Origin of the sequence: Brevibacillus jepli, assembly GCF_047229145.1 — a bacterium.
Lineage (GTDB): Bacteria > Bacillota > Bacilli > Brevibacillales > Brevibacillaceae > Brevibacillus.
Genome location: NZ_JBFEFW010000015.1, coordinates 56019 through 160505, shown reverse-complemented (window position 1 = coordinate 160505; position 104487 = coordinate 56019). Strand labels below are relative to the sequence as shown.

The window sequence follows — 104487 nt, the reverse complement described above, 5'->3', positions numbered from 1 at the left end:
TCCAAGACCCAGCATACAGGAGGCGCTTTTTTCTTTCAAAGCTCAAATTTCTTCATTACAGGAATGGCTCCTCGAAACTTCTACGTTTGAAGCGCTCCCGCCATTTATTCCTACGCGGACAGTCTATACCCACACAGGGGCGGAGGCCGAAGCGTAGACTGGAAATTCGCTTCTTCCCTCCACTACAGCTACTATTAATGTACAAAAAAGCGATGCAAGGCACTTGCCCTACACCGCTTTCTCGTGAATCATTCAATCGAATCCACCATTTTCTCACTGCTTTCCAACCGCTTGTGCTGGACATCTTCAAAGTGCTGACTGATTCGAGCGAGCGCAAAGGAAATGATGACCGAGAAGATCACGATACCGTAAAAGCCGGCTCCAATCCCAATGCCAATCCCTCCGGCGAAAAAGATCATGGCCGCTGAAGTCAGTCCCTTTACTTTCAAGCCGTCCTTCAATATGACGCCAGCTCCCAAAAAGCCGAGTCCTGTCACAATCTGCGCAGCCAAGCGCATCGGGTCCATCATCGTTCCATTGCCAGGTGCGCTGAATAGTTTCGTGCTGTAAATGGAAACGAGTGTGATGAGCGTGCAGGCTACAGACACATACATGTACGTTTTCAGTCCTGCAGGCTTGTTTCTGTGCGAGCGATCCCACCCGATAAACAAACCGAGAATCGCACTCACCACTACTCGTATATACATTTCCAAGTCATACTGCACATACAACCATTGTAAAATCTCCATCCTATTCACCTTCTCTTAGCGATAGAGACATGATATGTGCAGATTCGCAAAATAGACCGCCTTTTTCTAAACTTTACTCCCTTTCAATCTTCACTTCTGGACCTACAAAAACCTCAAACAACCGCTCCCAGGGAAGCTTGATCTCCATGCCCGCCAATTCTACGATTTCACCTTCAAACGTGTTGTTGCCGCGCTTCCCGATAACTAGCGATTGATTGGCAAAGTAGTTCTCGTACCAATCTTCGGCATGCGGTGTCAGCGCATCTCTCACAAATTCATTGACTTCCTCGTAATCATCTCCGAGGTTCCATTCATTCCCCTTTAACTCTTTTACGAGGCTGCGTGCTTCTGCCATCACTTCATTGCGGTAATGATGGTCATTCACAAACGACGACAAGAGCAGATTCACATGCGCTTCTGCAGCATGCTCGGTTAACGGTACGCCGAACTGATTTCCTTTCTCCAGAAAAGCAGATCGTTGCAGCGCTTGTCCCAACGCGCTCCCCATATTGTTTCCAGCCGTTCCCCAGGCAGTATAAGCAAGCAGCTCAGGCAGCTTCACTTCTTCTTGCAATCGCTCGATCAGCTCAGGATCGGCTTTGTTCGTGATCGTCACATCCGTAACCGCGACCTGCTTTCCTTCCTCCAGCAGATCATTGATTTCTTCGACGAACTCATCTAAGTCTTCACGTCTCTCTGCACTACTCTGCCCTTTTTTCTTTGGCGAATTGACCATTAATACGATATCTGCATCATCTTCATCCCGAACGTGTTTGCCACCTGCTGCGATAATATGCTTCTTTACATTCACATCAAAGGTCGTGTCTTCAAAAGGAGCCGTCCACTCGCTGCCATCCAGACCCGAATATTCGACCGCTACCTTCGGATGGATGCGCATTTCGTTCAAGGCGAGCCTACTCACCAAGACCGTTCCTACTTCATCCGCTCCGGGAAAAATCGCTACACGATCCTCCACATCCAGCTCCTTCGCTTTTTTAACCAAGGTCTCCCTCTCTGCCCGGTGAAGACCGTGGGGAGCGGCGTCATCCTGTGCCAGTACCAAATAATCGATGGTCCCATCCTCTACCCAGTCGATCAACAAGGAGTTGATCTTGTGGTTCCGCTCGCGGGCATTCAAGTAATCTTCCAGCACAGACTCGGGAATCTCTCTTTCCAGCTGATCGAGTCGATCCTTTTTTTCCGTCATGCCGAGGTTGTGTACCTCATCGTATAAAATCGCCCATTCTCTGATTTGTTCATAGTATTTCAATGTCTCAGGATCAGTCGCGGTCACCGCCAAGCGCTGAATCGTATCGAACACGTAGATCGGCTTTTTCGACTCTTTGTCTCTCAGTTTCTTGATGGCTTTGATATTGGATAGGGCATCTTCATACGATTGTTCATCGGTACGGGACGCAACCAGCCCGCCATAAGCCAGCATGCTGACAGAGATGACAGAGCCATCGACTTTGTTTGCTTGTTTGATCAGCCAATCGCCAATCTCTTCACCGTCGCCCGGAGTCATAAAGTGACCGAGCATGTCTTCATCCGGCATAATTGCTTCCACCCCGCCAGCCCGTGATGACATCTGGGGAAAATACGTATTGACTGGACGATCATCCAGGGGAACCAGGGCGAATTTGGCGATCGGCTTCGGTGACGCTTTTTTTGCCTGAACTGTGCTCGTCTGCGTAAGGGGAACCATGCCTGTCACTAGAGCTGCCATAATGACTGTTGAAATGACAACGCGCAACTTCTTCATAGATCAAATCTCCTCTCATCGTGAAAAGGTTTAATCAAGAACGGCATTCGCCAGACGTAATTGCTCTTGCAACTTCGCCACATGAATCAAACGCGGAATCGTCTTGTCAAAAAACGCGATGGCCGCAGCCGTACCTGCTGCTTGACCTGTTGCCATACAGCTCGGGGTCAGTCTGGTCGTAGCCAGCGCCTCATGCGTAGTAGAGATACAACGCCCCGCTGCTAGCAGGTTGTCGATGGAGTGAGGGATCAGGCATCGATACGGAATGTCGTAGGCGCCCTCCCCTTCGATATCTGCTGCCACTACGCCTTTGCCAGAAGGATCGTGGATATCAACCGGATAGCCACTTCGTGCGATGACATCAGGAAAACGCCGACCTGCTACCACATCTTCAATCGTCAAGCTGTACTCCCCGACGATTCTTCGCGTCTCACGTATTCCAATTTGCGTCCCCACTGCGGATATCGATGCTTGCGCGAAGCCTGGAACTTTATTTTTCAAAAATTCAGACATCAACAAAACTTGACGTCTCCCTTCTTCCTCCGCTTCCGTCAAATCCTCAACATCTGTCCCATCCAGCCCCTGCACCCGTGAACAATTGATCAGGACTTCATCACTTTCTGGCCCTGTGAAAAAAAGAACTTGATCCCGATTAATCGGAACACCAGACATCTTCCAATGCGTATAAAAGCCTTGGACCCCCGTCAAAGGAATAGACGGTAACTGCTCAAACGGCGTCTTATGATAAAACTCATCCGGATGATCAAGCATGTATTGCTTCACCTGCTCCAGGTCCACGCCCCGCATGCGAAACTTCATCGTCATCGGCTGTGTCAGTCCATCTGCTTCTCGCCCCTTACTCGTCGGCGCTCCCGCGAGATAGGCAATATCTGCATCTCCAGTCGCATCGACGAACACCTTTGCCTTGATCTCATACTTGCCCGATTTACTGGTCAGCGTAACAGAGGTGATGTCTGTCCCCGCTACATTCACCTGGTCGACAAAGCTGTGGACGAACAGCTTGACTCCCGCTTCCTTCAGCATTTCTACAGCTACCAGCTTGTAAATTTCCGGATGATACGGTGTAACTGTGCTGACGAATCCCACCGTATCCTGCAAATGTCCAGGCGAGCCTCCTCTTTCTTGCAAACGGTCGACAATTTCCTGTGCGATTCCTTTGATAACTTGCTCGCCTTTTTCTGTATGAAATGTCATCCACGGGTAGACGAGCGCAATCGTCGACATCCCTCCGAGAAAGCCGTAACGCTCGATCAGGACCGTCCTGGCTCCTGATCTTCCGCTGGCGAGAGCGGCATTGATTCCTGCCGGTCCCCCGCCAACCACGACTACATCTGCTTCCACTACTCGATTCATCTGCACCCACTCCTTGTTGAACTTCCTTTCATTCATGCTCAAAAGCTTCTTTTAATCTTTTAGACCCGTCATCGATACGCCTTCGATAAACTGCTTTTGGGCGAAAAAGAACACAATCAGAAGCGGCAAGGTCGCCATGACAGAGGCGCTCATCAGATGATGCCAAGCTGTTCCCACCTCGTCTGTAAACAGGGACAAAGCGAGCGGTAAGGTCATCAGCTCTCTGTCATTGATGAAAATTAACGGATCGTAAAACTCGTTCCAGCTCGTCAAAAACGTAAAAATCGTCAGCGTCGCAATGGCCGGCTTGGCTAATGGCAGCATGATGCTCCAGTAAATCCGCCAGCGCGAGCAGCCATCAATCATCGCCGCCTCCTCCAGTTCTTTCGGAATCCCGAGGAAAAACTGCCGCATGACGAACACACCAAAAATTCCGCCTGCTCCGAAAATCGGAAGCACAATCAACGGCACATGTGTATTGATGAACCCAAGCATGCGCATGAACAAAAACATGGGAATCGATGTCACTTCATGGGGGATCATCATCGTAGACAGCAGCACGAGAAAGACAACATTACGTCCTCGAAACGGAATTCGCGCAAACGCATAGCCCGCGATCGAAGCAAATAATACTGTCCCGATCGTGACCAGAATCGCGATGTACAGGCTGTTCCAATAAAATAGATGAAACGGCGTATTCGCCAAAACCTCCGTGTAGTTCTCCAACCGAATCGATGACGGAATAAACTCCGGCGGAAAGACAAATATTTTCGCCGGCTCTTTTAAAGACGTGGAGAGCATCCACAAAAAGGGCACCAGCATCAGAAGCGAGATCAATCCTAATGCCGTATAATGACCGCCGATGCCAAGTAACTTGCCCGCTTGCAATCCATGGCGATTATTCTTCATGGAACACCCACCTTTTTCTAAACTGCCACTGTAGGAGCGTAAAGACTAAAATGATAAAGAACAGCACAAAGGCAAGGGCAGAGGCATAGCCGAATTCAAAGTTTTTGAAGGCACGCTCCCAGATGTAATACACGAGCACCTTCGTACTGTTATCCGGACCGCCCTGGGTCATGACGTAAATCTGTCCAAACACCTTGAGCGAGCCGATGATCGTCAATAACGTGGTTAAAAACAGCGTCGGACTAATCATCGGGATGGTTATCTGAAACAATTGGCGTGTCCGGCTGGCTCCATCGATGCGTGCTGCCTCGTACAAATGGACGGGCACCTGCTGTAAGGCTGCGATGAACAGAACCATGTTCAAGCCCACATTCTTCAGGACACTCGTCACAATCACCACTGGCATCGCGAGCTTTGGATTGTAGAGCCAGGACGGTCCCGTAATCCCGAACAGCTGCAGAATTTGATTGATGAACCCAGTGTCTGTCGCAAACAAATACTTCCACACAATGGCCCAGACGATCAGCGATGTCATGACCGGAACAAAAATCGCGGTACGGAAAATCCCGATCCCCGGCAGCTTACGGACGAGCAGTAAAGCCAGCCCCAGCGCCAGCACGATGTTCAGTGGGACGAGTCCGGCAGAGAACGTAAAGGTATTGCCTACGACCGTCCAAAATTCTGCATCAGAAAAGAGTGCTCTGTAGTTATCCAACCCGATAAATTCTGCTTCTCCTAGCAACGGCCAATCCGTAAAGCTCATATACAGCGCAAGCAGAAGCGGGCCAAGCAACAAGGTGACAAACCCAAGGACCATCGGACTGACAAACAGCCATCCTGTCAGATTCGCTTCCCGGTTGATGGATTTCTTTTTAACGACTCTTGTCCTCTTGTCAGGAGAGAGCGGGACATTCACATTGCTCTCCATACGATCCTCCTTAGTTGTCAATCGCATTGCGCAGTGCATGGATTGATCGCCTGATTTCATCCTCTGTCGTCCCGATCGCCATCGCTCCAGCTAACAGGACGCGAACCCCCGTTTCCCGCAGAGCGTAAATATCTTCCGCCACAATTTTTCGCTGTGTCGGGACGATAATTGGAATGCCTGCTTTCTCTACGATGTACCGATACTTGAGCAGGTCGGCAAACGCAAGCCTCGTTCCGTACTCACTCCCCGGAATAATCGATGCTTCCAATGCTGTCATGGGAAAATGCCTCACTACTTCCAATCGGGACAAATCAAACTGATCATCGATGGCAAACGTACTCGCCACCCCGTCCATTTTTAAAAGAGCCGCAGGCAAATGATGTCCGTATATAGAGATAAAGTCGATTCCCAGCGGGTGAAACTGCTCGATTTCCTCCGGATTGAGCTCCTCCATGGACCCTCCCGGAACAATGCCAATCGGCCCTGCGAACTGGCTGCGCATCGTTTGAAGAAAGCTCGTATATTCCGCCAAGGTACCGAATCGATTGCCACTCGCCCGGTGGTAAACATTGATGTGCATCTTCAACCCGTCTGCGCCTTCCTCGATGGCTGCTCTCGCCAAAGCCCCATCGTTTTGCGGGAGACTGACCATGAGAAGAAACGGCTTTTCGTCTAACGCCTGTTGCAAACGATTCATCGTACCCTCCCCCTCAAATGACAACGGCCTGTTTTCCAGACCGTTGTGACTGCTTACTTTTTCATAATGGGATTGATCTTCTCTTCCAGCGATTTCACGATATCCGCAGGCTGTGCTGTTTGACCGAATAATTGATCGAAGCCAGCCAAAACCGCGCTATCGATTTTTTGCCACTCTACATGTCCTGGCTGTAAATGCGCCTTAGGCATTTCGTCGATGACCGCTTGCTTGATGTGGGCAGGGTCGGGATTGCCTGGCACATTCAAAAACGGATCGGAGTTTAAAACAGACAAGCGCGGCGGTACAAAGTAAGTCGAGGTCTCCTGGACCCCCTGTTCACTGGCAAGAAACTTGAGGAATAGCTTGGTCTCTTCCAAATGCCTCGTTCCTTTGAAGATCGAATAGCCTGCCTGACCGAGCATCGGTGCCGATCCTTTGGAACCCGCTGGCATGGGGGCAATGTCCCACTTGAAGTCCTTGATCGTACGTGCCTTCGAAACGTAGCTATACACATCAAAGAACATTCCGATTTTGCCGGATTCAAAGCTGACCTGCTCACCCGCCTTCGGATGCGAGCCATCTGTAAACATCATCCGTTGGAGCATGCTGAACGTCTCCACTCCGTATTGGTCATTCCACGTAAACTGATTCATGTCTTTGTCAAACGGTCCGCTGCCATTTGACCAGGAATAGGAGGAAAGGATGATCCATGTTTTCCAATCGCGGAAGAAGTTGGCCCCGTAGATTTTACTCGCTCCGGTTCCGCTGGAGAGGGTCTTGGCCGACTTCTCGAATTCCTCCCATGTCCATTTTCCTTCCTTCGCCAGATCGTTCGGGGATTTCAAGCCTGCCTTGTCAAACAAGTCTTTGTTGTAAAACATCACAGTTGGCGGCGTAGAGAACGGCAGTCCGTACAATTTGTCGTCCTTTTGGAACAGCTCCAAGGTCGACGGAATGAAGTCGTCCATTTTAAAAGCCGCGTCGCTTTTCACATCCGATACATCTTCCAGTATTCCGTTTTCCATAAACTGCGGAACCATCCGCTCAGACACCCATCCGATATCCGGCAGCTCCTGACCCGCTGCGAGAACCGTCACCTTTTGCTGGTAATCCGGGAAAGGCACAGATTCCAGCTTCACCTTAATCGTCGGGTTCGCCTGCGTGAATTTTTCGCTGAGCTTCGTATACAGGTCCAGATGTGCTTGATTGCCCCATGTCAAAAGCGTAATCTCGACAGGCTCCTTCTTGCCTGTTGCCGAATCTCCGGGTGTGGTCGCAGTATTGCTGCACCCGAATGTAAACGCTGTCAATACGGTAGACAATGCCAAAAGGATTGCCTTTTTCATGGCGTACCTCCTTATCTATTTTCCGTATCACCAGTATAAAATTAATTGAATAGTAAGATAAATCACGCAAAATTTAGATTTGGTATGAGATTTAAAGATCTTCTCTGCCTGCGAGATCTCGGTAGCTACCCGGTGTCAGCCCGACTTCCTTTTTAAACACAATCATGAAATGCTTCGCGCTCTGATAGCCCACTAATCTGGCGATATCATACACCTTTAGACTCGTCTCCTGTAACAACTGCTTCGCCCGCTTCATCCTCGACTGTGTGATGTAGTCAGAGACGTTCTCCCCTGTCTCGGCCTTGAACAATTGGCTCAAATAAATCGGGTTCAAATGAACAGATTCCGCCAGCGTCTGAAGTCTCAGATCGCCGTCCAGATGATCGTGAATGAATGCTTTTACCTTGCGAATAATTTGCCTTTCTTCTCTGTGGCCAACGTCAGCGCTGCTTTCTTCTTCCCGAGCGTTCTTTTTGCGATCCAGTGCTTGTCTGATTTTCGAGAGCGTGCTCACCAGCTCTAAACGGTCAATCGGCTTCAAGAGATAGTCGGAGACCTTGTACTTCAATGCTTTCTGTGCGTAGTGAAAATCACCATAGCCACTAATAATCACGATAGGCAGCTCCTCGTACATCTCCCGTATTTTCCCGATCAGCGCCAAACCGTCTACTTCCCTCATGCGGATATCCGTCACAATCAAGTCAGGCATTTCCGTACGCAAAAAATGCAGAGCTTCCTTCCCGTTCTCCGCCTCTGCCATGATGGCAAATCCAGACGTTCCTTTTTCAATTAACATTCTCAAGCCTTCCCGAATCATTCTCTCATCTTCCACGAGCAATACTTTGTACATGGCGTGATTCTCCTTTCTCGTACCCAATGGGAAGCTTCATCGTGATTTGGGTGCCTTGCTCCAGGCTGCTCGCGATGGCAAGCCCGTACTCATCCCCGAATAATAAGGTCAGCCGCTGGGAAATGTTTCGCAATGCTGTCCCATTATGTGAGCTGACTGCCACCTCATGCTGCTGCATAGGAGTACGCAGGCCTGCGAGCAGCCGACGCAATTCGTGTTCGGACATTCCCTTTCCATTGTCCTTCACGCTGATGAACATCACCTTCTCTTCGCACCACGCCGCAAGCCAAATCGTCCCCCCCTTTTCCTGATGCTCCATCCCGTGTGTAATCGCATTTTCAATCAAGGGCTGCAACAGCAGCTTGGGGATACGCTGATCCAGGAGCGTTTCCTCCACATCCATATACACGTGCAGACGATCTCCCAGGCGAATCTTTTGAATACGGACGTACGATTCGAGCGATACCATTTCCTGTGCCAGCGTCACGAGGCCATCCTCCCGAACGACCGTATAACGCATGAGTTTTCCGAGCGAAGAGACCATGTCCGACACATCGTAATTGCCAGAGCGAATGGCCATCATATTGATCGATTCGAGTGTATTGTAAATAAAATGCGGATTGATCTGGCTCTGTAGGGCAGCCAGCTCCGCCTCCCGCTCACGCAAGCTGCTGAGATAGACCTCATTGACCAGACGATTGATCTCCTCGACCATCTGGTTAAATTGCTCGCTCAGCTTCCCGATCTCGTCTTGCGAATCGACAGGGACGCGTTCATGAAAGTTCCCCCGCTTTACTTGCAACATTTTTTCTTTCAATTGAACGAGCGGCTTGCTAAGCGAATAGGAAAAATAAATCGCGAGTCCACCCGCGACAAGCAGAAACATCGCCGCAATCAGCATCGTAAAGCTGCGCAAGCTATTGGATTCTGCGAGCAGGATATCAAGCGGAATCAAACTCATCACCACAAGCCCCGTCTCGTTCGATTGATGATCCACGAAGAGATAGCGTTGTCCATGGATGATCATCTGGTTGGCATCCTCACGATGTAGCCCATCTGTTTCTCGCAGCAAAGTACGATAGCCCGGCGAACCCTCGCTCTCTCTCTTTTCATAAAACAGCTCGTTGCCCTCATTTACGATGATCAAGCTCCCGTCCTTGGTAAAAGGCATATCGGATAAAATCTGGTCAAACATGTCCATTTTCATGTCGATCTTAATGATGCCCAGCGGCACTTTTGTATAGGGATCTCGCAGTAAACGAGCTACAGACACATAGCGCTCCGAAGAGGAATCCAAATAATAGCCGGGTCGATGCTGTGGGATACTCACGGCTGCCCCCTGCCCCTTGATCACGCGCGAATACCATCCCTCTTCTGTCAGATTCCCCTTACTCTTCATGACCGAAGGGTCCAGATTGGAAAAAATCATGCCGTTTCCCGCGATGATTTGAATTCCTTTTACCTCTGGCCGACTGTACGAAAGGCTGGATATGTACAGCGTCATCTTCTCCCTTTTTTCCATCGACAAAAATGAAGTGGCCGACGTATTCGTACGTATATCTTTTAAAATGGACAGGACTTCTGGATCGTAGAGCGGCATGAGTGATAGACGCTTCATCTCCCTTATATTGCGCTCCAGATTGCGATTGATCTGCCCCACAATCTGCCCTGTATATTCAGCGGTTCTCGATTCAGTAGAGTCCGAGAACTTGCTGTATGTGATGATTCCTTGCAAGCTTAGCGGGACCGCGATCAGACAGAGAAAGAGAGTAAGAATTTTCGCCCGAAGCGTACCTTGCCAAAATAATGTCGAGACTTTACTCGCCAGGGTGTTCATGATTGCCCCCTTGCATTTATTTGAATAATCAGTTTTTATCCCACAAAAAAATCCGCCAGGTCAAATCCTGACAGTCATCGCCACTCAATCTATTTCGATTCCCATGTAAATGCAATCGTAGAATGTATCCTCAATCAAGAATTCCCTCGTCAAAACACCGATTTCTTTGAAGCCTAGCTTCTTGTACAACCGAATTGCAGATTCGTTGTCTGAACGGACCTTCAGGTTTATTTTTCGTATCACATTTGAATGCTTGGCCCACTCCAATAGGGATTCCAATAGCAGTCTCCCAATACCCGAGCCCCAAAACTCTTGCAAGACACTAATCCCAAATTCCCCAGCATGCCGCGGCCTCCCAGCATCGGAAACATTTGTATACTATTAAAACAGAAAAACGGACGCCTGTTAACGTCCGTTTCTGTCCTGTACGACTATTTGATTGTTTTATAGTAGAGGACGGTATCATGCAAGCTGCCGTCTGCTGACCGGGCAAACTCCGGGATGCGTCCTGCTTCCTGATAGCCCATTGACTGATATAACTGGTTGGACAAATCACCGGCTCGGGTATCCAAAACGAGGAGGCTGCGGTTTTCAGCAAGTGCTCTCGCCTCTGCCAGCAGCATCAGCCCACGGCCAATTCCTTGTCGCTGCGCTGTAGGATGAACCATGAGCTTAGCAATTTCGGCCCGATGCAATCCGTTTGGTCGGCTCACCAAATGCAATTGGATGGTTCCAACGATGACATCTTCCTGTACAGCCACCCATATTTTCACATGCTCATTCGGCACCGCAGACCAGTAGGCGTGTGCTTCTTCGAGCTGTAAGGGCGGCAAAAAGCCGATGGATGCTCCATCTTCTACGACATCCACCAGCAATTGGGACAGCTGACGCATTTCTTCCTCTGAAAACTCGCTTTTTTCCTGATAACATAGTGCTACCTTCATGAGAGCTCCTCCAAATTGTTTTTAAGGTCGATAACCGTACATACTGAAGACAAACAGCAAGCATAAGTAAATGATAGCAGCGGGTACAATGGTAAGGGAAATCAAAAACCGTTTCTTCACACTGCTGGCCTTTCTGAACAACCAAAAGTATATGAACAGCAGGATGAAAAGAAATGGGACAAAATAAAAGCCGAGCATGAATCCTACCCAATCCGAGTTGGTCTCCCAAAACTGCTCTGGTACTGGCAGGCGATGATAATCGCTATAAATCTGTTCTTTTCGCGAGATAAAAATGTATGAAAGCACGAGGTAGTAACCGAAGATAACGAATTTCAGCCAAGGTTTGATCTGTTTCGCGGCCAGTGTTATGGAAAAAATAATGCCTAATATAAACCATAAAGCCATGTATTCCATCGTGATCCCTCCTACGAAGGATTATAAGGATGGTATCTTCTGGAGATAAGTACCAACATTTTTTGGTACCTCACCCTCACGTGATTGCAAGAGTCGACAAAATTTGGAATACTCCCTATAATAGACTTGTCAAACAACATGGTTTGCGAGTTTCTTAAGTAAATAAAGCTCACTACCTGTAGGAGATGATCACGATAACGTACGCTCTATCGTTCTTTCTGTCGTTTTGTATCGTTATGGTGCTGATTCCGCCACTGGGCAAATTGGCATTCCGCCTTGATTTTGTGGACAAGCCTCGTAAAGACGTAGAAAGAAAAATTCATCGGGAGCCTATCCCATTAACAGCCAGCTATGCTATCTTCGTCGGATTTGCTGCGTCGTTCCTTCTATTCTCGAAAGAGTCGACTGGGCAAACGCTCGCTGTTCTGTCAGGATCACTATTGTTGCTTATCATCGGTACCATTGATGATTGGTACAAGACACAAGGCAAGGATTTTTCCGCCCTGCCCAAGCTGATCGTTCAAGTATCGGCCGCCGTGATTGTCTACATGTCGGGCATTACATTTTCCGGCTTTTACAATCCATTGAGTGGCGAATATATTTTGCTCCCGGAATGGTTGCAGTTCATCCTCACCATCCTGTGGATTTTCGGGGTAACGACTGTCATCAATTTTTCGGATGGCATGGACGGCTTGGCTGGAGGGCTTTCTGCAATCTCCGCAGGCACACTCTTTGTCGTCGCCGTGGTCAAAGGGCAAAGCACATCTGCGATTATGGCCATCAGTCTGATCGGTGTTGCCTTGGCTTATCTGCGGTACAACAAACCGCCCGCCAAAATTTTCATGGGAGATGCAGGCGCGACTTTTCTCGGCTTTATTTTGGCCGTCATTGCATTGGATGGTGCCTTTAAGCAGGCAACGGTACTCTCCTTGTTCATTCCGATTTTGGCACTCGGAGTACCGATTTTCGATAACCTGTTTGTGGTGACCAAGCGCTTCCTGCAAGGGAAACCGATTTACCAAGCAGATGCCAGCCAGGTTCATTATCGCTTGCTGCGCTCCGGACTCAATCCGAAGCAGGTCGTCACCTTCCTGTGCTTGATCAGTGTCTGCTTCAGTCTGACATCGATTATCCTGCTCCTGCTGGGAGTATAGGTCATAACGAAAAAATGCCGCTCGGGCTCATGTCCCTGCGGCATTTTTTATAGGCTTACACGAAGGCTCTCTTCGCTGTTGTGGTGGTCTGAACCGACTGAAAGCCTGTCCGTTCATACAAGGCAATGGCAGGCGTGTTGTGCGTACCTGTGACGAGGTATGGCTGCTGGCCTTTTTCCAGCGTTCGGTTCACAAAAAAACGAACAAGCTCCTTCCCGTAGCCTTTTCCTTGATGCACGGGATCTACGAACACATCGTAGACTTCGCCATGTCCTGTGATGATCAAGGACCCTACGAATACGCCCTCATGCTCGAATAAGTAAATATCCTCTCGCATTTCGTTCAGCAGCCATTTCTTCCATGCGTCCATCGTTTTCTCTGGATAGTCTGCCAATCGATATGGCTGAAGATCGATGCCTTTGCGCACCTCAAAGTAAGCGTCACTTTGCGCTTGGATGTACCTATCCATATCAGGCTCCGTGAATTTTCTCACTTGGAGTGTCGGCTCAGGTCCGATCTCGCCTTTGTATGTCATCAGATGATGTCCCCAGATTGGGGAAAAACCACGCTTGGCAAAAAAATCAGCGCCTTGCTCTTGGTCAATGCGAAAGGTAGCCATGACCGCCGTCGGCTTCTCCTCGTGCTTGGAGAGCTCCATCCAAATCTTATCGAATAGCTGAGAGCCGATTCCTCGCTTTCGATAGTCAGGTCGTGTGTAGACGTATAATTCGGCGGTTCCGTCTTCGCCGGAGGAGTTCAAATCATACGTGCCACAGCCTATCATTTGACCGTCTTCCTCCCAGATGTATACTGTCGCTTTATCCACAAGATCGGCAATCTCTTCCGTCCTCCAAAGCATGCCTTCGCCAATCATCGTTACGATTGTCTCTTTGTCTGTTGATTGTGCTTCTCGTATCATCCAGGCACTCCTCCGTTCTCTCCCATTAGCTCTGCTGGACGGTTGCTGCCTCTGCCGCTTTTTCCAGCTGCTTGCGATGCTGCAGGCAAGCCTCGCATCTTCTGCTTTTTCTCCCGAAAGCTGTGTAGTATTTGCTTTTTTTACAAGATCGGCACGTAATGTACAACGAGCTCGACAGATTGTAGTTCTCTTCTGGTGTGTTTGTTTTCAGGTGTACCGTCTTGTTGTACTTGATGAGCAAATGAGCCGTATGGATGGCATCGACCAAGGCAGAGTGCAGCCTGCCTTCCTGAATGATCCCTGCCGTGTCGATCGCTTCCTTGAGGCTCATCTGTTTGCGATCAGCCAAGAGCATGCTAATAGGTGGTTGGATATCGTTGTAGTTGCGCATCCAGTTGAAGTCCAGACCAAATCTGGCACAATGCTCGATCATCAACCGCTTGTCGTCTTGCCCCCAAGTGCACAAGTAGTATTCAGAATCGGTGCCGATCCACTTCATAAATTCTGTAAATGCTTTTTGAAACGGGATAAAGGTCGGCATGTTCTCTTTATCGAGACCGATGAACTTGCGCGTTCTCTCCGTTATTCTGCGTTCAATAGCTGGAAAGGTGTAGCGTTGAAATGTATCGACCTCCACCCCATTTTTTCCGGGCACGACTTTTGCCGCTCCGATTTCAATAATTTCCGGGATCTTGTCTCTTTGATGAGTCAGTGTCGTTTCAAGGTCAAAAACAATGATCTGCAAGCGTAATCACATCCTGTATGTATTGTCTCTATTATGGCTTGTATCGGGTAAAGAAAGCAAAACAAAGAAAAGCGGTTGCCTCTTTGGCAACCACCTGCTCAAAATTCCTTACTCGGGGGATTCTTACCCTTGTTCGTCGACTTCGCTTGGCAATTATGCGGATTGCCTCGTCAACTGGCGCAACCCGTAGCTCATCCTCGCTATTTGCGCTGACTCATCCCGGAAAAATTCGATCCAGAGGATAGAGTCTCTTCTTTGGAAAACGAAGCTGTCCCTTTGTACCGGAATGAGCGGATAGGAGAGACCATCCACCTCTACATACAGCTTGCCTTCCCTTTTCTCAATCGAGGCGCTCACCCATTCCTGCGAAGAATAGTGACCCTCGTATTCAGAATGCTGCTCTTCTGTGAGTTCGTACGGGTCATACGTATACAACGGGGCGTCAGCCGGTCTGGTAAAATAGCTGTTCAAAAAGCCAAGAACCAACTCTCGAACCGCTACACCATCGAGATTGACGAGAATCACACCCGTCATTCCTTGATCCGGTATCGAAAAAATGTGAGAGCTGATTCCCTTCAGCGAACCACCATGCTCTACCAGCAAGCCATCCGGGAAGGCAGGGGAGACCATTAGTCCGTAGCCGTAAGAGCGATGCCCGTCAACACGAGCAAAAGGAGTGAGCATCTGCCCGACACTATCCGCAGTCAAAACAGGTGTCGGCTTCCTGTCAGCCCCCAGGCGAAATACTTCCAAGTAAGCGAGTAGATCATTCACGGTTGATTTGAGGAAACCTGCTGCTCGCATGGCAGGAGCATCATGCCAGATGGGCGCGGCAATGATTTGGTTTTCGTCGTCGATTTTTTTGGTGGTATACAGGATCGTGACATCTTCCTTGTCTGCCAATTCATCCACAGAGAAAACTGTTCTGTTCATACCCAGCGGCTGCAAAATATGCGTCGTCACGTATTCTTCGTACGTCTGGTTGCTGACCCGCTCAATAATCGTCCCGAGAAGCCCGTATGCATCATTATTGTAGCTAAAGGCATCCCCTGGCTCCGAGAGCGGCGTCCCTTCGAATCCGGCTATGGCTTCCATGACATCCTCGTACGTATCCAAATAAGGAACCGTCTTCAGTTCGTCCTCTGCCTTGGTTCCGATGACTGCCGGATCATTCTCCATACTCCGTCTCATCGCACCGTCTAAGTACGGCATGGGCGCTATTCCTGGCGTATGTGTCATGAAGTGATGAATCGTCATGCGTGCAGTCAGCTCGTGGTCACCCGCACGAAACTCAGGCAAGTACTTTACGACCGGATCGTGGATAGATAGCTTGCCTGCTTCCTGCAGCTGCATAATCGCAAAGCAGGTAAACGATTTGGTGATGGATGCGATGCCAAACACGGTATCGAGGGAAAGCGGTAGCCCAAGTTCCCTGTCGCGATAGCCGAACGTTCCCTCGTACAAAAGCTCTCCGTCACGAGCAACTGCAATGGCCGCGCCCGGAGCCTTCGCCTCGTCGAGTAACCGCTGTGCATACTCCTCGAACTGTTCCTTCCATTCCGTCATTGTTATCAGCTCCCCACCGCTTGATCGTAAATCGCTTTTGCCACACGGGCGATGGTTAACTGTGCCGCTTCTGTGTCGGTCACGCTACGCGATAGGGCGGTTATGGCAATCATTCCTTTTCCTTCGGGCAAGTAAATGATTCCGGCATCATTGACAACAGCATTGACGGTCCCTGTCTTATGCGCGACTTTTGTTCCTTCTGGCAACAAGTACGGTAGACGACTGTTGTAATGCTGACGGAGCAGGATGTCTTGCATGAGCTCGCAGGAAGCCACTGTCAGTATTTCTTTTCGCGCGATCATGATCAGGAGACGGTTCAGCTCGGCAGGTGTCGCTACGTTATTATCAAGAGTAGGTATCGAAACATCGTGGATCAATTCATAATTACCTGAATCTTCTCTTCGCATGAATTCATCAAAGCCTGCCTGAGATGGTGCTGGTTCGTTCATGCCGACACAGTGATTGAGCAGCTCCCAACACGTATGCCGCAAATGAATTTGCGTAAGCCCCAGCTCATGCATGTGTTCATTTACTTTGTCAATGCCACCGATCAGTTCGAGGATTTGGTCTGTCGCGTAATTATCGCTGAGAATCGTCATCAGTGTCGCCAAGTCTTTTACCGTCAAGGCCGCTCCCGCATCCAGCTCTTGTAAAATACCAGACCCTGGCACACGATCCTCCCACTTCAGTGTCACTCGCTGGTCAAGACGGATTCGTCCTGCCTCCACCTCGCGCATCAAGGTAACCATGATGGGGATTTTGAATGCGCTCGCCAGTTGAAACAGCTCTTCATCCAAATGCCCAGCTGCCTCTCCAGACTCCAGATGTACGGCTGCTATCCCAAAAATACCAGGTGCGTCTTTGAGCACGTCTTCTACTGCTTGTTGCCATGTCATGAAAATTCCTCCCCCATCGCCGCGAAATGGCCAACACATGGATGATCGTGTCGGCCCTCTCATTATGCGCTATTTTTCTTTGTATCCCCACTTGAAGTCGATGTAGCCCAACGGATCGACCGTGATGCCCTTTACCTTTTCATTTTGTACCCATGAATTGACGCTGGAGTACACACCTGTTACCGGCATTTCTTCCATCAGGATGCTCTCTGCTTCGATCAAATACTGATTGCGCTTCGCCTCATCTGGCTCGGCGTACGCCTTTTTCACCAGATCCACGTATTTCTCGCTAAACCAGAAGGTAGAGTTGTTGGAGCTGTACTTCTCCATCATCAGCTCCAGGAAGTTGACGGAATCGTTGTAATCTCCCGTCCAGCCTGTTCGAGAAATCATGTACTTCCCTTGCTCCTGATCATCGAACATTACCTTTAATTCTTTGTTGATCAGCTTGACGTCTACACCCAATGCTTGTTTCCATTGGGCTTGCAGTGCTTCGGCAATCTTCTTGTTGAGGTCGGAGGTGTTGTAGAGATAGGTAATTTCGGGCAGCTGGGTGATGCCCATTTCCTTCATTCCTTCTGCCAATAACTGTTTCGCCGTCTCCACGTCATTATCCTTGAAATATCCCTCTGGCTTCAGAGAGGCGGAAAGTGGCACGAAGCCCATCAGCGGAGTCTGTCCTGCTTGACCGATGTTTTCTGCGATGTCATTGCGGTTGATCGCATAGGCAAACGCTTTGCGGATTTTGCTATTCGTAAATGGCGGCTTCTCCGTCTGGAATAAGAGATAGTAGTTGGTGGCACGTTGCATCGTTTGCAGCTTGCCTTCGTCGCGCAATGGTCCGATTGCATCCGCAGGCAGACCGCTAATCGGACCACCAGCCCAATCCAGCTCGCCGCTATTGAACAGCTCCAGCTCGGTATTCGTGTCTTCAATCATGGAAAACTCGATTTCGTTAAACTTCACGACGTCTTTTTCCCAATAGTGCTCGTTTTTGGCCAGCTCGATCTTGTTTTTATGCTCCCAATTCACCAGCTTGAACGGTCCGTTGGTCACGATCGACTCCGGCTTTTTCGCCCAATCCGGATTGGCCTCTACCACCTTTTGATGGACAGGATAGTAGAAGGTCGCAAGTGTCAGGAAGTAAGGGGTAGGGTTTTCCAAGGTGACTTGCAAAGTCTTGGCATCGACGACCTTGATTCCGACATCCTCTGCCTTCGCCTTCCCTTCGTAAAATGCGCGGGCATTTTTGATCGGATAGTACTTGTAGGCAGAGCCACTAGCTGTCTTCGGATCGAGCACGCGCATCCAGGCAAAAGCGAAGTCTTGAGCCGTAACCGTGTCCCCATTGCTCCACTTGCTGTCGCGCAATGTAAAGGTGTACACTTTTTTGTCCTCAGATACTTGAATGTCCGATGCAACGGAATTAACTGGCTTGCCATCCTTGTCCAATCGAACGAGCCCGTCGTACAGCGAACGAATGAAAGCACCGGAAATGACATCGTTGGACATACCCGAGTCGAGTGTTTCAGGCTCGGCGGCGTTCATGTGCAAAACCTGGGCTGCAGCCGGCTGTGCAGGAGCCTGCTGTGCTGGTGCTGGTTGCTGCTGAGTGTCTGGAGCCGATTGTGTTGGCGTGTTTCCGCTGCTACAGCCTGCAAATAGTCCCGTAAGCAAAACGAAGAGACTTGTAATGACAACTGGTCTTTTCATGCTGTACCCCCCTGTTTGAGTCGGATAACCGATTATTGAATAAATATTCTGCAAATTTTGTGCCATTCGTATTTTCGGCTGTTCTTTTCCTGATTTTATTCAGCGTTGAATACTTTTACCCGAGTTGATCCGACAAGCTTCTACCGTTAGTCTCTGTCACGCAAAACAGAAGTATTCATGATTGAATACTTCTATTCATCCGCGCATATTGGGGCTGTATCCTCTAGCTGATGGCTGGCTCATACATGGAAACTGCATCACATGACCTCCGGCAGAAAACGATCGGGACATGCTTTTGCTTGGCCAGCTTCTTCATATTTTTGCTCAGGCTGTGACTGACGAAGTTAATAAAGACAAGAACGAGCTCTGTATCAGAAGGAATCGTCGCTTTCACATCGGATTTTTTGCGTCCAGATACGTGATATACATTCTGAAACCCTTTGTTCTGCAACAAGCTCTCGATTTCTGCTACCCGATCTCCTCCCACCACAAGAACGCCTGCCATATGAAATTCCTCCTCTCATTTTTTGCGAGCTCTATCTATTATTTTTCCGTACGAGCCTGGTGGAGCTTTGCCTCTTGCTTATCCGTCGGAATTCTGTACTTTTCCGTTCGTTCAATCTGCACCACTTGAGAATCGTGAACCACAATATGTATGGAGCCGTATTCCAAACCGTCCAGTGCACGCGCGATTTTCTCTAATAAAAGTTCATCCAAGGAAATCTCTTTCTTTGCCATGGGGCTCTCCCTCCTGTTCGAGAAAAATTTAATACACATTATTCCGACCTTTTTAGTGTGTTTAATATTCTGATAATACCTCTTGATCCCCATTACTGTCAATATTAAACAGTTCGACGATCAAGAGGCTCTTCTTGCTTACATCATCATCAACTCATTTTTTAAAGGAAGACGAAAGCTCCGTGCAGCTATTCGCGCCTTTTATGCCAAATGACAGGCGACGTATCTGTCGTTGCCAACCTCGCGAAAAGCGGGCACTTCCAGTCGGCAAATGTCTTGCGCAAACGGGCAGCGCGTGTGGAATTTACAACCTGACGGCGGATTGGACGGGCTGGGCATGTCTCCCTGCAAAACGATGCGTTCGCGCTTTCTCTTCGGTATCGGGAGAGGGACAGACGAAAGCAATGCTTTGGTGTACGGATGAAGTGGCTCCAAAAACAATTCATCCCGAGGCGCCAGCTCCACCAATGATCCCAAATACATGACGCCGATCCTTGTGCACAAGTGCTCCACCACACTCAAATCATGCGAAATAAACAGGTACGTCAGCTGCCTTTGCTCTTGCAGCTGGGCAAATAAATTGATGATCTGGGCTTGGATCGACACATCCAGAGCTGATACCGGTTCATCAGCGACGATGAAATCCGGGTTCAGCATAATGGCCCGTGCAATCCCGATCCGTTGGCGCTGACCGCCCGAGAACTCATGCGGATACCGATCGATATGATACGGTGCCAGTCCGCATAACGCCATGACCTCCAAGACTCTTTCCCTTACCTCCGCAGGCGGGAGCAGGCCGTGATCAAGAAGTGCTTCCCCCAGTGCTTCTCCGATTCGCACGCGCGGATTCAGCGAGCTGTACGGATCTTGAAAAATATATTGCATCCGCGGGCGCAATGCACGTAGCTCTTGTCGATTCAACGCATGCACATCGATTCCCTGAAAGCGGACTTCGCCAGCTGTCTTTTCCATAAGGCGCAGGATGGTTCGGCCTGTCGTGCTTTTCCCGCTGCCGGACTCCCCGACCAGTCCGAACGTCTCGCCTTTTTTGATGGAAAAGCTAACATCATCGACCGCTTTGACATGACCAATGGTCCTGCCCAAAAACCCTCCCGTAATCGGGTAGTATTTTTTCAGTTGGCGCACTTCCAACAAATTACTGTCCACGGGCAATCTCCTCCTCATACAGCCAGCATGCGACCTTCCTGCCGTCTCCTCCATCGCGCAAAGGGGGCTGCTTCACCCTGCATATGTCCAAGCATTGATCGCAGCGGTCATGAAAATAGCAGGATTCTCTGAGTGTCGTCGGATTCGGTACTTGGCCTGGGATTGAATACAGCTTGGCTTTGCGCTGATTCAGCACGGGCTTGGAGCGAAGCAAGCCTTGTGTATACGGATGCTTTGGTGCTTCGAACAGCTCGACGACAGGAGACACCTCGACCACTTTTCCCGCGTACATCACGACGACATGATCTGCCATCTCCGCAACGACACCGAGATCGTGCGTGATGAAAAGAATGGCTGTCTGAGCTTCCTCCTTGATCTTGCGCAGCAGATCGAGAATTTGCGCCTGAATCGTCACATCCAAAGCAGTCGTTGGCTCATCCGCAATCAGTAGGCGCGGATTACAAGAGATGGCAATGGCAATCATAATGCGCTGCAGCATGCCTCCGCTCAATTCATGGGGGTATGATTTGGCTATTTCTTTTGCCCGCGGGATTCCGACCAGCTCAATCAGCTCGATGGCTCTTGCTTGTGCTGTTTTTTTGCTTAGGCCTTGATGCTCGATAATGGGCTCCATGATCTGCTCACCGATGGTCAACACCGGATTGAGAGAGGACATCGGCTCCTGAAAAATCATTGCCAGCTCATTACCGCGGAGCTTGCGCATTTCTTCCTTGCTCACTTTTCGCAGATCGCGTCCAGCAAACCATATCTCACCCGAGACGATGTTGCCAACTGCCTCGGGAATCAGTCCCATCAATGACATGGCTGCCGCGCTCTTGCCGCAGCCCGACTCGCCTACGATGCATACGGTCTCTCCTTCATGCACACGCAGATTGAGGGCATCGACTGCTTTTACCACGCCTTGTTCGGACTTGAAGTAGGTGCTTAAGTTTTGGATTTCGACTAAAGCATTCATGCTTGGCTCACCTGCCTTTTTGATGTATGGAAAGTATCTGTAGTGGAGAGGGAGAAGTGATTTCCAGTCTACGCTTCAACCTACGCCCCGCAAGGGGTAGCACTGGCCGCTTCGAAAAAAATGGCGGGAGCGCTTCAAACGTAGAAGTTTCGGTGAAGTATTTCATAAGTGAAGCTGAAATTCCCCGCCATTTTTTTCGAAGCTGGGATGGGCTCCAGAGGCGCTTGGACTGGAAATCACTTCTCCCTGCGCAGCTTCAGTATCCTCATGTGAGTGGATTCAAAATGGTAAAAACACTTAAAATACCCCCATCAACGCTTCTGCTTCGGGTCCAAAACATCTCGCAGTCCATCCCCCAACAGATTGATCGAGATGACGGTAGCGAAAATAGCGATACCCGGAGGGACCCATAGCCACGGTCTTTTCTGAAAATCGATCAGTGTGTTCGCCGCATCCATCATGTTGCCCCATGTGGGCGTGGGTGGGACGACACCGAGTCCGAAGTACGATAATACGGATTCACTGAGGATAGCTCCACCGACGTTTAAGGTTGCTACCACGATCAAGAGGGGGGTCAGATTGGGCAGCAAATGAAAGAACAGCTTGCGTCTGTCGCGCAGACCGAGTACTTCCGCTGCTTGCATGAATTCACTTTCGCGCAAGGTCAGCATCTGACTTCGGACCATTCGCGCCAGGCCGGGCCAGCCTATTAGGCTCAGCATGACCATGACGATGTAGATACGATAATCAGTCGGAATTTTCCACTCGGAGAGGACTGCGCCCATAATAAACAAGAGCGGCAAACCTGGAATGGTCATCAGTACATCCGCTACTCGCATGATCACTTGATCGACCCACCCGCGGTAAAAGCCAGCCAATGCGCCGAGAAGGGCACCGATCGAAACTGAAAGCACCATGGAGGCGATCCCTACCGTCAAGGATATTCGACCAGCCTGCATCATCCGTGTCAAAATGTCCCTGCCCAGATTGTCTGTCCCGAGCCAATGCGAAAGGCTTGGCGGCTTGTTGATCATCGCCGTATTAATCTTGCCGGATGCGTACGGAGAAAAAAACGGACCGATGAAGCATACCGCTGCCATGACGAGTAAAAACACGAGTCCGAACATAGCCAGACGCTTCTTTTTCAGTCGCAAAAACGCCTCGTGCCACAAGGACGAACGGGATGCTACCTGGTCTGGTCTCGTCACCTCCGCTACTTCACTTACCGTTGTTGCCATCGTTTTCCCTCCTATTTCAGCCGAACCCGCGGGTCAGCCACTCTGTACAGCAAATCAGCAGACAAATTCCCGATGACGGTGAGAATCGCCAGGAACATCGTAAAGCCCATCAATAACGGGTAGTCCCGTACAGAAAAAGCCTGCATGTACAACTGTCCAACACCGGGCCAGTTAAAGATTTTTTCCGTGATGATCGCCCCACCGAACAATGCTGGCAGCTCGAAGCCTAGCAGTGTGATGGCAGGCAGGAGTGCATTGCGCAGGGCGTGCTTGTGCAGAACGACCTTTTCCTTCAGCCCTTTCGCTCGGGCTGTACGCACGAAGTCTTGTTGAATAACCTCCAGCATGTTCGTTCGAAAATAGCGAGTCAGCGTCCCCACACTTAGCAGCGTCAGAACTGCCACAGGCAAAAACATGTGCTGGACCACGTCCCACGCATAAGCGAGGCCAGTTTCCTTGCTGCCGATCGTCATCATGCCCCCTGCGGGAAACAGCTTGGCATCGACAGCGAACAATTTGATAAAAAGGAGTCCTACGAAAAAGACAGGCAACGACATCGCGGCAAAAACGCCGATGGTCACGAGCGCATCGAACCAGGAATGCTGCCTGGCAGCAGACAGTACACCAATCGAGATTGCGATGAGCCATGTAAAAAAGGTAGAAGTAATCGCCAGTAAAAACGAGTTCCAAATGTAATCGTTCAACAGCGACATCACAGGCTGCTGGTATTGCAGGGAATAACCAAAATCGCCACTGAGGGCGTTTTTCATCCAGATGAAATAGCGTTCGACGACAGGCTTATCCAGACCGTACATCGCCTTTAGCTCCAGCTTGCGTTCGGCTGTCAGCTTGGGGCTCGTATCAACGAAATCTCCTGGTGTTAGGGCGTACAGGAAAAAAATCAAAATGGATGCGCCGAAGAGCGTCAACGCCATGTAAAAAACCCTTTTCAGGAAGTAGGACGTCATCGTTGGCCTCCTTTCATGCTTGGGGAAAAAAGAAAGCCCAGCCCCAGGGCCGGGCACAACTCTCGATAGGTCAGTTACTCGGTCTGGCTACTCGATTTTAATACCAGGCAGGCTAGTTGAAATGCCCGTGAACGGATTCGGCTCCAAGCCCTTGATCTTGCCGTTATGCGCAGACAAAATTTTGCGGTAGCCGAGGAAGATGTACGGCGGATCATCGCTCAGCTCTTTGTACAGGTCTTTGTAGATTGCTTTGCGTTTCTCCATATCCAGCGTGGATAGACCCGCATCAAGCAATTCGTCAACTTTGTCGTTGGAATAGCCATTCGTTCCGGTAAATCCGCTCTTGCCTTTTTTCGTCGAGAAGGCCTCTACACCGTCGTCCGGATCGACTAGCATCGTAGTCGAGAACGAAGCGAGATCATGGTCGCCTTTTTCCGTACGGGCCAACACAGCGTTGTAGTCCATCATTTCCGCTTCAAACTGGATGCCCAGCTCTTTGTAGTTCTCTTTGGCAATCGGGATCAGAACCTCTCCCAGCTTTCCTTTGGTTGTGTAGTAATGCACGATCAGCTTTTGCCCGTCTTTTTCGCGGATGCCATCTGCTCCCGGCTTCCAGCCAGCTTCATCCAGCAGTTGCTTTGCCTTTTCCGGGTTGTATGCGTACGGATTGACATCCTCGGTATACGCCCACGAAACAGGGCTGATCGGTACATTGGCAACTTGCGCGTATCCTTGATAGGTCAGGTCCAGAATCTTTTGGCGATCCAGTCCGTAGATGAAGGCTTGGCGGACACGCTTGTCTTTGAAAAATGGCTTGGAATGATTGAACTTGATGTACGAATAGGCACTGGATGTGTACAAATTGATATTCACGTACCCCAGCTCTTGCAGCTGCTCAATGTTATCCGAGTTGACAGTAAAGGAGTTGTAATCCATTTCGCCTGTCTGGATAAACTGCAAGGCATCGCCCTCTGTCGTCTTGTAGATAAAGTGCTCGACTTGCGGCTTGCCCGCGTAATAATGCTCGTTTGCGAGATAGCGGACTTCTTGACCAGGGATGTACGCCTCGAACTTGTAAGGTCCAGCCCCCAGTGGCTTGCCGTGCAAGGTGCGCAGATACTCCAGATCGCCCGGCTTGTATTCCTTGCCGTAGTAGGCTTTGGAGAGCACCTGCCCGCCTAGCAGAATGAGCGATTTGGCGTTGACCTTCTCCGTCGTGATCTGGATCGTCTGTGGATCAATTACCTTGATTCCTTCGATCGTGCTCGCTTTGCCTTCCTTATAGGCACGACCGCCTTTGATGCTTGCTACGAAAATGTCCGTTTCGCCATCGTACGTCTTGTCGTGCAGGATCGTCAGCGTAAAGGCTACATCCTCTGCTGTCAGCGGTGAACCATCACTGAATTTCAGATTCGGTCTCAGGTGGAACGTATACGTGAGCTGGTCTTGTGATACGTCCCATTTTTCCGCGAGCTTGGGCACTGGCTTTCCTGTCGCATCCACATCCACCAGCGATTCAAAAATAGCAGAGGAGACGTTACCATCATAGCCATTGTGGTAAAAAAACGGGTTAAACACGCCACCGGGCTCCGTCAGTCCCGCGATAAACGTATCGGTTCTTTTGGCGGCTGCTTCCGGCAGCTTGGATAAATCCGTAGCCAAATTGATGCCGTCCTTTATGTCTTGAACCTTGCTGGCAGCAGGTGCTGGTGTTTCAGTCGATGGCGTCGCCGTTTGTGTCGAGGTAGTCGGCGAACTGCTCTCGGAGCTGCACCCTGTGACCAACATAGTCCCTAAGAGCAATGTTGAGATGATTTGCGAAAGCCTTTTTTTCATGGTGATCCTCCTTCATATCCACGTAGGTCAGTGAAAGCTTCAGTTCCTCCGGTGGTCCGGTCGGATACAAAAGAAATACTTATAATTCTTACCTGTTTAGTATGAATTAGATTATAGGCATCGACACCGAATCGGTCAACAATTTTTTCCAAAAGAAAAAAGCCCCGATTATTCGAGGCCCTTGTAAGTGGCATGTCTTTTATACGGAATGCCCAGCTTTTCGCACGCTTGCATCGCGAATTGGGAATGTCGCTCACGCATGGTTTTCTCTGTACTTTTTTCCAATCCCCAATAAGACAAATTCGAAGCAGGTCGCAGTGCCGCACACAAATCCCAGTACGGGAGATGTGTGTAATCCAGTGTCTTCATGGCTGCTTGATAGTGAAGCGTAAAATCATTCATGGCCCCAACTCCAAATGCCCAGAGAATCTCCAGTCTCGCATTCCCGAGATCAGATAAGGGGTCTCCGATCGCAGCATCCTCCCAGTCGATGACAGCAGCCAACTGACCTTCCTTCCACATCGTATTTCCCGGCCAGAAATCGCCATGCAAAAGAGTGGCTGAATTCGACGATGGCAGCGGCCAAACGGACTCCAACACCTCGCGAATGAGTCCCTCATCCAAGGATTTGTCCAAGTTGGCAGGTCTTTTGCGCAGCTTTTCGGCTATCGCTTCCTCCTGGTTCGGCAAAATAGTACCCGCAAGCAAACAAGTGTCCACTTCATGGATGCGAGTCAGCACCGCCGCTATTTGTTGCAGGTAGCTGGACAAGTGATCTGGAGCCTCTGTCTGTCCTTCGATGAATTCGATGACAACACACGGCGCGGGAAACAATTCGCCGGATCGTTCGAGATGATAGGGCATCGGAGTCGGCAAGCCTGCGGATTTTAGTATTTGCAAAAGTTTGAATTCGTCTGACGCGATCTGCGGATTTCGCTTGAGATCTGCCTGACCGTGCTCGCGTACGACTACTTTTTTCTTTGCGCCACAGGGACTCTCCATTTCTAACGCAGTGACTTGCGCGGAGATTCCGCCTTTTAGCTCCCATACACGAAGGAGCTTGTCTGACGGGTTCATGTTATGTACCAGGCGCGTCCATTTCTCATCCATCGTTTTTCCCCCTTGTTGCATCGCTGTCAGACGGTTGGTACAGCCCCACTCTCATCATTTCCAGATACGTTTCTAATTCCGTGAAAAACAATTTTACATGTGTGAAGCCTTTATCGCTGGCGTCGTAGTTTTCACGAACGTACTTTTGCGTCAGTGCCTCTACCGCTGACAGCATAAAATGCAGCGCCTTTTTGTGATCGAACTGTGCTCTGATGAAGGTCGTATCGACTTGATCGAGAAACAAGGGAATATATCGGGCATTGAACTGCGCTTCTCTGTCTTCGATCTCAGTCCGACATTCCTCGGGATAGTCGAAAAAGGTCGCAACTGCCATTTGATAAACAGCAGGTTCCTCGGCAAAGAGTGCCATCTTCGCTTGATTGACATGAAGAAATCGCTCAAAAAAGTCATGCGGCGCCACTTCCATTCGCGCCTGTATATACGCAAAAAAATGCTCGATACAAGCATCTACAATCGCAAGAAACAGTCCCTTTTTGCTCCCGAAAAAGTGGAACAGCATCCCCTTTGATACGCCTGCGTTATGGACGATTTGATTAGTCGAGCCCCGCTCATAGCCTTTTGTGGAAAATTCAATAAGTGCTGCTTCCAACAGCTTTCGCTTGTTCGGCTCCAGCGGATCTGCCTGCCAGATTCCTTTTATGTCCATCACCTTCTCTCCACGTTCTTCTTTTCCCTATCTTAACGCATATTGACCAGGTGGTCAAAGTGCGGTTATACTTTCCTCGAAGACCTCATCATCCATATTCCACCACAAGGAAGTGATGCTTTATGACACGGACATTACCCGTTATCGCCCGTATCATCCTTGGTTTGATTTTGCTTGGAGCAGGCGTGAATGGCTACTTTGTCTTGTTTGGGTTTGAGCCTATTTTCCCCACCAGCCCTGCTGCCATGGAGCTTTTGCAAGGGTACTTGCTCGTCTTGGTCAAAACGGTCGAAATCATCTGTGGATTGCTCTTCCTGACCAACCGCTTCGTCCCACTGGCTCTAACCGCTACTGCTCCCCTTGCTGTCAACATCTTGACGTTCCACTTGTTTGTCGATCCCGATATGCTCGCTATGGGACTGATTGTCGCGATTTTGGAAGTGTATTTGCTGTGGAGCTATCGTCGTAGTTTTCGTCAGTTGATGACGATGTAGTCTAAATCGATTTATTCCATCGGTTGTGGTCGGGAGAAGTCCTGCCACATGTTTTCCAGTCGCCTTTTTCCTCTCTTCGTTCGGGCGGTCTCCTTCCAAACATGTGACAGGTCTTCCGTACAGCTGTGGATTCCTTCGAGTTTTTAAGGCGTTTTACAAGTTAACGCAGGGAAGCTATTAATAGTAATACATTTGAAAAACAATCCTCTTAGATCCACTTTCAACGAATTAACGAAAAGCTGCGTAGAAGAAGCGAATTTCCAGTCCAAGCGCCTCTGGAGCCCGCCCCAGCTTCGGAATAAATGGCGGGGAATTTCAGCTTCACTTATGATTAACCTCCCCGAAACTTCTACGTTTGAAGCGCTCCCGCCATTTATTCCGAAGCGGACAGTGATACCCCTCGCGGGGCGTAGGCCGAAGCGTAGACTGGAAATTCGCTTCTTCCCCCCACTACAGCAACGATAAAAAAGGCAAAAAGTTAGCCGGTACCAAGAGGTGTACCGGCTTTTGAAATATCAATCATCTTTTCGGTAAATTAATCTGCCACGATATCCCGTATCGATCTTGAACCCACCCGAACTTTTCACTGAATGGCAGTTGTCCAAGCGGCATGAGTACTTGTCCATCAGAGGAAAGCTGCTCAAAAACCCGATCAACCTCTTCCTCCGTGTCGCAATCGACAAACAACGATATTGCCGGAGTAAAAGCATGATAGTCACCGTTCGTATTGTCGATGCACATGAAGGTTTGGCCTTTTAACGTAAAAATGGCGTGTAAAACTTGTCCATCCTCATGATGCATGACTTGTTTGATTTCTGATCGATCAAAAATAGACGTGTAAAACTTCATCGCTTCTTCCGCTTTTCCATGGAACATAAAAAACGTCGTGATCGCTTGCATTGACAGTCACTCCTTTTCGTGAAGATAGCGTCTTCCTATTCTTTTCCTTATGTCCAATCAATAATCCGCCACTGTCCCTCTCTTCTTTGCTTTTGCAAAAGCGCTGTTGCCGTTTCCGCTAACAGAGCGATTCCTCTCTCAATCTTGGCAGCGTCTGTCTGGATGATGCTGATTCGCAGCCCATTTTCACGAGGGAAGGTAGGCAAATAGCTCTGGTTCGTTGAGAGGACTCGCACGTTTTGCTGGTGCAGCGCTGCGATGATGTCATGGGCGTCCAGCTCCTCTGGAAGGAGAATCCTCGAGAATATCCCTCCTGTTCCGATCTGTGCATGAAGCTGTGGTGGGAGATAACGCCGACAGCAATCCTCCAATGTCTTCATGCGCTGGTGATAACGCTCGCGAACAAGTGCAGCGTGATGGTCGTACATTCCGCAATTCAAATACAGCTCCAGCGCTGCCTGCGACAATACTGCCGTACTGGAGTCACACGATGCTTTAAACAGTCGGAATGTCTCCATTAAGGAAGGAGGCAGGACAACTGTGGCCAACCGAAGTCCAGGTAGCATGATCTTGGAAAAGCTCTTCACATACAACACACGACCTGATTGATCGTAGCTGTAGATCGGGTCTGCTTTCAGACTGGTTTCCATATCCGCCAGATAGTCATCCTCGACGATAAACACGTCGTAGCGCTGGGCCAGCTTGGCGATTTGCTTTTTTTGCTCCGTTGTATAGCTCATCCCCAATGGATTGTGAAAGCGGGGAACCGTGTAGAAAAACTTGATCTGGTTGTTGCGGAAATGCCGCTCCAGCTCATCCATATCGATACCTGTCGTAGTCCGCTGTATACCGAGAACCGTAACTCCCAGCATTTCAAGTGAGCGCAGCATCCCATGGTATGTAGGCTGTTCTACCAGCACCGCACTTTTCCCGTTCGGAAACGGCATAGAGGCGAGGAGATACAGCGCTTGCTGTGCACCGGAAACAACGCAAATCTGGGAAGGAGGAGCAAATACCTGTGAATGTGCGAGGTGGCTCTCCAATGACCGGCGCAAGGAAAAGAAGCCTTGGGGGTCTGAGTAAGAAAATAGCTGATCTTCGTATAATTCAATCGCGCGGTTTAAGCAATGCTGAAAATCCTTGAAGGGCAAGACCTCCGGATCAGGACTGACTGCCGTAAAATCAATCCGCTCCAAAGAAGCATTTGCTTTTTGAAGAGGGCGAAGTACGGCGTAATAACCGCTTTTGGGAACAGAATAGATCCAGTGCTCTTTCTCCAGCTCTTGATACGCCCGTATCGCTGTATTCATACTACAAGACCAACGTTCTGATATTGTGCGAATCGACGGCAGCTTCTCCCCTGGCTTGATCGTATTGGCGATAAGCTGCTCCTTGATGCTGTTTTTCACCACATCGTATTTATTCTTCATCCCGTCTACTCCTCCGCAATCTGTGTGGGTACAGATTCACTTTTCTCTCCTTTATGCGTCCTTGTCCCTTGAGTATAGTGAATCATGAGCATGCGAGTAAATATAATTACGGAGGGGTACAGATGGAGGTAAGACACGAAACGCTTCCTTATCAAATCAGTGATGAGAAGGATCTACTCGATAAAGAGCGCATCTACAGCTGGCTGTCGACTACGTACTGGGCATCTGAACGCTCGAAAGAAATAATCATGAATAGTATCGAAAACTCTCTTTGCTTCGGCCTTTATCATGAGGGTGGACAGGCTGGGTTCGTGCGCGTAGTCAGTGATTACGCAACGATTTCCTGGGTGTGCGATGTCTTCGTCCACCCAACGCATCGGGGAAGGGGATTGAGTAAATGGCTGATGGAAGTAATGGTGGAGCATCCGGCAATCCGGCATACAAGCATGATTCTTGCTACACGGGATGCTCACGGCTTATACGAGCAGTACGGCTTCACGCGAAGAGAAATGATGCGTAGACCTGTTATTGAGGCTTAGATTCACTTGCCTCACCTTTTGCGTCAAAGCTCGCTCCATAGGAAATGCGGTTAAGCTTGGCGATAATCCTCTGTTTGTTTTTCTCGTCCATCGGAGCAGGCTGACCGTTCGTGAGCTTTACTGGAATCACACGGCTCTTGCTCCCGTCTTTTGTAAACGTCAGCTGGACCATCATGGCTTCGCGACCTTTTGGATTGCGTGAGGTAGTAAACACAAAATTCCCGACGCTGTAGTAGATCGGCACCTTCTTGTAAAACTCGACACCCATGATCGAATGACTGTGCGATCCGACAATGGCATCAACACCGCTGTCGATCAGCTTTTTCGCCATCTCACGCGCATACGCTTCCGGATAATCCTTGTACTCCCGATTCCAGTGCATGACCGCAATCGTAATGTCCGACTCCGCCACCGCTTTTTTCACATAGGACAGCATCGGTTCATAGGAGTAGGCATGCGCGAGACCTGGCTTGTTTTTTCTCGCATACCACCGCTCGTTCGGAAGGACCCGGCTGATCCCGATGACCGCCACGCGTTTCCCCTTGATCGTTTGGATATAGGGAGCGAACGCCTCCTCTTCGTTTTTCCCCGCCCCTACGTAACCGATCTTCTCCTTTTTCAAATGCTCCATTGTGTCAGAGAGCGCATCCATCCCGTAATCCAGCGAATGATTATTCGCCAGGTTGACTACATCAAAGCCCGCATTTACGAGTCCCTTCAACGACTCTGGCTTCGCACGATACGTATATTCCTTTTTCTCCGGACGTCCCCGCGTACTGACTGGCGTCTCCAGATTGCCAATTGTCAAATCGGCCTGCTTGAGAAAATCCGCTGTTTTTTGAAACGGATAATCTACTCCATGTCGCCCGATTTGGGTCCCTACACTCTTATCCAAAATGATATCCCCGACAAACGCCACCTGAATCGTATCCTGCTCCTGCTGCTCACCTTCACCTTTACCGCTCGCTTGAACAGCGCGAGACTCAGCCCCTATCGCAACACACAGCATCAAAGCAGCTACCACAGCTATGCTCTGTTTCAATCGTCCGTTCTTCATGCCCCTCAGCCCATCTCTCTTTTTTTAGCTTCATTCTAGAAGGCACGAGATGTGAAGCCTGTTGAAGCATGTCTTCATGCGATGGAAATTTCTCGCCCAAAAGTGACGACCGTGCAAAACATGGCGGTTTAGGGCCTGCTTCTTTCGGACAAAAGATTCTATATTTTTATAAATGTCGATGTTTGCCGATAACAGATATAATGGACACATATCATTCTGAAGCATAGGACGGTAAAAACATGTTTCATCATTCCATACTGCTGAAAACAAAAACAGCAATGCCCGCCGTTCGGTCCAATAGCGTTCATAGGAGCCATCTGCTGCAAAAAATGGATGCTGGCTTGAAATGCCGCCTGACCACGTTATACGCCCCTGCTGGCTATGGAAAAACAACTCTGCTCAGTCAATGGGCTCATCTGTACGGCGGTACCACCGCATGGCTCTCACTCGATGAGCTGGATAATGACCTGACTCGTTTTTGGAGATACATCGTATTTACGTTATCTGAATCTGGCTTCGCAAAACTCTCCGAACGAATGGAACCCTCCATGAAGGCAACCAGTCATACCTCTATTTATCTCTTTATCGATTCATTACTCAACGAACTCGCTTCTACTTTAGAGCCTCTTGTTATCATTCTCGATGACTATCACGTCATTTCGGATGAGACGATTCACAACAGTCTTGCTTATTTTCTCGAATATGTATCGAGCCACGTCCATCTGTACATCGCCAGCCGCAACACGTTGCCTTTTTCTACTGTCAAATGGAATGTACGTCATGAAGTATGTCACATTGAGTCGGGACAGTTTCTTTTCAGTCTTGCAGAGACAGACAGTTTCTATCGGCAGATACACGATTTACCACTGACCGAACTTCAAATCAAACAGCTGGTGAACAGCACAGAGGGATGGGTAGCCGCTTTGCAACTCGCTGCTATTTCTCTCGTGAATACGGAGAACCGCGACCAGTTTTTTGCCGGATTTACAGGCTCTCATCGCAATATTTCGGAGTATTTATTTCATGAAGTAATCATGCGACTGCCAGAAGAGACGCGCTGCTTCTTACTCAAAACCTCCGTGCTGTCGCGAATGGACGCTCACGTGTGCCACGCACTGACCGGCCTGCCACATTGCCAACAAATGCTGACCCAATTGCATAGACAAAACATTTTTCTCATCCCACTGGATGATTACGGAACATGGTATCGGTACCATCACTTGTTTGCCGATTTTTTGCGCAGCCAATTGGAACTGTCAGCTCCCGGAGAATCACGAGAGCTGCACCGATTAGCCAGTGAGAGCTATACCGAGCGAGGATTGCTGAATGAAGCGATCGAACACGCGATTGCCTCTGCCGATTACACGCTTGCTGTACGCTTGCTTGCGCAGCATATTCCAGAGCTGATCCAACGCGGCGAATTTTCCAGCTTTCTGAGAACGCTGGACAGCATCCCTGATCACGCGAGCTATTTCTCACCACTTTTTCGCCTGATCTATGTGTTCCTCTTGGTTGCTTGCGGTCATACAGATCGTGCAGAGCTTGCCCTCACCCAATTGGAGCAAAGCATTGCGAGCCTAGAAGACTCGTCAGAGCATCAACAATTTTTGAGCGGGCTGTTTTTTGTTCGGGCAAATCTGGTGTTTGCAACCGGAGATTTTGAGAGTTGGATTGCCAGTTCATCTCAGTTGAATGGTGAGCTGCCAGAGAGTCCATTGTTTTACCATTTTAATTACAACACGACAGAGCCCTTTATTCGGCGTACGCGATTCGGGTTAAAAGGGATGCTGTCTGATCAAACAGAGGCTGTCGGCAAGCAGTTCTCTGGCATCCTCGAAGCTCATGGCTGGAAGGATTCCTTGATCAACCTGTACGTCGTTCAGGCGTTGGCAGAGGGGTTGTATGAGGAAAACAGGCTGGAAGAAAGCCTGGACCATCTTCAGCGAGTTCGTTTTGTCGCACTTCAAAAGCAAATACCTGGTCTGCTCGTCCCCTATGCACTGACATCCTCCAAGCACAAGCTGGTGGAAGGGAATTTTGCTGCGGCACGAAAAATTATTTCGGAGACAATAGAGACGGTCGCGAGCTGGGGCGTTTCGTATTGGTTCAACCCGTTACAAGCATTTCTCGCACACATCGCGTTACAGGAAGGGGACATCGTTCTGGCGAGAGCTGAGTTGTCCAAGCTACCCCCTTCCATTTTCAATCAGCCTAGCATTCAGAGAGAACTAGAGGTTTTGACCTATGTCCGTTTGTTGCTCGCCGAAAAGCAGGAGCAGGAAGCCTTGCGTATTTTAGCGATCATGAAGCCATCCAGCATTCGCGAGGAGCTATTGATCAGTCAGGTAGACATTGCTATTCTGCAAGCCCTTGCCCATCAGCAATGCGGCAACAAAAAGGAAGCGTTGGCACTCCTCCACGAAGCTCTCTTGATTGGCGGAAACAACTGCTACGTCCGTAGCTTTCTCGACGAGGGAACGGCCATGTCACAGCTCTTGCACGATTACCAATTACGCTTGAAAAAGCGATCCAAACAACCAAGTCCGTCAGTATCGGCTGCGTACGTCAATCAACTGTTATCTCTGTTCCCTATGAAAACGGAGAAAAGAAAAGCTCCTTTGATCGAGCCGCTAACCGGAAAGGAAATGATCATCCTCTCCATGCTGGCCCAAGGAGTATCCAACAAGGTGATCGCCGCTGAGCTAGGGAATACGCTCGGGACGGTCAAGGCGTACCTGCACCGGATATATGGCAAGCTCGGTGTCGCCAATCGTACGCAGGCTCTATTAAAAGCACAGGAAATTTCGTTGCTCGAAAATATTCCCGCTGACTAACGGATTGCTTTGAAAATGGGCTAGCTGCCTAGCCCGTTGTCTACTACCTGCCGTGTACTTTCATCTGTCAGCGCGGTTCCTTCTACTTCGGGGCCATCCGAATCGCTCCGTCCAGTCGTATCGTCTCTCCGTTCAACATCGGATTGGTCAGGATACCGTTCACAAGCATCGCGTACTCTCGCGGATCACCCATGCGAGCGGGAAAAGGAACGGTCGCACCCAGGGCATCTTTTACAGAGCGCGGGAGCTGGTCGAACATCGGCGTGTCAAATAGTCCAGGAGCAATTGCCATCACACGGATGCCATACGAAGCCAAGTCTCTTGCTAGCGGCAAGGTCATGCTGACGATTCCGCCTTTGGATGCGCTATAGGCAACTTGCCCCACCTGCCCTTCATACGCCGCCACCGATGCCGTGTTGATAATGACACCCCGCTCCCCCTGTTCATTTGGTTCGTTCCCTGCCATTTGCTCCACCGCCAGCCGAATGACATTAAACGTACCGATCAAATTGACAGAAATGACTTTACTGAAGGACTCTAGTGGATGGGGACCGCTTCGTGACAGTGTCTTTTGTGCCAAACCAATTCCTGCACAGTTAACCACGGCGTGAATCGTTCCGAATGTGCCAGCAGCCTGGTCGATTGCTTCCCGTACGCTAACCTCACTCATCACATCCGTATGCACGAACAAAGCATGGTCACTCCCCAGTTCATTCGCCAAAGCTTGCCCTTTCTCTACCGCCAGATCAAGAATGGCTACTTTTCCTCCGTGCTGAACCACATTCCTCACAGCGGCTTCTCCCAAGCCCGAGGCACCACCCGTTACAATGGCAACCACTTCCCGAATATCCAAGCCATTCTCTCCCTTCCCCTACGATTTCTTCTGCATTCGGAAAAAAGCACTGCAAGTTGGATACCAACCGAACCAGCCCTTGTCGCACTTGGTGTTTGCGATTGTTAGGCTGTCGGGACCTTCTCAAATACAGACAGATATGAGACATCTGTGTCCGGTCAAAGGACAGTTGTCAGTAAATAAAAGTGAAGAAGAAAGAAATCGGATGAAAGTGTCTTCCTCACTGACTCACTACGTCAGCCATAACGTTGTCGTGCTCGGCTTCCAGAGAGAACCGCTGGGGAGTGTCATGAGAAAAATCAGTGGGTAACCATTCAGCCAGTTCATCCGTCTGCTATATAGGAGAATTTTGCTAATCGTTCATACACCGTTTTCGAAGTAGTCAGACGAACTGGAGATGATCTCATGAGTCCTATCGTTTTTTTCAAAAAAGCTGTCCCCGCGAACGCAGAGCAGCTCACCCAAATTGCTATTCGTTGCTTCGCAGAAGACGTCCAAAAGTACGGAGAAGGGCCTGCCGGACATGACCAGCCTGACCAGCATGTGAAATTCATGCAAAAGGCCCATTACTATACGATCTTGCTAGATGACCAGATCGTTGGCGGTTTTTGCCTCATTCCAGTCGATCATGAGCATTTGGAGCTAGGGATCATCTATGTCGATCCGGATAAGCAAAACTTGCGCATCGGCAGCCAAACCATGCAGTTCATGGAGGCCGCATATCCACATATAAAGAAGTGGACGCTCGATACAGGCTATGAAGCCGTTCGCAACCAACACTTTTACGAGAAATGCGGTTACAAAAAAGTCGGCGAGACAGAGCCGAACGCAGCGAATGGTTTTTATAAAATCCGGTACGAAAAACGGATAACTAAATAGTTGAGAAAGGGAGAACAGCTTCAGGCCATTCTCCCTTTTTCTTTTCCCCACTCTTATTTTCGAATGCCCTTCTTGGTAGCTAATTCCAAGTAGTACGTCGTTTCTGCCTGTGTTTCCTTCGTAAAGGCTTCACTGGCCGCATATGCCGGCTCCACTTGGATTTCACTCAGCTTTTGCAAAAAGGCGGGGTCCTTCTCCATCTTGGCAATCGCTTCTTCCCATTTGCGGATCACCGACTCTGGCGTTCCTTTGGCAAAGGACACTCCCGTCCACCAAAATACCGACAAGCCCTGGATGCCCTGCTCGCCAGCAGTAGGGACGTCAGGCAGGAACGGACTTCTCTTGTCACCGGATACGGCGAGGATTTTGACCTTGCCTGCTTGCAGCATCGGCATGATCTCCCCCACGGTATGCACTGCCAAAATCGCATGCCCTCCAGCGACCTTGGGGACGGAATCGGAGGCGCCTTTGGTCACGATCATTCTCGTCTTGGAAAAATCAGCCCCGATCGCATCCAGCCACTCCGCCACCCCAAAAGCGGAAAACCCCGCAGGCCCTACAGATGTCCACGTCAACTGCTCCGGATTCGAACGCACCCACGCGGAAAATTCAGCGAAATCCTTCCAAGGTGCGTCGGCTTTGACAGCAAAAGCAAGCGTTCCTTTGCCAATCCGTGCTGTATAGATTTGATCCTCGTTCGTAATCGGCGGCGTCTTCATTCCTGCTGTCAGCATCGTCGTATTGGATACATTAACCGCAAGTGCGGTGTAGCCATCGTTTTTGGCCTGCTTTAAGGCATACTCGGCTCCTACCGCACCTCCACCACCCGCCTTGTTGACAACGACGATGGGCTGACCCCATTCCTTGCTCAAATAATCTGCTGCCGCTCTGGCTACGAGATCGACTCCGCCCCCGGCAGAATAAGGCACGATATACTCGACCTGCTTCGTCGGATACGTTGAATCAGCTGTGCCTTGATTCCCACATCCGCTAATACCTGCCGCCAGAAGCACCGAGAACATGACGGCCGCCCACTGTTTATACCCTCTCACTGACTCTTCCTCCCGTTTGTAGCTCACTCACGCTACATCTACTCCCCGAGCCCGCTCTTCTTGCAACCGTTGCTGTGTCCGGCGATTCAACATCATGGAGAAGATCAAAAGTGCTACTGCTGCCAGCAAAATGGTCAAGGATAAAGGGCGGGACAATACAATACTGAGATCACCCGAGCCCATCGCCATCGTTTGAATAAATGATTCTTCCAGAAGCGGTCCCAGAATGAAGCACAAAACCAACGGAACAACGGGCCATTTATACTTGGCAAATACGTAACCCAGTCCGCCAAAAAGAAAGGCGACCCACACATCGAACATACTGTTGCGCACACTGAATGCCCCAATCGTGCAGAACATCAAAATGATCGGCGCCATGATGCCATAAGGGACTCTCGTCAATTTGACCCACACCCATACCATCGGGAGGTTCAGCACGAGAAGCATCGCATTCCCGACGAACATGGAAGCGATAACCGTCCAAACAAAGCTCGCATTTTGTTCAAACAAGACAGGTCCTGGCGTCAATCCGTAGATCATCAAGCCTGCCAACAAAATGGCAAGTGGCGGTGAGGAGGGAATCCCTAGCGAAAACAGCGGGATGAAGCCCGCACTGCTGGTCGCATTATTCGCTGCTTCTGGTGCTGCTACCCCTTCGATCGTGCCCTGACCGAACTTCTCTGGATGCTTCGATATTTTTTTCTCCATATCGTAAGCCAAAAACGACGTAATCGCAGCCGAGCAGCCCGGCAGCAATCCGAGAAAAAAACCGACAAGCCCTCCCCTCAGCATAGGCGCGGCACTTACTTTCAAGTCTTCTTTTTTCGGATAGACACTGCCTGGCTTGCCAATCAGGGTAGCTGTACGCTTTTCATCAATTCCTTTGAGGACTTCCGTAATCGCAAACAGTCCGATAATGATGCTAATCATGTCAAAGCCGCCTACCAATGCGGGGACACCGTAATCGAAGCGCGGCATTCCTGAAGAAGGCCCCAGTCCAACAAGAGCGAGCGTATAGCCGAATGCCCCCATTAAAAACGATTTGACCAATGATCCTCCTGATAGACTGACCATGAGCGTGAGAGCCAGAATCATCAACGCAAAGTATTCAGGCGGCCCGAATTTTAACGCTTGATCTGCCAAAATCGGAGCGAAAAAGACGAGCCCGATCACCCCCAGTACCCCTGCACCAAACGAAGACAATGCGGATATCCCCAACGCCGGGCCGCCTCTCCCTTTTTTCGCGAGTGGATAGCCGTCCAGACATGTAGGGACAGACGACAGCTCCCCCGGAATATTGAGCAGGATCGCTGTAGTCGAGCCACCGTACATCGCGCCGTAATAGATGCCTGCCAGCATGATCATGCCTTGTGTCGGCTCTAGCACAGCCGTCACCGGAAGCAGAATCGCGATGGCAGAAGTGGGTCCGAGACCCGGCAATACGCCAACAAAGGTACCAATAAGGGCACCGAGTGCTGCCATGAGCAAATGCTCCGGGGTGAGGGCTGAAGCAAAACCAGCCAGTAATAATTGGAACGTCTCGATGATCAGCACCTCCTAAAAGTGCGTGTTAAATGAACCTCTAAAACAAGTCCCCGCCAGGTAGTGTGATATGCAGCGAGTAGATGAACACCACATACAGCCCCCCTGTCAAAAGGACGGAGTACACGATGGAGGTACGCCACCGATAGCTACCAATCAAAATAAAAAACGAAAAGGAGACAAGGAGCGTAGCCATTGTGTAGCCAATCGCACCTAACAGCCAGACATACAGCAGCAGGAATAAAAAGCAAAGTAGCAAACGCAGCCTGTTTCCTGGAAGAAGTGGTTCGGTCTTTGGTGATTGGGCTTCCTCTGTTACACGGAACGATTGAACCAGCAGAACACCTCCCAGCATAAAAAACAGTAAGCCGAGAATCGCAGGCAGCGTGTGATCACCTACGTACAAGGACGTCGAAAATGCCTCCATCCGGTAGGCCTCGAACGAGATGACAACCCCCATGACCATACTAAGAAGTGCACCGATAAAATCTGCCTGATTATCCGGGCGTCTCATGTGTATCACCTCAGCAAAAAAGCTACCATCAGCCTATGGCACATGCGCCCATTGTGTGCGGAAGCAGAAAAAAACTACCATCGCCAGTCCGAGTGGGACATAGCGAATGGTAGTGATCTACATTTCTATTTGATCGATTAGACGGATAATGGCGTGGGCGACTTTCGCTTCATACGTCTCGTTGCTTTCAAACTCGCTCCAAAGCTCTTTGACATCGTTGCTCGAGGTGACATCGTGGAGCATAAGCATTTTCAAAAGCTTCTCCATGTTGGCTTGATTGCGGATCAAATGCGGCTCCATCCGCTTGACCACCATCCATAATTTTTGTGAATTGACCATCGTCGTCGTCACCATCTGCATCCGCTACCTCCATACCAGTTATAACTATATATAACTAGTTATAATTAATTATAACGAATTACTCAAGTAAAACCTTACTGAGTTGCTTTCCAACTGCTGTGGATTTCTTCGTATATTCAAACCTTTTGTACGCTATAACAAATGCCCTCCAATCGGAGGGCATTGATGGTATTTTTCAGTATGTTGATGTTGCTTCTGTTAAAGAAAGATGATTACCAAGGCTCCGGCCAGCCATATTGGATAATCGGATTTGTTTGCTTGGCTGGTTGTTCTACTAAAACTGGTAATGTAATGAAGGCAGTTAACATACACAAAGACAATATCCATTTCTTCATGACCTATACCTCCTGTTTGGATCTATGATTACTTCCATTATACACATTTTCCAATTTATGGAGTATACCAAAAGGAAGATTTTTTTTCTGTGACACATAGAATTCAAAAAGAACGCTAAGACTCTTATCCGCTTGTTTTATCTCATTGATTGCGCGATAGTAATTCACGCTTTCCACAAGACTATCAATCCCTAAGTCTACTTCATTTTTTTGAATGTAAAAGATGCCCTTCGTTCGAAAATAAAGTCCCATTTGATTGTATTGATTCGGAGTAGTTAGATTCTGTGGCAAGATAGATGCTTCTGCCAAAAATAGATCACGGATTTTCTCTTCTTCTCCTACCTGAATATAAATCTCCAACAAATCATTCGCTATCGCAATCTTGTCATCTTGTGTTTGTTGCGCAAGACACTCTTGTAATACCGGAATGGCCTTATCAAACTTCCCTGTCTTTCCGTATAGTTTCCCCCGAATATGTCTGGCATGTTTATGTACTTCGGGATAATCGAACATTTCGTATCTCTCCAGATAAAAATGCCCCAATGTGTAGTCTTCCAGCTCAAAATAGGAAATGATGATCGCAAGGATCGCTGCTGCTTTTTGCTCACTCTGACTATGGTCGATTTCAAGTCCTTGTTTACACAGATGAATACAATCTGAGTAGAATCCAAGACGTAATGCATGGAAGGAAAATTTATAGAAAGCCAGAATTCGTTCATTGATATGCAGATAGGACGTGTAGTGCAATAGCTCCTTACCCTCTACATAGGTTTGATCCAATTGACTTAGATTTTCACGTCGAATCATATATCGTTGGAAAAGAGATCTTGCCAGATACAGAGGAATTCCATGCTCACGTGAGTAGTCAGAGATCACGTCATAAAGAGCCAAACGCAGCTCTTCATCCACTTCAGCTCCTGCGGTTTGATACAAATAGTCTAAAGAAAGAAATGTATTGCTTTTGGGACAATTCAGCAATTGCAAAGCTACTTTGTGGGTAAGAACCAGATTCTTCTGTTGCATCACAGCCTCTAATAGAAACTGAAGTGTCGCTTCGCGCTTGATTTTATGTAAAAAGGGTACGATCGCTGTATAAAGTGGAATATCCAGTACTTTTGCCAGTTTTATTACATGCTGCATATTTGGTAGAGTAAGGGTATCGGACTCTATCTTACTAATGGTTCCAGAAGCTACACCTGTTCTTTCTGATAACTCAGTCAGTGTTAAGTTTGCTCTATTTCGATATGCTCGTAACATGCCCCCAAAGGTCTTCCCCTCTGAAATCACAGCAAATACACCCTCCTGATTATTCCTTTTTATGGATATAATAGCACAATAATACACGGATGATATAATCGATTTGAATCATTTTTTAAATAGATTACACTTTTTACTAGAGTGAAGGAAGGAGAAAAATGGAAAACCGCATTTACAAATAAAAAGCTGTCGCCTAGTCCATGCTCGAGAAAAGCATAGCCTGACAACAGCTTCACATATCCTTCGATTACTCCATCGTCAAAACAACGCGACCATTGATTTGACCTTTTTCCAGACGCTCTAACACTTCGTTGATCTGATCCAAAGGTTGTGTCTCGATGATCGCACGAACCTTTCCGCGTGCTGCAAAATCAAGCGCTTCTTGCATATCCTTGCGCGTCCCCACGATAGAGCCTTTTACCGTCACTCCGTTTAACACCGTATCAAAAATCGGGATCGGCAGCTCTGCATTCGGCAACCCAACAACTACAAGGGAACCGCCGCGTCGAACCGATTTATAGGCTTGTTCAAACGCCTTCTTGGTGACTGCTACACTGATCGCCCCGTGGACACCGCCCACCTGCTCTTGAATGGATTGGACCGGATCAACCTCACTGCCGTTTACTGTCACATCTGCCCCTAGTTCTTTTGCCAAGTCCAGCTTTTCCTTGTGAATATCGACCGCTACGACGTTGTAGCCCATCGCTTTGGCATATTGGAGAGCCACATGACCCAAGCCCCCGATGCCGTAGATCGCCACCCATTCACCCGGCTTCACGTTTGCTACCTTCAATGCTTTATACGTGGTTACCCCTGCGCACAGGATCGGCGCTGCTTCTACATCGCCCAGCTCGTCTGGAATGCGTGCCACGTAAGCAGCAGGTGCTACGCAATATTCGGCATAGGCACCATCAGCAGAATAGCCCCCGTTTAACTGCTGCATGCACAGCGTCTCCCAGCCTGTGAGGCAGTAATCGCATTCGCCGCAAGCAGAGAATAACCACGGAATCCCTACCCGATCACCAATCTTCAGCGAGGTCACTCCTTCCCCCAGCTTTTCAACAACACCTACGCCCTCATGTCCAGGAATCAGAGGCAGCTTTGGTTTCACCGGCCAATCTCCATGTGCCGCATGCAGGTCGGTATGGCAGACACCGCATGTCTTGATTTTGACCAGAACCTCACCGTGTCCGACCTCTGGAATTGCGACTTCCTTTACTTCCAGCTTTTGATGGAACTCGTTGACAACTGCTGCTTTCATCTTGACCTTCCTCCTCTTTTTTCCCCTTCAGGCATGTGCGCAAAGGGCAGGTGTTCTTCCCTACTCCTACCTAACTGCAAGCAGCGTGCCAAGATGAAAGCGCTTAATAATTCAGTCATGAAGCCATTTCTTTTCCTCTACGCAGCCGATTATGTGGCACATGAGCCGAAAAAACGGCCCACCTGCCAACCTTTTGGCCGAAAAAGGGTATTCCTCTTTGCCTGCGGTATTACTACGTAGTGGGAAAAAGGGGGAGAACGCATGCAAATATCCAAGTTCATGACGCCGGAAATTATATTCGGGAATCAGTCGCTCGGTCAGGTAGGGGAAAGCTTGCGCAGATTGGGGGCTTCTCGTGTCTTTCTGGTCAGTGATCCGGGCGTTGCGAACGCAGGCTGGGTCGAGCGGATCATCTCTTATTTGCAGCAGCAAAGGCTCGACTACCATCTATGGACCAACGTGACAGCCAATCCGAAAGACTACGAGATTCATGCCGGGATTGCCGAATATCGCGCCAAGGAATGCAATGCTATTCTCGGTGTCGGCGGAGGCAGTGCCATCGATGCAGCCAAGGCAATCGCTCTATTGGCTACCAATGAAGGCAGCATCGTCCAATATGAAGGCGTCGACAATATCCTGCATCCTCTTCCTCCCATGGTGATGGTACCGACGACAGCTGGCTCCGGGTCGGAGGTTTCGCAATTTTCCATCATCGTAGACAGTGCGCGTAAGGTGAAAATGGCGATCATCTCCAAATCGCTCATTCCCGATATTGCCATCATCGACCCGCAAACCTTGATGACCAAGGACAAGCTGCTCACTGCCAATACAGGTATAGATGTTCTGACACATGCCATTGAATCGTATATTTCGCTCGCTGCGACGCCGCTTACTGAGGTGCATTCGCTTCAAGCCATGCGTCTCATCGCCCAGCATCTGCGCCCGTCTGTAGCCAGTCAATACAATACAGAGGCCAAGCAAGCGATGGCCATGGCGAGCCTTCAAGCCGGAATCGCTTTTTCCAACGCCATTCTCGGTGCTGTGCATGCCATGTCCCATCAGCTCGGGGGATTCCTCGACGCTCCGCATGGCGAGGTAAACGCCATCCTGCTCCCCCATGTGCTGGAGTACAACTACATCGCGGCACCGGAAAAATACAGGCAAATCGCAGAATGCCTCGGTGAAAACACTGCGGGCTTGAGCACCCACGCCGCCTCTCGTCTCACACTCAAAGCGGTCAAGGAGCTGGTAAGCGATCTGGAGGTGCCTCAATCCTTGTCAGCCATCGGGCTGCATCCAGACCAAATCGACCTGCTCAGCTCTCTCGCCGTGCTGGACGTGTGCATGACGACCAATCCTCGCGACATGACCGTCCACGATGTCGCAGCGTTATTTCGCCAAGCCTTGTAGGAGGTTCATCATGCATACCAAACAAGAGATTTTAGAGAAATTGACCGGGATTCAATCCTCTCGAAAAAGCTATTACAGCGAGCTCGTCTATCTCATCGAGGAGATGAAAAAGAAAAACAAGCAGCTCGCCGTCATCAATCAGCTGACACAAATCCAGATTAGCGCGACTTGGCCGCAAACGACCAGTTATATCGCCGCACAGCTATCGCAAATTCTCGTATTCGAGCATTTTGCCTTGACCATCGTGAAGGGAGGCATGCTCTCCTCCTATCTCGCCAAATGGAATGATGGTGATTGGCAATGCCATACGTTGACACACCCCGTCTCTGTGGAAGCCCCAGCGCTCACCGGGCAGGTTCATTTGACCCTTGGGGAATTGCTTCCTGAGCATTACGCCACCTCTGTTCCGTTGCGCAGTCAGTTGAATCAGACCTTTGGCTTTCTCACCCTTTTACGTCAAGAAAAGCAGCAAACAGATCGGGACGAAGCAGAGCTGATCCAGCTCGTCGCCAGCCATGTCGGGGTCGTCGTAGAAAACAGTCTGCTCTTTCAAGATGTGAATGAAAAGATCAAAATCGAAGCTCAGCTCATCCAATCTGCCAAAATGGCTGCGATTGGCGAAATGGCTGCTGGCATTGCCCATGAGCTGAACAGTCCACTTACTGCCATCCTCGGCAATTCTCAGCTGCTCATGCGCGAGATGACGGATGCTCCAGAGGCTCCCTTGATGAAAGACATCTATCAATGCGGAGTTCGCTGCAAAAAAATCATTCAAAACCTGCTCACCTTCTCGCGCCAGGAAGAGTACTTGTTTTCTACTACCTCTATTGACGAAGTAGTAGAGGACGTACTGGGACTGATTGGCTACCAGCTGTCTGTCTCCGGCTTGACCATAACCCGGGAAATGACCGAGCCGCCTCTTTTATTTCATGGAAGTCGTCATCAGATCGAGCAAATTGTGATCAATCTCCTGTTAAATGCACGGGACGCTGTGGCAGGCAGGGAATCGCCGAACATTGTCATTCGCTCCTTCCTCGTACAAGAGGAGGAAAATTCTTATGTAGGTTTATCTGTTTACGATAACGGCACGGGCATTTGTGCAGATCACCTTTCGCAAATTTTCCTACCCTTCTACTCTACGAAGGAACGAACAAAAGGTACTGGTCTTGGGCTTTCCGTCAGCCTCGGAATTGCAGAAGCACATGGCGGGAAGCTGTTTGCAGAAAGTGTGGAGGGAGAGTACAGCAGGTTTACGATGCTATTGCCACTGTTAGCTGACGAGGAGGACAACGATGGAGAAAAAACGGATTTTGATCGTGGATGATGAAACAGAGGTCACTACCTTTTTTACCTATTTTCTCAGGAAAAAAGACTGCGATGTCATCGTCGCCAACTCCGGCAAGGACGTGGAACGATTGCTTCACACGGATGCTACAGGCTATCACGCTGCACTCGTTGACCTGAAGCTACCCGATGCAGACGGATTAACCCTGCTCAAACAAATCAAGACAGTATTTCCCACCTGCGAGGTCTTGCTCATGACGGGCTACAGTACGATTAAATCAGCAGTTACAGCGATGCAATGGGGCGCACGCGACTACTTGGAGAAGCCATTTGACGATCTGGACAGTCTGGAGCAGGTGATCAATGCAGTCCTCTCTTCTTCCAACAAACAAAGTGATCACCTATCCCAAGAAGCCGCCCAATATGGTATCGTGTATTCATCTGACAGTCCGATGGCCAATGTATGCGCAATTGCCAAAAAATTAGCAAAAAAGGCGATCCACATCCTTATTGAAGGCGAAACAGGTACGGGCAAGGAGCTCATAGCTCGCTTTCTCCACGGGGCAAGCAATCGCGCCCAGCAGCCTTTTGTCGCTTTTAACTGCGGGGCAGTGCCGGAGTCCTTGCTGGAAAGTGAGCTGTTCGGCTATGAAAAGGGGGCTTTTACGGGAGCGCTCAAGTCTCGCAAGGGCTTGTTCGAGCTGGCACATAACGGAACCCTGTTTCTCGACGAAATCGGGGAGGCGCCGCCTTCCATTCAAGTAAAGCTATTGCGTACGCTGGAGACGGGAGAGTTCATGCGCATCGGGGGCGAGCAGATCGGTCAGAGCAATATTCGCTTCCTTTCTGCCACCAACCGCGATCTGGAGCATGAAGTCGAGATGAATCGTTTCCGCAGTGACCTGTTATATCGTCTAGAGGGAATCAAGCTATCGATTCCTCCGCTGCGAGAACGAATTCAGGATATCCCCACAATCGCTCACTACTACTTGCAAAAGCGAAGTGGCGGGCCTTGCGAAATCGACCAGGATGCCATTGAGCTATTGCAGCGCTATGATTGGCCCGGCAATGTCCGCCAGCTGATCAATGTGCTGAATCAAACGATCGCCCTGCATGAATGCGAGCGGCTTCGTGCCGAGCACTTGCCAGCGCATTTGCGAAGCCGCGCGGTACAAATGCACAAGCCCTCCATTCCCAAAAGCATCGAGCAAGTCATCGATGACGAATGCGAGCGCTTTGTTGATACCATCAGCCGTCTTGTCACATCTGTGGACGGGATCGACTTCGATTATTTGATCAAGCGCATCAAGCAGCTCGAAGGCGAGATTGGACGAACGATTATCGAAAAGGGCTTGACCGAAACGAATGGAAACAGACAGCTGTTAAGCAAAAAATTAAACATCACCAAACGGACGATCCGCTACATTTTGAACGAAAAAGCGTAACGTCTGCATTGGCGCATCTAGGAGGCATTCACGTCGTGGTTCCCGAAAAACCTTTTTCTGCTCTAAAACGAATCCCTGCTGACTTCTCTCTGTCTGCTGTTATTGTTGGACTAATCGCCACGATGGTCTCCTACGCAGGACCACTGTTGATCGTCTTTCAAGCCGCCAAGGGTGCCGGACTCAGCGATGCTGTCCTCGCTTCCTGGATATGGGCTATCTCGATTGGGAGCGGCCTGACGTGCATCGTGCTCAGCCTGTGGTTTCGCTCACCGATTATCACCGCGTGGTCGACACCGGGAGCTGTCCTGTTGGTCACCAGCTTGACGGTATATTCCTTCCCCGATGCGATTGGCGCGTACATTTTTTCCGCCGTGGTCATCACGCTCGTAGGCGTGTCCGGTTTGTTTTCCGTTTTGATGAAATACGTCCCGCAATCGATTACGACCGCCATGCTCGCAGGGATTCTCCTGTCTTTTGGCGTTGACGTCTTTGTTTCCATGCAGCACCTGCCTGCACTGGCTCTGCCGATGATCCTTTGCTATCTGTTTGCCAAGCGCTGGTCTCCTCGTTATGCCGTCGTGCTTACGCTGTTGGTCGGCTTGATTGTCGCCTTTCTTATGGGGCGCTTGCAAATGGACAATGTCCAGATGTCTCTCGTCCAGCCCGTATTTACGATGCCAACGTTTTCGCTGGATGCGATCATTGGCTTAGGGATTCCCTTGTGCATCGTAGCACTTGCCTCTCAGAACGCCCCAGGAATCAGCGTTTTAAAAGCAGACGGCTATGATACGCCTCCTGGCCCGCTCGTGACCACTACCGGGATCGCGTCTCTCTTGCTTGCTCCCTTTGGCTCACCGGGCATCAATCTCGCGGCGATTACGGCTGCGATTTGCACGGGAAAAGAAGCTCATCCGGATCATACCAAGCGTTACATTGCAGGAATTGCTTGCGGGGTCTTTTACTTGATCTTCGGAATGTTCGGCGCAACGATGGCTTCTGTGTTTTCTGCCTTACCCAAAGAATTGATTGCCGTCATTGCTGGCTTGGCTTTGTTTGCCTCGCTCAGCTCAAGTCTTGCTTCAAGCGATGACCGAAGTGAAAGAACGGGAATGCGCCTTGGTTACGTTTCTCGTCACGATTTCCGGTATTTCAATTGGCGGGATTGGCGCTGCTTTCTGGGGCTTGATTGCGGGGGTAATCACGAATTTGATTTTGAATGGCAATGTGAAAAGCTGGTTTGTGAAAAAGAAAAATACGCAGCCGTTGGCTTAAAAGTTAATAAGGGCAGGAATCTTAAATGGATTCCCGCTCTTTTTGTTGTTCGGGATATTTTTCCACAATGTTTTCTTTGCTTCGTTATCCCCCATCCGTTTGTGCCGAAGTTAATCATTGATTTGGCGAATGGGATACGAAGTATGAAACATAATAAGGGCATATTGCTGGAAGGAGTGACGCACAATCATGAAAAGAATTACATGGCTATTCATTATTTCCATAATGATGGCTGGCTGCCTGAACAATAACCAAGGCCAACAACCAGGGGCTCAAACACAGCAAGCCCAAAATCAACAACAACAAAATCAACAGCAAAACCAAGTTCAACCGCAGAATAATTTGGATAATCGCATTCAAATTGCCAATCTGGCGGCAGAAAAGATTAAAAAAATAAACGGTGTAACGCAAGCGAATGTGCTGGTTACACAAAGAAACGCCTATGTAGCTGCTGCAGTGAATGCGAATCAAGGTAAACTCACCCAAGAGCTGGAAGATCAGATCGCCAAGCAAGTCCGGGCAGCCGATCCAAATATTCAAAACGTATACGTGTCAACCAATCCGGAATTTGTTGATAGTGTCAATCGGTATGTAACAGATGTAGGACAAGGAAGACCGGCTGCTGGATTTTTTGAGGAATTTAACGAGATGGTCCAACGGGTTTTTCCAAACGTCCGATAACAATGCGTGATGAATCCCTTGCCGGTAATCCTTAACGTACAGGATACCGGCGTTTTTTATATCAATCTCAGCTCTTTCATTTAACACTGTAACCATGTTGCATATGTTGCTCCCTTTGTTCGAATAATGTATTTGAAGAAATTGGAGAAGGAATGATGATATGGACAGCACGGATCAAAGGTTAGATTCTGTCATTCTCGGCATTGATGTCGGCTCAACCACCGTTAAAGCGACAGTAATTAACCCGAACAACAAAGAAATTCTGTGGTCAGATTATCAACGGCACCATACAAAGCAAGCGGAAAAGGTTCTGGAGCTATTGGTTGCCATTGGAAATCAGTTTCCTCACATTCCGCAAAAAAACATTCGTGTATTTATTACAGGCTCTGGAGCAGGTCCGATTGCTGAGCACATCGGCGCGAAGTTTGTTCAAGAAGTGAATGCCGTCACGATGGCCGTGGAACAACTTCATCCCGATGTAGGGAGTGTCATCGAACTGGGAGGACAGGACGCCAAAATCATTAACGAGGAGACAGGCAACAAGCAAGCCCTTACGTCCATGAATGACAAATGCGCATCTGGCACTGGCGCCACGATTGACAAGTGCATGATAAAAGCGGGCATGCCGATGGATGAAGTGGGCCGACTGCATTTTGATGATTCCAAACTGCACCATGTGGCAGCCAAATGCGGTGTGTTTGCGGAAACAGACATTGTCAATCTGGTAAAAAGCGGAATACCCTCCGCTGAAATCATGTGCTCCCTTGCCGATGCAATTGTGATGCAAAATCTCTCCGTCCTCACCCGCGGCAATACGTTGCGCCACCGTGTCCTTTTACTAGGCGGTCCTAATACATACTTGCCTTTCCTTCAAGAATGCTGGCGAAAACGTATTCCGCAGACCTGGCAAGAGCGAGGATACGAATATCCTCGAGACATTCCGATAGAAGAACTGATCTTTGTTCCTGACAATTCCCAGTACTACGCCGCTTACGGTGCCGTCATTTACGGAATGCATGAGCCGGCTGGCGTTGGCAATTACACGGGCTTGGAAGGACTGAAGGAATTTATTGCGCACGGTCGGAAGGCAAAGCTGGGTGAGAAGGCAGGCCCCCCGCTTATGCGTTCGGAAACGGAACAGGAAGAATTCCGCAGGATGTACAGCATACCCAAATTTACATCTGCGAGCTTCACGCCGGGGCAAAAGGTACGCGCCGTAATCGGTCTCGATGGCGGCTCTACTTCATCCAAAGCGGTTCTCGTCGATGATAGCGGAAACATCTTGCTGAAGGAGTACCAATTATCAAAGGGCAATCCCTTGGAAGATACAAAGGAAATGCTGAAGAGGCTTCGAGACAGGGTGAGTGAGCAAGGAGCCGAATTAGAGATCATCGGCTTCGGAGCCACAGGTTATGCTGCCGATGTTCTGGAAAAAACATTGAAGGCGGATGTCAACATTGTCGAAACCGTTGCTCATATGATGAGTGCTGTCAACCAATTTGGTGATATTGATGTGATTTGCGACATCGGTGGACAAGATATCAAGGTCCTCTTCATGAAAAATGGAGACATCCGCAATTTCAGACTATCTAACCAATGCTCTGCAGGAAACGGAATGTTGTTGCAAGCGATGGCAGACCAGTTCGGCATTGCCGTTCAAGAATATGCGGATACAGCTTTCCAGGTTGACCTTTCCCCTACCTTTTCATACGGATGTGCCGTTTTCCTCGATGCCGACCGTGTCAATTTCCAAAAGGAAGGCTATTCGAAGGAAGAGCTGTTGGCCGGCCTCGCTTTGGTGTTGCCGAAAAACGTTTGGCAATATGTCGTGCAAATCCCTCGCATGTCTGAACTGGGGCGCAAGTTCGTTCTGCAAGGCGGAACGCAATATAATCTCGCCGCCGTAAAAGCACAAGTCGATTACATCAAGCAGCGCGTTCCTGATGCAGAGGTTTATGTTCATCCCCATCCGGGAGAAGCGGGAGCAATCGGCGCCGCGATGGAAACGCTGCGTGTGGTCAAGCGCCGTGGCTATTCTACCTTTTTGGGTCTTGAATCGGCGATTAACCTGTCCTATTTGAGCCGTAACGATGAATCTACCCGCTGTACGTTCTGCCCGAACCATTGCAGCCGTACGTTTATCGATTCCGAGACGCCGGATGGGCAAACGGCCAGGTATATCTCCGGTTTTAGCTGTGAGAAAGGAACGGTGGAGGATAAGGAAGCCGTGATCCAGCTCACCAAGAAGCGACAAGAGCTGAAAAAGCACTACCCGAATCTGGTCGAATATGAAGCCGTACGCATGTATCAGCACTTTTACGACCCAGAGCCGCTCCCCGAAACGGATACACTCGTAGAGGATGTTCGGCTCAAACGAAGCTGGTTAGGGTGGGGCGGCATGCGGAAGACTTCCTATCAACGCTCATTCCAACGCTCTGCCCCGGCGGAAATGGAACGAAGAAACAAGCTACGCGTCGGGATTCCCCGCGTGCTTAATATTTGGTCCACCGCCCCTTTTTGGCGCACCTACTTCGAAACGCTGGGTGTAGATAAAAACAATCTTGTTTTCAGTGACTTTACCAGTGAGGAAATGTGGCAAGAAGGCGGAAAGTACGGTTCCATCGACCCCTGCTACCCGTCCAAGGTGGCGCAAGCCCATATCCACAATTTGTTGTTTAAGCACCATGAGAAAAAGCCGCTTGACTACATCTTTTTCCCATGCATCACCCATATCCCGACGCATCTGCAAAATGTGATGGATTCATCAAGCTGTCCCATTGTAGCAGGAGCACCGAACGTGATTAAGGCTGCCTTTACAAAAGAAGTCAACTTTTTTGAGACGAGAGGAGTCACCTATCTCGATCCAGCCGTTACCTTCACCGAGCTGAATTTGATGAAAAAACAGTTGTATGAAGCGTTCAAAGACTTTTTGCAAATGACAGAGGATGAAAGCGATTTTGCCGTACAGCAGGGCTGGATCGCAATGAATCTGTTTGATGCCGAGATGCAGGAAAGAGGAAAAATGATACTGGAACAGGTGGAAGCGGATAATCGGCTCGCGATTATGATGATTGGCCGTCCCTATCATTCCGATCCTGGCATGAATCATGGTGTTTTGGAAGAGTTTCAAGTATTGGGTTATCCGATTCTCTCCATGCGCTCTATCCCGAAAGATGAAGAGTGGCTGCAACGCTTTTTCCAGGACGATCTGGATAGTGGACGTGTGGAGTATGCATTAGAGGTCAGTGATGTGTGGCCGGAAAACTTCAGTTCCAATTCTGTGCAAAAAGTATGGGCATCCAAATTTGCCGCCCGTCATCCCAATGTGGCCGTACTTGATTTATCCAGCTTTAAATGCGGACATGATGCGCCTACTTACGGGCTCATAGACTCGATCATTTCAACGGCAGGGACACCTTACTCCGCCTTGCACGATATTGATGCCAACAAACCAAGCGGGTCGATCAAAATTCGCGTGAAAACCTATGCCCACAGCTTGGGACTCCATGAAGAACGCTTGCATGATCTGGCCCAGAAAAAGGCGGAGCTGCAAGAGCGCTTGGAACAGAAACGACTGGAGCTTTCTGGCTTGCAAACAAAAGGGCACACGGATTCCTACGAGCAAAAAAACTTTTCTCAGACGGGCAACTAAACATCCAGAAAAAGGAGCGACAACCACCAGATGACAGCAAGCAAAGAGCTTCTTAACGACTCGGAGACAAAACGGTCAACGGATGAGCGTACACTGCTTCACTTTCAAACAGAACAGGAACTTGCGTTAGGTTTGGAACAGGCAAAAAGAACACAATGGTTCGATCCGGTACCACGTCAATTTTTAATGAAGGATAAGGCAACTACAACCATCCTCTTTGGCGGGCTTACCATGGCGCACGATTTTCTGGTTGAGGGCGTATTGAAAGGATTGGGCTATACGGTGAAGCACATGGATTGCCCGGATACCGAGTCACTTCGGTTCGGCAAAGAGTTCGGAAACCGCGGGCAATGCAACCCGACGTACTTTACCGTAGGCAACCTGATCAAGTATCTGCATCATCTGCGCGAGGTCGAAGGAAAATCAAAAGAGGAAATCGTGAGTAATTACTTGTTTATCACTAGTGGATCTTGCGGCCCGTGCCGCTTTGGCACCTATGTTACGGAGTATCGGAAAGCCTTGCGTGATGCCGGATTTGACGGCTTTCGCGTTCTTTTGTTTCAGCAGCAGAGCGGTCTGAAGCAGGCAACAGGCGGCGAATCGGCTCTGAAATTGGACACCTCGTTTTTTGCCGGTTTTCTCAAGGCGGTTCTCCTGGGAGATATTTTGAATGCCATCGCTTATCGGATTCGTCCTTATGAGGTGGCAGCAGGCTCTACCGATGCCGCTCTCGCACGCTGTAAGCAGTTCTTGTACGATGCCCTGCATCAACGCAAGTGGCTGATACCCGCGCTGATCAGATGCCGCAAAGAACTGGAAGCAATCAAGGTAGATCGTACACAAGTCAAGCCAAAGGTGAGCATCATCGGCGAGTTTTGGGCGATGACAACAGAAGGTGACGGCAACTATCAATTACAGCGGTTTCTCGAACAGGAAGGGGCCGAGGTGGAGGTACAATCGATTACTGCCTGGATTCTCTTCCTGATTTGGGAAGGACGCTATGACACCCAAAAGCGGATGAGACTGCGTGGAGAAGATTCAGGCCGCTACGGCTTGGAAGGGAAAAACCCTGTCGTACGTCTGCGCATGCTGGCGATAGCTGACCGTGCCATTCGAGTCCTGTTTCAGGTCTACGCGAAGACGATCGGACTCAATGGTTATCATCTTCCCGACATGGACGAGATCGCAGAGGTATCCCACCAACACTACAACAACCATGTCCGCGGTGGAGAAGGTCATATGGAAGTCGGGAAGCTAATCTTAAATGTCGCCAAACGGAAAGTAAACATGACCCTCTCCGTTAAGCCATTCGGATGTATGCCATCATCTGGCGTCTCCGATGGTGTTCAATCATTCATTACTGAAAAATACCCCGATGCCATCTTCCTCCCGATTGAAACAACGGGAGATGGAGCGATCAACGTATACAGCCGCATCCAGATGATGCTGTTTAAAGCAAAACAAGCTGCGCAGAAGGAGTTTGACGATGCTTTAACCAAAAAAGCCATCACGGTTGAGCAGCTTCAGAGCGTTAGCCTTTCAACAAGTACCCATCCCTTGCGAAGAAGCCGTCATGTCGTGGCTTGTACGGCGGCAAACACGGTATATGGCATCCGTGGTTTTATGAACTGGTTTTCACTCCGACGAAACAAGGAGGAAGTGAAAGGAGTATAGAAAAACGGCTCTTTCGAACTGATTCGAAGGAGCCGTTTTGTATGTTGCAATGGCGTATATATGACAATCGCTGTCATATTCGCTAAGATACAATCAAAGTAATTTTCTCATGACTTCTAGGAGGGCATGTTATGCGGGCAGATCGACTGCTTACGATCCTGTTGCTCTTGCAAAACCACGGTCGCCTGACTTCCAGGCAATTAGCAGAAAGGCTGGAGGTGTCTGAACGAACGGTTCATCGTGATATGGAGGCTTTGAGTGCGTCAGGCGTTCCGGTTTATGCCTTGCGCGGTGCAGATGGCGGCTGGACTTTGGCGGAAGGATATCGCAGTAATTTGACCGGAATGAAAATAGATGAGCTGCAATCACTGCTCGTAGCCTCCCCTGCTGCCTTGTTGAATGATCTCGGGCTGCATGAAAACTATGAAGCTGCTTTTCTCAAGCTGCTGTCGGCGCTGCCAAAGACCGTTCAGCAGGATGCCATCCACGTACACCAGCTCCTGCATATCGATGGGGCAGGCTGGCATGAATCGACCGAAACGTTTCCCTTCTTGTCTACTGTTCAAGATGCCGTATGGCTTTCCCGCAAGCTGTTCATTCGGTACTCGCGTGAGGACGTAGCAGTAGAGCGCATCGTCTGCCCGCTCGGACTTGTAGCCAAACGAAGCATCTGGTATTTGGTCGCGCAGGTGGACGAGGACATGCGAACGTACCGGATTTCACGACTTTTGGATGCTCAGCTGCTAGATGATGGCTTCATCCGCCCAAGCGATTTCGACCTCGCACGCTATTGGGAGCAATCCACACTCGACTTCAAATCCAGCCTCCCGCGATATCCTGCGCGGTTGCGGATAGATAAAGAGACCTTTCCAGCGGTAAAACAGGAGCGCTATATAAAAATAGCTTCCACTCTAGCCGCAGCAGACGACTGGATGGAAGCAGAGGTTGAATTTCATACACTTGCATCAGCATGCTCGCTCGTGCTCAGCTACGGCCCGCACATTCAAGTGTTGGAGCCACAAGAGCTGAAACGTGAGGTCACAGAGCAAGCTCGCGCTATACTTCGCCTGTACGAGGGCCCGAATTAGCAAGCACCTTCGTTTCTCGTCCGTACACGAGCAGGACGATTGTTCCTGCGATCAGCACCGCGGTAAATACACTAAAAATGAACGTGTAGCTGTAATGATGCGACGCGTAGTACCCGACGAGATACGGGGCTATAATGCTGCCGATTCTCCCTACACCGGATGCTATTCCAGAACCGGTAGCACGCAGCGGTGTCGGATAATTTTCGGGTGTGTACGCGTACAAGGCACCCCAAGCACCCAGATTGAAGAAGGACAAGAAGGCTCCCGTCACCAGCAGCTCTGTCGTGCCACTGCTTTGTCCAAAAGCAAAGGCCATCACACCGGTCATGAACAAGAAGGTCGCCAGCGTCCATTTCCGGCCCCATTTTTCCACGAGATAGGCTGCTGCGAAGTAGCCTGGAAGCTGGGCCAATGTCATGATCAGTACGTACTGGAAGCTTTTGATCATCGTAAAGCCTTTGTCGACCAGAACGGATGGCATCCATAAAAACATGCCGTAGTACGAGAAAGCGATGGCAAACCAGACGGCCCACAGCGTAATCGTCTCTGTTCGGTGCGACGTCAACAGTGTTCGAACCGGAATCTTCTCGGCCCGCTTTTGAAACTGAGGAGATTCCGGAATGCTCCGACGGGCAAACCAGGCGTACACCACTGGCAATGCCCCGATCATGACAGCTACGCGCCAGCCATAGTCGGGAATAACGAAGTACGCGATGACAGCTGCCGCGATCCAACCGACCGCCCAAAAGCTCTCCAGCAGCACAACCGTACTTCCTCGCTTCTCCGGTGGCGCAAACTCGTTCACCAGCGTCGAGGCTACTGGCAGCTCGGCACCCAAACCGAGTCCCATCAGGAAGCGGAAGAGCAGCATGGTAGCAAATCCGGTTGCGAAAGCGCTCGCAAAGCTCGCCAAGCCAAACAAGACCAAGGTCAGCAAAAATACTGGCTTGCGGCCAATTCGGTCAGCCAAATATCCGCCGACGATTGCCCCAATCGCCATTCCGACGAGATTGCCCGTCCCTAAGAGCCCGGCCTCTTCCCCTGTCAAACCCCATTCCTGTCGTAATGCCACCATAATAAAAGATAAGAGTGCAACATCCATGGCATCGAACATCCAGCCAAAACCGGCTGCCCAAAAAACTTTTTTGTAAGGCTTCGACATTCTCGCTCCCTGCTTTCCTTTCGTTTTCGTATGAATTTCACGCCTTGTTATCATTTCGCTTTTCCGGCCAATCTCCTGCTCACCGAAAAAAGTTCGACTATTGTGATAGTAGCCTTTCCCAATAACCTCCAGTCTAGTCTGCCCATGACAAAAAGGCGGCCCGTTGTTCGTTAGCCGCCATTTCTAGACAGGGACTATTTATTATTGGGGAAACCGCTGAATGAATCTGTTCATGAGCAAGGAAAGAGAAATCAAAATGGGAGGGTCGTCCGGATGAGGCACATGGAGAGTAACTTGCTGATGAGGGACGATTGTATTCGGCGTGACGATGATCGGTTTTTTGGAACGTGTGCGCAATGTTTCGTACGGCAAGAGGAAATCCATAGCCTGCATGCCCCACGCAACAGACGTCCCCATTAAGTAATACGTGCCCGGCTTCACATTTGTAAAACAAAAATCACCTAACGATGGCAGCAATGTTCCGTATAAAGGAAGACCTTCCGGGATCGGCTTGGCAAACAGTCCAATCAAAACGACTCCTTGAAAAGGCTCCGTGGATTCGATGGTCCCTGCTATCGTCATCGGTCGCTCGGGTGCTGGATGTGATCTGCTCCACTCCGCCAGCTGCTGCAAGGAACGGAGACGATCATCCGCTAGCTGGGCAGTCTCGCGAAATTCGCTAGGTGACACCCCGACACGCTCCGTAAAACGGGTGGAGAACGTCCCCAAGCTCTGCTGGCCGATTTCCAGACCGATGTCACGAACACTCATACTCGTGCGTAACAGCAAATCCTTTGCCTTCTGCAACCGCATGGTGGACACATAATACAGTGGAGGAAGACCGATTCTCTCTTTAAAAATTCTCGCGAAATGATACTGACTATACGCCACATGATTCGCCAACCGGGAAAGTGGCAAAGGCTCATCGATGTGCTTATGAATATAGGCGATTACTTCGTCAATCTCGGTATACCGATCCATCATGAGAACTGCTCCCTCCTTCTTCCAGTCGAGCTCTATAACAGAACACTTGTTCCGACATAAAATTTACCATATTTTTCTCAATCATGGAAGGAGCAATCTATTAAATTTACACTTTCGCTTTCTGAATACGGATTTCATCCAGAAAGGACTGCATCGTGTTTGTTACAAAGGAATCTTTTCTGCGAATAAAAACGGTCGTCACTTCATGATAAGGCTCCGGGATTTGATGGATATAAACCGTTCCACTCTCGACCAGATGACGAACAGCCGACTTCGGCAAAATGGTAATGCCGATCCCCGCAGCGACACCCCCTATAATCGTCTCAAACGTTCCGAACTCCATTACTTTTTTCGGAATCAAGCCCTCTACCTTCATCCAGGTCTCCAAGCGCTCGCGATATCCACAGCCTTTTTTGTAGAGCAACAGTGCTTTACCGGTAATATCACTGGCGGTGAAGGAACTGTTTTTCGTTACCAGTACCAGCTCCTCTTGAAACACTTGCTCCTGCTCAATCAATGGATGGTTGATCGGTCCACTCACGAACGCTCCGTCCAGCGCGAGATCCAGCACTTTCTGCAGCAGATGCTCTGTCACGCCGGCCTTGAGTGAAATATCTACATGCGGGTACTGGCTGCAATACGAGGATAACAGTCCCGGTAGGGCATTGATCGTCTCGACCATCCCGACTTCCAGCATCCCGGACGGCTCTGACGCTCGGTGAAAATAACTTTGCATTTCTTCGAATTTGGCGATGATTTCTCGCGAATATTCGAGCAGGCGCTTCCCTTCTGTATTTAGCGTCATTCCTCGCTTGTTGCGATAAAACAAAGGCGTTCCGAGCTCTTTTTCCAGCAGCTTGATTCTCGCTGTCACATTCGACTGAACGTAGCTCAGCTCAGCTGCTGTCTTGCTCACGCTGCCCAATGTGGCTACCATCTGGAATATTTTCAAATCATTGATCTCCACTATTATCCCCCTCCTTTCATCTATCACTAAAAATGATACATAAAGTTATTATCAATCATTATACTAACATATTTTCATCCAGTATGATGTGGTAAGTCAACTTTGTCAGCTTCAGATTGAAAAGGAGAAATCGCATAATGAACAAGCAACTACTTATGGGGTCTATTTTCTGCATGGTCGCCAGTATGTCATGGGGGGCGATGTTTCCGGTTGCGTATATCGCGCTGCAAGAGATCGATCCATTTTACTTCTCGTTTCTTCGCTATTTTTTCGTAACGATCATTTTGTGCGGTTTGCTCTGGGCAAAAGAAGGCTTGTCAGCTTTTCGTCTTGAGGGGCGCGGGAAGTCTCTGCTGTTTTTTGGAACAATGGCGTTTACCGTCTACAATATGGGAGTATTTCTCGGGCAGGATTTGATGGGAGAGCCAGGCACGATTGCAGCGTCCATTATGGAAGTGCTCATGCCGATGATCTCGATTGTCCTTTTGTCTATTGCGACTAGAAAGCTTCCGCCGTACTATACGTTGGCAACGATTCTGGTAGCTTTGGTCGGTGCTGTCCTTGTTATTACCAATGGCAATCTTACCTTCTTTACTACAGCAAGTGAGCATTTGATTCCGTTGTTCTTCATTTTCATCGGTGTCGTGGGTTGGGTCGTCTATTCGATCGGCGGCGGGCGTTTTAGCACGTGGTCTACGCTTCGCTACTCCACGTTGACGTGTCTCTTGGGAACAGGCGTTAATTTCGTGATTGTCACGGTTTCCTCCCTCTTTGAATGGCTTCCGGTTCCTACCGTCGAAACGGTGATGTCCATCAAATACGAAATGGCGTTTATGGTTCTCTTACCTGGCTTCGTAGCCCTCTTGAGCTGGAATGCAGGCATCAAGCTGCTCACTCCGCTCAACGGTATTTTGTTTATCAATCTGGTACCGATCACGACCTTTGCCATGATGGCATTTCAAGGTTATGAAATCAGTCGCTACGAATTGAGCGGCACCCTGCTCGTTATCCTGGCTCTGATCGGGAACAACCACTTCCAGAGAAAGCAGCTGCAGTACCGCACTGTCACCACACAACAACCGAGTGGAAGAAAAGTTCCGTCCATGTAGTCTAAAAAGAAAGGATAGAAATTCAGGCAGCCCTGAATCTCTATCCTTTTTTATATCATGATTAAGTGATCCGAGTATTGTCCTACTAGTACCTTCGTCGTTTCAATCCAGAGCTTTCGGTGCAAAATCGTCGGCCCCAATCTTCTTTCCATAAATCGCAGCATTGGCTCGTTGTCATGCTCGATCAAGCACATACCATAAGGAAACGTTGGCAGCGCTTGTTCAATGGTTTTCATCAAAAGGGTAATTCCTCTTGCTTGCTGCTGATACTTCTTGTGGACAAACATCGTCTTGTACAAAAGCAAATTATCGGCCATCCGCTGTACAATCACCCAGCCAATGACTTTCCCCTGATAGCGCAGCCCTGTACTATATTCAGGATCGAATTTTCCTTCTTCATAATACGGAGACAAAAGTGACGTGTACCATTGCCCTTCTCCCTGTTCAATTTCCAGACGCTCTGCTGTCGTCAGGTCTTTCCACGGAAAGAGGGTAAAATCCTCAGGGAGTGCCAGCCTCTCCACCCAATGGCATTCACCCAGCCGCATCGAGCCGAGTGTGTACATATGGGTTTTTACCTTTGGCAGCTGCCAGCCTTCCCTGATCGCAATTTTGGAGAGCCATGAAAAATCTTGTGCTTTGATGAAGCCAGCGAACTGACCATCGCTTATGCCTTGCTCTCTCATTTTTTGCTCAGCGTGCCACAGCAGCTTCATGCCCATTCCCCGCCGTTGATGCCCCTCTGCTACTACAAGCTCGATGATCTTGGCCTGTCCTTCTTTTATAGCGGATCTCCCCAACACGATGCCCGCAGGCTGATTGTTGTTAGAAGCCCCGAATCCCCAAACAGATGCGCCGTTGATCTGATTCAGCCACTCCAGGTGCTTGGGGTGCACCAACGATTTATACGCCTGTGCAGTGCTAGCAGTCAGTTCCTCTAGTTGCAATGTTCGTACCTCCTCGATGGACTTTGGCTTACTCATTGCTTGGATTTTACAGGTGCTGTTGCTGTACCTTGTATAAGATTCCCGGCCTTATCCCTCATGAAGCCTGGTCCAAAGGAAACCTTGCTCTGTTCTGTGATGAGAGACCCGAACGTGGTATAGAACGTATCATGAAACGTTACGCGAATGGTGTTACCTGACACCTGGAATTTGGCATACCCCGTTACCTCTCTCATGTCGTCAAAATTCCCGGAAGGTGAGAATAACATTCTCAAATTGGGGTTCGGATCATTACGAAGTGGTTCTGACGCCGACAATGTATAGGTTGTTCCCTCTTCGATGACGTCTGGGGACAATTGTGGAGAGGTAGCGTCAAAGCCGACACCAATCTCCTCTGTATCCAGCAAATTATCATCCCGATACAGCTTGAACACTGCATAAGAATTGTCATCTTCTGTTACCGTTGGTTTGGCCTTGATCGTCACTCCATAATCTCCATGGGTCATTTCTAGTAAAGACTCGTCGACCTCGATGGTGATGTATTCCTTTTCATTAATCACAAAACGGTCTAACTGCTTGTCATAGCGATACGAGAGGGGCTGATTTTTTACAGATACCTCAAGATATTCGCTCAATGCCCTCTTATCCATTGCTGGCTCCCACTTGTCGGCGAGCGTAACTTGACGGGAGTGCGTCGGAGCAATCGGCAGCTCGATCTCAGCATCAGGCAAGCGATCTACGCGTGGGTTGTTGAACAACGTTTGTGCTTTTGCTACGTAGGACATCCAGTGTGTTTTTTCTGGGCCCTCACTTAGAAGCTCGACCTTGGAATAGGCTGCATCGATCATTTCCTGAGTGACCTTGGGCCGCAGTTCGATCATATCATTCGTCGTATAAAGCCCCTCGACCGCTCGCTTCGCTTCCTCCAGCACATTCTTCCCTTGATTAAACAGCTCCTGTGCTTTTTGGATGTCCGCTAACAGCAATGCCTTTGTCTCCGAGCCACCCTTTAGTTTCTCTACCTTCGCCTTCGCTCCATCGATAGTGCTCTGTGCCACTTCTGGTTTTAGTGCTGTCTGGTTTTCATCGGTGAACAGGTCACGAACGGCTTTTTTTGCTTCGACAATCAGCAAGTCGTCATACTGCTCCTGTGCCTTCCCAATAAGAGCGAGCAGATCTAACTTTTCTGGCAGGCGATTGTCCAGCTTCTCCACCAGCGTTTTGGCTGCATCAATTGTTTCCTGTGTGACACCAGGCTTCAGATCAGTCATATCCGGGTTCGTAAAGAGCCCTTCTACAGCCTGCTTCGCTTCTTCCAGCAGATTTTTCCCGTTATCCAAAAGCGTTTGTGCCCTCCCGATATCAGCTAACAGGCCTGACTTTTCTGACACGCTATTGTCCAGACCTTCCACTAGCTTCTTGGCATCATCGATCTGTTTCTGATTCGTTCCTGCACGCAGTTCCTCTTTCTTCTCATTAGCAAACAGCTCATCGACTGCTCTCTTGGCTTTTATGAGAGGGGAGATCGGCGGCGGATCGACTGGCGGTGGAATCACAATGACCGGGTCTTTGAAACGAATCGAAAAACTGTCGCTCGTGACATCTTTCTGTGCGCGCTTGATGTGTCGCTTGTCGATCATGAAGCTGACCTCTTTTACATTGTCCGCAGCTGAATGTCTTTTTGCTTTTCCCGTAAACAAAATGGTGAGCTCGTCGTCATTCTCTTGTTTGACCTCAATATCCAGCCCGTCAGGCAGATTATGTACCTCGATATCATCGGCAGACAGTTCACCAAGGAACCTGCCGTTTGTCAGCTTGATCGTTTGTTTGGCCGTGATACTGCCATCATTTGCCCCTGCTTCTTCTATGACCGTCTCGCTGACAGAGAGCGCTGGCAAATCAGGCAGCTCGGCTCCATCTATGGCTATCTCAAAGACGGCTTGTGCATCGTCCATTTTTGCCGTAATTTCTACCAGTCCTTCTTTCTTGGCGGTTACCTTGCCCTCGTAGTTGACGAATGCAACACGTCTATCGCTGGAGCTCCAGAGCAGCTCCCTTCCAGCGACGATGCGGTCATTATCATCCCAAGCAACAGCGACCAGTGTCAGCGTCTTATCCGTTTTGTCCTCCGTAGATAGCTGGGCATCTTTTGCCATCGCGACGAGCTCGATCCGCTCTGCTTTCGTCCCTTTTTCGGCAATCACGAATGGTTCCAATTCCACTTCTTCGCCGTCATACTGCAAGCGCAGGGAAACCGTCTGTTCTTTTTTCGCTACACGAAACGGTGAGAAACTGAGCAAAACAAGCCGTTCTTCCTCTAGCCAGACGAAGCTTTTGATTTTGATCCGAGTCGGATTTCGATCATCTACAGCGGCCATCAGGCGGAAATCCTTACTAGCAGGTGCCTTGTCTGGGGCTGTCTCCAATCGATAAGCAATAAAGCCGTTGGCTGCTGTATGCCCCTCAGACTCTAGTAAGGACTCCCACGGCTGGGCATCCTCTTCTACTTCCTCTCGTACTTCCTCATCGACTGAATCCGTTTGGCCTTCTATTACTGACGTGCTGGCTATCCCCATCGTCTGCCTCTCTTTAATCGGATACGAAACTGCTGCATAGGCATTGCCGACAAAAGAAAGCAAAAAACCGGTGGAGACAACGGCTGTTATGATTGTTTTTACCTTTGGCTGTTTTTTGCACATACTGATATACCCCCTCTAGCAAAATAATGCTACCAGAGGAGGAAATGAAAAAAACCTAACAAAAGTTAGGTTTTCTGAAGTACTTTTTTACACCAGTAACAGATCAACAAAAGACTCCTGATCGAGCTTCCCGAAAAACTCCTGAAGATTGACATCGGCCAGTCGCGCACTGACAGAGGAACGATCATATGGCGTGTCACGAAGCAATGCCTCCAGCTCTGCTACATCGCGCACCCCGAAGAAATCGCCGTAAATTTTTGCTTCTTTAATTTTGCCTTTCTCAATATCAAGCTGAATCTCTACGGTGCCGATATCGAACCGCTTGGATTGACGGTAATTGCTTTTCGGAGATTTTCCGTAGTTCCACTCCCAGGTCTGGTAGCGGGAGGCCGAAAGCTCGTGAATCTTCTCCCAATCCTCGTCAGTCAGCTTGTATTCTTCGATTTCTCCTTCTCCAAAAATCGAACGGAGAATCGCCAGACGGAATTCTTCAATGGTCATCTTCGTCTCTAAAAACTCCGTGATGTTGGCAACGCGACTACGTATGGATTTAATCCCTTTCGACTGGATCTTCTCCGCGTTTACCTTCAGTGCAGACACGACGTTTTCCATCTCTGAATCAAAGAGTAGCGTGCCGTGGCTGAACATGCGTCCTTTCGTCGAATACTGCGCGTTTCCGGAGATTTTTCGCTCACCGACCTGAATGTCATTGCGTCCCGTCAGCTCAGCTTCTACCCCTAATGTTTTCAAGGCTTGTACCACAGGGGCCGTAAATTTGCGGAAGTTGTGGAAGGACTCGCCGTCATCATTCGTAATAAAGCTGAAGTTGAGATTGCCCAGATCGTGATAGACAGCGCCACCACCAGACAATCTGCGAACCACGTGAATGTTGTTTTCCTCTACATAGGTCGCATTGATCTCTTCAACTGTATTTTGGTTTTTCCCGATAATGATGGAAGGTTCATTGATATAAAACAGCAAGTAGTCATCACTGCTGGACAAATGCTTCAGAGCGTACTCCTCAATGGCCAAATTGATGCGTGGATCCGTAATTCCTTGATTATCGATAAATTTCATCAGATAGCCTCCATCCGTAAGCGTTCTATCTTCCTATCATACCATTTCCTGCTGGACTGTACTGCTCTCGAATCTGCTCGTGAATGCAGCAACGATTACTTATCTAATTTTTTTGTGGATTTTTTGAATTTCCTCTATAAAAACGTTTTCATATTGTCGATAAATGACGTAAGCCTAGGGCAATCATCTTGGTGTTTTCTTTTTACGAATTAAATACTTTGAACCAATGAGGTGTTCTCTATGAAAACAGCCAAGTTCTCCCGCTCCCACTCTCTTCGCACCAAGCTCGTCCTTCTATGCCTACTGCTTTTGGCGATTCCTTGCTTGGTCGTCGGGTTTCAGGGCTATTTTTCGGCTGGCCAAAGCTTGGACGATTTGGGCGGTCGCATCTTAAAAAACAACGTGAACTTGACGATCGAAATGATTGATGTTCTCCAGAAACAGGTCGAGGCCGGCAAAATCAGCAAAGAAGATGCACAGGAGCAAGTAAAAATTCACATCCTCGGCCCTAAGCAATCGGACGGAACACGGTCGATTAATAAAAATATCGATTCAGGTGCCAGCGGATATATGTTTGTTCTCGATGAAAAAGGCGTCATGCTCGCATCTCCTTCCATTGAGGGGAAAAATCAGTGGGATACCAAAGGGCCTGATGGCGGCTATTTTTCCCGAGAAATGATTAAGCGCGGCCAGGAAGGTGGCGGCTTTACGTACTATCAGTGGTCAAAGCCTTCAGAGCCAGACGTTTTATATCCGAAGATCGCCTACTCCAAGCTAGACCCTCACTGGGGATGGATCGTAAGCGCCAGCAGCTACATGGAAGACTTCAACGCTCCAGCCGAAAAAGTGTTGGATGATTTGCTGATCGTACTGGGAATATTCTTGATCGTCGGATTCGTCGTTTCGTGGTTTGCCTCCGGGTTCATTTCCAAGCCCATCTCCTTGATTGCGGACCGCGTGAAAGAAATTGCTGGCGGCGATCTGTCCGGGAAAGACATCGTGGTAAAAAACCGCGATGAAATCGGGCAATTGGTTCATGACGTTACCCAAATGACAGAGAATCTGCGCGAGCTCATCTCTCGCGTCCGCATCAGCTCCCTGCATGTCGCTTCCACCTCTGAGCAGCTGACAGCAAGTGCAGAACAGACGAGCAAGGCAACCGAGCAAATTGCGATCACCATGCAGGAGATCGCGGTCGGAACCGAGGAGCAGTCCAAAACAGTCGATGGAACTGTCAAGACGATCAATGAAATGTCCTCGCGCCTGCAGCAAATCGCGTCCAGTACCGAACAAGTCTCCTTGACCGTCGATACGGCGACCATGTTGGTTTCAAGCGGGAACGAAGCAATTGGCAGCGCGATCCATCAAATGAATTCCATCAGCAGCACTGTCCACGAGTTGGCGGAATCCATCAAAATGCTTGGGCACCGCTCTTCGGAAATCAGCAAAATCGTTGAGGTCATCACATCGATTGCAGAACAGACGAATCTGTTGGCACTGAACGCTGCCATCGAAGCGGCACGCGCTGGAGAGCATGGACGCGGATTTGCCGTCGTCGCCAATGAAGTGCGTATCCTGGCTGAGCAATCCGCAAAATCTACCCAGCAGATTAAAGACCTCATTAGCGCCATTCAAGTCGATACGAACAAGGCCGTATACACAATGGAGACGACGACAAATGAGGTGTCAGCCGGAATCGAAGTCGTCCATGACGCCAGCAAGGCTTTCCATGAGATTCTGTCTGGAACGACAGAAGTTGCTCGTCAGATTCAGCAGGTCACAACTGCCACGCATCATATGACAACAGGTGCAGAGCAAGCTGTCCATTCGATTGAAGCGATCGCCACAACTGCACAGACCACTGCTTTCGGGACACAAAACATTTCTGCGGCCGCTGAGCAGCAATTAGCCTCCATGGAGGAAATTTCGTCCTCAGCCGCTTCCCTGTCAAAAATGGCGGATGAGCTGCATGAATCGATCCAGCAATTTAAGGTGTAGGGATAGAACGTGAATCAAAAAAGGCTGCCTTTGCTGGTCAAATTCTGACCTGACACAAAGCAGCCTTTTTCTTGTTGAGAAAACCGATCTATGTCCGGGGCGGTTGCTCAGCTTCCCAAGTAATCGAAATGGTCGTCCCCTGCCCGACAGCCGTATTCACTTCAATGGAACCGCCAAATGCTTCGACTAATGCTTTCGTAATGACCATCCCAAGTCCAGAGCCTTCCGTACGGGACTCGGTGTCCGTCCCACGGTAATACCTCTCGAAAAGTCGGTCTGCGGTTTCTTCGTCCATCCCTCTGCCGTTGTCGTTAAAGATGAGCACAACAGAGGATGGCTCGACTGCCTGCACCGTAATCGACACAATCGTACCGCTATCGTTGTGCAACAGTGCATTTGCAACCAGATTATCCACAATACGCTGAAACCAGGGCTTGTAGACGAGCATGTAAACAGATGCAGCTGACGGGGAAAAACGGATGCATTCATCCGGGTATGCTGGATGCTTTGCTGCTTCTTTGATGGCTTCTGCTGTGCAAACGTTCAGGTCGACGAGCTCGACTGTCGGGGCACCTTGTCCGTTCCGCAAACGATATGTCAGCGCCAAATCGTTGATCAGGTCCTCCATGTGCGCCGATTTGTCCAAAATAATTTTGGCAAAAGCATGTACCTCTTCCGTCGTCCATACATATTCAGCATTTCCTAACAAATGCGCATACCCTTTGACAGAGGACAGTGGCGTTTTTAGATCATGGGAAACGCCAGCAATCCACTCGTTTCTCATTTGTTCGGTTTCTTGCTGGAGCTTTTCGTTGCGATAAAGCGTTTGCGACAAGGAGTCCATGGACTCCATCACATCTTGGTAGATACGGTATTTGCGCTTTCTTTTTCCCCGCTTGTCTTGGCTGCGCGGAACGCCATCCACATTGGTTGGCTCCTCATACCTTCCTCCACGCAGAAAAGTCAGCCACTGTAACACGTGAATGATAGGTGCACCGAAGCGCTGTCCGAACAAATAAGAAATGATGACAAACACGACAAACGCCGTCAAGAGAAGCAACCCCATCCCGGTCAATAACACCTGATTTTCCGGGGCCATCCTCCCTTCTTGTTCAGGGCTCATGCCAGGTACCGGGAAACTGAGCAACCACGTCTGACCGCTCTTCTTGTCATAGTGCAATTCAAGCTTCGTACCGTAACGACCAGGGTAAAACGTACGAAGCGTCAGTTCGTCGACCGTGAAGGCGGAACGTGCTTGGGGCGGCTTATTGAATGCGGCAAGCTCTACCCCTTTTGCATCCAGCAGCTGGACCCAGCCCGATCTGCTCTTCAGTTGATCCTGGATGCTCTCTGGAAGAATAATTTCCTTGCTTTGAATGGTCGCCTCGTCAACCACTTGCTGCAAAAAGTTGTTATCTTGATTCGGCAACCCATAGAGCAGCGTGTGAACCACACCATCTTTTTCTTTGACCCATAAGGATAACTTGTATGGAAAAGGACTTTTTCCTAGCCAATAAGCAGTTAATTCTCCCGGACCGTAGTAGCTCGGTACATCAGGTGGGGTGAAGAACGCATCTGTTACATGACCCGATTTATTGATTCGCTGAAGCCACCCTCCGCTCTTACCGAGCTGTTCCAATAGCTCTGGATCGAAACGAACATTCTCACCATCTGCTTCCATCGTCTGGATCAGCCGCTGCGCACCAGCCCCCTCGAATTGCTGTGAAGCTTCTATTTTTGTGAATTCATCGAGCGTCCAATACATGATCACTCCGGCCAGCACAAGTAAAACGATCCCCACAAGGACAAGCCACGTAATCAGATGAAGCGCGATTCTGCTCTTAATATTCATAAGGAAGACCCTTTTTCACTAATTTGTACCCAAGGCCCCTGACGTTCACTAAATATTCCGGTTGGGCCGGATCGGGTTCGATGCGCTCCCGAATCCGGTGGATATGTACCATGATGGTGTTGTCGTCACGTAAGCTATTCACGCCCCATACCCGCTCGTACAGCTCGCTTTTCGAAAAGATACGATTCGGATTTTTACACAAAAATAGCAACAGTTGAAAAACAAGGGAAGGACAAGGAATCACTGTCCCCTCTACATGGAGCTCCCCTGCTGCTTCATAGACTTGAAAACGCCCAAAATCGAGGACCCCGTGAACGTGGACTACCGGGGCTGGATTTGATTTGTGTGTACGACGAAGCAATGCCTTGATGCGTGCGACGATCTCCATCGGGTTAAACGGCTTCGTCACATAATCATCCCCGCCAACAGCAAATCCGGTCAGCTTGTCAAAATCAGTATCTCTCGCACTTAAAAACAATATCGGCGCATCCGTCAGTCGGCGGATGAACGGACAGGCTTCTATGCCGCTCATGTTCGGCAGCGTTACGTCTAAGACGATCAGGTCATAGCTTTTTCGCTCGCATGCGGTCAGCGCCTCTTCGGACGTTTTGACCTGGTCGATCGAGTGAAATCCTTCTTTGCGCAGCACGGTCTCAAGCAATTGGAGAATGGCTTGCTCGTCATCCACGAGAAGGATAGCTGCATCTTTCACGATCACTTCGCTCCTTTTGTGCTTTTGCGTTATCCTCCATTTTATCATGCGTGGCGTCAGCGCGTGTCCGCAACAACCTTAACGGAATCATAATTTTAAGCGATTGATTTAAGAATCTTGTAAGCTGGCGTTTCATGTCCGATAAGAATGGCTTTCTATAATGAAAGCAGCGCAAAGAAAAAGGATAGGAGTGGCGACATGAAAAAAGTATGGATTTCACTCGGTATAGGTGCAGTTCTTTTGACCGGATGTGTTGCACAATCAGAAGCAACCGCAAAAGCCCCGAATACTGAATCGCTTAAAAAGAAAGAAGAAGGTGCAAAGACAATGACTGTAAAAGCAGAATCTTTTGTGCAAGCTCTCCTTGACGGCAAAATGGAATACGTCTACGAGCAGACTAGCACTTCATTCCAAAATCAAGTTTCCAAAGCACAATTTGTAGAGGGGTTTACCGCCTTTAGCAAGGGGGTGACGTCGTGGAATCACCATTCTCAGATGCTCTTCAACGGCAGCTATTATGATACCTGGGTGGATCAGGACGGCAAGCGGGGTCTTGTCCTTTCGACGGATGAAAAAGGGATCATTACGGGTGTTTTATTAAAGCCAGTGGAAAGGCACCCTGACACGGACAATGCTTTGACTAAGCTTGCGTACAGCGCACCGTTTACAGGAGAGTGGTATGTGTTCTGGGGAGGCCAGGATGTCCTTTCGAACTATCACTACGAGTTAGAAAGCCAGCGCTATGCGTACGATCTGATTCAGGTCAAAGACGGGCTATCCTACAAGGGAGACCCTGCGAAGAACGAGAGCTACTACGCATTCGGTCAAGAAATACTCGCACCGCAGGCAGGAACAGTCGTCCACGTCGTCAATGATATTAAGGATAACGTACCTGTCGGCGCCATGAACGCGCAGAAGCCTGCTGGCAATGTCGTCATCCTAGACCATGGTAACGGAGAATTCAGCTACTTCGCACATTTGAAGGAAGGCTCCGCCTCGGTGAAGGTTGGCGATCGTGTGAAAAAAGGCGATGTGCTCGGGCTATGCGGCAACTCCGGCAATTCCAGCGAGCCTCATCTGCATTACCAAGTCTCTGACGGCAAAGATTTGTACAAGAGTAAATCCATTCGCGTGCAATGGGAAAATGGATTGAATCCGCGTCAAGGGGAAAGCATTACCGCGAAGTAATTCATATGACACTGTTAAGCAGCGGCCGTCTATCACTTTGGAAATCAAACAAAGTGGCAGACGGCCGTTTTCTCTATTGATCCCCGCTGAAATTCCAGCAGGCTCCTTCTCCGCCAGGTGGATCTTTATGGAACATCTCTTGTTTTTTTAGCTGTAAGAATCTGCTAGAGTCATTAATAAGAAGATATAAATTGATAGAGGAGGTCCACTGTCAGATGAGTACCAGCCCGAATATTATAGAGGTCGCGTCCCTCATAGGAGAACCTTCTCGCGTCTCCATCCTGGTCAGCCTGATGAACGGTAAGGCACTCCCCGCCAGTGAACTCGCACGAAACGCAAAAGTCACCCCCCAAACAGCAAGCACGCATCTGGCAAAGCTCGTGGAAGGCGGTCTTTTGGTCAGCGAATCGCACGGCCGACATCGCTACTATCGCCTGGCCAGCCCTGAGGTCGCCCAAGCCATGGAATCGCTAATGACCATCGCTGCGCCTAAGCCGGTTCGTTCCTTGCGCGAGTCCGACCAATTGCGTGCCATCCGCTATGCTCGCACCTGCTACGACCATCTCGCAGGAGAAGTGGGCGTTGCCCTGACACAGAAAATGCTGGAATTACAGCTGATTGAAGCATCCGGTCAAGACTACGTGCTCAGTGAAGCGGGAAAAAACAAGCTGCAATCACTCGGCGTAGACCTTCAGGCCAAGCCGAAGAGCAGACGCCGCTATGCCCGTCCGTGTCTCGATTGGAGCGAGCGTCGCCACCACCTGGCAGGCAGTCTCGGTGCCTCTCTCACCAACCGCTTGTTTGAGCTTGGCTGGATTGAGCGAGTGCCAGGCGGGAGAGCAGTCCGTGTTACGCCATTAGGCAGCTCTGGATTTATGACCGAGTTCGGACTGCATGTAGATGAAGGCAAAAAGCACAGCTAGCTACTCTGCCAGCTGTGCTTTTTCACTTACTTGCCTCCGCGGAGCAAACGTCCAGTTCACGAGGAATATCCCTGCAAAAATCAACAGTCCCCCTACATACACATGCCATTGTACTACCTCACCCAACAACAGCCAGCCTGACAGTACTCCGAAGAACGGAGCGAGGAACAAAAAGGCACTCGTTCTGCCCGGATCTCCGTGATTCAGCAAGTAGAACCACGTCGCAAACTGCACAATAGAAGCCATGATCGCGAGCCATAGGACGACGAACACGGAGGTCGGTGTAATGATCAGCTTTGGCGTCTCCAGTGTCAACCCCATGACGAGGAGAAGAATTCCTCCGAACAGCATCTGATAGGCAGTCATCACCCACACGTTGAAGCGGACTCCCCACTTTTTTACGAGAATCGTGGCAATCGACCAAGAGAGGGCAGACCCGATGCCGAACAACGTGCCCGTCTCCCATTGCAAATGAAAGCCCAATGTGATGAATACCCCGACAAGTCCAATCAGAACACCCATCCATTGCGTCAGCCGATAGGATATCCCTAGAAACAGCGTCCCCCATATGACCACGAGCAGCGGATTCATAAATGTCAGGATCGAGGATTCACCTGCTGTAATCGTGCGTAGACTCAAAAAGATACAACCCATGACAGCCGCCGTCTGCAAAAATCCGATCAGACACAGCTTTCCCCAGTCACCCGCCGATTTCGGGAGCGGCTTTTTCCATACCCACGCTGCCATGAGGAGTCCTGCCAATGTAAATCGCAGACCTACCAACAGCAAGGGTGAAAAGTAAGCCAGACCAATTTTTCCTACTGCAAAGGACGAGCCCATCAAGGATGTCGTGACGACGACGAGAATGCCGAACAATATTCGATTCAAGATGTGATTCCCCCGTTTCAGGCAAGCTACTTGTTTCTTCTTACATGTAGTGTACCTGGCGGTTAGTTCGATGAGGGTCGAAGTGTGCAAATTTGCCGTTTTACAGTCGGTACTTTTCCACCATTTTGATCCCGATCTGATTCAGCAAGACAGCCAGTACCTTCCAGACGAGCCGACGATGCAACGGCAAATGCTTGACGTACACCGCTGTATATTCCGGTTCACCCTCCGCTCCCCTGTCTGCTTTGAATGCGCCTACTCCGGCACTTTGATGCAGCAAAATGCCTTTGCTCTCAGCTTCCAGCACGAGCAGGCACGACAGCATGCGATACAACCCGGTTTCTTTTGGAAGCGCAGTATCATAGCCGAAAAGCGGTGTCGTCATGACACCATTGCGCTCAAAATAGCCGAGAATGCCGTCCAGCTGTCCGTCCTTTTCCAACCCGATGAGGGTCAACGTCCTCTTTTGCATCGCCAGCCTGACGAACTCCATCGAGAATTGTGGATTATGCTTGGAGTATTTATCCAAATACAACGAGTTATATAAAGCGACGATTCGTTCCATATGCTGCTCCCCTAGCTCCTCATGTCGAAGGATGCGATAGCCGGATTTTGCAAGCATTTTCCGATCGCGACTGAGCGTATTGCGTACCCGCCACTTGCTCTGCGCTGGCCAATCGGGGTGAAACAGATATACATAGCGACTGGGAACCATGAGATAGCCCTCTGCCGCAAGCCCCTTGTACAAGTCCGGGTAGAGCCTCTGACAAACGGATCGAAACGCGATGATATGTCCGGGAAACTTTTGCATGCAGCTTTGCGTGATGCCCTTCACTTCATCCGCACGCAAATCATGATACAGGTTCGTCGATAACAGCCAATTGTTGATGATAACCATTTTGTTGCATTGGCTCTGTTTCATCCAGAACCCGAGCCCGGAAAGGACAGTCGACAGCACACGCCTCAGAAGCGCTGAATCGAGCATGCCGAGCTCTTCCTTTGCGTACGTCACGTAATGGGTATACACCGAACTGACATACGAATTGTCATACTCGGCCTCGTTCACCGTAACGGGCATGATTCGATCCCCTACACGGAGTGCCAGCATGCGCGTCTGTACATTTTGTACGTAGCGGGCGGGCTGTTCCGTCATCATCGGCATCAAGTAGCTTTTCACATAGTCGGTATCTTGTACTTGTTCCCAAGGGATTTGACCCTGCGAGCCTCTATCATGCCATTCAATCACTTGCCTGCTCACCTTGAACAAACATCCTCTCTACGCGCCGCAATTTTTTCGTGCCGAGATTCAGATGGTACGGTGTAAACACAATCGCTGGCAATTGTCCTTTTTGCTCGGCAATGACTCGCTCCAGGCTTTGGCGTACTTGTTCCTGATCTTCCACAGACGGTCCCTCTCCATCCTTCATGAGCAGGGATACCTCTACCTGCTCGTGGCTTAGCTGCCGTACCGTATACTCTTCGATCGCATCAGAAGTGGTGATGACAGCCCGGCGGATGAAATCGGGAAAGACCGTTATCCAACGCTCTTCGTTTTCGTGGCGAAAAACAAACAAATCATCTGCCCTGCCCTCAATCGATTCCAATGCCATAAACACAGAGCCGCACGGACACGGCGTACGCTTTTCCGTCAAAATGTCGTTCAAGCGATAACGGATGATCGGCTGTGTGGTGCGGGAAAAGTCCGTGATAATCGGAAAAAACCGTTCCTTTTGCTCATCGAGATATTCCTTCTCCACCACCACGAGATCTTCATTGACATGCAAGGTCCCATGTGAGCAGCTCACCGCAAGCAGTCCTTCTGTGCATTGATAAATTTGATGAACGATCTGCCCGAACACTTCCGCTATGTATTTTTGATCCAACGGGTCCAACACTTCCGCCACCGAGATCACCTTGACCGGAGATATCCGCAGTTTTCCTTGACGCTGGGCAGTCGCGAGCATCCTCAGCATGGAGGCAGGTGCAACCAACACGGTCGGCTGATACTGATTCAGATGATCTAAGTGTTGATCGAGCGGTATTTGCAAATCGAAGAACGAGAATTGAATGCGTCTCCTGTTGACCGCCGTGTACAGGTTGCTGTTCGCTCGCAAGAAAAAAGCAATTCGATGCGTGGACCAGAGCGGACCAGGCAGTGCTTTTGCCAAAATCACGCCCGCCCATTTTGCCTGTTCCTGCGGGCCCACCAGAAAAAGCCCGCGATTGCCAGACGTTCCTGAGGATAAGCCTACGGTTACACCATGTAATTGGGGAGTGAAATCGCGTGTCGTTTCTGCTTTCAGTGCAATCGCAAACGCTTCTTCCTTCTTGATCCCATACGTATTCAGCTCGTCAAAATGGTCCATCATACGCTTTTTATCAATCGGCTCCATCTGTCTCCATCGTTCAGGTGAACCTATTCTCTTCCGGTAAAAAGGAGCAGCAGGCAAAATGCGAGACAGCATTGCCTTGACCTGATTATCCTGCCAATTCACCAGCTGCTCACGCGAGGAAAGCCGACGGGCGAGCCACTTCGTCTTTACGTATTGCTTCAAGAGCGTCATGATCTCCATGCGAATTCTCCTCTGCTCGCCTGCCAGACTTCCCCGCAGTGCGTAGGCATGATCTTCATGTCAGGACGCTTGCTCGATAGCACATGCAGTTGGTGCAAATGCTCACGATACGCCTGACGATCCGCCATGATCAGTCTCGCCAGCGGATGAGGCAACAGATTGCCGCGATATGCTTCACTCGACCAAGCGGCATCCGCGCACAAAAATACGTCGCCATGCTCGTGATCACGCAGGAACACACCAAATTGCCCGATCGCATGTCCGTTCAGATCGACGATGTACAGACTCTGATCCGCAAACAAATCGTAGCCCTCTCGATATGGCGCGTATGTCTCAGGCAATGCCAACCTCCTGCCACGATCAATAAAAGTCACGCGCTCCTCGAAATCGTCTGGCATCAAATCCGGCAAGTACGCCTCCCGAAGCGCAGACCATCCCCGCTTTCCCTTGACATGCTTGTAGGCACTCTCGAAGCAGTACAGTCGTGCATGTGGGAAATCTCGCAAGCCGCCGATATGATCTGCGTGGAAATGAGATATGAGAATGCCCGCTATGTCCGTCGTTTTGATCCCTTGCGCCGCAAGCTGCTCACAAACGCTCTGTTGCGCCTCTGAGAATACAGGCGTTATTTTGCCATACAACGAATAAGGGAGCTTGCTCGTGGCTTCAAAAAATCGTTGCGAATAACCCGTATCAAACAGCAGCAAGCCGTGGACAGGGTGCTCGATAAGGCCTGCAATGGCGTGAAACGGAATGTTCTTCATCCGGCCGCCTTTTCGCGAAAACATTTCCAGCTGCTGGCAGTAGCCCGTATCCATCAGCGTCAATTTAACGTCCATCTTGCGTCCTCCACCACTCTGTAAACGTCTCGATGCCCTCTGCGATGCTCACGCGCGGTTCATAGCCCAAATCTCGCTTCGCCTTCGAGATATCCAAGGTTTGTGATTTGGCGAGCACACCTACCGAGTAACGCGTCAAAACCGGCTCGCGATAGCCCAAAACAGTCTTGGAGAGTGCTTCGAGCACCCAAGCTGCCGCATACGCCTTCCAATATGGCAGCTCGCGTGTTTTCAACGAAACACCCAAGCGTCGGAACACATCTGACAATACCTCGATCATCGTCACTGGCTCCCCATTTGTAATATTGTAAGCCTGTCCCAATGTGTGCTCTGGAGAATCCATGCACAAAATCAGCGCGTCCACGACATTTTCTACATAGGTCAAATCGATGATCGCCTTGCCTCCACCGATAAGCGGTACGAATTTCTTTTCATTGGCACGAATCAATCTGGGCAGGATCGCATTGTCACCGGGTCCAAACAGTGCACGCGGACGAATCGTAATCGTCGGAAGCCCAGCAAGAAATGCCTTGTCTACCTCAAGCTCCGCCTGATATTTGGTATGTGCGTATGTATTGGCAAAACGTACGGGCAACGGTTCATCTTCGCGGATACCCAGCTTATCGTCAAAAGCAAAATAAATGCTCGGCGTCGATACATGGATCAGCCGCTGGATGCCGTGTTGCTTGCAGCCCTCGATGACATGAATCGTCCCTGTCACATTCGTCTCGTACATGTCTTTATACGTTCCCCACGGGGAGGAAAAAGCAGCTGCGTGATGCACGATGTCCTGATCGCGACAAGCCCTCATCATGGCTTCCTTATCTCTTATGTCTGCCCGAAGAAATCGTATGCCTCGATCCTGCAAAAGTCGACCAATCCGCTCGTCTCGTCCCTGCGCGGTCACCTCATAGCCCATCTCATGCAGCCTCGTGACCAGCTTCTGACCGAGAAACCCCGTCGCCCCTGTCACTAGCACTCGCTTGTTCATGTCTCCCACATCCTTCTTTGGAGAAAATCGCATGATTTATGCCTCTTCTCCGTTCCATTCGATATCGCTCGTGCTGCAAGCGATCATGCTTTTTCTCGTACGGATACTCTGCCAAGCCAAATCAGCCAGCATCCAGAACTGGTCAAAAAAAGGCCTTGGATCATCCCGTGTGAGCAACACATCTCTTGCAGAAAACAGGTCGCTCGCCCAGCGCTTTGCCTTGTCTTTATTTGTCAGGCCTGCGATTCCGTATGTCAGCATCGCCATCCCTAGCATGCAGGTTTGGTCTCCAGCGGGAACAACGGTATTTCCCAGCCTAGAAAAATAAGCGGCTGCTGCCTCTCGTTGCTCCGTGAATAAATGCACACCGCTAGTCAGGCGTGGATTGCACTCGATCACGTATAGCTCTCCTCGCTCGTTCTCGATCAGGTCAAATGCGATCTGACCGCTAAACTGGTGCCGCCGCACGAACCGGGTTACAAAATCTCTTACTTGCGGATGTGCGGCATAGACGAAATGAATCGATGCTCCTTGCCCTGCCGTATGTGTTGTTTCGTAATCGGCATAAAGTGTGAGCTGGCCGTCATGAGCAACTGCGTAGCTGCACACCTGTCTCCCTTTGATAAACTGCTGGACAAGCCATGGCTGTTCGGCTGTCGGTTCTGGTAGTGTGGACTGTCCTGCCGCAGATGACGGGTCTGCAATGATCCGTACATGAGCTGCGAACCGGGAATACACGGGCTTCAACACTACTGGACCGCCCGCTTGCTGCACGGCCTCCCGCAATTGAGCTGGGGATTGCACCCGAACCGTCTGAGGGACCAAAGCTCCTACCTCGCGCGCCATTTCTGCAAAAAGCCATTTGTCGTGCAACGAGCGCAGTACATCCAGCCTTTCCACGAGCACATCACCAAAGCCAAGCAATTGATCCCGCCCGCGCGATACGTAGAAAATCTCCTCACACGTCGGAATTAACAGATCGATGCGCTCACGCTGCATGATTTCGCACAGTTTTTCCACATACGCATCCGGCTGCTGCCGGGGAGGCGGAACTTGGTAGGAGCGCTCTACGTAACGAGAGTGCTGGCATAAATGTCGCCGCGCACTCTCCGCTACAATGACTCGATGTCCAGCAGCGCCAAGCAATCGTGCCAGCTCTAGTGTGGCTGGAGCTCGACCGCCCGTCAGCAAGACTGATTTTTTAGTATTCAAGAACAATTCCTCCGAGAGACAAGCCAGCTGATGTACCCAACAGCAAGAGATGATCCCCTCGTCTCACACGCTTCTGTGTAATCGCTTCATGCAGCGCCATCGGGATCGAGGCCGCTATCACATTGCCGTGATCAGCCAAAATGTTCACCATCTGCTGGTCGTGAAAGCCGAGCTTGCCTGCCATGATCCGCATTGCCATCCCGCTTGCCTGATGGGGAATAACAGCCTGAATCTGCTCCTTGGTTACGGATGCAGACGATAGCAATCGATCCACAAATCCGGTAATCAGCTGCGAGGTCAGGCGAAAAATTTTCCGTCCATCCATGTCAAAAGCAAAATCAGCTTCTCTTCCTTGTGCATATTGGCGCGGGTGAATGAGCGTACCGCCACCCCTGATTTCGGAATAGTGCGCGCCCTCACTGTATGTTTTCATCCTTGAGCCCAAGATTCGGGAGCTTTCTGTTCCTGGCGTCCTGCCAATGACGACAGCCGCTGCTCCATCTCCGAACAGTACACAGCTCTCCTTTTGCTCCCAATTCAAGCCTGCTGAGGATATCTCTGTCGATATGATCAATACTCGCTCATAACCACCTAGCGCCATCTGGCAAGACATCACATCAAGGGCCGTGACGAAACTCAAGCATGTCGCATTTATATCAAAGCAGGGTATACCTGATTTGCTTAACTGAAGCTCCTCCTGAATCAATGCCGCCGTGCAGGGGATTTCCTGTTGCGCCGTTCCGCTGGCACACACGATACAATCGATATCGTAAAGTGTGAGTCCTGCTGCCTCCAAAGCACGCCTGGCAGCAATGGCACCCATTTGCGCCGCTGTTTCGTTCGTCACAAAATGCCTGACGCTCACCCCGGACTTTTTCTCTACCCAACCAGCGGCGAGTCCCAGTTTTTCCTCCAGATCTGCTGCTGTCACTCGCTTAGTGGGCAAATATTTCCCCGTTCCGAGGATTTTGATTTTTCTCTCCATGATCTGTGTCTCCCTCTGCTCCGCGTTACTCACACACTATTCCACTTCTGCCATTTATTTTACATAAGATTGATGAGATGTGGTAAACAGAATAAACACTTGGTTCTAAATACCCAAGTGTTTACATATCCTACGATTTGTGCACCTGCTATAGCAAAAATCGGTAACCGACTCCCCATACTGTCTCTATGTATTGCGGCTTGGACGGATCATTCTCGATTTTTTCCCGCAGCTTGCTGATATGAACCGTCACCGTCGCGATATCCCCGTACGAATCGAGACCCCAAATTTTTTCAAACAGCTCCGTCTTGCTGAATACCCAGTTGGGATGTATCACCAAAAAGAGCAAGAGGTCGTACTCCTTGGAAGTGAAAACGACTTCCTTGTCGTTGATGTAGACTCTTCTCGCCAGCTTGTCGATGCGAATCCCGCGAAGCTTGATTTCCTCTTTTGACGCACGCGGTTTGGCATCGGAGACAAGGCGATCATAACGGGCCAAATGGGCTTTGACCCTCGCTACCAGTTCACCTAAGCTAAACGGCTTGCTAATATGATCGTCGGCACCCAGCCCTAGACCCCGGATCTTGTCGATGTCTTCCTTTTTCGCCGTCACGAGCAGAATGGGAATATTTTTGGCTTCGCGTACTTGCTTGCAAATTTCGAAGCCATCCACGATCGGTAGCATCAGGTCTAAAATCAGCAGGTCATACTCCTCTTGCAGCCCTTTTTGCAAGCCCGTATCACCGGAAGTAGCGACGTCTACAACGTAGCCATTTGCCTCTAAGTAATCCTTTTCCACCTCTGCTATTATCTCGTCATCTTCAATGATTAAAATACGCTTCATACCGTGTCGCCCCCGACTTTCTTGAGATCAGGCAAGGAAAAACAAATGCGGGTCCCGCTTCCACTCTCACTTTCCGCCCATACACGACCACCGTGCCCCTCTACGATTTGTTGGACGATGGCAAGACCAAGACCACTGCCTCCCATCGCCGAATTGCGTGAAGGATCAGCCCGATAAAAACGATCAAAAATATAGGGGATCGCTTCCTTTTCGATTCCAGTCCCGTTGTCGGACAACGTCACGATCACATCACCGCCGCCACTCTCTACTTCCAATCGGATCAGCTTCGCTTCCTTGTCCAAGTACTTCAGGCTATTGTCCACGATATTCATGAGCACGCGATGGAGTTTTTCCTGATCTGCCATGACCGTAATCGGAATGTCATGCTTCTCGTCATACAGAATTTGTACGCCATGCATTCGGGGGTCCAGTCGCAATTCCTCGGCAAACTGAACCATATATACTCTCAGATCTACTTCTTCAAAGTGAAAAGGAAACTTGTTCAAATCCAGCCTCGAAAATAAAAACAGCTCATCGATCAGACGGTCCATCTGTTCTGATTTGATCGCAATCATTTTCATATATTTATCCCGCTTCGCTTCGGTATCCGCAATCCCTTCCTGCACCGCTTCCACGCAAGCTTTGATCCCCGTAATGGGTGTTTTCAAATCGTGCGAGATACTGGAGATCAGTTGCTTGCGATTTTCCTCGTACTGAAGCTGCAAGCGGATTGAATCATACAATCTGACCCGCATCTCTTCAAATGCTTCTCCCAGCTCCCCCAGCTCATCTTTGCGATTGAGCTGAACAGGACGCTCCAAATTGCCTTCCTTGATTTCGTTCGCTGACTGCTTTAGTGCGTACAACGGCCGGAGGATATTGCGTGAGACGAGAAAGGTTAAAACACCGTTCGTCAGCGCTACAATCACGAGAAGACTAAGAATCATTGCGATCGAGAAGTAAATACCCGTTTGGATAAAAGGAAAGGAATTCGCCAGGAAGTAGAGCTTTCCTTTACTCTGATCACCATAAGTGAACTCGTACGTATCAAACGTATAGCCGCTCTTTTTAAACTGCTTCCAGCTATGCGGATCGGTCTGTTCCCTCATATATTCCGGTAGCTCCATGCTGTCAATTGACTGGGAGGCGAATAGCACATTTCCGTCCTTCGTAACAATCAACGCTCCGCCGACAGATTTCAACTGCTCATCCGTCTCTGTCAGCATATCGTGGTTCGTCAATTGATTGGGAGCGTATTTGGCCATGAATGTAACACCGGCAAACAATTCGTCTCGCTTATTGAGCGTATCACGAAAGAACGGTTTCCCTGCTTCTCTTTCATGACCAAGCTGCCCCCCCCAAAAGTAGTTAGCCAATACCGATGCCACCAGTCCAAACAAAACGACGGGAATGATAATCATGGCGATATAGGAGAGCAAAAGTCTTGTTTTGATCGACATGGTTCATCACTCCCTCACTGTTCGTGCTTACTCCGAATCTGAATCTGAATGCTTCGACCAGCCTTTTTTCCATCTGTTCTTCATGTCCTCGCGGGAAACCTTCTCGACTTGCTTACCAGTGAGATCGATGCGATCAGGGGTAGTTGTACCCAGATCTGACAGGCGTATATCCACCGAAAGCTGAAGCTTGTGCTCCTTACCGGACTCGTCTGTTCCCGACAAGTGCACCAAGGCAGATTGTTGTTCGATTTGATTATTTTTGTTGATCGTGGCGTTCAGTGATACTTGCTCCACTTGAAAATCCTCTTGCAGGCGTGGAAGCTTGACGGAAAGATGGTTTTCTGCGGAAGACTCTTCTTGACTATGTTCGGCGAGCTTGTCGTAAATAATCGGTCCGGCCGCTTGAACAAATACCGGGATTTGCTCCTCGGATAGCTGTAGCGATGTGCGTTTGCCTCCATCCGCAAGATTCTCTACGGTCGACTCTTTTCCGATGTCACCAAATAGCGTAGCGAACAGCTTGTGCATCATTACCCCACGTTTGTTATCGGCGTCATTCTCTGGTTTGTGCTTTCTAACCATTTTCTCCATGAGCCGATAAACGTCACTATCCCCTTTTTTAACAACCACTTGATCTTTTTCAAGAAAGGCTTGAAAGCTTTTCTCGCCCAGCATATCCGCATAAGTCGCATCCACATTTCCAATGTGCTGGTTATGGTCGATCTTTGCTACTCCTTCAAGTGTGAACAGCTTCGTTCCGTTGTCTGTGAGTGCTAGCTGTGCGTGGGCCGTCATGCTTTTCGCTTCTTTTGTTTGGTGCAGGGCTGATTCGTACACCCCCATCGTCGTGTTATCCGTACTCGCTGATGCACCGTATCCCCAAATCAATGCTCCTGTGATTCCAACCGATAAGCTGATACCCAACCATTTTTTCCGCATGTTGATCCCTCCTATTTGATCGAAAGCAACTTTCACATGCTTTCTGTACAAGTGATGATAAGGAGAGGGTCTTAACACGCTCTAAATCAATTCTAAAAAAAGTGTAAAAACATTTCCATATGCTATATTGGAAGAATCAAGATACAGCATGAACCTGAAGTGGAGGCATTATCGATGAGCATGAAAGAAGGCTATATTGAAGTTCCTGGCGGGAGAGTATGGTACAGTCGTGTCGGCGAAGGAGAGAAAACGCCTCTGATCGTACTTCACGGAGGGCCTGGCAATACGCATGATCCGCTCAAATCGACGTTGCATGTTTTGGGCGATGAAAGACCTGTTATTTTTTATGACCAGTTAGGATCGGGAAATTCGGATCGACCGACTGATCTTTCTCTGTGGAAAACGGAGCGCTTTGTGGAGGAACTGGCTTGCGTACGACAAGCACTTGACTTAAAAGAGGTTCACATCCTGGGGCACTCGTGGGGTACGATGCTGGCTGCTGCTTATTTGGTCGATGCCAAGCCGGAAGGGGTACAGAGCGTCATCTTCTCCAGCCCATGTCTGAGTGCAGAGCGTTGGAAACAAGACGCAGATCGTCTCATTGCCCAATTGCCGGATGAAGTCCAACAAACAATCTCCACACACGAGGAGCAAGGGACCACTCGTTCAAAAGAATACCAGGATGCCATGAAGGAATACTACGCTCGCCATGTGTGTCGCCTGGACCCAATGCCAGCGGTCATGACAGAAAGCCGTCCGAAAGGGAATAAAGATGTGTACATGACGATGTGGGGACCATCTGAGTTTTGCCCAACAGGGAATTTGAAAACATTTGATTACACGCCCAAGCTGCATCAAATCAACATCCCTTCGCTGTTTGTCTGTGGCCGCTATGATGAAGCGACTCCAGAAGCGACAGGGTATTATCGATCTCTCGTGCCAGACGCACAGCTCCATGTTTTTGAAAACAGCTCGCATGTCGGCTATTTGGAAGAGACAGAGGAGTACGTGCAGGTAGTCCGAAGCTTTTTGCAAAAAATAGAAACGAAATAAAAAATTTTACTTCATCAGCGCTTGCCACGTACCGGCTTAGCCTGACATGTACAAACCGGAATGACTTCGTATCGCCGAACGATACGGAGTTTTTCCGGTTTTTTTATGATATTCACCTACCTCGGTCATTTCACATAAATTAGTTTAGAAGTAAGGGTTGGCCTTTAAGCAATGGAGGTATTAGTATGATTCATTTCAATTCTTTTCAGGGGACCGTTACAATGATAAGTGATTTCATCACAGGGCAAAATGGTGAAGGAGAAGGATGTTATAAATTAATATCTGTAGATAACGCTTTAGGAGCATTAGTTAATTTCGTAGTATCACCTACAACTTACTTTGTAGACCATGTAATGGTGGCAGTAGGCGATCGCGTAACTGGATATTATGATGGGAATGCGCCTGTTCCTTTTATTTACCCTCCACAATATCAAGCACTTGTCATGGTAAAAAACAGCTCAATTCAGAATGTAAAAGTAGATTATTTTAATAGTCAGCTGGTGAGTAGTGACGGGCAATTACAATTAAATATTTCTCCATATACCCAAATCGTATTAACAAATGGGCAACCCTTTTCTAGAACCCCCGTGAACCGAGATCTAATTGTTATCTATGGACCTTCCACAAGAAGTATCCCCGCCCAAACCACACCCTATAGAATCATTGTTTTTTGTTAGAAGTTATTTTCATTTGCTTTTTTCCATTATCTGACGCATTATTTGAGGGCCATGGTAAATGAAAGAAAGCTGCCCGAAGTAGATCCTCGACAGAACCACTTCGAACAGCCTGTTATTTGAATCCGATATGCTTGTCATACACATCGTATACAGAACGTGAAATGATCGCAGCCGATCTTCCCCCATAACCACCCTCAGGAACAATCACCGCTACTGCCAGGACAGGATCGTCGACAGGTGCATACGAAATACTGACGCCATTCGTAATGCGGGCGTGCATTTTCCACCTTGTCTTTTTCTTTCCTGTTTTCTCGTCTGTCACGGTCACCGGCACATAAATATCTTGCTCAGATGTTCCCGTTTTTGCCGCTACCTGAAACGGCATTCCCTCATACGCACGGACAGCCGTTCCCCCTGGCTTCGTGACCATTACCATGCCTTGCTCCAAAATGTCCCAATATTTATCAGGGTGAGGGAAGGTACTCATCGTTTTGGGCGTGTACGTTTTCACCAGTTTTCCTTTTGGGTCTGTGATCTTGTCTACCATTTGCGGCTGCAAACGAACACCTTTATTCGCTAACGTCGCCGCAAACTGTGCCAATTGCATCGTCGTTGCCCTTACTTGTTGCCCGAAGGAAGCCTGCACCATCGCTGCTAACGGACCGTAATTTTCATTCATCACTAAATAGTCTTCTTTGCCTTTGCTTTCATTCGGCAAATCCACGCCTGTCTGAACCCCTAATCCGAATGCGTGATAGTACGATTGCAGGATGGACGCTGATTCTTTTCCCTTTCGACGGGACAGCTCCTCCCCGATTCTCGCCATGTACGTATTCGATGACTTTTGCAGGGAAATCGCAGGGGTAATCATGCCATGTGCTTTGGAATTGTCGTTCTTAATCCGGTCCGTACCACGTCCATAGTGATACACACCTGCATCATTCCAACGATCGGAAGGAGAGATGATGCCTTCCTGCAAACCGAGCAATACCGTAATCGGCTTGAGGACAGACCCTGACGGCACAATTGAACCCGGGTGCTTGTAGCCCTCCTGGATGGCCGCCTCTCCCGTTAATGGCCGCGTATCGTATGGCGCCTCTCGGATCGTCCCATTCGTCACCGCCAGCTTGATCTCGTCATACATTTTTTGGTCTGGTCCCTCAATCCACACGTTTGGATCATATTCAGGATAACTGACCATCGCGACGACCTTGCCTGTCTTGACCTCTACTGCCACGACATACGCTCCCTTTGCCGCCCTCGCCTCAGGGATTGTCGCGCGCATCTTAGGAAGAAACTCTCGGATCGAATCCCGAATATCTAGCTGTATCCGCTGATCAATGGTGAGATACACATGATTCCCCGGGACAGATGGTACTTCCTCCACCTGCTTCACGACTGTTTGATCTGCAGCGACCTCATACATGCGGTATCCGTTACTCCCGCGAAGCTCTTTCTCGTAAGACAGCTCAATGCCATCGAGGCCGACTAGCTGAGTGGGCAAATACCTTTCACTTTCATCCTTATAGGAAGCCAGCTTCACATTTTCGGCGATGTGAAAAGGTCGGACATACCCCACCGCCTGTACGGCGATTTGCTTGGGATCGTATTTCCGGATCGGTTTCGTTACCACTTCAATACCCGGCAGCTTCCCCCGATGCTCTCCCAATACAGCAATTTCCTTCTCCGTCAAATCCACCTTCAGTTCTTTTTCCAAATAGCGCGGCAATTGTCGCCCCACTTCCACATAGTTGCCCTTCTCGTAGGCGTAGCCAACGTCCATCTTTTTTAACAACGTGGCCTTGTCGAGATTTAATATTTTCTCCAGCTTTTCCACCAGTTCAAAGTACGTTTCCTTCGCCATGACCTCCTGCTCACGGAAGACAGCGAGATGGGAGGGACGACTTTCGGCAATGACATACCCGTTGCGGTCATAAATGTTTCCTCGCATAGCCGGAATGTAGTCTTTCTTATACGATCTGTTCGCCAGCTCATCTGCATATTCACTTCCTTGCTGGATTTGGATTTGTGCCAGTCTCAGGATAATAACGACAAACATGAGAAATACGATAATATAGATGATTTGTAGACGCTTCACACGCTCATTTTTCTGTTCCTTCATACCTGGTCTCCCTAATCTTTCAGTACCTTCGTGAAAATTCGCTTGATTCGTGCATCGAGTACATGACTGCCACCCCGACCACGGACGTCTTCTACCATCATCGTGACCAGCAAGCGCGGATCATCTACATTAAACACGGCGTACCATCCGTATTCCTTACCGAGCTCGCCTTTTTTCTGTTTCAGCTCGGCGGTGCCTGTTTTGCCCGCCATGCGAATACCTGGTGCGCGTGCTCCGCGTCCAGTGCCGCGCGGGTCTTCCATGACTTGTATCAAATGCTGCTTCACATCGCTCGCCACATCGGCAGGGATGACATTCGTCTTCCAATACGTATCTTTTTTGTCTGCCTGCAACAGTGACGGATAAACAATATTTCCGTCGTTCACAAAAGCACTGTATACCAGCGCAAGATGCAGCGGAGTCATCGTTACTTCACCCTGACCGTAGCCAGAGTCAGCCAGTTGAATCTCGTTTTTAAAGCCTTCGTTATACAGCTTCGATTTATCCAGTGGATACGGTATTGGGAGAGCCTCATGAAAGCCTAACAGCTCGCTCTTTTTCACGAATTGCTCCTCACCCATGGAGAGTGCCGCTTTGGCAAAGTAAATATTGTCGGAGTAGACCAATGCTTTTTCCAAATTGACAGGTCCCCCGTAATCGCTGACCCGCATCACCTCATACCCACCCCACGACGAATCCTTTTGCCAATGCAGTCCGCGGACATGGATGCTGTCCTCCGGAGTAATCGCTCCCGATTCCAGTCCAATTGCCGCAGTAATTGGTTTGAAAGTCGAGCCCGGCGCAAACCCGCGCGCGAATCGATTGAGAAGTGGCTTTTGCGGGTTTTCGTTGATTTGCTTCCACTCGGTAGCTGACATTCCCAAGACAAACGCATTGGGATCAAAGGAGGGAGAATTGGTGAGAGCAAGTATTTCCCCTGTCTTTGGTGAGATCGCCGCAGCCGTTCCTGCTTCGTTTTTCAGCTCATTGTAAATCGTCTGCTGCACCTTTACGTCGATGGTTAATGCCAGTGGCTGTCCATGCTTGACGAAGCGTTCCGCCACTGTCTTTTTTACCGTTCCATCTGCATCCGTAATGACGATACGTCCGCCTGCACTCCCTCTTAGCTGCGCTTCGTAAATCTGTTCCAGTCCTGATTTGCCGATCACGTCAGACGGCTGGTAGCCCTGATCCTTTCGCTTTTCGTACTCTTCCTGATTGATTGCTCCAACGTATCCAACCAGATGAGCCGCCGCTTCCTTATAGGGATAGTATCTGACTTTCTTTTTTTGCAAGTGGAGTCCATTTGTTTTTTCTAATCGTTCGATGCGGGCATCGTCCTCTGGCAGAGTGGCGATCCGGATAAACTTGACCGACTTGCTTGTTGCTTCCACCTTCGAAATGAGGTCTGCCAGCGGAATCTGCAATAGCTTGCTGACCTCTATTTTTCCGGCCTGAGAAGTCTGGCCCCATTCTCCGGGACGTATCCCGATGTCTACCACGACACGCTCTGTCGCCAATGGACGCCCAGCCCGATCCGTGATCTCGCCTCGTCTGGGATACACCGTATTGGCCCTTACTTTGTCCCCTTCTTTCATGTCGGGAAAAATAAAAGAAGGATTCCAATGAATGTACCAGTCCTCCAGATCATTCTGCGTTTCTTTGATAAGCGTTGCTTTGCCCGTAAACGAAATCGGCTCGACGAAAGTTTCCATCTTCAGCCGGTAATGAAAGTTGATCTGCCCATCCTCACCTGGCATAACGTCGCCATTGTACATCGGCTCGACGGCAAGTGCTTTGGCCTCGATTCCTCCGTAAATGTTTTGATAGCGCGAAATGAATTCTTCTTTGGTAATGGTCTTTTTTGTATGTAAAGAAAGCTGCTCGTACATGCCAGAGAATTCCTGATCTTCCCATTTTTTCGTGTACGCGGTGAATGCGGCCTTTGCCCTCTCACCATCCGACTTCGTGGTGTCCTTCCAAAAGTCCCAGAAAAGATAGAAAAACCCTGAGAGAACAACGACAAAAACCGTCCAAAATACCAACCATGTCTTTTTCACTAGTCATTCACCTTCCCTTCCACACGATATTACAGTCAGATCACATAATATATGGAAAAAAGATGATGACGTTATGAGACTATTCTCATAGGACGATGATAAGTGTCAGATAGTTACATGAAATGCAAAAAAACACAGGAATATCATCCTGTGTCTGTCGTACTGCCCGCTATTCTTCCCACATGTAGCCAAAGCGCGGTATCGTGGTGACGTTCTCGCCATATCTGCCCAACCGTTTTCGCAAGCGATAAACAAGGGCGTTGATCTCTGCTCGTCCAACATCCGGGACACTGCCCTCCGCATTCATCATACGCTCCGGCCATACAAGTACCATGATTTCCTCATAGCTGACTGCCTGATTCCCACGCTGGTACAATAGCATGAGCAAGTCCATATCTTTTCCGGTCAAATGAATTCTTGCGCCATCCAGCCGTATTTCTCTGCGCTCCATATTGATGACCAAGCCAGATGAAGAGGGGGTCTCTTTCGGATTCGTCAAAGGGAATGAGAACTCCCGGGTCACATCCAGCTCGCTTCCCTCGGCGAAAAATATCATTTCTACCACGCCTTTGGCAAGCGTAATATGATCGCCATGATAGAGAAAATGCGGTGCCTGCTGAATCGATGTCCCATTTACTTCTGTCCCATGCTTGCTTTGCAAATCAGAAATCGTATATTGGTTGTTGATTTTCCGGATCACTGCATGTCTTCTGGAGATGTACGGACTAGAAAAAGCAATGTCTGGTTGTAATTGATTGCCACGTCGACCAATCGTACACTCTTCTTTATGAAGAAACTGACGCTTTTGCAGCTGCTCGGGGTCTCCTTTTTTAATCAAAACATAGATGCCGTCGTCCAACATTCATCACCTCGAAAAGAGTTGGAGCTATCTGTATTTATTTACATAACAAATTACACATAAGTCAATACTTTTTCTATTTGAACATCTATTAATAGCAAAAAAGCCGCCAACTGTCCAGCCAATGAAGGTGACCGGGCGTTTGACAGCTCTATATCATCGCTATCCGCGAACGAATAACGCTTGATTTTTTCTATGTTGATCGTCTTAGGAGCAGCGTTTGAGAGCTGCGAATTTTTTCGGCTCAATCGCCAGTAGATGACAAGCGCCATTCGGGATAAAGAGCTTGTAGGAAACTCCTTTTGGGACGACGATAAACTCCCCGGCCTCCACCCATATATTACGCTCATGGTACATCAGCAGCAGTCTACCATTGACGACGAATAGCAGTTCATCTTTCTGGTCATTTTGTTGCCAAGGATATTCACCTTGCAGCTTCTCTACCTTTATCGATGTATCATTCATCTCTCCGACAACCAGAGAGCCCCAAGAATCTTGCAAGCGTGATAAATGTTGTGCGACGTTCACCTTATCCATGATGATCCTCTCCCCTTTGCACTCTACGATAATACAAAGCACTGCCGAGAGACATAGTAGCGGAATGATAAATCATCTCATAAAACGATGATAAGATGCTGAAATTTCTGATTCAAATTAGGAGCGTGCAATCCATTAATCGGAGAAATCCCGAAACAATACATCCAACTCCTTCTCGTCGTACATATTACCGTCACTTAAAAATTTTTCGATCTCCATCGTACCGTCCTCCATAATCTCGATCTCCCATCTTTGACCAGGGACAGCTACCTCAATCATGATGCTTTCGCTCCTGATTTTGCTCAAACGATAAAAGATATGTCGCTCCTCCAGCTTGTTTAGCAAATCGTTCAACTCAATTATCCGTTTCATAGGCTCACCTCGCATTCATTTCTCACATAAGAAAAATGGGCAGTTGCCCTAATGGACTGCCCATCGAATAGACTGCTTGTCTTTACCGACTCACTATTCTGTCGTGCCAAACCGTTTGGCGTTTCTCTCTCGTGCACGCTCGATTTCGACTTCTCGATTGCGTGGCTCTGCATTCGTCACCAGCGAGTCCAGGAGATTTTTCGCAACAACGGACACCTCTTGGACTGCGCGGTTAAAAGCCTCTTCATTGGCCTTCGAAGGCGTGTTGAAGCCCGATAGCTTTCGCACGAATTGCAGGGCTGCTGCTTGAATCTCATCTTCTGTCGCAGGCGGGTCGAAGTTGAACAAGGTTTTGATGTTTCGGCACATCGCTAACACCTTCTGTTCTTTTTTGGTATCATTTTACTATACGCGATCGATGAATCGCTAGATGAGAGAAAACGGGGTGAAGCGCAATTATGGCAAAACGAGCATTCACCTATGCCCTCCTGATCATGTCCATTCCTGTTGTTGTAGGTGGTTGTACAGAGTTCTTCGGAACCGTATCAGGCAGGATACAAACGAACCAAGATGCGATTACTTACATCCATGAAAAATATAATATTCCGTTAGAAGATTTGAAAGCTGACATGCCATCCTTTCGTTACGGAATGAATCGGTATTTCACGAGAGTCCACGATGTCAAAAACAAAAAAGTGTATGAGTTAACAGTAAAGCCCATGCCTGATAATTACGTGCCTGTGATAGAAGAGTCGCCGTTTAATCCAGAGGAAGCAGCTTACTGATTATTTGTGTGCCCTCTATGTTGCTACTTCCCACTCGGCGCGATCGCTTTTATGTCCATGATAGACCTTCAAAATCTCCCCCGCTTCACTTCCGAGGGATTGAGTCCGTACTGCTTGCGAAACGCTTCGGAGAAATGACTGAAGTTGGAGAATCCCACGATGAGTGCAACCTCACTGACATTCAAACTGCCTTCCCGCAGCAATCCAAGCGCTTTTTCCAAGCGTCTTTCCCGCAAATAGGCAAAAACACTCGTCCCGAACTCTTCCTTGAAGCCGATCTTCAGCTTGTATTCATTGAGGTGTGCCATACGAGCCAGTTCGATCAGGGAAGGTGGAGACTCCATATTTTCGAGTAAAATGTCCCGGGCGTTGTGAATCTTTTCCCGATCACTCCGAGATAACTGTGTCCTCGGTCGATTCTCTTCCCGCTCGAATAAAAACGTATCCAGCGCCGACGACACAATCTCCAAAATCTTGCCTTCGGTATGCAATCTCCGCAGCTTCAGATGGGAGGATGAAAAATCGTTCAACTGCTGGAGCATCCGAGCCATATTCGGTTGCAACGGCATACGAAACAGACGATAGGCTTGATTGCCAAGCAGTCCTTGGAACGAATACGCTGCACCCACATCGCTCTCAGCCACCCAAGCATTAAATTGCTCCACCGAAATACCAATCCCGACAGATCGATGAGGAACATCCGCCCGGTACATAAACTGTGCATGAAAGTCGTTCATCAATTGAAGCGAGCAGCTCCCAGGCAAAAACTCGTGCTGGCTTCCCGAAACGACGAACTCGCCACTCCCCTCCAAGCAAAAGCTAAGCTCAACCATGGCTGCCTGCGACTGCAAATTCATGACGCGGTTTTCCTGAAGGGAATAGCTGGATTCGACCAGCTCCAATCCCGGTCGAGGAATCAGTCTTCTCAAGTAGCCATCATTATTCGTCAGTGTATACCGATTGGCTTCGGACACGATGCGATCACTTTTGGTAGAGGGCATTGCATTGATATAGCTATCGTATATGGAATGTACAGATGCTTGTTCCATGACCTTCTCCCTGCCTAACCATATGTAGGATATTTTTGCAAATGATTCTTATTCTCATAATAATTACACAGACGACTACCTGCAACTACAAAAGCTGCCCCTCGTACAAAGGGCAGCTTCCTTTTCCAGCGATGCTATTTAAATTCGTGAAAACAAGGATAAGAAAATGCGAGAAATTCAAAGCCTTTTTTCTCCAGAATCGGTCGGCTCATCGGGCTCGCATCCACCATCAACAGCGGATACCCGCGTTCGTGCGCGGCTTGTACCCGTACTGCCACAAGAGCCGTATAGTAGCCTTTATTTCTGAAGTCTGGCAAAGTAGATCCTCCCCACAGACTGCCAAAGGACGTATCCTCATGCAAATACATCCAAGCTGCACTCACAGCCTGATCGCCACTGTACGCAGCATACACGAGCAGGTGGTCAGGATCTTCCGCCAAATCCCGTTTTAGTCTCGCAGCAAGCTCCTCGCTCACACTGCCCCATAGCTGCTCCTTCAGCTGCATGATATCATCAATGCCCGCCGAATCGGTGATTTGACGTATCTCAGGCGGAATGACAAGGCTTCGCAGCTCCTTGGCCTGCGCCACCTCCAACACAAGCAGTGCCTCCTGTTCATCAACTGTAAAGCCATGGCCTTTCAGCCTCTCAAGCAGGTCAGCCGGTTGATCATAATCAAACAGCTTCCACTCAAAGGACTGCTGAAGACTTGAGAAATACTCCACTTCCTGCGAGATGACTTCCTCTGCATTTTCTTCAGACAGCCTCGAAAACAAGACCACTCCTGAATCGTTGGGGGTGGGTGAGACGTGGCGAACAAGGTGTTCTGTCTCCTCCCGTCGGAGTGGCGGATAGGTGATGTCCACTCTCATCTCTTTGTCAAAAAGCCGCAATACCTCTTTTTTGTTCATGTTTTCTTCCTCCCTTGTCTACGTCAGGACTAGTGCAAAATGTTCAGCAAAAACGTTAATGTACCGATACTGATAACCGTCGTAACCAACACGCTGCTGGAGACGAATTGTGGTCGCATGTTGAATTGAATTGCATAGATCGCAGTAGTTGCGGCAGAAGGCATGGCTGCCAGAACGACCAGCACCTTTTGCAGAAGCGGATCAATCGGGAATAACAGACAGATGAGGTACGCCAAAAGTGGGGACGCCACCAACCGAATGACACTCGCAGCACTGAGTCCCTGCCACTCTAGCGCTTTGGTAGATACATTGGCGAGCTGCATGCCCAAGATGAGCATCACAACAGGAATCGCCGCCTGTGCGACGAGATCAATCGCCTGGTAGTAGCTTTGCGGGATGACGATTTGTAGCTGTTGCAGCAAAATCGCGAGAACGACTGCGTAATTGGCCGGCTGCTTAAAGATAGCCTTGATCGCCGTGCCCATCCCATTCCCGCCTCTGGAGGCAAAATAAACACCGAATACCCCCATCATGATCGAGTGGAAGACCATGATTTGCACCGCATACGTGAAGCCAGCGTCTCCGAAGGCAAACAAAATAATCGGCGTCCCGTAGTTGCCGCTGTTCATGAAGGCGGTTGCGAGCATCAGGGCGCTTTCCTGTTGCTTGTCGTATTTGAACAACCTAGCCGTCAGCTGCGTGATCACAACGAGAGCAGCCAACAAGAGCAACGAAATCACGACGATATAAAATAATTGCAAATTGAGCTCTGTTTTGTAAAAGGTGCGAAAGACGAGCGCCGTCGACAAGATGTAGATCGCCAAGGAAGAGATCGGCTTCAAATCCATTTTGAAAATGCGCTGCAAAATATAGCCGCTCAGGAAAATGAGCAGGACAGGCAGGATGACCTCCACAAAAATCACAACTCTTCCCTCCTACCGTACTGCTTCCATGAAGCTTTTGACCTCAGACAGCGCAGGCATGGCGGGAATGGCGCCGGTCCGTGTTGTCGTTAGCGCACCTGCCGCATTGGCAAAGCGCACCATGTCCGCAAGCTTCACTTGTGGAATATCCTGCATACTTTCCCCCGCCTCAAGAAGCTGGTAGAGCAGCCCGCCTACAAACGCGTCTCCGGCCCCGGTCGTATCGATCGCCGCTACCTGAAATCCACTGACTGTACCGAAATAATTTCGTGTGCGGTAAAAGCAACCCTTTTCCCCCAACGTAACAAAGACAGCTTGCAGATCATACTGCGCAAGCATCGACTCGGTCGCTTCCTCAACATCGTCGCTCCCCATGAGAAAAGCGAGCTCTTCCTCGGACAGCTTGACGATATCAGCCTGCTCCATACCTTTGAGGGCCATTGCCTTCGCTTCCTCCAAATCCCCCCATAAGGACGCTCGAATATTCGGGTCAAATGATAGGAGTCGCTGATGCTTTTTCGCGTACGCAACGGCTTTCCAGGTCGCTGATCTGGCTGGCTCATGCGTCAAGGACAAGGTACCAAAATGAAAAATGGCAGCCTGTACAATTAACGCCTCGTTCACGTCTTGCTCCCGCAGCATGATGTCTGCCCCTGGATTGCGATAAAAGTGAAAGGAACGATCGCCTGTCTCATCGAGATGGACAAAGGCCAATGTCGTAGGCGCTTCCTCCATGAGTACGAGCCCTTCTGTGCCAATATTCTGTCGGATCAAGGTCTGTTGCAAAAAACGCCCAAACACATCGTTTCCCACCGCACCGATAAAGGAAGTCCGCTTCCCGAAGCGCGACAGAGCTGCAAGTACATTGGCAGGCGCTCCTCCAGGGTTTTGCTCAAATGCAACACTGCCCGGCTTTTCCTTCTGCTGTACAGGGGTAAAATCAATTAATAACTCGCCACATGCAACCACATCTACCATGTTGATTTCCTCCGATGAACGTGATAGCTCCAGTATGTCACAGGTTCCTTTCTTTGCCAATGAAAGTCAGGTGCTGTATGTTGATGAAAAGAAAAGGCTAAAGATCCAGACATAATCTGTGATCTCTAGCCATCCTTTTAATAGATCGTCAAATCCCACGCACTTGCCATATGCTTGAGCAGCGCCACCCCTGCAACGCTGTTTCCATACTGGTCAATCGCCGGACCATACACACCGATACCGCAGCCCCCAGCAAAAGGCAGCTTCCCATAACGCCCTCGCGGAGGTACAGCAGCCATAATGCCTCCTGACACGCCACTTTTCGCTGGCACGCCCACAAAAGCCGCAAAATTGCCGGAAGCGTTGTACATGCCACACGTTACCATCAGCGCTTTGGTTACACGAGCCAGCTCTTTTCCAAAAAGCTGTTTCTTGCGTATTGGGTCATAGCCATCATGAGCAAGAATCAAGCCGATTTTCGCGATGTCCTCTGCCGTTACTTCCAGGGAGCATTGTCGGATGTACACGTCCAAAGCATCCTCCACCGCACAGGCAAGAAAGCCGGTAGCCGCCAGATAGTAGGCGAGGGAACGATTCCGATTCGCCGTTTGCCATTCCGAACGATACACTTCCTCATTAATCTGATGCTTGCGTCCTGTCATGCGCTCAACCAAGTGTTGAAAGGACAGGAATTTTTCCTGCGTCGAGTTCCCCTCCAGCAAGGAAGAAACCGTGATGGCTCCTGCATTGATCATCGGATTAAAAGGTCTTCCCGGTTTATGCATTTCCAGACGAACCATCGAATCAAATGCGTCTCCGGTAGGCTCAACATCCACCTGCTCCAATACGTTCTCAATCCCGTGATGGTTGCAAGCAGCGAGGAAGCTGATGACTTTTGAGATGCTTTGCAAAGTAAATGGAGCATCGTAATTACCTGCTCTGCTGACTTGACCATCGGGTCCTATTACACAAATACCTAGCTGTGTGGGATCAGCCTTTTTCAAAGCAGGGATATAGGCAGCGCATTTGCCCTTGCTCGATTCCCCGCGATATTGCTCGATCCATTGTTCCAAGCAGTCTGTTTCAATACTTCTTGTTTGCTGCACCACTTGACTAACCATCTTCCTTTTCACCGTCGATTTATGCTTTTTGAGGTGGTTGAACATCGTCAGGAATGAGCGAGAAGTATTCTTCCCCTTCCAAACGTTCCTGCAATTCGGCTTTTGCCTGTTCGATCCATGTCGGATTTTCCATCGCTTCGATCGCTGTAGCAGCCATGACCTTCCCTGCTTGCAGCATTCCTTTGTGTGCGATTGGCATAGCCCCTTGTGAAACGACCTGCCACGTATGGAAAGGCGTTCCCAGTGCCCAGCATGTCGTCATGCATTGCATCGTCGGAACCTGCCAGCTGACATCTCCCACATCCGTAGACCCGGCGAGCGTAAACTCGTGCGTGGAAAGCGGCCCGATCACATCCGCAATCGCTTTGTCCTTTAATTGCTTCGCCGTTTCACGGTCCAAACCGAACAACGAAGCCCTCATATCTTCTGGGGTTAACGTCGCCTGAATTTGTTTGGCAAATTGCTGATCTGCGTCATCGTACGCAGGTACACCGACTTCAACCAGATTTTTGTGCATGAGCTTAGCCAATACCGTATTCGGCACGAGGTCAGAAGCCGTTCCTTCAAACACCGCTTCCATGGTAGTTCCCGTCATGAGGGCAGCTCCTCGTGCAATGTCGTATACTCTCTCGTACAAATCCTTCACCTGCTGCTTTTTCGGAGCGCGAATCAAGTACACGACCTCAGCAAATGGCTGGACTACGTTTGGCGAAATTCCACCTGCATTCGTAATCGCATAGTGAACCCGTGCTTCCTGAATCATATGCTCTCTCATGTAGTTCACGCCTACGTTCATCAGTTCTACGGCATCCAGAGCACTGCGTCCCAAATGCGGAGCTGCTGCTGCATGCGCGCTTTTTCCGTGGAATTGAAAACGAACCGAGTAATTGGCAAGCGAGCTGATGTTCATGATGTTTGGCGCTGTCGCAGGATGCCAGGAGAGCGCAAAATCTACGTCAGCAAACACGCCTGCTTTAGCCAAATACGCTTTTCCAGAGCCCGCTTCCTCTGCTGGGCACCCATAATAACGAACCGTTCCTTGTAAGCCTGTTTGCTCCATATAATCCTTGATGCCAACCGCTGCTGCCAGCGCTCCGGCACCCAAGAGGTTATGTCCGCATCCATGCCCATGACCGTCCGTGACAATCGGCTCATGATGGATCGCGCCTTTTTGCTGGCTCAATCCTGCCAATGCATCATACTCGCCCAAGATCGCTACTACTGGCTTCCCGCTGCCGAAGCTGGCAACAAAGCCTGTTTCGAGTCCGGCGATTCCCTTCTCCACTTGAAAGCCTTCTGTTACCAACGCTTGACACAAGTACTCGGCAGATTGATGCTCTTCGAAGTAAATCTCTGGCGTTTCCCAAATTTTATCGCTAACGCGAATAAACGCGTCTCTTTTTTGTTCAATCAACGTAGAAATGATCTCTGTCCTGCTCATCTCATACGCTCCTTTCTCTATTTGTTTAAGCGGCGTTTTGCTTCAACAGCTCTCCTTTTTCATAGTTCAACGATAAAAGTGCGCCGATGCAGATGACTGCAAAGCCGATCAGCATCCAGAACGCTGCATCAAATGAACCGTTAAACGCTTCTACGATAAAACCGATTGCCATCGGAGTGATAAAGCCTGCGAGCTGTCCACCTGTATTCACGATGCCCATGCCTGTTCCGGCTACTCTGGACGGCAGATTTTTCAGGACGACTGACGGAAGCAGAATGATGACAAAGGAAAGGAACAGCGACACAATCGCTTGGTACGTAATAAACATCGTCACACTCGATGCAGTAAACATGAAGTACAAGAGAACCGCGACTACCACACAGGAGAGACTGCCAATAATCTTTTCGCGACCTTTTGGCAGCTTGTCCAGCACATAGCCGCTCACATAAATCCCTACCAACGTAGCGAAGCCTGGAATGGTTTGCAGCCAGCCGAGTGAGATCATATCCAGCCCGCGAACTTTGGTCAAGTAAGTTGGCATCCAGGTTACGAGGCCCCAGTTTACTGCATAAATGCTAAAGTAAGCGATTAACAGACTCCATAGCAAAGGTGTTTTAAACAGCATAGCCACTGAGCTTTTTGGTTGATCGGAGCCAGCTGTATTCGTTGCAGACTCTGCTTGTGGAAGTTTAATATAGCGCCAGAACAGGAAGGCAATGATTGCGCCAATTGCTCCAATGACGACGAACATGGTTCGCCAGCCCATGGTTTGAATCATCCAAACGGATAAAATCGGGGAGAAAAGCCCCACAATCGCACTAGAGGAGAGCATCACGGACATCGCACGCGAGCGTTCCTTTACAGGAAAAATGGTGGCGATAATTTTCGAGCTGGCTGGTTGGAAGCCCCCTTCACCAATCCCGAACAGAAAGCGGATGAGAATCATCGAAGCCATCGACCAAGCGGCCCCGGTCAGCCCCGTAAAAATAGACCACATCACAACAGAAGCGATGAGTACTTTTCTGGCACCAAATCGGTCTGCCAGCCAGCCTCCTGGCATTTGCATGATCGCATAGCCAGCAAAAAAACTACTGAGCAATAGCCCGGTGGATGAAGCACTGAGGCTCAAATCTTCTGTAATCGATAAAATCGCATAGTTCATGACGTATCGATCCAGGTTCCCTAATGCCCAGCCCAAAAAGAGTAGCGCTAATATCCAGTTTCTCGTGCGTGCTGATACCATATGTGTGGATACCTCCTTCTAGATGTGTTCCAAAGCTAGTCTTTCATTTTGGCGAAAGCGCATTCATCTCGTTCGATGACTGACGATCCGCAAAAATTGGCCAAGCATTTTTATTTACCGCATATATTGCGACATGTCGTTATATACACTGTACGAAATGTTGAGACTATTGGCAACGATTTTTTTTAGCATTTTGACTTCTATCAAATGAAAAAAGCACCCGTAACAGGGTGCTTACAAAAGTCGATATCGTTTGGTGGGTCTTCCGCGCGTCGATTGCGATTCCTCCCCCGAGCATTCCGCCAACTCAACCGCGCACAAATCCGCTACAATACGTTGGGCATTTCGCTCGCTCATTTGCAAATATTTGGCCAGGTCCTTTGTTGTAAAATCGGTCCAGCCCATTTTTTGCAGCAAGGCATCGAGCTTTTTATAGCTTTTGACGCTGATGTTTCCCTTTTTCAGCTTTTCCAAAACCTCATCATCGTCGGCACGATACGAGTAGATGAGCTCCTCTTCCTGACCGACCCACTCTACGATCGTTCCATCATCCTGAATCATGACAATATCTCGCGCTGCTTTTTCCTTCGATTGGCGCAGAGCACGATGGGCATTCATCTCTGCTGCAAACGCCGTCTCTCCAAAACCGATTCCCACTGCGACCGTCGTATCTGCTTCCTTCGCCAATAACTCCACTGTGCTTTGCAAGGTAGGAATCTCCCTGTGAATCGTCCCACGCGTACTGAAGATGACGTATCGGCCGTTCCCTTGCTCCAGAAGCGATCCGTCTACTTGCTCGCACAGCTTGATCAAGGCTTCCTTAATACGCAGCTCCAAATATTGCAAGTGATACGGGGTCTTCGCGCCCTCCTTGATTCTATCGAATTGCTCGACCTCGATCATCTCGATCCCGATTTGCGTATCCTTGAAATAAGATGTACGCACCTTCTCGACAAACACGCGTACGGTTTGATGAATGTCCATATTGCTAGGCGAAATCCAGTATGCCGGGATACCTGCATCTACCAGCGATTGATAGACAGTCGGATAGCAGGTCATGGCTGCGTCTGTCTTTTTCTGATTCCATAGTGCCAGATGAAATTCAAGCAGCTCATTGGGATCAATCGTGGCCTCGAATGTTTTCATATACAGCTCGCTTATGGATAAATTGCTGCTGCGCAACGACTCTTCCATGAATTTCGTAGATAACAGCATGTCGATACTGACCCGTTCCACCAGTTTTTTCTGGGCGTAGACCACTTCCAAAAAACCTTTATAAATGCTGGCTTCCGTTGGATAAATATGTTCCATCCGCTTGTCATCGTCCAATACATTTTTGGCAATCAAGTACGGAAGTGGTCCGGAAAAAAGCCAATGATCCACATGCTGGTCATTTTCCAATACGATTTGTTCTGTCTCTTTCGTTTCTGTATAGATATATGGAATAAAATTCATTCCTTCATCGAATTCCTTCGCAATCGCAATAATTCTCTCGACCGATTGTCCGGGACCAACCACACCGATTTTAAACATCTATCAATCCAACCTCTGCGCTCTATTTATACGAAGCTTTCCTACGAACCATTCTATACGTATTCTCTGGCACAAATCCACCCTCCTCCTCACAAAATGGCAGGGATGCCGTTGGTGAAGGGCGAATAACTCCGGATTCCATACCGAAAGGAGTCGTCTGATGAATGTTAATCTGAATGAAGCGATTGAGGTTCTAGAGCGTACGCCACAAGCATTGGAGTATTTTTTAACGGGCTTATCGGATGGTTGGTTGCTGCACAATGAAGGCGACGGCACCTGGCATGCCACCGAAGTGATCGAACACCTCATAGAGGCCGAGAAAACGAATTGGCTCCCGCGCCTGGAGATCATTCTTCAAGAGGGAGAGAGTAAACCTTTTCCCCCTTTTGATCGCTACGCTCACTTACAGGCGTCGTCGGAAAGGTCGTTCGCACAAAAGCTACAGGAATTCAAAACGCTTCGAACAGAAAATATAACCAAGCTGCAAGCTCTCATTGAACGTGAAAATCTACTTGAATTAACAGGGATACACCCTGCATTTGGCGTAGTCAAGGCAAGAGAGCTGCTCTCTACATGGGTGGTTCACGATTTAACCCACATGGCACAAATCGTACGTGTCATGGCCAAGCGGTACACAGAGGATGTTGGACCTTGGCGGGAATATTTAGGAATCTTGAATAAGTAACGCTTGGTTCTTGATATTGCCGACGTCAGAAAAAAGTGATACGATTTATGGTAGAAGATTTCATAAAGAGCTCTCGGAACGTCCCGGAGCCTGATTATTGATGAAGGGTGACCCTCGTGAATAATCAGGCTCCTTTATGTTTGTAATAGGGCTGCTCATCTGGCCAATTATGAAAAAGGGAGTGACGAGAGTGAACGAGATTTTTCGCAATCGCAATTTTCGCAAGCTGTTTCTTTCCAATTTGTTTTCAGGCTTTGGCCAGGGGATGACCATGATCGGGATATCCTGGTATTTGGTAGAATCCACAGGCCGAGCCAGCCTACTTGGTACCACCATGCTTCTCTCCTCGATCATGACACTGCTCATCGGACCTTATTCAGGTACATTGATTGACCGCTATTCCCGCAAGGCCATTCTACAGCTGGAACAGCTAGGCGGCTTCACCGTTCTCGCTCTAGTAGCGGCTTGGGGATTTTGGGGGAATTATCAAGAGTGGATGATGGTACTCGTCTTTTTGGCATCGATGTTCATGTTTCAGGTTCACGAACCGACACAGTCAGCCTTCATACAGGAAACATTTGAGCAAAAGCACTATAATATGATCAATTCTACCTTGGAAATTCAAAACCAGACCGCTTTGGTCCTCGCAGGAGCTTTCGCAGGCATGCTATTGGGGAAATACGGTCTGCATATCGTGCTGATCCTTAACACTTTGACCTATCTGATCGCTTTTCTCTCCTTGACCGGAATCGATTATGTGTTTACCCAAGAAAAACAAACAGAGAAGTCCCCCCGAACATCCTGGGTGGCGCAATTTCAGCAGAGCTGGGTCTATATCAAAGAAAAACGAGGGTTTATTTTATTCGGAATTGCTGCGCTGATACCATTCCTTGCCGTTATGCTGACGAACCTTCTTAATCCTATCTTTGTTAGCCAAGTTTTGGAGGAAGATGTGGCGATCTATTCCATGGGAGAGGTTACGTATTCCATAGGCGCAGTGCTGGCCGGATTTCTGCTTACTTGGTTTCGTGGAAAAATCGGTGCGTTTCCTTATATGGTAGCGAATTATATCTTGATGGCGATTGCTCTTGTAGTGACCGTTGTGATCCCAATAGGCTCAGTTTTTGTGTTGCTCTCTGCGTTTATGGGCTGGTGCAATGTATCAACCAGACTGATCAGACAGTCCATTTATATGGAACTGCTGCCTAACCGTTTTATGGGCAGGGTCTTGAGCTTCTTTCGGTCGATTGGTACATGCATGCGGCTGCTATTACTCGCTCTATTTACGATCATGCTTGATTCAACCGGTGCAGCAGTCGGGTACCTTGTATTGGCAGGCCTTTTGGTAATGGCCACGCTAGGAATCGTCTTTTCCATGCGTATGCTGATGCAACAGGTAGACACCCCCGATGCTGTGGCAGATCAAGGCACGTTGAAGCAATAGACTGTCAGCTTCCCTTTAAAAAGACAGCGGTAACTATGGACGTGAATGTACGTCCTAGACTTCCGCTGTCTTTTATTCATTTGCGCTATTTGGATGGCAAAAACAGCTGCGGAACGGTATACAGTGCTGGCGCACCACCCGTATGTAGGAATAGCACGTGATCGTTCCGACTAAAACGCCCTTCGCGAATCAAGCCGATCAATCCTGCCATTGCCTTTCCCGTATAGACCGGATCTAGCAAAATCCCCTCTGTCCGTGCAACCAGCTGAACAGCCTCAATCATGCCATCTGTCGGGATCGCGTAGCCTGGACCTACAAATCGGTCGTCGCACTGCACTGCTTCTGCACGAATATCCCCTTGCAAACCGACCAATGCCGCTGTACTGCGAAGCAAATCCAGCACCTTCGCTTCCTGAGCAGCCCGGTCGCGACTGACGTTAATCCCAATCACCTGCGTGTTGGACTGACGCGCCATAAATCCCGCAAGCAAACCCGCTTGGGTACCACCACTACCCGTTGCCGTTACGACATAATCGTACGGAGTAGTCGTTTCCCATGCTTGCTGCTCGATTTCTTCCGCGCAAGCCATGTATCCCAATGACCCGACTTCGTTGGAGCCTCCAACCGGGATTAGATAAGGTTTCCTGCCTTCTTTACTCAAGCCATCGGCTAGCACGTCCATAGCGGCGAGCAAATCTCCATCTGCTGGAATGATCTCGATTTTTTCAGCCCCCAACAAGTGAAACAACAGATGATTGCCACTCGCCTGTGAATTGTAGTCGCCCGTCTCAGGCGCAGATAGAACCAGCTGGCAGCGCAAGCCTTCGCGAACCGCCGCAGCCAGAGTCAATCGGCAGTGATTGGACTGTATTGCTCCGCACGTAATTAGCGTATCTGCTCCTTGCTTGATCGCCGCAGCCACCAAATACTCCAGCTTCCGTGTCTTGTTGCCCCCTGCTGTTAGGCCAAGCATGTCGTCCCGCTTGATGGAGATCGTCGGTCCTCCCAGCTCTGTGGAAAGTCGGTCCAGTCTCTCGATCGGCGTATGTCCGTGTGTGTAAATTCTACGCTGGAAACGGATATTGTTCATGCGCTTACTTCCCTTCGATTTGGAGTGTAATTGGGTATTCATACGCTTTGACATGAACGAATTCCTTCCCATTATGTGACTTTGTTACAGGCAAATATAAGATTGCCCGATACAATGAGTCTCGTAAACCACAGTAATTGGGGGGCTGATCATGAAAAATGTAGGTAGGCTTGATCAAATTTTTCGTGTCTTTGCTGGGCTAGCGCTTCTTTCCTTGTTCTTCTTTTTAGAAGGAGGTTATCAGTACCTCGCATTGATGGGTATTCCGTTACTCTATACGGCACTGACCCAAAATTGCTTTCTCTATCGCCTTTTCGGAATGAATTCCTGCAAGATTGAGTCGTAATTCACTTGTCTCGAAAGTGAATAAGCTTGGGCTCGGAACGCCTCTATTTTTTGGGGCGTTCTTTTCAAAAAATTTTGTCGAAAATTTATACATTTTGTAATTGTAAAAAACAGGTATAATAGGGATAATATTCACCATGGGCTATCACCCAATTTTAATAGTGGAGGGAAATCTATGAAAACACTACTGCGAATTGCCATCGCCTTAGCCATGGTGTTAACCATGTCAAGCGGTGCTTTTGCTGCTCCAAATCCTGCAGCTTATGAGGCGAAGTTTGTAGAATTAAAAGGAAGTTACAATGCTGGTGAATCTATTAAGCTAACCGTAGAAACAAAAACAGCTGGGCAGATTTCCGACGCCAAATTTTTGGTGAGAACAATTGGTGGCAATGACAAGGATAAGGTCACCAGTGTTCGAACTACCCATAGCAAAACCAAAGCTACCTATACGACTACAGGTTACCTCAAGCCTACCTCCAAAGGTATTTACTTGCTCGCTTTCCAAGCTACACACAAAAGCTTTGAAGGAGAAAAGAAAGTAGAACTAACTGCAACCCTTTCGATTAAGGATCCCAACAAAATTACCTTGAATGTCACACCGAACACCATCCATGTCAAAACAGGCAAAGAAGTTCCTATTCTCATTACCTACAGTTCAAAATCAACTCCGACATTCACTTACAGCACGCCGGTTACTGAGCTTTACACCAAGCGCGCCAACAATGAAAACAAGAAAGTGGTACTCTTCAAAGCCGAAAAAGCCGGAAAATTCACAATCAATATCACTGCCAAGAACAAATACGATGAAGTCTCCGAAGCAGTCGAGATCATTGTTTCGGATTAAATGACGAGCAAAAATCCCGTTCCCTTTTGATAGGGCAACGGGATTTTTACTGATTGGCTACATTGCAACCTCGATAGTATCTACACTCTCCCCAGTGCTTCTCTCAATCGTTCCTGATGCAGCCATAATGGCTTACGCAGACCAGTCTTCTTTACAATACCTTCCGCTGTTAGCTCGTGGAGCATCTCCGTAACTGTTTCGCGAATGCACCCCATCATGCTAGCCAGCTCCTGATGCGTGAGACTCACTGCCAGCTCGATCCATTCTGGTGCATCAGCCTGGCGTTCACCCCCATATTTCTCGGACAGCTTGACTAGCAAATACAGAAGACGCTGTCGCACACTACCGTACGCCATGAGCTCCAGCATCTCTTCTACCTCTTGTAAACGATTCGAGACAATCTCGATAAAATGCAAGGCAAGCTGCGGCTTCTCAAGCATCAGCTGTTCGAAATGTGCTTTATCAATGGAACAAATCACCGAATCTTCCCACGCTTGGGCGTACATGTTTGTCGTAATCGTAAAGGAGCCAATTTCACCAAAAATATGACCCGTGCCGAGCAGATCAACGGTCAGCTCTTTTCCATCGGCGGACAGCTTGTATAAGCGAACCGTCCCTGCCTTGATCAAGAACAGCCTTTTTCGCTCCAGGAGAGGGGAGGAAATAATCGTTCCTTTTTTGAAGATCTCCATAGGGGTAACGGGCTCCAACTGTGCTAGCTCCGCTTCGCTTAACGTCTGAAACAGATTGATA

At 49.2% G+C, this 104487-nt stretch carries 94 protein-coding genes and 1 pseudogene (1 of these 95 cut by a window edge); 24 read left to right on the top strand and 71 right to left on the bottom strand.

Going from position 1 to position 104487, the window contains the following annotated elements:
* Positions 1-248: 248 nt before the first annotated feature.
* From AB1L17_RS17935 to AB1L17_RS17880, 12 genes and pseudogenes are all read right to left on the bottom strand, one after another.
* Positions 249-749, bottom strand: coding sequence for an MgtC/SapB family protein (locus AB1L17_RS17935; RefSeq protein ID WP_412845858.1), 501 nt, complete (start codon positions 747-749; stop codon positions 249-251).
* A 73-nt stretch (positions 750-822) separates the two neighbouring features.
* Positions 823-2511, bottom strand: coding sequence for a DUF4127 family protein (locus tag AB1L17_RS17930; RefSeq protein ID WP_412845859.1), 1689 nt, complete (start codon positions 2509-2511; stop codon positions 823-825).
* A gap of 30 nt (positions 2512-2541) precedes the next feature.
* Positions 2542-3885, bottom strand: coding sequence for an FAD-dependent oxidoreductase (locus AB1L17_RS17925; RefSeq protein ID WP_412845860.1), 1344 nt, complete (start codon positions 3883-3885; stop codon positions 2542-2544).
* 51 nt (positions 3886-3936) lie between these two features.
* The gene (locus AB1L17_RS17920; protein WP_412845861.1) at positions 3937-4794 is read right to left on the bottom strand and encodes a carbohydrate ABC transporter permease; all 858 of its coding nucleotides are present in this window, start codon (positions 4792-4794) and stop codon (positions 3937-3939) included.
* Positions 4784-5722: a carbohydrate ABC transporter permease gene (locus AB1L17_RS17915; RefSeq protein WP_412845862.1), complete on the bottom strand. Its 939-nt coding sequence runs from the start codon at positions 5720-5722 to the stop codon at positions 4784-4786. Before AB1L17_RS17915 ends, AB1L17_RS17920 begins: the two co-directional genes overlap by 11 nt.
* Before the next feature lie 10 nt (positions 5723-5732).
* Complete coding sequence (locus AB1L17_RS17910) at positions 5733-6419, bottom strand: hypothetical protein (protein WP_412845863.1); 687 nt, start codon at positions 6417-6419, stop codon at positions 5733-5735.
* Positions 6420-6472: 53 nt separating this feature from the next.
* Complete coding sequence (locus tag AB1L17_RS17905) at positions 6473-7765, bottom strand: ABC transporter substrate-binding protein (protein ID WP_412845864.1); 1293 nt, start codon at positions 7763-7765, stop codon at positions 6473-6475.
* 91 nt (positions 7766-7856) lie between these two features.
* Positions 7857-8615, bottom strand: coding sequence for a response regulator transcription factor (locus tag AB1L17_RS17900; protein WP_412845865.1), 759 nt, complete (start codon positions 8613-8615; stop codon positions 7857-7859).
* Complete coding sequence (locus tag AB1L17_RS17895) at positions 8587-10452, bottom strand: cache domain-containing sensor histidine kinase (RefSeq protein ID WP_412845866.1); 1866 nt, start codon at positions 10450-10452, stop codon at positions 8587-8589. The genes AB1L17_RS17900 and AB1L17_RS17895 overlap by 29 nt, the downstream gene beginning before the upstream one ends.
* 84 nt (positions 10453-10536) lie before the next feature.
* Positions 10537-10809 (bottom strand): annotated as a pseudogene (locus tag AB1L17_RS17890) (GNAT family N-acetyltransferase); the annotation flags it as partial.
* Positions 10810-10883: 74 nt separating this feature from the next.
* A complete protein-coding gene (locus AB1L17_RS17885) occupies positions 10884-11396 on the bottom strand; it encodes a GNAT family N-acetyltransferase (protein ID WP_412845867.1) in 513 nt (170 codons plus the stop codon).
* A 21-nt stretch (positions 11397-11417) separates the two neighbouring features.
* Positions 11418-11810, bottom strand: coding sequence for a hypothetical protein (locus AB1L17_RS17880; protein WP_412845868.1), 393 nt, complete (start codon positions 11808-11810; stop codon positions 11418-11420).
* Between the two features lie 185 nt (positions 11811-11995).
* Here AB1L17_RS17880 and AB1L17_RS17875 point away from each other — a divergent pair, with 185 nt between their 5' ends.
* On the top strand, positions 11996-12964 hold the full coding sequence (locus AB1L17_RS17875; RefSeq protein ID WP_412845869.1) for an MraY family glycosyltransferase: 969 nt from the start codon (positions 11996-11998) through the stop codon (positions 12962-12964).
* Between the two features lie 55 nt (positions 12965-13019).
* On the opposite strand, the gene AB1L17_RS17870 is transcribed toward AB1L17_RS17875, so the two are convergent.
* The 14 genes from AB1L17_RS17870 to AB1L17_RS17805 all read right to left on the bottom strand — a co-directional run bounded on the left by AB1L17_RS17870 (position 13020) and on the right by AB1L17_RS17805 (position 27503).
* The gene (locus AB1L17_RS17870) at positions 13020-13883 is read right to left on the bottom strand and encodes a GNAT family N-acetyltransferase (protein ID WP_412845870.1); all 864 of its coding nucleotides are present in this window, start codon (positions 13881-13883) and stop codon (positions 13020-13022) included.
* Positions 13884-13908: 25 nt separating this feature from the next.
* On the bottom strand, positions 13909-14628 hold the full coding sequence (locus AB1L17_RS17865) for a 3'-5' exonuclease (RefSeq protein ID WP_412845871.1): 720 nt from the start codon (positions 14626-14628) through the stop codon (positions 13909-13911).
* A 153-nt stretch (positions 14629-14781) separates the two neighbouring features.
* On the bottom strand, positions 14782-16194 hold the full coding sequence (locus tag AB1L17_RS17860; RefSeq protein WP_412845872.1) for a serine hydrolase domain-containing protein: 1413 nt from the start codon (positions 16192-16194) through the stop codon (positions 14782-14784).
* A 5-nt stretch (positions 16195-16199) separates the two neighbouring features.
* Positions 16200-17090, bottom strand: a complete 891-nt coding sequence (locus AB1L17_RS17855) for a serine hydrolase (protein ID WP_412845873.1) — start codon at positions 17088-17090, stop codon at positions 16200-16202.
* Between the two features lie 69 nt (positions 17091-17159).
* On the bottom strand, positions 17160-18803 hold the full coding sequence (locus tag AB1L17_RS17850; RefSeq protein WP_412845874.1) for a peptide ABC transporter substrate-binding protein: 1644 nt from the start codon (positions 18801-18803) through the stop codon (positions 17160-17162).
* 223 nt (positions 18804-19026) lie between these two features.
* Positions 19027-19308, bottom strand: coding sequence for a DUF2325 domain-containing protein (locus tag AB1L17_RS17845; RefSeq protein WP_412845875.1), 282 nt, complete (start codon positions 19306-19308; stop codon positions 19027-19029).
* A gap of 38 nt (positions 19309-19346) precedes the next feature.
* A complete protein-coding gene (locus AB1L17_RS17840) occupies positions 19347-19541 on the bottom strand; it encodes a YezD family protein (RefSeq protein ID WP_412845876.1) in 195 nt (64 codons plus the stop codon).
* 201 nt (positions 19542-19742) lie between these two features.
* Positions 19743-20708, bottom strand: a complete 966-nt coding sequence (locus AB1L17_RS17835; RefSeq protein ID WP_412845877.1) for an ABC transporter ATP-binding protein — start codon at positions 20706-20708, stop codon at positions 19743-19745.
* Positions 20698-21684: an ABC transporter ATP-binding protein gene (locus AB1L17_RS17830; protein ID WP_412845878.1), complete on the bottom strand. Its 987-nt coding sequence runs from the start codon at positions 21682-21684 to the stop codon at positions 20698-20700. The genes AB1L17_RS17835 and AB1L17_RS17830 overlap by 11 nt, the downstream gene beginning before the upstream one ends.
* A 311-nt stretch (positions 21685-21995) precedes the next feature.
* A complete protein-coding gene (gene opp4C, locus AB1L17_RS17825; RefSeq protein ID WP_412845879.1) occupies positions 21996-22922 on the bottom strand; it encodes an oligopeptide ABC transporter permease in 927 nt (308 codons plus the stop codon).
* Between the two features lie 11 nt (positions 22923-22933).
* Positions 22934-23890, bottom strand: a complete 957-nt coding sequence (locus tag AB1L17_RS17820; protein WP_412845880.1) for an ABC transporter permease — start codon at positions 23888-23890, stop codon at positions 22934-22936.
* 87 nt (positions 23891-23977) lie between these two features.
* Positions 23978-25726, bottom strand: coding sequence for an ABC transporter substrate-binding protein (locus tag AB1L17_RS17815; protein WP_412845881.1), 1749 nt, complete (start codon positions 25724-25726; stop codon positions 23978-23980).
* Between the two features lie 168 nt (positions 25727-25894).
* Positions 25895-26836, bottom strand: a complete 942-nt coding sequence (locus tag AB1L17_RS17810; protein WP_412845882.1) for a phosphotransferase family protein — start codon at positions 26834-26836, stop codon at positions 25895-25897.
* Entirely contained in the window at positions 26829-27503 is a 675-nt protein-coding gene (locus AB1L17_RS17805; RefSeq protein ID WP_412845883.1) for a TetR/AcrR family transcriptional regulator, read from the bottom strand. The genes AB1L17_RS17810 and AB1L17_RS17805 overlap by 8 nt, the downstream gene beginning before the upstream one ends.
* Positions 27504-27625: 122 nt before the next feature.
* Here AB1L17_RS17805 and AB1L17_RS17800 point away from each other — a divergent pair, with 122 nt between their 5' ends.
* Positions 27626-27997: a hypothetical protein gene (locus tag AB1L17_RS17800; protein ID WP_412845884.1), complete on the top strand. Its 372-nt coding sequence runs from the start codon at positions 27626-27628 to the stop codon at positions 27995-27997.
* Between the two features lie 519 nt (positions 27998-28516).
* Here the strand turns inward: AB1L17_RS17800 and AB1L17_RS17795 are convergent.
* Both AB1L17_RS17795 and AB1L17_RS17790 read right to left on the bottom strand, forming a co-directional pair.
* Positions 28517-28897: a VOC family protein gene (locus AB1L17_RS17795; protein ID WP_412845885.1), complete on the bottom strand. Its 381-nt coding sequence runs from the start codon at positions 28895-28897 to the stop codon at positions 28517-28519.
* Between the two features lie 47 nt (positions 28898-28944).
* Entirely contained in the window at positions 28945-30327 is a 1383-nt protein-coding gene (locus tag AB1L17_RS17790; protein WP_412845886.1) for an aminotransferase-like domain-containing protein, read from the bottom strand.
* A gap of 122 nt (positions 30328-30449) precedes the next feature.
* On the opposite strand from AB1L17_RS17790, the gene AB1L17_RS17785 reads away from it, so the two are divergent.
* A complete protein-coding gene (locus AB1L17_RS17785; RefSeq protein WP_412845887.1) occupies positions 30450-30866 on the top strand; it encodes a GNAT family N-acetyltransferase in 417 nt (138 codons plus the stop codon).
* Here AB1L17_RS17785 and AB1L17_RS17780 read toward each other — a convergent pair.
* On the bottom strand, positions 30853-31923 hold the full coding sequence (locus tag AB1L17_RS17780; RefSeq protein ID WP_412845888.1) for a CapA family protein: 1071 nt from the start codon (positions 31921-31923) through the stop codon (positions 30853-30855). The two genes, AB1L17_RS17785 and AB1L17_RS17780, sit on opposite strands and share 14 nt — an antisense overlap.
* Positions 31924-32162: 239 nt before the next feature.
* Between AB1L17_RS17780 and AB1L17_RS17775 the strand changes: the two genes are divergently transcribed.
* The gene (locus tag AB1L17_RS17775) at positions 32163-34757 is read left to right on the top strand and encodes a winged helix-turn-helix domain-containing protein (protein WP_412845889.1); all 2595 of its coding nucleotides are present in this window, start codon (positions 32163-32165) and stop codon (positions 34755-34757) included.
* Between the two features lie 82 nt (positions 34758-34839).
* Here AB1L17_RS17775 and AB1L17_RS17770 read toward each other — a convergent pair whose 3' ends face one another.
* Positions 34840-35610, bottom strand: a complete 771-nt coding sequence (locus AB1L17_RS17770; RefSeq protein WP_412845890.1) for a 3-hydroxyacyl-CoA dehydrogenase — start codon at positions 35608-35610, stop codon at positions 34840-34842.
* 405 nt (positions 35611-36015) lie between these two features.
* On the opposite strand from AB1L17_RS17770, the gene AB1L17_RS17765 reads away from it, so the two are divergent.
* Positions 36016-36489 (top strand): GNAT family N-acetyltransferase, encoded by a 474-nt coding sequence (locus AB1L17_RS17765; protein ID WP_412845891.1) that lies wholly within the window; start codon positions 36016-36018, stop codon positions 36487-36489.
* Between the two features lie 53 nt (positions 36490-36542).
* Here the strand turns inward: AB1L17_RS17765 and AB1L17_RS17760 are convergent, their stop codons facing one another.
* From AB1L17_RS17760 to adhP, 7 genes are all read right to left on the bottom strand, one after another.
* Positions 36543-37511: a tripartite tricarboxylate transporter substrate binding protein gene (locus tag AB1L17_RS17760; protein ID WP_412846017.1), complete on the bottom strand. Its 969-nt coding sequence runs from the start codon at positions 37509-37511 to the stop codon at positions 36543-36545.
* Positions 37512-37568: 57 nt separating this feature from the next.
* A complete protein-coding gene (locus tag AB1L17_RS17755; RefSeq protein WP_412845892.1) occupies positions 37569-39095 on the bottom strand; it encodes a tripartite tricarboxylate transporter permease in 1527 nt (508 codons plus the stop codon).
* A gap of 28 nt (positions 39096-39123) precedes the next feature.
* Entirely contained in the window at positions 39124-39597 is a 474-nt protein-coding gene (locus AB1L17_RS17750; protein ID WP_412845893.1) for a tripartite tricarboxylate transporter TctB family protein, read from the bottom strand.
* Between the two features lie 117 nt (positions 39598-39714).
* Entirely contained in the window at positions 39715-39957 is a 243-nt protein-coding gene (locus AB1L17_RS17745; RefSeq protein WP_412845894.1) for an HD domain-containing protein, read from the bottom strand.
* 212 nt (positions 39958-40169) lie between these two features.
* Positions 40170-40292 carry a hypothetical protein gene (locus AB1L17_RS17740; RefSeq protein ID WP_412845895.1) on the bottom strand — a complete coding sequence of 41 codons (123 nt, stop codon included), beginning with the start codon at positions 40290-40292 and terminating at the stop codon, positions 40170-40172.
* Between the two features lie 3 nt (positions 40293-40295).
* Entirely contained in the window at positions 40296-41579 is a 1284-nt protein-coding gene (locus tag AB1L17_RS17735; RefSeq protein ID WP_412845896.1) for a helix-turn-helix domain-containing protein, read from the bottom strand.
* Positions 41580-41796: 217 nt separating this feature from the next.
* A complete protein-coding gene (gene adhP / locus AB1L17_RS17730; protein ID WP_412845897.1) occupies positions 41797-42810 on the bottom strand; it encodes an alcohol dehydrogenase AdhP in 1014 nt (337 codons plus the stop codon).
* Between the two features lie 261 nt (positions 42811-43071).
* Between adhP and AB1L17_RS17725 the strand changes: the two genes are divergently transcribed.
* The 8 genes from AB1L17_RS17725 to AB1L17_RS17685 all read left to right on the top strand — a co-directional run bounded on the left by AB1L17_RS17725 (position 43072) and on the right by AB1L17_RS17685 (position 55316).
* Positions 43072-44220: an iron-containing alcohol dehydrogenase gene (locus AB1L17_RS17725; RefSeq protein ID WP_412845898.1), complete on the top strand. Its 1149-nt coding sequence runs from the start codon at positions 43072-43074 to the stop codon at positions 44218-44220.
* A 10-nt stretch (positions 44221-44230) separates the two neighbouring features.
* Positions 44231-45544 carry a sensor histidine kinase gene (locus AB1L17_RS17720; RefSeq protein WP_412845899.1) on the top strand — a complete coding sequence of 438 codons (1314 nt, stop codon included), beginning with the start codon at positions 44231-44233 and terminating at the stop codon, positions 45542-45544.
* Positions 45513-46949, top strand: a complete 1437-nt coding sequence (locus tag AB1L17_RS17715; RefSeq protein ID WP_412845900.1) for a sigma-54-dependent transcriptional regulator — start codon at positions 45513-45515, stop codon at positions 46947-46949. The genes AB1L17_RS17720 and AB1L17_RS17715 overlap by 32 nt, the downstream gene beginning before the upstream one ends.
* 35 nt (positions 46950-46984) lie before the next feature.
* Positions 46985-48472 carry a benzoate/H(+) symporter BenE family transporter gene (locus AB1L17_RS31540; protein WP_486599182.1) on the top strand — a complete coding sequence of 496 codons (1488 nt, stop codon included), beginning with the start codon at positions 46985-46987 and terminating at the stop codon, positions 48470-48472.
* On the top strand, positions 48411-48902 hold the full coding sequence (locus AB1L17_RS17700) for a YhcN/YlaJ family sporulation lipoprotein (RefSeq protein WP_412845901.1): 492 nt from the start codon (positions 48411-48413) through the stop codon (positions 48900-48902). The genes AB1L17_RS31540 and AB1L17_RS17700 overlap by 62 nt, the downstream gene beginning before the upstream one ends.
* 160 nt (positions 48903-49062) lie before the next feature.
* The gene (locus tag AB1L17_RS17695) at positions 49063-52554 is read left to right on the top strand and encodes a BadF/BadG/BcrA/BcrD ATPase family protein (RefSeq protein ID WP_412845902.1); all 3492 of its coding nucleotides are present in this window, start codon (positions 49063-49065) and stop codon (positions 52552-52554) included.
* Positions 52555-52584: 30 nt separating this feature from the next.
* Positions 52585-54228: a 2-hydroxyglutaryl-CoA dehydratase gene (locus AB1L17_RS17690; protein ID WP_412845903.1), complete on the top strand. Its 1644-nt coding sequence runs from the start codon at positions 52585-52587 to the stop codon at positions 54226-54228.
* Between the two features lie 131 nt (positions 54229-54359).
* Entirely contained in the window at positions 54360-55316 is a 957-nt protein-coding gene (locus AB1L17_RS17685) for a helix-turn-helix transcriptional regulator (RefSeq protein WP_412845905.1), read from the top strand.
* Here the strand turns inward: AB1L17_RS17685 and AB1L17_RS17680 are convergent.
* From AB1L17_RS17680 to AB1L17_RS17670, 3 genes are all read right to left on the bottom strand, one after another.
* Entirely contained in the window at positions 55285-56478 is a 1194-nt protein-coding gene (locus AB1L17_RS17680) for an MFS transporter (RefSeq protein WP_412845906.1), read from the bottom strand. The genes AB1L17_RS17685 and AB1L17_RS17680 overlap by 32 nt on opposite strands.
* A gap of 201 nt (positions 56479-56679) precedes the next feature.
* Positions 56680-57459: a helix-turn-helix domain-containing protein gene (locus tag AB1L17_RS17675; protein WP_412846019.1), complete on the bottom strand. Its 780-nt coding sequence runs from the start codon at positions 57457-57459 to the stop codon at positions 56680-56682.
* Positions 57460-57568: 109 nt separating this feature from the next.
* Positions 57569-58429 (bottom strand): LysR family transcriptional regulator, encoded by an 861-nt coding sequence (locus AB1L17_RS17670; protein ID WP_412845907.1) that lies wholly within the window; start codon positions 58427-58429, stop codon positions 57569-57571.
* A gap of 137 nt (positions 58430-58566) precedes the next feature.
* Here AB1L17_RS17670 and AB1L17_RS17665 point away from each other — a divergent pair, with 137 nt between their 5' ends.
* The gene (locus AB1L17_RS17665) at positions 58567-59538 is read left to right on the top strand and encodes a DMT family transporter (RefSeq protein WP_412845908.1); all 972 of its coding nucleotides are present in this window, start codon (positions 58567-58569) and stop codon (positions 59536-59538) included.
* 50 nt (positions 59539-59588) lie between these two features.
* Here the strand turns inward: AB1L17_RS17665 and AB1L17_RS17660 are convergent, their stop codons facing one another.
* The 3 genes from AB1L17_RS17660 to lplA all read right to left on the bottom strand — a co-directional run bounded on the left by AB1L17_RS17660 (position 59589) and on the right by lplA (position 64258).
* Entirely contained in the window at positions 59589-60485 is an 897-nt protein-coding gene (locus tag AB1L17_RS17660; RefSeq protein ID WP_412845909.1) for a GNAT family N-acetyltransferase, read from the bottom strand.
* 32 nt (positions 60486-60517) lie between these two features.
* A complete protein-coding gene (locus tag AB1L17_RS17655) occupies positions 60518-63181 on the bottom strand; it encodes a toxin Cry1Ac domain D-VI-related protein (RefSeq protein ID WP_412845910.1) in 2664 nt (887 codons plus the stop codon).
* Positions 63182-63268: 87 nt separating this feature from the next.
* On the bottom strand, positions 63269-64258 hold the full coding sequence (lplA, locus tag AB1L17_RS17650) for a lipoate--protein ligase (protein ID WP_412845911.1): 990 nt from the start codon (positions 64256-64258) through the stop codon (positions 63269-63271).
* A 240-nt stretch (positions 64259-64498) separates the two neighbouring features.
* Here lplA and AB1L17_RS17645 point away from each other — a divergent pair, with 240 nt between their 5' ends.
* A complete protein-coding gene (locus AB1L17_RS17645; protein WP_412845912.1) occupies positions 64499-66256 on the top strand; it encodes a methyl-accepting chemotaxis protein in 1758 nt (585 codons plus the stop codon).
* Between the two features lie 88 nt (positions 66257-66344).
* Here the strand turns inward: AB1L17_RS17645 and AB1L17_RS17640 are convergent, their stop codons facing one another.
* Positions 66345-68108, bottom strand: coding sequence for a sensor histidine kinase (locus tag AB1L17_RS17640; protein ID WP_412845913.1), 1764 nt, complete (start codon positions 68106-68108; stop codon positions 66345-66347).
* Positions 68098-68820 (bottom strand): response regulator transcription factor, encoded by a 723-nt coding sequence (locus tag AB1L17_RS17635; protein ID WP_412845914.1) that lies wholly within the window; start codon positions 68818-68820, stop codon positions 68098-68100. Before AB1L17_RS17635 ends, AB1L17_RS17640 begins: the two co-directional genes overlap by 11 nt.
* Positions 68821-69018: 198 nt before the next feature.
* On the opposite strand from AB1L17_RS17635, the gene AB1L17_RS17630 reads away from it, so the two are divergent.
* Positions 69019-70008 carry a peptidoglycan DD-metalloendopeptidase family protein gene (locus tag AB1L17_RS17630; protein ID WP_412845915.1) on the top strand — a complete coding sequence of 330 codons (990 nt, stop codon included), beginning with the start codon at positions 69019-69021 and terminating at the stop codon, positions 70006-70008.
* Between the two features lie 215 nt (positions 70009-70223).
* Positions 70224-70931, top strand: coding sequence for an ArsR/SmtB family transcription factor (locus tag AB1L17_RS17625; RefSeq protein WP_412845916.1), 708 nt, complete (start codon positions 70224-70226; stop codon positions 70929-70931).
* Here AB1L17_RS17625 and AB1L17_RS17620 read toward each other — a convergent pair whose 3' ends face one another.
* The 10 genes from AB1L17_RS17620 to AB1L17_RS17575 form a co-directional block, all read right to left on the bottom strand.
* Positions 70932-71819 (bottom strand): DMT family transporter, encoded by an 888-nt coding sequence (locus AB1L17_RS17620; protein WP_412845917.1) that lies wholly within the window; start codon positions 71817-71819, stop codon positions 70932-70934.
* Between the two features lie 100 nt (positions 71820-71919).
* Positions 71920-73065 carry a GNAT family N-acetyltransferase gene (locus AB1L17_RS17615; protein ID WP_412845918.1) on the bottom strand — a complete coding sequence of 382 codons (1146 nt, stop codon included), beginning with the start codon at positions 73063-73065 and terminating at the stop codon, positions 71920-71922.
* A complete protein-coding gene (locus AB1L17_RS17610) occupies positions 73058-74392 on the bottom strand; it encodes a F390 synthetase-related protein (protein ID WP_412845919.1) in 1335 nt (444 codons plus the stop codon). Before AB1L17_RS17610 ends, AB1L17_RS17615 begins: the two co-directional genes overlap by 8 nt.
* Entirely contained in the window at positions 74380-75231 is an 852-nt protein-coding gene (locus AB1L17_RS17605; RefSeq protein ID WP_412845920.1) for an MBL fold metallo-hydrolase, read from the bottom strand. The genes AB1L17_RS17610 and AB1L17_RS17605 overlap by 13 nt, the downstream gene beginning before the upstream one ends.
* Positions 75221-76222: an NAD-dependent epimerase/dehydratase family protein gene (locus tag AB1L17_RS17600; protein ID WP_412845921.1), complete on the bottom strand. Its 1002-nt coding sequence runs from the start codon at positions 76220-76222 to the stop codon at positions 75221-75223. The genes AB1L17_RS17605 and AB1L17_RS17600 overlap by 11 nt, the downstream gene beginning before the upstream one ends.
* 36 nt (positions 76223-76258) lie before the next feature.
* A complete protein-coding gene (locus tag AB1L17_RS17595) occupies positions 76259-77434 on the bottom strand; it encodes an ATP-grasp domain-containing protein (protein WP_412845922.1) in 1176 nt (391 codons plus the stop codon).
* Entirely contained in the window at positions 77424-78419 is a 996-nt protein-coding gene (locus AB1L17_RS17590; RefSeq protein WP_412845923.1) for a beta-ketoacyl-ACP synthase III, read from the bottom strand. The genes AB1L17_RS17595 and AB1L17_RS17590 overlap by 11 nt, the downstream gene beginning before the upstream one ends.
* A gap of 148 nt (positions 78420-78567) precedes the next feature.
* The gene (locus AB1L17_RS17585) at positions 78568-79263 is read right to left on the bottom strand and encodes a response regulator transcription factor (protein ID WP_412845924.1); all 696 of its coding nucleotides are present in this window, start codon (positions 79261-79263) and stop codon (positions 78568-78570) included.
* A complete protein-coding gene (locus tag AB1L17_RS17580) occupies positions 79260-80723 on the bottom strand; it encodes a sensor histidine kinase (protein ID WP_412845925.1) in 1464 nt (487 codons plus the stop codon). The genes AB1L17_RS17585 and AB1L17_RS17580 overlap by 4 nt, the downstream gene beginning before the upstream one ends.
* Before the next feature lie 27 nt (positions 80724-80750).
* Positions 80751-81662 (bottom strand): hypothetical protein, encoded by a 912-nt coding sequence (locus AB1L17_RS17575; RefSeq protein WP_412845927.1) that lies wholly within the window; start codon positions 81660-81662, stop codon positions 80751-80753.
* 174 nt (positions 81663-81836) lie between these two features.
* Between AB1L17_RS17575 and AB1L17_RS17570 the strand changes: the two genes are divergently transcribed.
* The gene (locus AB1L17_RS17570; RefSeq protein ID WP_412845928.1) at positions 81837-82715 is read left to right on the top strand and encodes a proline iminopeptidase-family hydrolase; all 879 of its coding nucleotides are present in this window, start codon (positions 81837-81839) and stop codon (positions 82713-82715) included.
* A 185-nt stretch (positions 82716-82900) separates the two neighbouring features.
* Positions 82901-83392 carry a hypothetical protein gene (locus AB1L17_RS17565; protein WP_412845929.1) on the top strand — a complete coding sequence of 164 codons (492 nt, stop codon included), beginning with the start codon at positions 82901-82903 and terminating at the stop codon, positions 83390-83392.
* 112 nt (positions 83393-83504) lie between these two features.
* Here the strand turns inward: AB1L17_RS17565 and AB1L17_RS17560 are convergent, their stop codons facing one another.
* The 6 genes from AB1L17_RS17560 to AB1L17_RS17535 form a co-directional block, all read right to left on the bottom strand.
* A complete protein-coding gene (locus AB1L17_RS17560; RefSeq protein WP_412845930.1) occupies positions 83505-85514 on the bottom strand; it encodes a peptidoglycan D,D-transpeptidase FtsI family protein in 2010 nt (669 codons plus the stop codon).
* 11 nt (positions 85515-85525) lie between these two features.
* The gene (locus AB1L17_RS17555; RefSeq protein WP_412845931.1) at positions 85526-87574 is read right to left on the bottom strand and encodes a penicillin-binding transpeptidase domain-containing protein; all 2049 of its coding nucleotides are present in this window, start codon (positions 87572-87574) and stop codon (positions 85526-85528) included.
* Between the two features lie 169 nt (positions 87575-87743).
* On the bottom strand, positions 87744-88436 hold the full coding sequence (locus AB1L17_RS17550; protein ID WP_412845933.1) for an FHA domain-containing protein: 693 nt from the start codon (positions 88434-88436) through the stop codon (positions 87744-87746).
* A 204-nt stretch (positions 88437-88640) separates the two neighbouring features.
* Positions 88641-88970, bottom strand: coding sequence for a EutQ-related cupin domain-containing protein (locus AB1L17_RS17545; RefSeq protein ID WP_412845934.1), 330 nt, complete (start codon positions 88968-88970; stop codon positions 88641-88643).
* A 135-nt stretch (positions 88971-89105) separates the two neighbouring features.
* Positions 89106-89342: a hypothetical protein gene (locus AB1L17_RS17540; protein ID WP_412845935.1), complete on the bottom strand. Its 237-nt coding sequence runs from the start codon at positions 89340-89342 to the stop codon at positions 89106-89108.
* Between the two features lie 93 nt (positions 89343-89435).
* A complete protein-coding gene (locus AB1L17_RS17535; RefSeq protein WP_412845936.1) occupies positions 89436-89711 on the bottom strand; it encodes a DUF2277 domain-containing protein in 276 nt (91 codons plus the stop codon).
* Positions 89712-89800: 89 nt separating this feature from the next.
* On the opposite strand from AB1L17_RS17535, the gene AB1L17_RS17530 reads away from it, so the two are divergent.
* The gene (locus AB1L17_RS17530; RefSeq protein WP_412845937.1) at positions 89801-90127 is read left to right on the top strand and encodes a hypothetical protein; all 327 of its coding nucleotides are present in this window, start codon (positions 89801-89803) and stop codon (positions 90125-90127) included.
* Between the two features lie 68 nt (positions 90128-90195).
* On the opposite strand, the gene AB1L17_RS17525 is transcribed toward AB1L17_RS17530, so the two are convergent.
* From AB1L17_RS17525 to AB1L17_RS17490, 8 genes are all read right to left on the bottom strand, one after another.
* Positions 90196-91176 (bottom strand): helix-turn-helix transcriptional regulator, encoded by a 981-nt coding sequence (locus tag AB1L17_RS17525; RefSeq protein WP_412845938.1) that lies wholly within the window; start codon positions 91174-91176, stop codon positions 90196-90198.
* A gap of 134 nt (positions 91177-91310) precedes the next feature.
* Positions 91311-92087 carry a GNAT family N-acetyltransferase gene (locus AB1L17_RS17520; protein WP_412845939.1) on the bottom strand — a complete coding sequence of 259 codons (777 nt, stop codon included), beginning with the start codon at positions 92085-92087 and terminating at the stop codon, positions 91311-91313.
* A 29-nt stretch (positions 92088-92116) separates the two neighbouring features.
* A complete protein-coding gene (locus AB1L17_RS17515) occupies positions 92117-93010 on the bottom strand; it encodes an AEC family transporter (protein WP_412845940.1) in 894 nt (297 codons plus the stop codon).
* 12 nt (positions 93011-93022) lie between these two features.
* Complete coding sequence (locus tag AB1L17_RS17510) at positions 93023-93988, bottom strand: PfkB family carbohydrate kinase (protein WP_412845942.1); 966 nt, start codon at positions 93986-93988, stop codon at positions 93023-93025.
* Positions 93989-94125: 137 nt separating this feature from the next.
* Positions 94126-95109, bottom strand: a complete 984-nt coding sequence (locus tag AB1L17_RS17505) for a glutaminase (RefSeq protein ID WP_412845943.1) — start codon at positions 95107-95109, stop codon at positions 94126-94128.
* A gap of 19 nt (positions 95110-95128) precedes the next feature.
* Positions 95129-96550 (bottom strand): M20 family metallopeptidase, encoded by a 1422-nt coding sequence (locus AB1L17_RS17500; RefSeq protein ID WP_412845944.1) that lies wholly within the window; start codon positions 96548-96550, stop codon positions 95129-95131.
* 25 nt (positions 96551-96575) lie between these two features.
* The gene (locus AB1L17_RS17495; protein WP_412845945.1) at positions 96576-97793 is read right to left on the bottom strand and encodes an MFS transporter; all 1218 of its coding nucleotides are present in this window, start codon (positions 97791-97793) and stop codon (positions 96576-96578) included.
* A 234-nt stretch (positions 97794-98027) separates the two neighbouring features.
* Positions 98028-99326, bottom strand: coding sequence for a hypothetical protein (locus AB1L17_RS17490; RefSeq protein WP_412845946.1), 1299 nt, complete (start codon positions 99324-99326; stop codon positions 98028-98030).
* A gap of 160 nt (positions 99327-99486) precedes the next feature.
* Between AB1L17_RS17490 and AB1L17_RS17485 the strand changes: the two genes are divergently transcribed.
* Complete coding sequence (locus AB1L17_RS17485; protein WP_412845947.1) at positions 99487-100011, top strand: DinB family protein; 525 nt, start codon at positions 99487-99489, stop codon at positions 100009-100011.
* Positions 100012-100201: 190 nt separating this feature from the next.
* Positions 100202-101455: an MFS transporter gene (locus AB1L17_RS17480; RefSeq protein WP_412845948.1), complete on the top strand. Its 1254-nt coding sequence runs from the start codon at positions 100202-100204 to the stop codon at positions 101453-101455.
* Positions 101456-101540: 85 nt separating this feature from the next.
* Here AB1L17_RS17480 and cuyA read toward each other — a convergent pair whose 3' ends face one another.
* Positions 101541-102545 (bottom strand): D-cysteate sulfo-lyase, encoded by a 1005-nt coding sequence (gene cuyA, locus AB1L17_RS17475; protein ID WP_412846020.1) that lies wholly within the window; start codon positions 102543-102545, stop codon positions 101541-101543.
* A 151-nt stretch (positions 102546-102696) separates the two neighbouring features.
* On the opposite strand from cuyA, the gene AB1L17_RS17470 reads away from it, so the two are divergent.
* Positions 102697-102891, top strand: a complete 195-nt coding sequence (locus AB1L17_RS17470) for a YgaP family membrane protein (protein WP_412845949.1) — start codon at positions 102697-102699, stop codon at positions 102889-102891.
* A gap of 174 nt (positions 102892-103065) precedes the next feature.
* Positions 103066-103734 carry a hypothetical protein gene (locus AB1L17_RS17465; protein WP_412845950.1) on the top strand — a complete coding sequence of 223 codons (669 nt, stop codon included), beginning with the start codon at positions 103066-103068 and terminating at the stop codon, positions 103732-103734.
* Positions 103735-103814: 80 nt separating this feature from the next.
* Here AB1L17_RS17465 and AB1L17_RS17460 read toward each other — a convergent pair whose 3' ends face one another.
* On the bottom strand, positions 103815-104487 hold the 3' portion of the coding sequence (locus tag AB1L17_RS17460; RefSeq protein ID WP_412845951.1) for a Crp/Fnr family transcriptional regulator. The gene runs 29 nt beyond the window's last position; 673 of the gene's 702 nt are visible here — the last part of the coding sequence; its start codon lies off the right edge, out of view; it ends in the stop codon at positions 103815-103817.

What these genes read in the sequence shown, in the direction of transcription:
- AB1L17_RS17935 (WP_412845858.1), bottom strand. Translation starts at nt 749, where the DNA reads ATGGAGATTTTACAATGGTTGTATGTGCAGTATGACTTGGAAATGTAT.
- AB1L17_RS17930 (WP_412845859.1), bottom strand. Translation starts at nt 2,511, where the DNA reads ATGAAGAAGTTGCGCGTTGTCATTTCAACAGTCATTATGGCAGCTCTA.
- AB1L17_RS17925 (WP_412845860.1), bottom strand. Translation starts at nt 3,885, where the DNA reads ATGAATCGAGTAGTGGAAGCAGATGTAGTCGTGGTTGGCGGGGGACCG.
- AB1L17_RS17920 (WP_412845861.1), bottom strand. Translation starts at nt 4,794, where the DNA reads ATGAAGAATAATCGCCATGGATTGCAAGCGGGCAAGTTACTTGGCATC.
- AB1L17_RS17915 (WP_412845862.1), bottom strand. Translation starts at nt 5,722, where the DNA reads ATGGAGAGCAATGTGAATGTCCCGCTCTCTCCTGACAAGAGGACAAGA.
- AB1L17_RS17910 (WP_412845863.1), bottom strand. Translation starts at nt 6,419, where the DNA reads ATGAATCGTTTGCAACAGGCGTTAGACGAAAAGCCGTTTCTTCTCATG.
- AB1L17_RS17905 (WP_412845864.1), bottom strand. Translation starts at nt 7,765, where the DNA reads ATGAAAAAGGCAATCCTTTTGGCATTGTCTACCGTATTGACAGCGTTT.
- AB1L17_RS17900 (WP_412845865.1), bottom strand. Translation starts at nt 8,615, where the DNA reads ATGTACAAAGTATTGCTCGTGGAAGATGAGAGAATGATTCGGGAAGGC.
- AB1L17_RS17895 (WP_412845866.1), bottom strand. Translation starts at nt 10,452, where the DNA reads ATGAACACCCTGGCGAGTAAAGTCTCGACATTATTTTGGCAAGGTACG.
- AB1L17_RS17885 (WP_412845867.1), bottom strand. Translation starts at nt 11,396, where the DNA reads ATGAAGGTAGCACTATGTTATCAGGAAAAAAGCGAGTTTTCAGAGGAA.
- AB1L17_RS17880 (WP_412845868.1), bottom strand. Translation starts at nt 11,810, where the DNA reads ATGGAATACATGGCTTTATGGTTTATATTAGGCATTATTTTTTCCATA.
- AB1L17_RS17875 (WP_412845869.1), top strand. Translation starts at nt 11,996, where the DNA reads ATGATCACGATAACGTACGCTCTATCGTTCTTTCTGTCGTTTTGTATC.
- AB1L17_RS17870 (WP_412845870.1), bottom strand. Translation starts at nt 13,883, where the DNA reads ATGATACGAGAAGCACAATCAACAGACAAAGAGACAATCGTAACGATG.
- AB1L17_RS17860 (WP_412845872.1), bottom strand. Translation starts at nt 16,194, where the DNA reads ATGACGGAATGGAAGGAACAGTTCGAGGAGTATGCACAGCGGTTACTC.
- AB1L17_RS17855 (WP_412845873.1), bottom strand. Translation starts at nt 17,090, where the DNA reads ATGACATGGCAACAAGCAGTAGAAGACGTGCTCAAAGACGCACCTGGT.
- AB1L17_RS17850 (WP_412845874.1), bottom strand. Translation starts at nt 18,803, where the DNA reads ATGAAAAGACCAGTTGTCATTACAAGTCTCTTCGTTTTGCTTACGGGA.
- AB1L17_RS17845 (WP_412845875.1), bottom strand. Translation starts at nt 19,308, where the DNA reads ATGGCAGGCGTTCTTGTGGTGGGAGGAGATCGGGTAGCAGAAATCGAG.
- AB1L17_RS17840 (WP_412845876.1), bottom strand. Translation starts at nt 19,541, where the DNA reads ATGGCAAAGAAAGAGATTTCCTTGGATGAACTTTTATTAGAGAAAATC.
- AB1L17_RS17830 (WP_412845878.1), bottom strand. Translation starts at nt 21,684, where the DNA reads ATGAATGCTTTAGTCGAAATCCAAAACTTAAGCACCTACTTCAAGTCC.
- opp4C (WP_412845879.1), bottom strand. Translation starts at nt 22,922, where the DNA reads ATGGCAACAACGGTAAGTGAAGTAGCGGAGGTGACGAGACCAGACCAG.
- AB1L17_RS17820 (WP_412845880.1), bottom strand. Translation starts at nt 23,890, where the DNA reads ATGACGTCCTACTTCCTGAAAAGGGTTTTTTACATGGCGTTGACGCTC.
- AB1L17_RS17815 (WP_412845881.1), bottom strand. Translation starts at nt 25,726, where the DNA reads ATGAAAAAAAGGCTTTCGCAAATCATCTCAACATTGCTCTTAGGGACT.
- AB1L17_RS17810 (WP_412845882.1), bottom strand. Translation starts at nt 26,836, where the DNA reads ATGGATGAGAAATGGACGCGCCTGGTACATAACATGAACCCGTCAGAC.
- AB1L17_RS17805 (WP_412845883.1), bottom strand. Translation starts at nt 27,503, where the DNA reads ATGGACATAAAAGGAATCTGGCAGGCAGATCCGCTGGAGCCGAACAAG.
- AB1L17_RS17800 (WP_412845884.1), top strand. Translation starts at nt 27,626, where the DNA reads ATGACACGGACATTACCCGTTATCGCCCGTATCATCCTTGGTTTGATT.
- AB1L17_RS17795 (WP_412845885.1), bottom strand. Translation starts at nt 28,897, where the DNA reads ATGCAAGCGATCACGACGTTTTTTATGTTCCATGGAAAAGCGGAAGAA.
- AB1L17_RS17790 (WP_412845886.1), bottom strand. Translation starts at nt 30,327, where the DNA reads ATGAAGAATAAATACGATGTGGTGAAAAACAGCATCAAGGAGCAGCTT.
- AB1L17_RS17785 (WP_412845887.1), top strand. Translation starts at nt 30,450, where the DNA reads ATGGAGGTAAGACACGAAACGCTTCCTTATCAAATCAGTGATGAGAAG.
- AB1L17_RS17780 (WP_412845888.1), bottom strand. Translation starts at nt 31,923, where the DNA reads ATGAAGAACGGACGATTGAAACAGAGCATAGCTGTGGTAGCTGCTTTG.
- AB1L17_RS17775 (WP_412845889.1), top strand. Translation starts at nt 32,163, where the DNA reads ATGTTTCATCATTCCATACTGCTGAAAACAAAAACAGCAATGCCCGCC.
- AB1L17_RS17765 (WP_412845891.1), top strand. Translation starts at nt 36,016, where the DNA reads ATGAGTCCTATCGTTTTTTTCAAAAAAGCTGTCCCCGCGAACGCAGAG.
- AB1L17_RS17760 (WP_412846017.1), bottom strand. Translation starts at nt 37,511, where the DNA reads ATGTTCTCGGTGCTTCTGGCGGCAGGTATTAGCGGATGTGGGAATCAA.
- AB1L17_RS17750 (WP_412845893.1), bottom strand. Translation starts at nt 39,597, where the DNA reads ATGAGACGCCCGGATAATCAGGCAGATTTTATCGGTGCACTTCTTAGT.
- AB1L17_RS17745 (WP_412845894.1), bottom strand. Translation starts at nt 39,957, where the DNA reads ATGCAGATGGTGACGACGACGATGGTCAATTCACAAAAATTATGGATG.
- AB1L17_RS17740 (WP_412845895.1), bottom strand. Translation starts at nt 40,292, where the DNA reads ATGAAGAAATGGATATTGTCTTTGTGTATGTTAACTGCCTTCATTACA.
- adhP (WP_412845897.1), bottom strand. Translation starts at nt 42,810, where the DNA reads ATGAAAGCAGCAGTTGTCAACGAGTTCCATCAAAAGCTGGAAGTAAAG.
- AB1L17_RS17725 (WP_412845898.1), top strand. Translation starts at nt 43,072, where the DNA reads ATGCAAATATCCAAGTTCATGACGCCGGAAATTATATTCGGGAATCAG.
- AB1L17_RS17720 (WP_412845899.1), top strand. Translation starts at nt 44,231, where the DNA reads ATGCATACCAAACAAGAGATTTTAGAGAAATTGACCGGGATTCAATCC.
- AB1L17_RS17715 (WP_412845900.1), top strand. Translation starts at nt 45,513, where the DNA reads ATGGAGAAAAAACGGATTTTGATCGTGGATGATGAAACAGAGGTCACT.
- AB1L17_RS17700 (WP_412845901.1), top strand. Translation starts at nt 48,411, where the DNA reads ATGAAAAGAATTACATGGCTATTCATTATTTCCATAATGATGGCTGGC.
- AB1L17_RS17695 (WP_412845902.1), top strand. Translation starts at nt 49,063, where the DNA reads ATGGACAGCACGGATCAAAGGTTAGATTCTGTCATTCTCGGCATTGAT.
- AB1L17_RS17690 (WP_412845903.1), top strand. Translation starts at nt 52,585, where the DNA reads ATGACAGCAAGCAAAGAGCTTCTTAACGACTCGGAGACAAAACGGTCA.
- AB1L17_RS17685 (WP_412845905.1), top strand. Translation starts at nt 54,360, where the DNA reads ATGCGGGCAGATCGACTGCTTACGATCCTGTTGCTCTTGCAAAACCAC.
- AB1L17_RS17680 (WP_412845906.1), bottom strand. Translation starts at nt 56,478, where the DNA reads ATGTCGAAGCCTTACAAAAAAGTTTTTTGGGCAGCCGGTTTTGGCTGG.
- AB1L17_RS17675 (WP_412846019.1), bottom strand. Translation starts at nt 57,459, where the DNA reads ATGGATCGGTATACCGAGATTGACGAAGTAATCGCCTATATTCATAAG.
- AB1L17_RS17665 (WP_412845908.1), top strand. Translation starts at nt 58,567, where the DNA reads ATGAACAAGCAACTACTTATGGGGTCTATTTTCTGCATGGTCGCCAGT.
- AB1L17_RS17655 (WP_412845910.1), bottom strand. Translation starts at nt 63,181, where the DNA reads ATGTGCAAAAAACAGCCAAAGGTAAAAACAATCATAACAGCCGTTGTC.
- lplA (WP_412845911.1), bottom strand. Translation starts at nt 64,258, where the DNA reads ATGAAATTTATCGATAATCAAGGAATTACGGATCCACGCATCAATTTG.
- AB1L17_RS17645 (WP_412845912.1), top strand. Translation starts at nt 64,499, where the DNA reads ATGAAAACAGCCAAGTTCTCCCGCTCCCACTCTCTTCGCACCAAGCTC.
- AB1L17_RS17640 (WP_412845913.1), bottom strand. Translation starts at nt 68,108, where the DNA reads ATGAATATTAAGAGCAGAATCGCGCTTCATCTGATTACGTGGCTTGTC.
- AB1L17_RS17630 (WP_412845915.1), top strand. Translation starts at nt 69,019, where the DNA reads ATGAAAAAAGTATGGATTTCACTCGGTATAGGTGCAGTTCTTTTGACC.
- AB1L17_RS17625 (WP_412845916.1), top strand. Translation starts at nt 70,224, where the DNA reads ATGAGTACCAGCCCGAATATTATAGAGGTCGCGTCCCTCATAGGAGAA.
- AB1L17_RS17610 (WP_412845919.1), bottom strand. Translation starts at nt 74,392, where the DNA reads ATGGAGATCATGACGCTCTTGAAGCAATACGTAAAGACGAAGTGGCTC.
- AB1L17_RS17605 (WP_412845920.1), bottom strand. Translation starts at nt 75,231, where the DNA reads ATGGACGTTAAATTGACGCTGATGGATACGGGCTACTGCCAGCAGCTG.
- AB1L17_RS17600 (WP_412845921.1), bottom strand. Translation starts at nt 76,222, where the DNA reads ATGAACAAGCGAGTGCTAGTGACAGGGGCGACGGGGTTTCTCGGTCAG.
- AB1L17_RS17590 (WP_412845923.1), bottom strand. Translation starts at nt 78,419, where the DNA reads ATGGAGAGAAAAATCAAAATCCTCGGAACGGGGAAATATTTGCCCACT.
- AB1L17_RS17585 (WP_412845924.1), bottom strand. Translation starts at nt 79,263, where the DNA reads ATGAAGCGTATTTTAATCATTGAAGATGACGAGATAATAGCAGAGGTG.
- AB1L17_RS17580 (WP_412845925.1), bottom strand. Translation starts at nt 80,723, where the DNA reads ATGTCGATCAAAACAAGACTTTTGCTCTCCTATATCGCCATGATTATC.
- AB1L17_RS17575 (WP_412845927.1), bottom strand. Translation starts at nt 81,662, where the DNA reads ATGCGGAAAAAATGGTTGGGTATCAGCTTATCGGTTGGAATCACAGGA.
- AB1L17_RS17570 (WP_412845928.1), top strand. Translation starts at nt 81,837, where the DNA reads ATGAGCATGAAAGAAGGCTATATTGAAGTTCCTGGCGGGAGAGTATGG.
- AB1L17_RS17565 (WP_412845929.1), top strand. Translation starts at nt 82,901, where the DNA reads ATGATTCATTTCAATTCTTTTCAGGGGACCGTTACAATGATAAGTGAT.
- AB1L17_RS17560 (WP_412845930.1), bottom strand. Translation starts at nt 85,514, where the DNA reads ATGAAGGAACAGAAAAATGAGCGTGTGAAGCGTCTACAAATCATCTAT.
- AB1L17_RS17550 (WP_412845933.1), bottom strand. Translation starts at nt 88,436, where the DNA reads ATGTTGGACGACGGCATCTATGTTTTGATTAAAAAAGGAGACCCCGAG.
- AB1L17_RS17545 (WP_412845934.1), bottom strand. Translation starts at nt 88,970, where the DNA reads ATGGATAAGGTGAACGTCGCACAACATTTATCACGCTTGCAAGATTCT.
- AB1L17_RS17540 (WP_412845935.1), bottom strand. Translation starts at nt 89,342, where the DNA reads ATGAAACGGATAATTGAGTTGAACGATTTGCTAAACAAGCTGGAGGAG.
- AB1L17_RS17535 (WP_412845936.1), bottom strand. Translation starts at nt 89,711, where the DNA reads ATGTGCCGAAACATCAAAACCTTGTTCAACTTCGACCCGCCTGCGACA.
- AB1L17_RS17530 (WP_412845937.1), top strand. Translation starts at nt 89,801, where the DNA reads ATGGCAAAACGAGCATTCACCTATGCCCTCCTGATCATGTCCATTCCT.
- AB1L17_RS17525 (WP_412845938.1), bottom strand. Translation starts at nt 91,176, where the DNA reads ATGGAACAAGCATCTGTACATTCCATATACGATAGCTATATCAATGCA.
- AB1L17_RS17520 (WP_412845939.1), bottom strand. Translation starts at nt 92,087, where the DNA reads ATGAACAAAAAAGAGGTATTGCGGCTTTTTGACAAAGAGATGAGAGTG.
- AB1L17_RS17510 (WP_412845942.1), bottom strand. Translation starts at nt 93,988, where the DNA reads ATGGTAGATGTGGTTGCATGTGGCGAGTTATTAATTGATTTTACCCCT.
- AB1L17_RS17505 (WP_412845943.1), bottom strand. Translation starts at nt 95,109, where the DNA reads ATGGTTAGTCAAGTGGTGCAGCAAACAAGAAGTATTGAAACAGACTGC.
- AB1L17_RS17500 (WP_412845944.1), bottom strand. Translation starts at nt 96,550, where the DNA reads ATGAGCAGGACAGAGATCATTTCTACGTTGATTGAACAAAAAAGAGAC.
- AB1L17_RS17495 (WP_412845945.1), bottom strand. Translation starts at nt 97,793, where the DNA reads ATGGTATCAGCACGCACGAGAAACTGGATATTAGCGCTACTCTTTTTG.
- AB1L17_RS17490 (WP_412845946.1), bottom strand. Translation starts at nt 99,326, where the DNA reads ATGTTTAAAATCGGTGTGGTTGGTCCCGGACAATCGGTCGAGAGAATT.
- AB1L17_RS17485 (WP_412845947.1), top strand. Translation starts at nt 99,487, where the DNA reads ATGAATGTTAATCTGAATGAAGCGATTGAGGTTCTAGAGCGTACGCCA.
- cuyA (WP_412846020.1), bottom strand. Translation starts at nt 102,545, where the DNA reads ATGAACAATATCCGTTTCCAGCGTAGAATTTACACACACGGACATACG.
- AB1L17_RS17470 (WP_412845949.1), top strand. Translation starts at nt 102,697, where the DNA reads ATGAAAAATGTAGGTAGGCTTGATCAAATTTTTCGTGTCTTTGCTGGG.
- AB1L17_RS17465 (WP_412845950.1), top strand. Translation starts at nt 103,066, where the DNA reads ATGAAAACACTACTGCGAATTGCCATCGCCTTAGCCATGGTGTTAACC.